The 115,343-nt window shown below is 51.9% G+C and carries 111 protein-coding genes, 2 tRNA genes and 4 pseudogenes (2 of these 117 only partly in view); 65 read left to right on the top strand and 52 right to left on the bottom strand.

The window, feature by feature from the left end:
• Positions 1–681 carry the start of a YncE family protein gene (locus tag I6L74_RS17900; RefSeq protein ID WP_059178759.1) on the bottom strand. It extends 681 nt beyond the left edge of the window, so 681 of the gene's 1,362 nt are visible here — the first part of the coding sequence; the start codon lies at positions 679–681; its stop codon lies off the left edge, out of view.
• 358 nt (positions 682–1,039) lie between these two features.
• Positions 1,040–1,288: pseudogene (locus I6L74_RS17895) on the bottom strand (hypothetical protein); the annotation flags it as partial.
• A gap of 206 nt (positions 1,289–1,494) precedes the next feature.
• Between I6L74_RS17895 and I6L74_RS17890 the strand changes: the two are divergent.
• Positions 1,495–1,782 (top strand): putative quinol monooxygenase, encoded by a 288-nt coding sequence (locus I6L74_RS17890; protein WP_059178758.1) that lies wholly within the window; start codon positions 1,495–1,497, stop codon positions 1,780–1,782.
• An 87-nt stretch (positions 1,783–1,869) separates the two neighbouring features.
• On the opposite strand, the gene I6L74_RS17885 is transcribed toward I6L74_RS17890, so the two are convergent.
• On the bottom strand, positions 1,870–2,727 hold the full coding sequence (locus I6L74_RS17885; protein ID WP_059178757.1) for a hypothetical protein: 858 nt from the start codon (positions 2,725–2,727) through the stop codon (positions 1,870–1,872).
• Between the two features lie 976 nt (positions 2,728–3,703).
• Here I6L74_RS17885 and I6L74_RS17880 point away from each other — a divergent pair.
• The 3 genes from I6L74_RS17880 to I6L74_RS17870 all read left to right on the top strand — a co-directional run bounded on the left by I6L74_RS17880 (position 3,704) and on the right by I6L74_RS17870 (position 5,804).
• Positions 3,704–3,913: a hypothetical protein gene (locus tag I6L74_RS17880; RefSeq protein WP_059178756.1), complete on the top strand. Its 210-nt coding sequence runs from the start codon at positions 3,704–3,706 to the stop codon at positions 3,911–3,913.
• Between the two features lie 70 nt (positions 3,914–3,983).
• Positions 3,984–5,246, top strand: coding sequence for a YadA-like family protein (locus I6L74_RS17875; RefSeq protein WP_059178755.1), 1,263 nt, complete (start codon positions 3,984–3,986; stop codon positions 5,244–5,246).
• Positions 5,247–5,369: 123 nt separating this feature from the next.
• The gene (locus I6L74_RS17870; RefSeq protein WP_059178754.1) at positions 5,370–5,804 is read left to right on the top strand and encodes a hypothetical protein; all 435 of its coding nucleotides are present in this window, start codon (positions 5,370–5,372) and stop codon (positions 5,802–5,804) included.
• A 233-nt stretch (positions 5,805–6,037) separates the two neighbouring features.
• On the opposite strand, the gene I6L74_RS17865 is transcribed toward I6L74_RS17870, so the two are convergent.
• The 4 genes and pseudogenes from I6L74_RS17865 to I6L74_RS17850 form a co-directional block, all read right to left on the bottom strand.
• The gene (locus I6L74_RS17865; RefSeq protein ID WP_059178753.1) at positions 6,038–6,982 is read right to left on the bottom strand and encodes a potassium channel family protein; all 945 of its coding nucleotides are present in this window, start codon (positions 6,980–6,982) and stop codon (positions 6,038–6,040) included.
• A gap of 89 nt (positions 6,983–7,071) precedes the next feature.
• Positions 7,072–7,293: a DNA-binding transcriptional regulator gene (locus I6L74_RS17860; protein WP_072241831.1), complete on the bottom strand. Its 222-nt coding sequence runs from the start codon at positions 7,291–7,293 to the stop codon at positions 7,072–7,074.
• A gap of 76 nt (positions 7,294–7,369) precedes the next feature.
• Positions 7,370–7,873: pseudogene (locus tag I6L74_RS17855) on the bottom strand (phage late control D family protein); the annotation flags it as partial.
• 155 nt (positions 7,874–8,028) lie between these two features.
• Positions 8,029–8,663 (bottom strand): annotated as a pseudogene (locus I6L74_RS17850) (phage baseplate assembly protein V).
• Positions 8,664–8,757: 94 nt separating this feature from the next.
• Between I6L74_RS17850 and I6L74_RS17845 the strand changes: the two are divergent.
• On the top strand, positions 8,758–9,819 hold the full coding sequence (locus I6L74_RS17845; protein WP_059178049.1) for a hypothetical protein: 1,062 nt from the start codon (positions 8,758–8,760) through the stop codon (positions 9,817–9,819).
• Between the two features lie 144 nt (positions 9,820–9,963).
• Here I6L74_RS17845 and I6L74_RS17840 read toward each other — a convergent pair.
• From I6L74_RS17840 to I6L74_RS17825, 4 genes and pseudogenes are all read right to left on the bottom strand, one after another.
• Positions 9,964–10,409: pseudogene (locus I6L74_RS17840) on the bottom strand (phage virion morphogenesis protein).
• 100 nt (positions 10,410–10,509) lie between these two features.
• Positions 10,510–10,947 carry a hypothetical protein gene (locus tag I6L74_RS17835; RefSeq protein WP_059178050.1) on the bottom strand — a complete coding sequence of 146 codons (438 nt, stop codon included), beginning with the start codon at positions 10,945–10,947 and terminating at the stop codon, positions 10,510–10,512.
• A 48-nt stretch (positions 10,948–10,995) separates the two neighbouring features.
• Positions 10,996–12,384: a sensor histidine kinase gene (locus I6L74_RS17830; RefSeq protein WP_059178051.1), complete on the bottom strand. Its 1,389-nt coding sequence runs from the start codon at positions 12,382–12,384 to the stop codon at positions 10,996–10,998.
• Positions 12,384–13,061 (bottom strand): response regulator transcription factor, encoded by a 678-nt coding sequence (locus I6L74_RS17825; protein WP_059178052.1) that lies wholly within the window; start codon positions 13,059–13,061, stop codon positions 12,384–12,386. The genes I6L74_RS17830 and I6L74_RS17825 overlap by 1 nt, the downstream gene beginning before the upstream one ends.
• A 205-nt stretch (positions 13,062–13,266) precedes the next feature.
• On the opposite strand from I6L74_RS17825, the gene I6L74_RS17820 reads away from it, so the two are divergent.
• Positions 13,267–14,103 carry a MipA/OmpV family protein gene (locus I6L74_RS17820; protein WP_059178053.1) on the top strand — a complete coding sequence of 279 codons (837 nt, stop codon included), beginning with the start codon at positions 13,267–13,269 and terminating at the stop codon, positions 14,101–14,103.
• A gap of 422 nt (positions 14,104–14,525) precedes the next feature.
• On the opposite strand, the gene I6L74_RS17815 is transcribed toward I6L74_RS17820, so the two are convergent.
• On the bottom strand, positions 14,526–15,419 hold the full coding sequence (locus I6L74_RS17815) for an aldo/keto reductase family oxidoreductase (RefSeq protein WP_059178054.1): 894 nt from the start codon (positions 15,417–15,419) through the stop codon (positions 14,526–14,528).
• 172 nt (positions 15,420–15,591) lie between these two features.
• Between I6L74_RS17815 and tcp the strand changes: the two genes are divergently transcribed.
• Positions 15,592–17,250, top strand: coding sequence for a methyl-accepting chemotaxis citrate transducer (tcp, locus tag I6L74_RS17810; protein WP_059178055.1), 1,659 nt, complete (start codon positions 15,592–15,594; stop codon positions 17,248–17,250).
• A gap of 68 nt (positions 17,251–17,318) precedes the next feature.
• Here the strand turns inward: tcp and smrA are convergent, their stop codons facing one another.
• Positions 17,319–17,882, bottom strand: coding sequence for a DNA endonuclease SmrA (smrA, locus tag I6L74_RS17805; protein WP_059178056.1), 564 nt, complete (start codon positions 17,880–17,882; stop codon positions 17,319–17,321).
• Between the two features lie 357 nt (positions 17,883–18,239).
• Complete coding sequence (locus tag I6L74_RS17800; protein ID WP_059178057.1) at positions 18,240–19,160, bottom strand: LysR family transcriptional regulator; 921 nt, start codon at positions 19,158–19,160, stop codon at positions 18,240–18,242.
• Between the two features lie 175 nt (positions 19,161–19,335).
• On the opposite strand from I6L74_RS17800, the gene I6L74_RS17795 reads away from it, so the two are divergent.
• The 5 genes from I6L74_RS17795 (at position 19,336) to fnr (ending at position 25,121) form a co-directional block, all read left to right on the top strand.
• On the top strand, positions 19,336–20,646 hold the full coding sequence (locus tag I6L74_RS17795; RefSeq protein ID WP_059178058.1) for a M20 family metallo-hydrolase: 1,311 nt from the start codon (positions 19,336–19,338) through the stop codon (positions 20,644–20,646).
• Positions 20,646–22,091, top strand: coding sequence for a M20 family metallopeptidase (locus tag I6L74_RS17790; RefSeq protein WP_059178059.1), 1,446 nt, complete (start codon positions 20,646–20,648; stop codon positions 22,089–22,091). Before I6L74_RS17795 ends, I6L74_RS17790 begins: the two co-directional genes overlap by 1 nt.
• A gap of 44 nt (positions 22,092–22,135) precedes the next feature.
• Entirely contained in the window at positions 22,136–23,662 is a 1,527-nt protein-coding gene (gene abgT / locus I6L74_RS17785) for a p-aminobenzoyl-glutamate transporter (protein WP_059178060.1), read from the top strand.
• 10 nt (positions 23,663–23,672) lie between these two features.
• On the top strand, positions 23,673–24,185 hold the full coding sequence (ogt, locus tag I6L74_RS17780; protein ID WP_059178061.1) for a methylated-DNA--[protein]-cysteine S-methyltransferase: 513 nt from the start codon (positions 23,673–23,675) through the stop codon (positions 24,183–24,185).
• A gap of 183 nt (positions 24,186–24,368) precedes the next feature.
• Positions 24,369–25,121, top strand: a complete 753-nt coding sequence (gene fnr, locus I6L74_RS17775; protein ID WP_012017246.1) for a fumarate/nitrate reduction transcriptional regulator Fnr — start codon at positions 24,369–24,371, stop codon at positions 25,119–25,121.
• Positions 25,122–25,256: 135 nt separating this feature from the next.
• Here fnr and I6L74_RS17770 read toward each other — a convergent pair whose 3' ends face one another.
• Positions 25,257–25,559, bottom strand: a complete 303-nt coding sequence (locus I6L74_RS17770) for a hypothetical protein (RefSeq protein WP_059178062.1) — start codon at positions 25,557–25,559, stop codon at positions 25,257–25,259.
• A gap of 213 nt (positions 25,560–25,772) precedes the next feature.
• Positions 25,773–25,970 carry a hypothetical protein gene (locus I6L74_RS17765; RefSeq protein ID WP_059178063.1) on the bottom strand — a complete coding sequence of 66 codons (198 nt, stop codon included), beginning with the start codon at positions 25,968–25,970 and terminating at the stop codon, positions 25,773–25,775.
• Positions 25,971–26,282: 312 nt separating this feature from the next.
• On the opposite strand from I6L74_RS17765, the gene uspE reads away from it, so the two are divergent.
• On the top strand, positions 26,283–27,233 hold the full coding sequence (gene uspE / locus I6L74_RS17760; RefSeq protein ID WP_059178064.1) for a universal stress protein UspE: 951 nt from the start codon (positions 26,283–26,285) through the stop codon (positions 27,231–27,233).
• A 62-nt stretch (positions 27,234–27,295) separates the two neighbouring features.
• Here the strand turns inward: uspE and pntB are convergent, their stop codons facing one another.
• Both pntB and pntA read right to left on the bottom strand, forming a co-directional pair.
• A complete protein-coding gene (gene pntB, locus I6L74_RS17755) occupies positions 27,296–28,684 on the bottom strand; it encodes a Re/Si-specific NAD(P)(+) transhydrogenase subunit beta (RefSeq protein ID WP_059178065.1) in 1,389 nt (462 codons plus the stop codon).
• A 10-nt stretch (positions 28,685–28,694) separates the two neighbouring features.
• Positions 28,695–30,224 carry a Re/Si-specific NAD(P)(+) transhydrogenase subunit alpha gene (pntA, locus tag I6L74_RS17750; protein ID WP_059178066.1) on the bottom strand — a complete coding sequence of 510 codons (1,530 nt, stop codon included), beginning with the start codon at positions 30,222–30,224 and terminating at the stop codon, positions 28,695–28,697.
• Between the two features lie 534 nt (positions 30,225–30,758).
• Between pntA and ydgH the strand changes: the two genes are divergently transcribed.
• The 3 genes from ydgH to folM all read left to right on the top strand — a co-directional run bounded on the left by ydgH (position 30,759) and on the right by folM (position 34,036).
• Positions 30,759–31,703 (top strand): DUF1471 family protein YdgH, encoded by a 945-nt coding sequence (gene ydgH, locus I6L74_RS17745; RefSeq protein WP_059178067.1) that lies wholly within the window; start codon positions 30,759–30,761, stop codon positions 31,701–31,703.
• Positions 31,704–31,890: 187 nt separating this feature from the next.
• Complete coding sequence (locus tag I6L74_RS17740) at positions 31,891–33,273, top strand: amino acid permease (protein WP_059178068.1); 1,383 nt, start codon at positions 31,891–31,893, stop codon at positions 33,271–33,273.
• A 40-nt stretch (positions 33,274–33,313) separates the two neighbouring features.
• Positions 33,314–34,036, top strand: coding sequence for a dihydromonapterin reductase (folM, locus tag I6L74_RS17735; RefSeq protein WP_059178069.1), 723 nt, complete (start codon positions 33,314–33,316; stop codon positions 34,034–34,036).
• Here folM and I6L74_RS17730 read toward each other — a convergent pair.
• Positions 34,033–34,368 (bottom strand): GlpM family protein, encoded by a 336-nt coding sequence (locus tag I6L74_RS17730; protein ID WP_059178070.1) that lies wholly within the window; start codon positions 34,366–34,368, stop codon positions 34,033–34,035. The genes folM and I6L74_RS17730 overlap by 4 nt on opposite strands.
• A gap of 126 nt (positions 34,369–34,494) precedes the next feature.
• Here I6L74_RS17730 and rstA point away from each other — a divergent pair, with 126 nt between their 5' ends.
• Complete coding sequence (rstA, locus tag I6L74_RS17725) at positions 34,495–35,211, top strand: two-component system response regulator RstA (protein ID WP_059178071.1); 717 nt, start codon at positions 34,495–34,497, stop codon at positions 35,209–35,211.
• A gap of 193 nt (positions 35,212–35,404) precedes the next feature.
• On the opposite strand, the gene chrA is transcribed toward rstA, so the two are convergent.
• From chrA to I6L74_RS17710, 3 genes are all read right to left on the bottom strand, one after another.
• The gene (gene chrA, locus I6L74_RS17720) at positions 35,405–36,610 is read right to left on the bottom strand and encodes a chromate efflux transporter (RefSeq protein ID WP_059178072.1); all 1,206 of its coding nucleotides are present in this window, start codon (positions 36,608–36,610) and stop codon (positions 35,405–35,407) included.
• A gap of 448 nt (positions 36,611–37,058) precedes the next feature.
• Positions 37,059–38,579, bottom strand: coding sequence for a carboxylesterase/lipase family protein (locus tag I6L74_RS17715; RefSeq protein ID WP_059178073.1), 1,521 nt, complete (start codon positions 38,577–38,579; stop codon positions 37,059–37,061).
• Between the two features lie 242 nt (positions 38,580–38,821).
• Positions 38,822–39,481 carry a DsbA family protein gene (locus I6L74_RS17710; protein WP_059178074.1) on the bottom strand — a complete coding sequence of 220 codons (660 nt, stop codon included), beginning with the start codon at positions 39,479–39,481 and terminating at the stop codon, positions 38,822–38,824.
• Between the two features lie 97 nt (positions 39,482–39,578).
• On the opposite strand from I6L74_RS17710, the gene I6L74_RS17705 reads away from it, so the two are divergent.
• The gene (locus tag I6L74_RS17705) at positions 39,579–40,463 is read left to right on the top strand and encodes a LysR family transcriptional regulator (protein ID WP_059178075.1); all 885 of its coding nucleotides are present in this window, start codon (positions 39,579–39,581) and stop codon (positions 40,461–40,463) included.
• Between the two features lie 650 nt (positions 40,464–41,113).
• Positions 41,114–41,548 carry a universal stress protein UspF gene (gene uspF, locus I6L74_RS17700; protein WP_059178076.1) on the top strand — a complete coding sequence of 145 codons (435 nt, stop codon included), beginning with the start codon at positions 41,114–41,116 and terminating at the stop codon, positions 41,546–41,548.
• Positions 41,549–41,848: 300 nt separating this feature from the next.
• On the opposite strand, the gene cybB is transcribed toward uspF, so the two are convergent.
• Entirely contained in the window at positions 41,849–42,391 is a 543-nt protein-coding gene (cybB, locus tag I6L74_RS17695; RefSeq protein WP_059178077.1) for a cytochrome b561, read from the bottom strand.
• Between the two features lie 147 nt (positions 42,392–42,538).
• Here cybB and I6L74_RS17690 point away from each other — a divergent pair, with 147 nt between their 5' ends.
• The 5 genes from I6L74_RS17690 to I6L74_RS17670 are packed head-to-tail and all read left to right on the top strand — an operon-like array spanning position 42,539 to position 46,705.
• Positions 42,539–43,210, top strand: coding sequence for a thermostable hemolysin (locus I6L74_RS17690; protein ID WP_243398827.1), 672 nt, complete (start codon positions 42,539–42,541; stop codon positions 43,208–43,210).
• Positions 43,191–44,633 (top strand): AMP-binding protein, encoded by a 1,443-nt coding sequence (locus I6L74_RS17685; RefSeq protein ID WP_059178079.1) that lies wholly within the window; start codon positions 43,191–43,193, stop codon positions 44,631–44,633. The genes I6L74_RS17690 and I6L74_RS17685 overlap by 20 nt, the downstream gene beginning before the upstream one ends.
• Positions 44,630–45,295 carry an iron-containing redox enzyme family protein gene (locus I6L74_RS17680; protein WP_059178080.1) on the top strand — a complete coding sequence of 222 codons (666 nt, stop codon included), beginning with the start codon at positions 44,630–44,632 and terminating at the stop codon, positions 45,293–45,295. Before I6L74_RS17685 ends, I6L74_RS17680 begins: the two co-directional genes overlap by 4 nt.
• Entirely contained in the window at positions 45,282–46,088 is an 807-nt protein-coding gene (locus tag I6L74_RS17675) for an SDR family oxidoreductase (RefSeq protein WP_059178081.1), read from the top strand. Before I6L74_RS17680 ends, I6L74_RS17675 begins: the two co-directional genes overlap by 14 nt.
• Complete coding sequence (locus I6L74_RS17670; RefSeq protein ID WP_072241775.1) at positions 46,085–46,705, top strand: tetratricopeptide repeat protein; 621 nt, start codon at positions 46,085–46,087, stop codon at positions 46,703–46,705. The genes I6L74_RS17675 and I6L74_RS17670 overlap by 4 nt, the downstream gene beginning before the upstream one ends.
• A 257-nt stretch (positions 46,706–46,962) precedes the next feature.
• Here the strand turns inward: I6L74_RS17670 and I6L74_RS17665 are convergent, their stop codons facing one another.
• Positions 46,963–47,652, bottom strand: coding sequence for a VIT1/CCC1 transporter family protein (locus I6L74_RS17665; protein ID WP_059178726.1), 690 nt, complete (start codon positions 47,650–47,652; stop codon positions 46,963–46,965).
• Between the two features lie 818 nt (positions 47,653–48,470).
• Here I6L74_RS17665 and rstB point away from each other — a divergent pair.
• The gene (gene rstB, locus I6L74_RS17660) at positions 48,471–49,769 is read left to right on the top strand and encodes a two-component system sensor histidine kinase RstB (protein ID WP_059178082.1); all 1,299 of its coding nucleotides are present in this window, start codon (positions 48,471–48,473) and stop codon (positions 49,767–49,769) included.
• Between the two features lie 6 nt (positions 49,770–49,775).
• On the opposite strand, the gene nikR is transcribed toward rstB, so the two are convergent.
• From nikR to nikA, 6 genes are read right to left on the bottom strand one after another with little or no spacing between them, the layout of a single operon-like run.
• Complete coding sequence (nikR, locus tag I6L74_RS17655; RefSeq protein WP_059178083.1) at positions 49,776–50,177, bottom strand: nickel-responsive transcriptional regulator NikR; 402 nt, start codon at positions 50,175–50,177, stop codon at positions 49,776–49,778.
• Positions 50,159–50,965: a nickel import ATP-binding protein NikE gene (gene nikE / locus I6L74_RS17650; RefSeq protein WP_059178084.1), complete on the bottom strand. Its 807-nt coding sequence runs from the start codon at positions 50,963–50,965 to the stop codon at positions 50,159–50,161. Before nikE ends, nikR begins: the two co-directional genes overlap by 19 nt.
• Positions 50,962–51,726, bottom strand: a complete 765-nt coding sequence (gene nikD, locus I6L74_RS17645) for a nickel import ATP-binding protein NikD (protein ID WP_059178085.1) — start codon at positions 51,724–51,726, stop codon at positions 50,962–50,964. The genes nikE and nikD overlap by 4 nt, the downstream gene beginning before the upstream one ends.
• Positions 51,726–52,559 carry a nickel ABC transporter permease subunit NikC gene (gene nikC / locus I6L74_RS17640; RefSeq protein WP_059178086.1) on the bottom strand — a complete coding sequence of 278 codons (834 nt, stop codon included), beginning with the start codon at positions 52,557–52,559 and terminating at the stop codon, positions 51,726–51,728. The genes nikD and nikC overlap by 1 nt, the downstream gene beginning before the upstream one ends.
• Positions 52,556–53,500 (bottom strand): nickel ABC transporter permease subunit NikB, encoded by a 945-nt coding sequence (gene nikB / locus I6L74_RS17635; protein WP_059178087.1) that lies wholly within the window; start codon positions 53,498–53,500, stop codon positions 52,556–52,558. Before nikB ends, nikC begins: the two co-directional genes overlap by 4 nt.
• Positions 53,500–55,074, bottom strand: a complete 1,575-nt coding sequence (gene nikA, locus I6L74_RS17630; protein ID WP_059178088.1) for a nickel ABC transporter substrate-binding protein — start codon at positions 55,072–55,074, stop codon at positions 53,500–53,502. The genes nikB and nikA overlap by 1 nt, the downstream gene beginning before the upstream one ends.
• A 237-nt stretch (positions 55,075–55,311) precedes the next feature.
• On the opposite strand from nikA, the gene tus reads away from it, so the two are divergent.
• A complete protein-coding gene (gene tus / locus I6L74_RS17625) occupies positions 55,312–56,241 on the top strand; it encodes a DNA replication terminus site-binding protein (protein WP_059178089.1) in 930 nt (309 codons plus the stop codon).
• Here tus and fumC read toward each other — a convergent pair whose 3' ends face one another.
• A complete protein-coding gene (gene fumC / locus I6L74_RS17620) occupies positions 56,242–57,636 on the bottom strand; it encodes a class II fumarate hydratase (RefSeq protein ID WP_059178090.1) in 1,395 nt (464 codons plus the stop codon).
• Positions 57,637–57,774: 138 nt separating this feature from the next.
• Positions 57,775–59,421: a class I fumarate hydratase FumA gene (fumA, locus tag I6L74_RS17615; protein WP_059178091.1), complete on the bottom strand. Its 1,647-nt coding sequence runs from the start codon at positions 59,419–59,421 to the stop codon at positions 57,775–57,777.
• 199 nt (positions 59,422–59,620) lie between these two features.
• On the opposite strand from fumA, the gene manA reads away from it, so the two are divergent.
• The gene (manA, locus tag I6L74_RS17610) at positions 59,621–60,796 is read left to right on the top strand and encodes a mannose-6-phosphate isomerase (RefSeq protein WP_059178092.1); all 1,176 of its coding nucleotides are present in this window, start codon (positions 59,621–59,623) and stop codon (positions 60,794–60,796) included.
• A gap of 101 nt (positions 60,797–60,897) precedes the next feature.
• Positions 60,898–62,442 (top strand): YdgA family protein, encoded by a 1,545-nt coding sequence (locus I6L74_RS17605; protein WP_059178727.1) that lies wholly within the window; start codon positions 60,898–60,900, stop codon positions 62,440–62,442.
• 67 nt (positions 62,443–62,509) lie between these two features.
• Here I6L74_RS17605 and I6L74_RS17600 read toward each other — a convergent pair whose 3' ends face one another.
• On the bottom strand, positions 62,510–63,538 hold the full coding sequence (locus I6L74_RS17600; protein ID WP_059178093.1) for a Mal regulon transcriptional regulator MalI: 1,029 nt from the start codon (positions 63,536–63,538) through the stop codon (positions 62,510–62,512).
• A gap of 177 nt (positions 63,539–63,715) precedes the next feature.
• On the opposite strand from I6L74_RS17600, the gene malX reads away from it, so the two are divergent.
• The 3 genes from malX (at position 63,716) to add (ending at position 67,627) form a co-directional block, all read left to right on the top strand.
• Positions 63,716–65,308 carry a maltose/glucose-specific PTS transporter subunit IIBC gene (gene malX, locus I6L74_RS17595; protein WP_059178094.1) on the top strand — a complete coding sequence of 531 codons (1,593 nt, stop codon included), beginning with the start codon at positions 63,716–63,718 and terminating at the stop codon, positions 65,306–65,308.
• A gap of 50 nt (positions 65,309–65,358) precedes the next feature.
• Positions 65,359–66,531 (top strand): MalY/PatB family protein, encoded by a 1,173-nt coding sequence (locus tag I6L74_RS17590; protein WP_059178095.1) that lies wholly within the window; start codon positions 65,359–65,361, stop codon positions 66,529–66,531.
• A 97-nt stretch (positions 66,532–66,628) separates the two neighbouring features.
• Positions 66,629–67,627 carry an adenosine deaminase gene (gene add, locus I6L74_RS17585; protein WP_059178096.1) on the top strand — a complete coding sequence of 333 codons (999 nt, stop codon included), beginning with the start codon at positions 66,629–66,631 and terminating at the stop codon, positions 67,625–67,627.
• 34 nt (positions 67,628–67,661) lie between these two features.
• On the opposite strand, the gene I6L74_RS17580 is transcribed toward add, so the two are convergent.
• On the bottom strand, positions 67,662–68,702 hold the full coding sequence (locus tag I6L74_RS17580) for an oxidoreductase (protein ID WP_059178097.1): 1,041 nt from the start codon (positions 68,700–68,702) through the stop codon (positions 67,662–67,664).
• 246 nt (positions 68,703–68,948) lie between these two features.
• On the opposite strand from I6L74_RS17580, the gene blr reads away from it, so the two are divergent.
• From blr to gstA, 12 genes are all read left to right on the top strand, one after another.
• Positions 68,949–69,074, top strand: a complete 126-nt coding sequence (blr, locus tag I6L74_RS17575) for a division septum protein Blr (protein ID WP_169794899.1) — start codon at positions 68,949–68,951, stop codon at positions 69,072–69,074.
• Between the two features lie 234 nt (positions 69,075–69,308).
• Positions 69,309–69,524, top strand: coding sequence for a transcription modulator YdgT (gene ydgT / locus I6L74_RS17570; RefSeq protein WP_059178098.1), 216 nt, complete (start codon positions 69,309–69,311; stop codon positions 69,522–69,524).
• Positions 69,525–69,611: 87 nt separating this feature from the next.
• The gene (locus I6L74_RS17565) at positions 69,612–70,052 is read left to right on the top strand and encodes a DUF2569 domain-containing protein (protein WP_012017216.1); all 441 of its coding nucleotides are present in this window, start codon (positions 69,612–69,614) and stop codon (positions 70,050–70,052) included.
• 76 nt (positions 70,053–70,128) lie between these two features.
• Positions 70,129–70,710, top strand: coding sequence for an electron transport complex subunit RsxA (gene rsxA / locus I6L74_RS17560; protein WP_059178099.1), 582 nt, complete (start codon positions 70,129–70,131; stop codon positions 70,708–70,710).
• A complete protein-coding gene (rsxB, locus tag I6L74_RS17555; RefSeq protein ID WP_059178100.1) occupies positions 70,710–71,288 on the top strand; it encodes an electron transport complex subunit RsxB in 579 nt (192 codons plus the stop codon). The genes rsxA and rsxB overlap by 1 nt, the downstream gene beginning before the upstream one ends.
• A complete protein-coding gene (rsxC, locus tag I6L74_RS17550) occupies positions 71,281–73,686 on the top strand; it encodes an electron transport complex subunit RsxC (protein ID WP_059178101.1) in 2,406 nt (801 codons plus the stop codon). Before rsxB ends, rsxC begins: the two co-directional genes overlap by 8 nt.
• Positions 73,687–74,739 carry an electron transport complex subunit RsxD gene (gene rsxD / locus I6L74_RS17545; RefSeq protein WP_059178102.1) on the top strand — a complete coding sequence of 351 codons (1,053 nt, stop codon included), beginning with the start codon at positions 73,687–73,689 and terminating at the stop codon, positions 74,737–74,739. It begins immediately after the preceding gene.
• A 9-nt stretch (positions 74,740–74,748) separates the two neighbouring features.
• The gene (gene rsxG, locus I6L74_RS17540) at positions 74,749–75,369 is read left to right on the top strand and encodes an electron transport complex subunit RsxG (protein ID WP_059178103.1); all 621 of its coding nucleotides are present in this window, start codon (positions 74,749–74,751) and stop codon (positions 75,367–75,369) included.
• A gap of 2 nt (positions 75,370–75,371) precedes the next feature.
• Positions 75,372–76,058, top strand: a complete 687-nt coding sequence (locus tag I6L74_RS17535) for an electron transport complex subunit E (RefSeq protein ID WP_059178104.1) — start codon at positions 75,372–75,374, stop codon at positions 76,056–76,058.
• Positions 76,055–76,690, top strand: a complete 636-nt coding sequence (gene nth, locus I6L74_RS17530) for an endonuclease III (RefSeq protein ID WP_059178105.1) — start codon at positions 76,055–76,057, stop codon at positions 76,688–76,690. The genes I6L74_RS17535 and nth overlap by 4 nt, the downstream gene beginning before the upstream one ends.
• A gap of 618 nt (positions 76,691–77,308) precedes the next feature.
• Positions 77,309–78,817 carry a dipeptide/tripeptide permease DtpA gene (gene dtpA, locus I6L74_RS17525; RefSeq protein WP_059178106.1) on the top strand — a complete coding sequence of 503 codons (1,509 nt, stop codon included), beginning with the start codon at positions 77,309–77,311 and terminating at the stop codon, positions 78,815–78,817.
• 109 nt (positions 78,818–78,926) lie between these two features.
• Positions 78,927–79,532, top strand: coding sequence for a glutathione transferase GstA (gene gstA / locus I6L74_RS17520; protein WP_059178107.1), 606 nt, complete (start codon positions 78,927–78,929; stop codon positions 79,530–79,532).
• 56 nt (positions 79,533–79,588) lie between these two features.
• On the opposite strand, the gene pdxY is transcribed toward gstA, so the two are convergent.
• From pdxY to anmK, 5 genes are all read right to left on the bottom strand, one after another.
• Positions 79,589–80,449: a pyridoxal kinase PdxY gene (gene pdxY / locus I6L74_RS17515; protein ID WP_059178108.1), complete on the bottom strand. Its 861-nt coding sequence runs from the start codon at positions 80,447–80,449 to the stop codon at positions 79,589–79,591.
• A gap of 65 nt (positions 80,450–80,514) precedes the next feature.
• Complete coding sequence (tyrS, locus tag I6L74_RS17510) at positions 80,515–81,789, bottom strand: tyrosine--tRNA ligase (protein ID WP_059178109.1); 1,275 nt, start codon at positions 81,787–81,789, stop codon at positions 80,515–80,517.
• A gap of 125 nt (positions 81,790–81,914) precedes the next feature.
• Positions 81,915–82,571 carry a pyridoxamine 5'-phosphate oxidase gene (gene pdxH, locus I6L74_RS17505; protein ID WP_059178110.1) on the bottom strand — a complete coding sequence of 219 codons (657 nt, stop codon included), beginning with the start codon at positions 82,569–82,571 and terminating at the stop codon, positions 81,915–81,917.
• A 57-nt stretch (positions 82,572–82,628) separates the two neighbouring features.
• Entirely contained in the window at positions 82,629–82,952 is a 324-nt protein-coding gene (mliC, locus tag I6L74_RS17500) for a C-type lysozyme inhibitor (RefSeq protein WP_059178111.1), read from the bottom strand.
• A 96-nt stretch (positions 82,953–83,048) separates the two neighbouring features.
• Positions 83,049–84,173 carry an anhydro-N-acetylmuramic acid kinase gene (gene anmK / locus I6L74_RS17495; protein WP_059178112.1) on the bottom strand — a complete coding sequence of 375 codons (1,125 nt, stop codon included), beginning with the start codon at positions 84,171–84,173 and terminating at the stop codon, positions 83,049–83,051.
• Positions 84,174–84,427: 254 nt separating this feature from the next.
• Between anmK and slyB the strand changes: the two genes are divergently transcribed.
• Positions 84,428–84,895, top strand: coding sequence for an outer membrane lipoprotein SlyB (slyB, locus tag I6L74_RS17490; protein ID WP_059178113.1), 468 nt, complete (start codon positions 84,428–84,430; stop codon positions 84,893–84,895).
• Positions 84,896–85,092: 197 nt separating this feature from the next.
• Entirely contained in the window at positions 85,093–86,514 is a 1,422-nt protein-coding gene (locus tag I6L74_RS17485) for a GGDEF domain-containing protein (RefSeq protein ID WP_059178114.1), read from the top strand.
• Here I6L74_RS17485 and slyA read toward each other — a convergent pair.
• Complete coding sequence (gene slyA / locus I6L74_RS17480) at positions 86,489–86,929, bottom strand: transcriptional regulator SlyA (protein ID WP_059178115.1); 441 nt, start codon at positions 86,927–86,929, stop codon at positions 86,489–86,491. The two genes, I6L74_RS17485 and slyA, sit on opposite strands and share 26 nt — an antisense overlap.
• A gap of 176 nt (positions 86,930–87,105) precedes the next feature.
• Between slyA and I6L74_RS17475 the strand changes: the two genes are divergently transcribed.
• The 3 genes from I6L74_RS17475 to I6L74_RS17465 are packed head-to-tail and all read left to right on the top strand — an operon-like array spanning position 87,106 to position 90,238.
• Positions 87,106–87,342, top strand: coding sequence for a DUF1656 domain-containing protein (locus tag I6L74_RS17475; protein ID WP_059178116.1), 237 nt, complete (start codon positions 87,106–87,108; stop codon positions 87,340–87,342).
• 2 nt (positions 87,343–87,344) lie between these two features.
• Positions 87,345–88,205 carry an efflux RND transporter periplasmic adaptor subunit gene (locus I6L74_RS17470; RefSeq protein ID WP_059178117.1) on the top strand — a complete coding sequence of 287 codons (861 nt, stop codon included), beginning with the start codon at positions 87,345–87,347 and terminating at the stop codon, positions 88,203–88,205.
• Positions 88,205–90,238, top strand: a complete 2,034-nt coding sequence (locus I6L74_RS17465; RefSeq protein WP_059178118.1) for an FUSC family protein — start codon at positions 88,205–88,207, stop codon at positions 90,236–90,238. The genes I6L74_RS17470 and I6L74_RS17465 overlap by 1 nt, the downstream gene beginning before the upstream one ends.
• Here I6L74_RS17465 and sodC read toward each other — a convergent pair.
• The 3 genes from sodC to I6L74_RS17450 form a co-directional block, all read right to left on the bottom strand.
• Positions 90,217–90,735: a superoxide dismutase [Cu-Zn] SodC gene (gene sodC / locus I6L74_RS17460; RefSeq protein WP_059178119.1), complete on the bottom strand. Its 519-nt coding sequence runs from the start codon at positions 90,733–90,735 to the stop codon at positions 90,217–90,219. The genes I6L74_RS17465 and sodC overlap by 22 nt on opposite strands.
• 80 nt (positions 90,736–90,815) lie before the next feature.
• Positions 90,816–91,712, bottom strand: coding sequence for an aldo/keto reductase (locus tag I6L74_RS17455; RefSeq protein ID WP_059178120.1), 897 nt, complete (start codon positions 91,710–91,712; stop codon positions 90,816–90,818).
• A gap of 48 nt (positions 91,713–91,760) precedes the next feature.
• Entirely contained in the window at positions 91,761–92,000 is a 240-nt protein-coding gene (locus I6L74_RS17450) for a DUF1289 domain-containing protein (RefSeq protein WP_059178121.1), read from the bottom strand.
• Between the two features lie 146 nt (positions 92,001–92,146).
• Here I6L74_RS17450 and eptA point away from each other — a divergent pair, with 146 nt between their 5' ends.
• The 5 genes from eptA to rnt all read left to right on the top strand — a co-directional run bounded on the left by eptA (position 92,147) and on the right by rnt (position 96,825).
• The gene (gene eptA / locus I6L74_RS17445) at positions 92,147–93,775 is read left to right on the top strand and encodes a phosphoethanolamine transferase EptA (protein ID WP_059178728.1); all 1,629 of its coding nucleotides are present in this window, start codon (positions 92,147–92,149) and stop codon (positions 93,773–93,775) included.
• A 38-nt stretch (positions 93,776–93,813) separates the two neighbouring features.
• Complete coding sequence (locus I6L74_RS17440) at positions 93,814–94,413, top strand: TetR/AcrR family transcriptional regulator (protein ID WP_059178122.1); 600 nt, start codon at positions 93,814–93,816, stop codon at positions 94,411–94,413.
• A gap of 53 nt (positions 94,414–94,466) precedes the next feature.
• Positions 94,467–95,564 (top strand): alkene reductase, encoded by a 1,098-nt coding sequence (locus tag I6L74_RS17435; RefSeq protein WP_059178123.1) that lies wholly within the window; start codon positions 94,467–94,469, stop codon positions 95,562–95,564.
• 99 nt (positions 95,565–95,663) lie between these two features.
• Complete coding sequence (gene gloA, locus I6L74_RS17430; protein ID WP_059178124.1) at positions 95,664–96,071, top strand: lactoylglutathione lyase; 408 nt, start codon at positions 95,664–95,666, stop codon at positions 96,069–96,071.
• 97 nt (positions 96,072–96,168) lie between these two features.
• Positions 96,169–96,825, top strand: a complete 657-nt coding sequence (gene rnt, locus I6L74_RS17425) for a ribonuclease T (protein WP_059178125.1) — start codon at positions 96,169–96,171, stop codon at positions 96,823–96,825.
• 44 nt (positions 96,826–96,869) lie between these two features.
• Here the strand turns inward: rnt and grxD are convergent, their stop codons facing one another.
• Positions 96,870–97,217: a monothiol glutaredoxin 4 gene (grxD, locus tag I6L74_RS17420; protein ID WP_012017187.1), complete on the bottom strand. Its 348-nt coding sequence runs from the start codon at positions 97,215–97,217 to the stop codon at positions 96,870–96,872.
• Positions 97,218–97,555: 338 nt separating this feature from the next.
• On the opposite strand from grxD, the gene I6L74_RS17415 reads away from it, so the two are divergent.
• Both I6L74_RS17415 and sodB read left to right on the top strand, forming a co-directional pair.
• A complete protein-coding gene (locus tag I6L74_RS17415) occupies positions 97,556–98,326 on the top strand; it encodes a C40 family peptidase (RefSeq protein ID WP_059178126.1) in 771 nt (256 codons plus the stop codon).
• 122 nt (positions 98,327–98,448) lie between these two features.
• Positions 98,449–99,030 (top strand): superoxide dismutase [Fe], encoded by a 582-nt coding sequence (gene sodB / locus I6L74_RS17410; RefSeq protein WP_059178127.1) that lies wholly within the window; start codon positions 98,449–98,451, stop codon positions 99,028–99,030.
• 38 nt (positions 99,031–99,068) lie between these two features.
• Here sodB and I6L74_RS17405 read toward each other — a convergent pair whose 3' ends face one another.
• Positions 99,069–100,235, bottom strand: coding sequence for an MFS transporter (locus I6L74_RS17405; protein WP_059178128.1), 1,167 nt, complete (start codon positions 100,233–100,235; stop codon positions 99,069–99,071).
• A 163-nt stretch (positions 100,236–100,398) separates the two neighbouring features.
• Positions 100,399–100,488 carry a cytochrome bd-I oxidase subunit CydH gene (gene cydH / locus I6L74_RS17400; RefSeq protein ID WP_040075924.1) on the bottom strand — a complete coding sequence of 30 codons (90 nt, stop codon included), beginning with the start codon at positions 100,486–100,488 and terminating at the stop codon, positions 100,399–100,401.
• Positions 100,489–100,784: 296 nt separating this feature from the next.
• On the opposite strand from cydH, the gene purR reads away from it, so the two are divergent.
• Positions 100,785–101,810: an HTH-type transcriptional repressor PurR gene (gene purR, locus I6L74_RS17395; protein ID WP_012017183.1), complete on the top strand. Its 1,026-nt coding sequence runs from the start codon at positions 100,785–100,787 to the stop codon at positions 101,808–101,810.
• 18 nt (positions 101,811–101,828) lie between these two features.
• Here the strand turns inward: purR and punR are convergent, their stop codons facing one another.
• Positions 101,829–102,740 carry a DNA-binding transcriptional activator PunR gene (punR, locus tag I6L74_RS17390; protein ID WP_059178129.1) on the bottom strand — a complete coding sequence of 304 codons (912 nt, stop codon included), beginning with the start codon at positions 102,738–102,740 and terminating at the stop codon, positions 101,829–101,831.
• A 112-nt stretch (positions 102,741–102,852) separates the two neighbouring features.
• Between punR and punC the strand changes: the two genes are divergently transcribed.
• Positions 102,853–104,052 carry a purine nucleoside transporter PunC gene (gene punC / locus I6L74_RS17385; protein ID WP_059178130.1) on the top strand — a complete coding sequence of 400 codons (1,200 nt, stop codon included), beginning with the start codon at positions 102,853–102,855 and terminating at the stop codon, positions 104,050–104,052.
• Positions 104,053–104,349: 297 nt separating this feature from the next.
• Positions 104,350–105,498: a cyclopropane fatty acyl phospholipid synthase gene (gene cfa / locus I6L74_RS17380; protein WP_059178131.1), complete on the top strand. Its 1,149-nt coding sequence runs from the start codon at positions 104,350–104,352 to the stop codon at positions 105,496–105,498.
• 140 nt (positions 105,499–105,638) lie between these two features.
• Here cfa and ulaA read toward each other — a convergent pair whose 3' ends face one another.
• Both ulaA and I6L74_RS17370 read right to left on the bottom strand, forming a co-directional pair.
• On the bottom strand, positions 105,639–106,916 hold the full coding sequence (ulaA, locus tag I6L74_RS17375) for a PTS ascorbate transporter subunit IIC (RefSeq protein WP_059178132.1): 1,278 nt from the start codon (positions 106,914–106,916) through the stop codon (positions 105,639–105,641).
• A 454-nt stretch (positions 106,917–107,370) separates the two neighbouring features.
• Positions 107,371–108,009, bottom strand: coding sequence for a riboflavin synthase (locus I6L74_RS17370; RefSeq protein WP_059178133.1), 639 nt, complete (start codon positions 108,007–108,009; stop codon positions 107,371–107,373).
• A 227-nt stretch (positions 108,010–108,236) separates the two neighbouring features.
• On the opposite strand from I6L74_RS17370, the gene mdtK reads away from it, so the two are divergent.
• The 4 genes from mdtK (at position 108,237) to I6L74_RS17350 (ending at position 111,695) form a co-directional block, all read left to right on the top strand.
• Entirely contained in the window at positions 108,237–109,610 is a 1,374-nt protein-coding gene (gene mdtK / locus I6L74_RS17365) for an MdtK family multidrug efflux MATE transporter (protein ID WP_059178134.1), read from the top strand.
• Positions 109,611–109,763: 153 nt separating this feature from the next.
• Positions 109,764–109,840 (top strand) — tRNA-Val (locus tag I6L74_RS17360).
• Positions 109,841–109,844: 4 nt separating this feature from the next.
• Positions 109,845–109,921: transfer RNA gene (locus tag I6L74_RS17355), tRNA-Val, on the top strand.
• 163 nt (positions 109,922–110,084) lie between these two features.
• Positions 110,085–111,695, top strand: a complete 1,611-nt coding sequence (locus I6L74_RS17350) for an FAD-NAD(P)-binding protein (RefSeq protein WP_059178135.1) — start codon at positions 110,085–110,087, stop codon at positions 111,693–111,695.
• Between the two features lie 167 nt (positions 111,696–111,862).
• On the opposite strand, the gene I6L74_RS17345 is transcribed toward I6L74_RS17350, so the two are convergent.
• Complete coding sequence (locus I6L74_RS17345) at positions 111,863–112,498, bottom strand: carbonic anhydrase (protein ID WP_059178136.1); 636 nt, start codon at positions 112,496–112,498, stop codon at positions 111,863–111,865.
• Positions 112,499–112,570: 72 nt separating this feature from the next.
• Complete coding sequence (locus I6L74_RS17340; protein ID WP_059178137.1) at positions 112,571–113,362, bottom strand: MBL fold metallo-hydrolase; 792 nt, start codon at positions 113,360–113,362, stop codon at positions 112,571–112,573.
• Between the two features lie 127 nt (positions 113,363–113,489).
• Here I6L74_RS17340 and I6L74_RS17335 point away from each other — a divergent pair, with 127 nt between their 5' ends.
• On the top strand, positions 113,490–113,630 hold the full coding sequence (locus tag I6L74_RS17335; protein ID WP_072241814.1) for a hypothetical protein: 141 nt from the start codon (positions 113,490–113,492) through the stop codon (positions 113,628–113,630).
• A gap of 254 nt (positions 113,631–113,884) precedes the next feature.
• Here the strand turns inward: I6L74_RS17335 and I6L74_RS17330 are convergent, their stop codons facing one another.
• Positions 113,885–114,052, bottom strand: a complete 168-nt coding sequence (locus I6L74_RS17330; protein ID WP_072241778.1) for a hypothetical protein — start codon at positions 114,050–114,052, stop codon at positions 113,885–113,887.
• A 246-nt stretch (positions 114,053–114,298) separates the two neighbouring features.
• Here I6L74_RS17330 and I6L74_RS17325 point away from each other — a divergent pair, with 246 nt between their 5' ends.
• Both I6L74_RS17325 and I6L74_RS17320 read left to right on the top strand, forming a co-directional pair.
• The gene (locus I6L74_RS17325) at positions 114,299–115,129 is read left to right on the top strand and encodes an ABC transporter substrate-binding protein (RefSeq protein ID WP_059178138.1); all 831 of its coding nucleotides are present in this window, start codon (positions 114,299–114,301) and stop codon (positions 115,127–115,129) included.
• 1 nt (position 115,130) lies between these two features.
• Positions 115,131–115,343 carry the beginning of an amino acid ABC transporter ATP-binding protein gene (locus I6L74_RS17320; RefSeq protein WP_059178139.1) on the top strand. The gene runs 603 nt beyond the window's last position, so the window shows 213 of its 816 coding nt (coding positions 1–213); it begins with the start codon at positions 115,131–115,133; the stop codon falls past the right edge of the window.

The following is a 115,343-nucleotide window of genomic DNA, read 5'->3' as shown; positions in this document are numbered from 1 at the left end:
TTTTGCATCATAAACAGTCACTGTTTCAGCAAGCGTGTTGGTCGTCCAGACTTGATGATGGACATTATCAACACCGATGCCGAAGACGCCAATCTGCTCACCCTTATTGTCTTTAGGCAGCGTAGCCTCCGCTTCGACAGCCAGCGTTCCGGCGTTGAGTCTCATCAGACGGCTACCATCCTTCGGGCCGCGTGCAGAGGTCACGAACAGCTTCCCGTCCGCCGAAACTGCCGACTGGTAAGCCCGCTCACCGACGGGAAGGGTTTGTAGCCTGAAAGCCTCCGTATTTTTCGGGGGAATAATTTGGGACAATTTCAACATGACCTGCGAAACGCTCGCGGGATTTTGCGTAATAACGGTGAGGGGATGAAGGCCTGTAGCGGCATCGGCCGGAACGGTTAACGGAATAGTGAGGTTTCCCTTCTCGTCGGCGGTCAGTGGTTTTGGTGTCAGGACTTCAGCACCATTCAGCATAGTGACGGTGGCGCCCGTCTGCAGGCTCTTAATGGTTATAACCGTTTTATCGCCAGGCTTAACAGGAATGTCCCGTGACCCGGCACGGATACTGCCAGGGAACGTCGTGGTAGCGGCTTCCCATTGGCTATCGGCGTATGCCGTTGTGGCGGTTGACATCACAATGGTGGAGGCCAACAGCACTGAACGGACTGAAATTCTTCTCATCTTATCTCCATAAATTGTATTGATTCTGCATCTCAACGCAGCCACAGGATATTTCCACGCGCTAACTCTTATCTTCCGCCCTGAGAAATATCTCCTGCGATAAGCGCATTCAACATACCACATCAATGTAAATAATTATCATTACTGTTTTGAGTGGTATCTTAAAATGCGGGGCGTTTATGTATAGCGGGTGTGCGAGCTGGCGATTTTTCGGTAAGGAGGGAGCATTGTGCCTGGAGCGGAGGTTGGTGATAGGCCTCCTGCTCAGCGAAATAATCCAGTCTGGAATGACCTAACAAACCGATCTTAAAGGGCGTGAATTCCCTCCTGGGCCATCACGCCCGCTCTGACGTTACTGCTATGCCGTGGATTTCACGTCTTCAGGCGTTGGTTGCTTGGGGCGAATGTTGAACCAGATCGCGTGCATCGCAGGCAGGAACACCAGCGTAATGATAGTGCCGCCAAACGTCCGGCCAATCAGGGTCTAAGCCAGCGCTCCCCAAAACACCGAGTGCGTCAGCGGGATAAACGCCAGAATAGCGGCCATCGCCGTGAGTCATACAGGTCGTGCGCGCTGCACCGTCGCCTCCACAACCGCGTGGAAGAGAGAGGTCTCTTCATAATGGTGTTGAGGGCGCGCCAAAAGATGACTCATCATTGCTTACCCGCCAATAACTGTATATAAATACAGTTATGTGATTTTACCGAACAGATCGTGCCGATGGCGATTCGATAGAATCAATTCGTTGAAGTCACACTGATTTTAAATGAGCAACGTCCCGCTCAATTTGCCGGGGCTGTTAAGGAAATAACATGCTAAAAGTGATTGCCGAAGATTTTATGCAGCCGGAGGCCGTTGAGATCGTCCTTCCGCTTTATCGCGAACTGGTCGAGGCGACAAGGCGAGAACCGCTGTGCATCGCATATGACTTGTATGTGGATGAGAACGATGCCGGGCATTTCATTTTCATTGAAGAGTGGCCTGACCGCGCGGCGCTGGATGCACATTGTGCGAGTGAACACTTCCGACGCCTTGTCCCTCAGATAAATCGGTACGAGCGCAAGAAAGCGACCTTTATTTTCATGAACAGCGTGGAGTAAACCGTTGGACGTCGTCTGGCGCGAGCATAATCAATCCTGATATTACAGCAACGGTACGCAGCTTTCTGGCTGCGTACCGTTGCTGAATCAGGCGGGGAATTTCACGTTAAAGTCAGTGATAAATTGTTCACCGGCCTCCGCGATCGCTTTCGACAGAAACTGGTAATAGCGCTCAATACCGTAGGATTCAATTTGCTGGACCCGCTGGCGAACAGGCGCACAGAAAAGTGCCGAATTCCCTGCCCCGACTCTTTTACTATTGGGCGGCAGTTCAGACGAGATGGCTTTAAACCAGGTGCGGGCAGCGTTCTTAAGCGTGGCAGGCACTTTAGCAACATCATCAATGCCGGTTAAAACCTGCACGGTCGGGAAGATATCGGCTTCAACGGCATTTTTAAGACGTGCAAAAAACTGGCTGAACAGCTCGTACGATCCCAGATCCACGATCTTCGGCTTAGTGCTATTGCGGGTTTTATTGCCCTGTTTGCCGGTCGTTAAAAGCGTTTTACTCCGCGAATTAACGTCAATCAGCTGCAGGTTAAACAAGATATTACAATGCTCGCGACGCTTTTTCACATCCGGGAACATCTCTATAAAGGTGGAGATAAATTGCGGTGTGGCCAGGTCGTGGAGTTCATGATTAACCAACCACTGCGATCGTGCGAACGCTCCCGGCGTGATAAACCAGTCTGGCTGTTCGGTGTAGGTTTTAGACTTTCCTTTACTGTCAAACTCAACAAACTCAGCGCCGCCATCAAAGGCGAAACGACAGTTTTTGAGGCTGGTAATCGTCTGGTTCATGATTAGCGCATCTTTGATAAAGCGCGCGACAACGGCGCTCATGACGAAGGCCGTCTGTTTTTCATCACGGATAACATACTTCAGGTCTTCTACTGACTTCACGCCAGGTTCAAGATCGGTAAATTCTAAGAAAATGTGATGCATGTAATTCACTTCCCGCAAGCTGCAACCGGGTAATGATAACACAAGAAACTACATGGATAATGACCGCTTACACTTTAGCATCACTACTCGTAAACGAATTTATTCACTTATGAAATAAATAAGGCATATCTACCATAGTGGCTTTTACTCCAAAAAGAAAAACTATTAACATACTCTGGAATTTATAAGCACTGCCACTTTCCACTCACTCTCTTCGCGTAGCAGAACACTTCATCAGTGTGATTAGTGCCCTCACCCCACTATTCCTTCTGCCGCCCCGGCAAGACCTGCACTAAGGTTTCCTCACCACGACATCTACAACAGACAATCAGCTTGAACTCTGGCTTGTTTCATGGCTATAAATGATAAAAACCAATCACTAAACACATACTAACAAGTCACTTATAAACACTTTCAAAAACATAAAATGCATACATTAAAAACACTACAAACCCATTCAACAGTCACTTAAAAACTGACAAAAATCAAACTAAATGAACATTTCATGATTATTTTAGCGTTAGTTTCATCACTCCTTTTTGCATAAATGTTACGGATAAAACACAAAATGAACAGGACGGTCGCGACTCAACTACGCGTTGAATTTGCAATAAGGTGCATAAACAATCAATTTTTTGCATAACTTATTTTGTTTCACACTTATTTCCGTACTGTTTTAAAAATCGTAATTCATTGTAGAGACGAAAGATTCGCAGAGGAGAGTGAAACGTCGGTTCAAAACGGCTGTGAAATCGGTTACACGCTATGCAAAACAAAGTGATTATTGTTGCTCATTTTTTGTGCTTTTCCGTATTCAACCCCTTCTCCTTTCACACGAAGTATCGCCCCAGAAAAGTGCAATTTTTTAACTAATTAGATACAAATTCACCACGTTTTTGCCAACGTTGACTTGTTTTCTTTGCACTCGCATATTTCACAGCACGAATTAACAAGACATCTTTTGGAGAATGATTTTATGCCATCTCGTGATTATCCGGACAAAAGATTCCCGCGGGGAACTGCAAAAGATGCAGACCTGAAAATGTTAAGCGCGAGGATTGAATCCAGCCTCGTCGAATACGTGAGAGAGACCGCTTTTGAGACGCGGCAAAGCAAGCAGGAAATTATTGCAGAAGCCTTAGCGCTTCATAAAAAAAGCCGCCAGACAGAGCCAGCGGCTGAATAAAAACGTTAACCCATCCGCGACCAAACGAACCGGGTTAACACCTTTACACGTTAATGATACAGGTTTTCATATGAAAAAAACGATACTTTCTGGGGTCATTCTTGCAACCTTAGCCGGGACCTCCGCCCTCGCAACGCCCTTTATGCCGATGATGAATCCAGAGCCAGCGGGAAGTTTTGTGCCATCAATCCAAAGCCCTCAGGGTGTGACGGGGACGTTCAATTTTTATGATGGAACGGATGACTCCCATTTTCGCATGGGCTTTACGCAAAATTATCTCTACGATCTCAACGCTATTGTCTCTAACGTGGAGACAAATCAGGCTGACATGGCGACCAAAGTGGATCAGACCGCTTACCAGCAGGGTCAAGCTCGTCAGGACAAAGCACTTACCCGCAAGGTCGATATTCTCGACTACACCCGCGATCGTGCAGCAGTTGATCAACACATTTCTGACGTCGGCACTGTCGTGAGTATTAACCACCAGGATATTCAGACCAATCATACTGCGATCGTCGCACAGACCACTGCGCTGAATACCAAAGTGGATAGGACCGACTACGACCAGAATAAACAGAACACAGAGGCCAAACTGGCCAATCTGACACAGACCAACGATCTGCAAAATGCATCAATGACATCCAACAAAACCGCGATCGTCCAGAACTCGACAGATATCAAAACCAACACGGCCGCGCTGGCGACCAAAGTGGATCAGACCTTTTATTCTGCTGACCAGACGCGCCAGGATAATGAAATGGCAGGTAAAGCCAACGCGATTGATTTGCACGCAGATGAGCAACAAATCACGAGCAACAGAACCGCTATCCAGAAAAACGCCACCCAGGAACAAACGGACTTTCAGGGGCTTCAGGCTGGGATCGCGCACGCTGAAGACACTGGCACATATGCTCAATCACGTGCTGATGCAGCTTATGCGAATACTGAAAAAAACCGTAAAGCACTGGACGCAACAAACAAGCGTGTTGCGGCTAACACCACAAAACTGCAAAACCATGAAAGCCGAATTCAGGATCTGGAAGCTGACCGCGGTTACGGTAGCAAATTCAACGAGCTGAAAAATACTGTCGATAGCAACCGTAAACATGCTTCCGCAGGCATCGCAGGTGTCGCCGCAATGGCGAATATTCCGCAGGTTTCTCAGGGCGCAACGTTCTCGATGGGCGCGGGTGCCGGGACGTATGACAGCGAACAAGGTCTGGCCGTCGGTGCATCGGCCCGTATTGGGCAGCAGGTCGTCACCAAATTAACCGTCTCTGCAACCACGGAAAATGATTTCGTGGCCGGCATGGGTGCCGCTTACGAGTGGTAATGCTGACTTACCTTTCCGCTGCATCCTTCATTAAAGAAGGTTTAGGCCATGCAAAAGCATGTGCGTAAACCCGCAAAACAATCTTCGTCGCGATCGCAACGAGCAAAATAAAAGAGGCTACACATGAAAAAAAGACTCATCGCACTCATGAGTGCGGCAGCCATTATCGCCGCTCCAGCACATGCCATTGACGCCAAATACCGCGCAAAACTGGAACGCTCAGGTTGTACCCAGTTAACCGAAGCCGATGGCTCCTGTGACATCCATAAAACCAAAGCCCAGAACCAGGCCGCACACCCGCAGAGCCAGGTGGATGTGACGCCCTACATTGGGACGTGGCAAATGTTCGACGCTAGCGGGCAGCGCTTAATGAAACTGGTGGTACGCGAAAAAGGTTATTTGTTTGATGGTAAACCGATTGAAACCGCTAACGTGCCGTTCATCACCGATAAGGGCGAATTATACCTCGTATTCAGAACGCGCAGCATCGCTCTCAAACCAGATGGCAACGGCGAATGGCACAGCCCAACGGGTCAAGGTTATTTGACGCGTCAGTAACAAAGGCTCCCGCAGGAGCTTTTTGAAACGCTTCAACATAATGAAATAAAAGGATTTATTTCAGGTCATGTCCACATATTGAACACATCGATACGAGATGCCCCGCTTTGCGGGGCATCTCATCATACGTAAATATTTTGATGCGTTGATGCATACTTAGAATTCTATAATCCGTCCAAACCTGCTTAGCACTCCGAGTAGTCTAACGACAGGATTGTGAAAAAAAGATTCATTTAATTTTTATTAATCACGGAACTTAAAAAGCCGCCAACTATAAATATGCACAAAAGAAGTTGCAAACTTACAAAAGCCCTGACCATTCTATCACTAGCAACAATATCCCCAAAAGTTGTAGTTGTAGATATTCCGATACTGAAATAAATGAAATCAATAAAATTGAGCCTTGCTATGTACTGCTTGTAATATCGGCCGACATTTTCAATTGCTGCGGAACGGTCATTGCCCATTTCTTTAACTAATTTAAATCCTTTTTCATTGAAACTCGTCCTTAGTTCATTTAATTTAATTAAATCATCACGTGTCTCTTTAGAAGTAAATTTCATCAGATTCTTAAGGATATAATCAGAATTTTTAAAAGATTGACGTGCTGTTTCCAGCCTAGCTTCTGCTAATTTGACTCGTTCATCACCAATGCGTTGAATTTTCAAAACGTCATCATTGGTCTTAACTATGACAGGAGAGTCTTTTTCGAAACTAGCCGCACTAGCTTCTAAGTCTTTCTCACGCTTTATAAAACTTGACAACATCTCTTGTTCATATTTCTTTGTGTTTTCCAAAAATTCAGCATCTTTCTTTTCATAGATAGTATCAAACCTCTTGTCAAGATTAACTAACTCAGAATCAATCTTGCCTAACTCTACCCTGTCTTTGGATAATTTTAAAATATACTCATCATTTTCTTTCTTAAGAGTATTGAGATTTATGCCATCACCCATTTGGTAATCGTAGTTCTCATCACTCCAAAGCATCACATTCATATCGTAAAATGGATGCACATTCAACTCTGAATTAATAATAAAACTATCTGGCCTGCACATCCAAAACACGTAATACAAGACTGCAAATAATAAAACAATTGAAAGATATGTTACTGCCCAGACTCGCGCGTTCAAAGCGGTGATTCTTTTAAAAATTAATGTTGTGTCGACTTGCAACATGATAAAGACCTTAGTTTAATCGTTGACGCCATTTCAACTTGACAATCACACCTAATTATCAATTCATCAAATTTAAAGTTGCCTAGGATTCACATCCAGTTCATATTCTGCTGCCCCGATATTGTCGAGTGAGGTGGGACTGAAACTACATCACCCGGTGAAACGATAAAACGTGAAAGGGTTTCGGTCGTGACAAAGGTGCAGCTGCAGTTGATATTCTGGCATTGGTGATACCGCTCCTTTGTAGTATCAGAGAAATATCGACTTGTACGGGCATGAGCGGCGTGATGGCATTTTGGACAGTGAAACATGGTAAGCACCTCTTAACGATTCCGATGCGTTAACCTTACCAATTTTATTAATACAAAACAAATACATACACTCACCCTACCATTCATTCTCTTCACTCACATACTCCATACCTGAAACCTTCACCTCAAGCTCTAAGCCCGTCGTGTAGCCGTTCCCGTTGAGACTGTGCACCACCCGGCTGATTATCCACGCCTGCTCGTCTATCACGCGCTTAAAGCCTTTCACCGCTACCGGCGTTTCAGGAAATAAATCTGCGCGGCCAATAGCCAGCGAGATTGAAAACTCCGCCACGCCGCGCTGTATTTTGTCCCACTTCGCCTGAGCCGTGCCCATCGCCTGCGCCTTTGTCGCGTAGATGGTTGTCAGCTCCAGCACATTGTCAGCCTCAACGGCCATATACTCATCTTCGCGCGCCTCCTGCTCTTTTTTGGCTTTGGCCTTGGTGGTGGTTTTGGCCGCTTTCGGATGCTGCAGCGCGCGCAGGTGTTTTTCTTTCGGCTTACGTTTCAGCTTCACCTTTTGCTTTTGCGGTTTCGGGTCTTTGGTGTGCAGCCATTTCGCCGTCACGCCAGCGAACGCCTGGGCAATCAGCGCCGACAGCAGCGAGCCGTATTCACGGCGCATCACCAGCGAGCCAACCGGCGTGACCAGAATGTCGCGCACGCTCTGCCTGATATGGTCGGGCTCAGAAATACTGAGCCCGGTATGGCTGTTCATACCTAAATAACGCACTGTCATTTTGTCCCCACCGTTCTGTCGTCGCCGCGCTTGACGCCGCCGTGGCCGTGGTCATCCACCTGCACGCCGTTAGAGGTCAGCTTCCCGCCGCTGTGCGTGATATCGCCATACATTTTCCCGCCCTTCTGTACTTCGAGCGTGCCGGTAATGAGCTTGTTGGTACACACCACCTCGGGGGTATCGAGCGTGATGCGGGTTTCGGCTTTCACCAGCACAAGTGGCACGGTGGCGGCAATAGATTCCGACGCGGTGACGTCAGCGGTTTTAATCCCTGACACGGTGAGCGCCCCGCTGTCAGGCTCGTACTCAATGACCGCCCCATCAGGAAAGGCAACGTGAAAGGCATCGGGTGAGGCAGAAGGTGCGGGATGGTCATCAGAGAAAATGCCGGGCATCACAAAGCGTTGTCGAGCTCGCCGCCGATAGCAAGGTTCAGCACCTGCTCGCCAAAGGACGGAGCCCACCACACCTGCGAACGACCGGCGCGGGAGGTCAGCTAGTTAAGCCACGTGGTTTGCATTCCGCCGGTCTGGACACGACAAAGCCCTTCGACGGGGTCGACGTCGGTCACGATGCCGGTGCGGATGAGGTTGCGCAAAAGTCGCAAAATTTCATTGAGTTGTGTTTTCATTACTTCATAATGCAACTAATATTTCGCATCATGAATTTTTTCAACTTGTACAATCGCTCCCACAACAACTAACTACTCGGGGTCAAACAAATCTATGAGCTTACGCTTTTTTTCTTCTCCTGAAGTTTCTAACTACATTCAAACCTATCGCAAAGAAATATCTGAAAGAGAGCCAGAGAACGATTTTGGGAAAGAACGAAATGACCTTTTAATAGAAATTTTTGAAAGTTTTGAAAAATACCCAACTCAATGGGATGAAAAATGCCAGTATAGCATTGATAAATATCAAAACGAATTATTATCAATGATTGAGGTGGCGAGTATAGTACCTGTGTTTTTAAACAAGGTCTTCGCCACCTGCTATATGTTTGCCATTGAATCAGATATGCTTGATGATGAGTGGGTCACAGTAACAAATAACTTTAAATTATTCTGCATATATAAAATAGATGGATTTGATGAGGGCTCAAAAAGAAGAATTTTATTTGCCACCCGAGAAATCCCAATAAGGATAGTTAAAAGATTTATATTTACGCAAGATATAAATACGTATAGAGACTTTGTTGATATAGTCAATAAATCAAAGAAAATCGAGGAGGATTGGGATAGGGAAATATCGGAAAAAGAGATAAGAATTCAAAAACTAAACGATGCATTACGAAAACAAGAGTCAGATTTTAACTTCGCTTCACTTTTTGATGGTTTTTTCAGACTTGGTGAAATAAAGAAAAATGAATTAAAATGGGCGAGAAATATTCTTTTTATTTTTGGTGCGCTAATACCAATGCCTCTTGCGTGGGAGTGGCTTCACATTAACAAGATTAGCTTTACTGAGCTCAAGGATTTCGCAAAAATAATACCACTCGCATCAATTACACTCATTTTAATTTATTATTTCAAAATTGCACTTGGTAATTTCAACTCAGTAAAGGCGCAGGTAATCCAAATAGAACTAAGAAAAAGCTTATGCTGCTTTATACAGAGTTACGCTGAATATGCAAAAGAAATAAAGGACAACAGTGAGACTACCTTAGCTAAATTTGAGGAAATTATATTTTCAAATATAATGCTAACTGATAACAAAATCCCATCAACATTCGATGGAATTGATCAGATAGCGACTTTGATAAGCTCAATAAGAAACGGCAAACCTTAGCTAGCGACCTATCAACCTTACGGCCCTAACATCACATCAGGGCCTATATAAACAATGAAACAACTTAACCAGCAACTAAAACGACTGCCTCGTTAGTACTCGCCCCCTAAGCCAATTAAACCAATGATATTGGATACAACAACTTTAACTGACATGTTTTAATAAAAGATCATTGATAATTTTTTTATCTACCTTCGCAAACCCGAGTAATTGCCTTTTTGTGTATTGCACATAATGACTATGCGGACTTAGTCGGTCCCTAAGTCCGAACTGATGCACCCACGCAATTCGCTGTACCTTGCCGGTAAATTCCACCACAGCAGCATCATTACGACCGCTGACTTTCATGTAGCGACTTGAGCGCATTTCTGAAACATCGCGCGCTTGATTCGCCCCGACTTTGACCTAAGCGGCTGACGTTTTCGCGCCTGATACGGTGTACCATCAGGCGCTTTTTGCAGTTTAATCCGTTGCTGTTGCGATTTACGCAGCTCTTTCGCAATCTCTGCGGCAAGCTTACGTCGTCCCGCCGGTGACTGCGCCCCAACCAGCTCGGCCAGCTTCCCGGCAAAAGGTTTAAGCTCACTCATCCCATTGGCTCACCAGCTCGCCATTGATATAGAGCTCAGTCGGACGTGTGACCCGCTCGAGTATCCTTAGATCCTTTCCACTGTCGGCAAGCGTGCCGTGCTAGCACGTTCTTTCACCGTCAACCCAGCGCTTAATATCACTTATATTTGGCGACCTGATACCCGTACTCAAGATGTTCTTGGTTGTGTATAGGCTGACCTTCGCTTTGTCATCATCCTGGCTTTCAATTTCAATTAGCGTGTTGTTAATCAACAACCCCTCCGCCAGGAGCTTTTGATTGATCTCACCTTCCTTGCGCTCACCGTCAAACTCGCTTAATACGATGACCGGATTTCCCATGAGAGCTTCATATTCCAGGCACTGCCGTGCCATATACCTTAAGGTTCGATAGGTGTCGGAGGGTCCTGTCATGCTTGTAAAACTACCGTCATAAGAGGATCGGCTGCTCTTTAATTCGCTGACAGTTATCGCACACCCGCTAAGTGATATAGAAAACAACAAGGTAGCCAGGGCCAAGTATTTCACTTTCAACTCCATTGTGCTGGTAGATACCCTCCGATGGGTATGGATGACAGTCGTGTTGTGTCAGTTGGAACTATCTGTAGGGAAATCAACAGTGACCATCAAACCGCCGTCTTTAGACGTGCTCAGGCATACGCTGCTGTTGTGTTGCTGCGCAACCGCTTTGACTATGGCCAGCCCCAGCCCACTTCCGGTTTGTATCTGATTGGGATCGCGAAAAAATCTATCGAACACACGTTCCCTCAACTCAGGCAGAATGCCGGGCCCTGCATCTGAGACACGGAGCTGCGTGAATTTCTCGAGCGATCGGACAACGACCTCAACCCGCCCGCCCTCGGGGCTATACTTCACGGCATTTTCAATTACGTTATCAATGAGTGACATCAGGCGCTCCCTGACACCGGTAATCCATATTTCATTATCAGAGTAAAACTCAAGTTCAATTCTGCGCTCACTCGCCAGCGGAGCTAACTCCGCCATTCGCTCCTGGATGAGCGTCGTCAGAGGCACAGGCTCCATGACAGTGTCAGTGCGCGCCTCGCTGTGCATTAGCAGCAGTAACTGATTGACGAGGCGAGCTGCGCGGCTATTGCTACGAATGATCCCTGCCAGCAACTCCTGTTGGCTCTCGCTGCTTATATAGGACTGCAACGCCTCCACATTGATGCGCATTGCGGCCAGTGGAGTACGCAGCTCGTGAGCGGCATCGGCAATGAAAATCCTTTCCCTTTCAGTGCTTTCTCGCAACCTCGTAAGGAATACATTAATCGCGTCCACCATTTGGTGAAGCTCCCTATGTTTTGGCACTAATTTTAAGGGAGACCGATCTTCTGGCGTGCGTGAGGCAATCTCATTTACCACTTTATTCCAGGGCCGCATTGCAATGCGGATTGACAGCCACGCGGGAAACAAAAGAAAAGGAATACATACCAGTAACGGCAATATGTAGTAGCCACGCGAGTTCAGGTAGATAAAGAAGTTCCAGCCTGCGGCAGGGGTAATCAATGTTACCTCCACGTCGGAGTTCCCTGATTTTAGAGTACGACTAGTCCAGGAACGACCTCCGCTTTCGATAGTCTGGAGGTTCCCGTATCGTGCGTTTGTCACGCCAGTCGGCGCGCCATCAGATGAATAAATTATTTCTTTATTTTCCCGAACGATTAGGCTGATTGACAGCGCGGGATCCTCACCTCCGCCATAACCTTCCCGCAACGCCTGGCTGAATGCTTCGAGCACCTCCGTTCGTGCCTGCGGACGATCGTCCAAACGATCAACCAATTTTTGAATGGTTTCGTAAGTTTTACTGCCCGTTAGCATAGAAGGGCTTCGCAAATCCTCCCACAAAATGTAGGTCAGAAAAAAACACCAAAGCAGCGTAAGCAAGAGCATTTGGGCGATGATAATTCGCCGTACGAGCGAAGGGGTTCTCAGGTGGAACCAAAAATTTCGCATTAACCCGTTCCCTTCTGAATGGGGACGGTATCGATCACATACCCGACTCCCCTCACCGTTCGCACATAGCCGTCACCAATTTTGCGACGCAAATTACCCATATGCACATCCAGAGAATTGCTCATATTCTCTTTTGCCCCGAATATCCTTTCTTCCAGAAAGTTTCGGGTAATCACGCGATCGGTACGCAACAGTAAAGTCTCAAGCAGCGTGTATTCACTCGCCGTCAACTCAACATTCCGCGCGCTCACTGTTACGCGACGAGTCGGAACGTGGAGAGATAACCCGCGAATTTCTATCATCTCATTCTCGAAACCGTAACTGCGCCGCGCAAGGGCCCTCACTCTGGCCAACAACTCGGCTAGCACAAAAGGTTTGACAAGATAGTCATCAGCGCCGGCATCGAGCCCGCAAAGGCGATCCTGTAGAGTGCCGCGTGCGGTCAGAATGATGACGGGGATCCCCTTCAGCTGTTGGCGCAAGTATGTCATCACGCTCATGCCATCGCCGTCAGGCAGTCCCAGGTCGAGCAACACCAGTTCTGGCACGCAAGCATCAAGTTGATGCAGCGCATCCTCTTTGCGGCGAACCCATATGACGTCTAATCCTTGATCTGCAAGGGCAATACGTACGCCATTGCCAAGATCCAGGTCGTCTTCGATTAGGAGAATTTTCACGATAGTTAAGGTATCAACAGTGAATGAAGAAAGTCTGAAGAAAAAAACGGTATCAGGAAATCTATCAGGTTTGCATCCCCGGTATGTACTTCAGTATTTCTTCATTTTGGGCTCATGAGAACTTTAGGGTGTGTATTCAAACTGAGCGTTCTGGCGTTTTAAACCGCTTGTATCGTAATCAGTTGAATCCCTAAGGACTTCTTTAATGAGACACTTCGAACTGCGTCATCAGTTCCTCCCTTCACTTTCGGGGCGCACTCTGAAACAAATATTGCCGGGCGCGCTGCTGGCATTACTGGTTTCCCCAATACTTGCCGCAGAACCCCAGCAAGTTACAGGCTTATCGTTGGGAGGAGGCGTAAATGTTACGCCACGCTATTCTGGTTCGGATGAAAACCGTGTCATGACGGCGCTTGTGCTTGATTACTCGATGCGTAATGGGTTCTTCGTGAGTACCACGAAGGGTATCGGTTACGGCAATAGCATCGGTGACCTGAATTACAGTACTGCGCTGAGCTATCGCGCAGGCCGTAAGGATCACGATGTTGACAGCGATTCATTGAACGACGGCAGTGACGATCTGCGCGGTATGGGCAATATCAAAGGGTCGGCTCTTGGTATAATGGGTCTGGAGTATAAGGTGACCGACTGGCTCCATTTGCAATTACAGGCTGAGGTGCCGTTTACTGAGAGAGACAATGGCGCAGCCCTGCATTTCGGCATTATTAGCCCACTTTATAGCGCATCGAAAGATACCTTAACAATGACGCTGACAAGCAGTTGGGGGACGAGTGACTATATGCAGACTTACTACGGAGTGAATTCATCACAGTCTGCCACATCGGGGTTTGCTCCCTATGATGTCGGAGCGGGAATTTATGCCTGGTCAATGAATTTGGGCTGGACGCACAAATTTAACCAGGACTGGAGCGTGGTTGCCGCAACAGGTTTTACGCAGTTGGTGGGTGATGCAGGCAACAGCCCGATTGTTCAACGGAAAGCATCCCCCACAGGCAGCTTGAACGTGATATACAGTTTCTGATTGTTGTTGACGTTTGCTTCCCGGCAGAGTGTGGCAATGAGTAGCAGTGCATACACATTCGATCCGCCCCGATTCGTATTATGGGGCGGTATTCGACTTGCAGAATGACTCAGCGCCTCTGCCCCCTATCAGAGTTCTCATAACAATCAGGCCCCTTGAAGGCGTTTATTCTTTGAGCGGTAGTAGTGATCAGCGCGCTTGAGGCCTTTGACCGTCTCCGGCGTTTCAGGTAATTAACCCGTCTCGCCAATGGCAAGCAAAATTGAAAACGCCGCTACGCCGCGCAAAATTTTGCCCCACCAGGTCTGAGGGCGCGTATGGCCTGCGCCTTAGTCATGCAGAAGATTTTAAGTTCCAGCATGTTCTTTGCCTTACAGGCCATCTATTTCCCCGCGCGCGCTCCTTTTTTTGCATTTACTCGCTTAATGCTGTGCCGTATGACTCTCTTCAGAAGAGGCGAGAGCATTGAGCGTCTCCATCACCTCATCGGACAGCACAAGCTCTGCGGCGGCAAGATTTTCATGCAGATGTACAACCGACGAGGTGCCGGGAATCAGCAGAATATTAGGCGAGCGTTTCAATAGCCATGCCAGAGCCACCTGCATCGGCGTTGCCTTAACTTCATCCGCTACGGCCTGGAGCCCGGACGACTGCAAGGGCGTAAACCCGCCGAGCGGGAAAAACGGCACATACGCAATGCCCTGCTCCGCCAGAGAATCGATCAGCGCATCGTCACCACGGTTAACAATGTTGTAAAGGTTTTGCACGCAAACTATCGAGGCGATGCTCTGCGCTTCGGCGACTTGCGCGGCGGTTACATTGCTCAAACCAATATGTCGCACCAGTCCCTGACGCTGCAATTCGACAAGCGTGGTTAACGGCTCTGCAATGGATCCCTCAGCGGGTCCGTGAGCGCTAAACATAATGCGTAAATTCACGACATCCAGCGCATCCAGTTGCAGATTTCGCAAATTATCATGCACCGCCTGCGTCAGTTCCTGCGCAGAAAATGCAGGGAGCCATGATGCATCATCTCCACGTCGTGCACCGATTTTGGTCACAATCGTCAGGTCGTCCTGATACGGATGTAACGCCTCACGTATCAGTTGGTTGGTGACGTGTGGGCCATAGAAATCACTGGTATCAATATGATTAACCCCAGCCGCCACCGCCTCTCGCAACACTTCCAGCGCCGCGTCATGGTTTTTAGGCGGGCCAAACACGCCTGGCCCGGCGAGCTGCATCACACCATAACCCACTCTTTTCACGCTACGTGTGCCTAAGGTAAACGTGCCGCTTTTTTCGATATTGATCATATTTTGATTCCTGTTCGGCGAACTGAAAGAAAATTTAATTTGATGAATAGTATTCACGGGAACAATAAGTTACGCGAGGCAAAAATTAGTTTAGCAACTGTTAAGTTAAAGTTTAGGGATACTACGTCGATAGTAATGATGCAACTTCTGCACAACAATCGGGCGTCTTTTTATGCTGAAAAATCTGCACGTAATTACTGGGATCATTTTTGCACTTATGCTGTTCTGCCTGCTGCAGGTCGTCACGGGGGGCTTGTTCTACTCCGCAGTCAGCAACGATCGTCAAAACTTCCAAAATTCAGGAAATCTCAATGCGCAACAGGAAAGCCTGAGCGACAGCGTGAATACGCTGGTTAAGACGCGCGTTACCGTCACTCGCGTTGCGATCCGTTACCTTAAAAATCAGCGCGACCCCGCTTCTCTGGCGGCGATCAACAAGCTGCTCGGTAACGCCAGCACGTCGCTTGGCAAAGCTGAGGCCTATTACAGCGCATGGCATGAGATGCCACCGGTGAACGGGCAGAGCCAGGAATTAAACGCCGAGATGCAGAAAGCATACACCCAGATGCACGAAGTCATGCGACTGTCGATCGAATATCTGAGCGCTGATAACTATCAGGCGTACGGCGATTTAGATGCACAAGAGGCCCAGGACAACATGGAAGCCGTCTACACGCGCTGGCGTGCAGAAAATAATACCTTGCTCAAAGCTGCAGCTCTGGAAAATCAGAACAGCTTTACCAGCATGCAGTGGACGCTCGGCACCATTTTCCTGGTGGTCATCGGCGTACTGATTGTGTTCTGGATGGGTTTACAGCATCTCCTGCTGAAGCCACTGCGTAGCGTGATGAACCATATTCGCACGATCGCCAGCGGCGATCTGACCCACACCATTTCTATCGACAGTCGTAATGAAATGGGTCAACTGGCTGCGGGTCTGCATGAGATGCAGCAATCGCTGGTGACAACCGTCAGCGCGGTACGTGGTAGCACCGACTCGATCTACACCGGCGCGGGCGAAATCGCGACGGGCAGTAACGATTTGTCGGCGCGTACGGAGCAGCAGGCCTCTTCTCTGGAAGAGACAGCCGCAAGCATGGAAGAGCTGACCGCCACGGTTAAACAGAACTCCGACAACGCTCGTCAGGCCACCTTGCTGGCAAAAAATGCCTCAGAAACCGCCGATCGGGGTGGACGCGTGGTCGATAACGTCATTCATACCATGACCGAAATTGCCGACAGTTCGCAGCAAATTGCCCACATCACCAGCGTTATCGACAGCATCGCTTTCCAGACCAATATTCTGGCGCTAAACGCCGCAGTGGAAGCAGCGCGCGCAGGTGAACAAGGCCGTGGATTTGCCGTCGTTGCCGGTGAAGTCCGCACGCTGGCAAGCCGCAGTGCCCAGGCCGCGAAAGAGATCAAAGCGTTGATTGAAAACTCCGTCAGCCGCGTGAATACCGGCTCCGGACAGGTCAGCGAAGCAGGCAAAACCATGAAAGAGATTGTTGCAGCCGTGACGCGCGTGACCGATATCATGGGCGAAATCGCGTCGGCATCCGATGAACAGAGCCGCGGTATTGAGCAGGTCAGTCTGGCCGTTTCGCAGATGGACAGCGTGACGCAGCAGAACGCCGCGCTGGTGCAGGAATCCGCCACAGCGGCGGCAGCGCTGGAAGATCAGGCCGAGCAGTTGCGCCAGGCGGTTGCTGCATTCCGTTTGAATGCACAAACGCAAAACAGTGCGCCGCGTCCGATGAATCTCAAAACACCGCAGGTATTGCGCCCGGCTGCGGCGTCGGCCTCAGACGGAAACTGGGAAACATTCTGACAGTTGTCTTTTTAAATGCGGGCGAATTATCGCCCGCAGTGTTGTCCCGGATCGAAAGCAAAACGTGTTTAACGACTCCGTTTGGCGTGTCGCTCCCAGTTTTCCCGTTTGGCTGCTTCCGATTTTTGCAGCGCGACATAGCACGCGCCATCACCGCCATGATGTGGCAGCGCGACGCAGAAGGCCTGCACTTCATCAAGCTCCGGTAACCAGCGAGCCAGATAACTGCGCACAATATTCGGGTGTGACTTATCTTCCCGCCCTTTGCCGTGAATGATGATGAGATTGCGCAAACCATCGTGATGCGCCTGCTTAATAAAGCTAAACAGCATCTGGCGACACTGTTCAATTGGCTGGCGCAGTACATTCAGACTGGCCTGGCGGGGATATTTGCCGTGACGTAATTTTTCAATCACGCCCTGCTGCACACCGTCGCGTTGGAACGCCAACGGTTCAGTGAGGGGCAACACGTCGAGAAACCCCAGCGTCAAAATGTTATCAAGCTGAGTGGTGTCGACAATCTGGCGTACGCGCGCGTTACGATTCGGCTGCCAGTTAACATCCGTGGCACGTTTCAGGGGCTGGACATCTTCCATGGCGTCAAGAAAAAGTGATTTGTCGTCAGGCTTCATGGAAATTCTCAGGCTACATCTGAAGAGGTATTATATCCGCGCCGGACGGGAGCCTCAATGCTCAAAGCCTGTCAGATGAGCAGGCGTCGCGACACAATCATAAGTAATAACCTTATGAAAAGAATTAACGTGGCTAATATGAATGATTAAATCAACCTTAACCACAATTTCACTGTTAATTAAATTAATAATTTAAGTTAAAAATATGTGAATTTTGAGTTGTCATCACTTTATTTTTAAGTGAAACCTGTTATAACTAAATAAACCTGCAGAATGGAATAATGAAGCGGGGTTTGCAATAGGATGAACTGCTGTGTGTACTGTAGGGTCTGTCCGATGTCGGCAGACTCTATTTTTTTAATGTTCGTTGCTGCTTAATATGCCGCGGGCATGTCTTCTGAATTGCGTTATTAACGACGAGGTCAGCGGCGTTTGTCGAGAATCACGTCTTTGTATTAAATAATAGGCGGCTTTAGGCAATGGTTCTTCGATCGGCAACATCACCAGACGGTGCGCCAGGAGCGGATCGCAGCCCAATTCTTGCGGTAAAATACTTAAGAAATCACTCTGCGCAACAAGGCTGATACAGGATGAGAATGTTTCGCATACGACGTCAATACGCGGTATTTGTGAGCGATATTTAAACACGTCTTCCAGCTGCTTATAATAACTCCCACGAGGCGTCGGCATGGTCCAGTTATAATGCAGAAGCTGACTGATGGATTTAGCCCCTACCGCCGGATGCCCTTCCCGACAAAATATCGCAAAAGGTTTTTCGAAGAGCTTTTCAAAGGTAAATTCGTGGTCGAAGGGACCCTGGTAATAGGTATTTATCGTAAAATCAAGTTCGCCCTGACGTAATTCATTAATCATCGATACCAGCTGCCCCTCCATAATTCGCACTTTCACCAGCGGGTGCTGCTCATGAAAGCGTGTAATCACCGCCGGCATTAACGTCCGGGCGATACTGGCCCCCATGCCAATATTAATTTGACCGCCCTGCAGCCCTTGACGCTGGCGGATATCGTCCTGCGCCGCGCGCAGTTCTTCAAGGATCAGATTAGCGTGTTGATAAAAGCTCTCGCCGCACTCGGTGAGCGCAACGCCTTTGCTGCGCCGCACAAACAGTTGCGCCGCCACGCCCTCTTCCAGCTCTTTTATCGACTTCGTCAGCGCAGGCTGCGAGAGATTCATTACCCGACTTGCCCCGCGAATACTCCCCTGACGCGCGACTTCGACAAACGCCCGAATTTGGTGAAATTTTATCTGAAATGTCATAACCCAACCGATAACCGTTGTTTATCAGAGTAAAGAAACTGTCATCTACTTTAATAGAAATGGATGTGCGAGGGTAATTCCTGAACGGTTAAAACGGTGAAAAACAGGTTAGTGATAAGTAAAAACTATCACAGCGTGAAGCAGTTCACACATTTTAATAATGACAGGAAGAGATATGGATTCAGTGACACACACCCTTCAAACATTAGCGCCGCAACTGGCCGCCTGGCGCCGTGATTTTCATCAGTATGCCGAATCCGGCTGGGTGGAATTTCGCACGGCGGCAAAGGTGGCAGAAATTCTTGATGCGCTCGGTTTTGAGCTGGCGATGGGCCGCGACGTCGTCGATGCCGAGAGCCGGATGGGGCTTCCCGACGAACAGACGCTGGCGCGGGAATTTGCGCGCGCGCGTCAGCAAGGCGCGCCGGAAAAATGGCTAAGCGCGTTTGAAGGCGGCTTTACGGGAATCATTGCCACGCTCAATACCGGACGGCCAGGGCCAACACTTGCGTTTCGCGTAGATATGGACGCTCTGGATCTCAGTGAAGCCCTCGATGAGAGCCATCGTCCTTTCCGCGACGGTTTTGCCTCGTGTAATCCAGGTATGATGCACGCCTGCGGGCATGACGGTCATACCACGATCGGTCTCGGGCTGGCGCACATTCTCAAACAGAATGCATCACAGCTCAACGGCACGATTAAACTCATCTTTCAGCCCGCCGAAGAAGGCACGCGCGGCGCTCGCGCCATGGTGGCGGCAGGTGCGCTGGAGGGCATTGACTACTTCACCGCGATCCATATCGGTACAGGCGTTCCGACCGGAACGGTCATTTGCGGGAGTGATAACTTTATGGCCACCACCAAGTTTGACGTGCGTTTTACCGGCGTGGCCGCCCACGCAGGCGGTAAACCAGAAGACGGACGTAACGCCCTGCTGGCCGCGGCGCAAGCCTCTCTTGCTCTGCACAGTATCGCGCCGCACAGCGAAGGCGCTTCCCGCGTGAACGTCGGGGTGATGCAGGCCGGGAGTGGACGTAACGTCGTGCCCGCCAGCGCGCTGTTAAAAGTCGAAACGCGCGGCGAAAGCGAAGCGATAAATCAGTACGTATTTGAACGCGCGCAATCCGTCATTGAAGGTGCTGCGGCACTGTATGGTGTCAACGCTGACCTACGACTGATGGGTGCTGCGACCTCCAGCGCACCGTCACCCGCGTGGGTCAACTACCTGCGCGAGCAGGCAAGCCAGGTTCCAGGCATTGAACACGCAATTGATAAAGTCAAAGCGCCGGCGGGCTCCGAAGACGCAACGCTGATGATGGCCCGCGTTCAACAAAACGGCGGGCTTGCGTCCTATATGGTATTCGGCACCGATTTGAGCGCCGGACATCACAACGAAAAATTCGATTTTGACGAGAAAATAATGAGCGTGGCGATCGAAACACTGGCGCGTACGGCACTCAATTTTCCGTGGGCGAGAGGTGTGTAATGCAGGACATCTACCGTTTTATTGAGGACGCGATCGAAACACGATCTCAGACGTATGCCGATATTGCCGATGAAATCTGGGATCATCCTGAAACGCGTTTTGAAGAGTTTTGGTCTTCCGCGCGTCTGGCTCGCGAACTGGAAGCCGAAGGATTTACGCTCACACGGGAGGCAGGCGGCATTCCGAATGCGTTTATCGCAAGCTTTGGCAGCGGTAAACCCGTCGTCGCGCTGTTGGGCGAATTCGATGCGCTGGCAGGGTTGAGTCAGAAAGCGCATTGCGCCACGCAGCAATCGGAAAGCCCCGGCGCCAATGGCCACGGCTGCGGGCATAATCTCCTCGGCACCGCCGCGCTGGCGGGTGCCGTCGCGGTCAAAGGCTGGCTGGAGCAAAACGGCGGGAGCGGAACCGTGCGTTTTTACGGCTGCCCCGGCGAAGAAGGCGGTTCCGGCAAAACTTTTATGGTGCGCGAGGGATTGTTCGACGACGTTGACGCCGCTGTGACCTGGCATCCGGAAGCGTTTGCCGGGATGTTTAACGTCAGTACGCTCGCGAATATTCAGGCCGCATGGCGCTTTCGCGGCACCGCAGCGCATGCCGCCAATTCACCTCATCTGGGACGTAGTGCACTCGACGCGGTGACGCTGATGACCACCGGCACCAATTTTCTCAATGAGCACATTATTGAAAAAGCACGCGTGCATTACGCCATCACCGACACGGGCGGTATTTCACCCAACGTGGTGCAGGCGCAGGCTGAGGTGTTGTATTTGATTCGCGCCCCGGAAATGGCGGATGCGCAGCAGATTTACGATCGTATCGAAAAGATCGCCCAGGGCGCTGCGCTGATGACGGAAACGACGGTTGAGCGTCGGTTTGACAAAGCCTGTTCAAGCTACCTGCCGAACCGCACGCTCGAAGCGGCGATGTACAGCGCGCTGCGGCATTTCGGGACACCCGCCTGGACGGAAGACGAGTACGATTTCGCCCGGGAAATCCGCGCCACGCTCACTGCCAACGACCTGCAAAATAGCCTGAAAAACATCGCCGCAACGGGCGCGGAAGAAGGAAAAGCCTTTGCCCGTCGCCATCAGGAAACGCTTCTGATAAATGAAGTCGCACCTTACGCCATCACCGATAACGTGCTCGCAGGATCCACTGACGTTGGGGATGTGAGCTGGAAAATGCCGGTCGCGCAATGTTTTAGCCCGTGTTTTACCGTGGGTACACCGCTGCATACCTGGCAGCTCGTGGCGCAAGGCCGGACTTCTATTGCACACAAAGGCATGCTGCTGGCTGGAAAAGTGATGGGTGCCACGGCAGCGAATGTGTTCCAGGACGCGTCGCTATTACAGGCTTGCCGGAACGAGTTTGAACAACAGATAACAGAACGACCGTACGCGTGTCCGATCCCACTTAACGTGACACCGTCACCTTTAAAATAATAAAACACACAAACACAACAACACACTAGTCGCGAGGAACGCCCATGAGTATGTCGTCCATACCGTCGCATTCCCCATCCGGAAAGCTCTATGGCTGGGTCGAAAGGATCGGTAATAAAGTGCCACACCCTTTCCTGCTCTTTATCTATTTGATTGTGATTTTAATGATTGCCACCGCCGCGCTATCGGCTTTTGACGTCAGTGTGCGAAGTCCGGCGGACGGCAGCATGGTGGCGGTGAAAAACCTGTTAAGCATCGAAGGATTGCACTGGTTTTTACCGAACGTGATTAAAAACTTCAGCGGTTTTGCGCCGCTCGGCGCGATCCTGGCGCTGGTATTAGGGGCCGGTCTTGCCGAACGCGTCGGATTGTTACCCGCGCTAATGGTCAAAATGGCATCGATCGTGAGCGCGCGTTATGCCAGCTATATGGTGCTGTTTATCGCGTTTTTCAGCCATATCTCTTCTGACGCAGCGTTAGTCATTATGCCGCCAATGGGGGCGCTGATTTTCCTGGCCGTGGGTCGTCATCCGGTCGCCGGTTTGCTGGCCGCGATTGCAGGTGTAGGCTGCGGTTTTACCGCCAATCTGCTGATCGTAACGACCGATGTGCTGCTCTCCGGCATCAGCACCGAAGCGGCAAAAACCATTGATACGGCCATGCACGTAAGCGTGATCGACAACTGGTATTTTATGGCCAGCTCAGTGGTGGTCCTGACGATTGTCGGCGGTTTGATTACCGATAAGCTTATCGAGCCGCGCCTCGGAAAATGGGAAGGCAAGAGCGATGAGAAACTGGATACAATCAGCCAGGAGCAAAAGTTTGGCCTGCGCGTCGCGGGCATCGTCTCCCTGTTGTTTATCGGGGTCATCGCGCTGATGGTGGTACCGGAAAACGGGATTTTGCGCGATCCGGTAAAACACACCGTGCTGCCCTCGCCGTTTATCCAGGGCATCGTGCCGCTGATTATCCTGTTCTTCTTTATCGTCTCGCTGGCCTATGGAATGGCGACGGGAAAAATCCGCCGCCAGGCCGATGTGCCGCAATTGATGATCGAACCTATGAAAGAGATGGCCGGGTTTATCGTCATGGTGTTCCCGCTGGCGCAGTTTGTGGCGATGTTTAACTGGAGCAATATGGGCAAATTTATGGCCGTTGGCCTGACAGATGCTCTTGAAAGCGCCGGATTAAGCGGTATTCCAGCCTTTGTCGGCCTCGCACTGCTCTCATCACTGCTATGTATGTTTATCGCCAGCGGCTCGGCCATCTGGTCGATTCTGGCACCGATTTTTGTGCCGATGTTTATGCTGCTGGGGTTCCATCCGGCGTTTGCGCAGATCTTATTCCGCGTAGCCGATTCGTCAGTTATCCCACTCGCCCCCGTTTCGCCGTTCGTTCCCCTGTTTTTGGGCTTCCTCCAGCGCTATAAACCGGAGGCCAAACTGGGTACCTACTATTCGCTGGTCTTACCGTATCCGCTTATCTTTTTAGGGGTATGGCTGGTGATGTTAGTGGCGTGGTATCTTGTTGGACTGCCAATTGGACCGGGGATTTACCCACGGCTGAATTAAGGGAAAAAGGATGCTGAGATTACTCGAAGATAAGATTGCCACACCGCTGGGGCCCCTCTGGGTGATCGCCGACGAGCAATTCAACCTGCGTGCGGTAGAGTGGGAAGAATACAGCAATCGCATGGTTGAATTGCTGAACATTCATTACCGCACCGGTTATGAACGCATCGGTGCCACCAATCCGGGCGGTCTGAGCGAGAAGCTGGCAAACTACTTTGAAGGCGATCTCAGCATTATTGATACCCTGCCCACCGCAACAGCGGGCACGCCCTTCCAGCGCGAGGTGTGGCAAGCATTACGCGCCATTCCCTGCGGGCAGGTGATGCATTACGGGCAGCTTGCCGAACAGCTTGGACGCGCCGGCGCGGCTCGCGCAGTCGGTGCGGCGAACGGTTCCAATCCGGTGAGTATTGTGGTGCCCTGCCATCGCGTGATTGGTCGCAACGGAACGATGACGGGTTACGCGGGTGGCGTGCAGCGAAAAGAGTGGCTCCTGCGTCATGAAGGCTATTTGTTGCTGTAGAAACCAGGCTTTTAGTGCTTAATTTTCTGCCAGTTAACGTCAAATCCCACAGCCAAGTTGTGGAATTTCAAGAAGATGGCGACACATTGTCGCCTCTTGTCCTTATTGGTGGTTTACCAGGCTTACGTCTCTCCTAAAAAGATGTTAAAATTGACCAATATCAATTAAAGCTTGAGCAGACCTATGATCCCGGAAAAGCGAATTATACGACGCATTCAGTCTGGCGGTTGTGCTATCCATTGTCAGGATTGCAGCATTAGCCAGCTCTGTATCCCGTTTACCCTGAACGAGCATGAACTTGATCAGCTTGATAACATCATCGAGCGCAAGAAGCCTATTCAGAAAGGGCAGACGCTGTTCAAAGCGGGAGACGAACTGAAATCGCTCTATGCAATCCGTTCTGGCACCATCAAGAGTTACACCATCACCGAGCAAGGCGACGAGCAGATTACTGGCTTCCACCTTGCAGGCGATTTGGTCGGTTTTGACGCCATCGGGACAGCTCATCACCCGAGCTTTGCTCAGGCGCTTGAAACCTCTATGGTGTGCGAAATCCCATTCGAAACCCTGGACGATCTGTCAGGCAAAATGCCAAATCTGCGTCAGCAGATGATGCGTCTGATGAGCGGTGAGATCAAAGGCGATCAGGACATGATCCTGCTGCTTTCCAAAAAGAATGCTGAAGAGCGTCTGGCTGCCTTTATCTACAATCTGTCACGCCGTTTCGCGGAACGGGGCTTCTCTCCTCGCGAATTCCGTCTAACCATGACGCGCGGTGATATCGGTAATTACCTGGGTCTGACCGTTGAAACCATCAGCCGTCTGCTGGGTCGTTTCCAGAAAAGCGGCATGCTGGCGGTAAAAGGCAAATACATCACTATCGAGAATGGTGAAGCGCTGGCGGTGCTTGCGGGTCACTCACGCAACGTCGCGTAAAACGCATTCCTCTTTGCCGGGTCAACGATTTATTGGCCCGGTTTTCAAACTCCCGCGTCTTTAGCTCGGTAAATACGAATCCCACGCTTAAGTCGGCTAGTGTGTGACGCCAGCCTGTCAATTATTTAAAAAGTATTATTTAAAAAGTAATGAGGAAAGACCTACAAACATAACGATGCCCATGATCACCTGAATCAAAGCAACAAAAAAAGCAAGCACACCAAGTACGGTGATGTTTCTGCGAAGAATGAACGTTATACCGGACAGTACGGCGCTAAAGAGAATTGTTTTAACGATGTAACTCAGCGGCACCAGCATAGCATAACCAGTATGTATGCCAGCTAACCCCATCAGACCAATCAATAGTCCACCGCAAAAACCCCATCCCCAAAACGTCATCGGCAAACTCAACTGCCCTGTCACTAATTTTTTTAACACAGTCGTTCTCCTTTTATTCTTTAATTATCCATGACGGCCAGTGAACAATAAAGTTAGCGTTATCAAATGTCGGCCGAATGCCTATGAATTACACCTGTCAAAATGATAGGGTCGTGCGCATGTCTGTCGTCGATGGTCAATATCAAATAAACCATTAACGTTTTAGAACTGACTGCGTGATATATGCCGTTGGCCTGGCCACCCTGTCGGTTTTCATACGCCTTTGCGCACAAGCGCAGCGGCCTGTTGAAAAACCTCATCCTCCACACCATCACCTTTCTGCCTTCCGAGTCTGACCAGTTCACCGACAACGCTGTCCCGATTAATGGGTTTCTGCGCGGAGACCAGGCTAATCACTGCCGCGCCGATCGCCAGCCCCACTAATCCCGTCTGTTCATCTTTATTCTTCATCGCTTCACTCCATTAAACCCTCAGAAAGAGTAGCACCGCCAGGCAAACACTCAAGATGTTCCCCTCGGCAGGGATAAAATGGGCAGGGATCACGTCGCCACGCTTAACCGCCAAATGCTGAAAGGTAGCGTCCCGTGATGGTCAAAAGGGCTGTGCCCCCTGAAAGGGGCGCTTAGCATCAGCAAACATAAGCGTTCATCAATAAATTCTCACGATTTATTGATCTGGCAAAAACTTCTCCCCTGTTTCATTCAACATATATAGGTTACTCTTTTAATTACAGACTGTGGTGACAGTAGTAAGGAGACCTGTATGGCAAAGTATCAAAACATGCTGGTGGCCATCGATCCTAATCAGGACGATCAACCCGCATTACGTCGAGCTGTCTATTTACATCAACGGATTGGTGGCAAAATCAAAGCGTTTTTGCCGATCTATGACTTCTCATACGAAATGACCACCCTTCTGTCGCCTGACGAACGCACGGCGATGCGTCAGGGAGTGATCAGCCAGCGTACCGCGTGGATCCGCGAGCAGGCAAAATATTACATCGATGCGGGTATCCCCATTGATATCAAAGTGGTGTGGCATAACCGTCCTTTTGAGGCCATCATCCAGGAGGTGGTTGCCGAGAAACACGACCTGCTACTCAAAATGGCCCATCAGCACGACAAACTTGAGTCGGTGATTTTCACCCCTACCGACTGGCACTTGCTGCGCAAATGTCCGTGCCCGGTGTGGATGGTCAAAGACCAGCCATGGCCAGAAGGCGGTAAAGCGCTGGTCGCCGTGAACCTCGCCAGTGAAGAGGATTATCATAATTCTCTGAATGAAAAACTGGTCAAAGAGACGATTCATCTCGCCGAGCAGGTCAATCATACCGAAGTGCATTTAATCGGGGCCTATCCGGTCACGCCGATTAATATCGCTATCGAACTGCCTGAATTTGATCCAAGCGTGTATAACGATGCGATTCGCGGTCAGCATCTGCTGGCGATGAAAGCCCTCCGCCAGAAATTTGGCATCGACGAGAAAATGACGCACGTCGAAAAAGGTCTGCCTGAAGAGGTGATTCCCGATCTATCGGAGCATTTGCAGGCCGGTATTGTGGTGCTGGGCACCGTCGGGCGAACCGGTATTTCCGCTGCCTTCCTGGGGAATACGGCTGAACAGGTCATTGACCATTTACGCTGCGACCTGCTGGTGATTAAACCGGATCAGTATCAAACACCTGTTGAACTGGACGACGAAGACGACGATTAAAAACCGGCTTCAGCGCCATAAAAAAAGCCGCCCTCTCAGGCGGCTTTTTCATATTTTACGTCTTACAGCGCTTTCAAAATCGCATCCACGCTGGCTTTCGCATCGCCAAACAGCATGTGGGTGTTCTCTTTGAAGAACAGCGGGTTCTGTACGCCGGCATAGCCGGTGTTCATTGACCGTTTGAAGACGATAACATTCTGCGCCTTCCACACTTCCAGAACAGGCATACCGGCAATTGGGCTACCCGGATCGTCCTGTGCGGCAGGGTTAACCGTGTCGTTCGCACCGATGACCAGAACCGTATCAGTGTCGGTGAAATCATCATTGATCTCATCCATCTCCAGCACGATATCGTATGGCACTTTCGCTTCTGCCAGCAGAACGTTCATATGACCCGGCAGACGACCCGCAACAGGGTGAATACCAAAGCGCACTTTGATGCCGCGCGCACGCAGTCTCTCGGTAATTTCCGCTACCGGATACTGCGCCTGCGCTACCGCCATGCCATAGCCTGGGGTGATGATCACCGTATGCGAGTTTTTCAGCATATCAGCGGTGTCTTCGGCCGTAATTTCACGGTGCTCACCGACTTCTTCATCGCCCGTAGACGTAGCGCCATCGGTACCAAATCCACCTGCAATCACGCTGAAGAAGGAGCGGTTCATCGCCTTACACATTATGTAAGACAGAATCGCACCTGAAGAACCCACCAGCGCACCGGTGACGATCAGCAGGTCGTTGCTGAGCATAAAGCCCGCCGCCGCCGCCGCCCAGCCTGAGTACGAGTTCAGCATCGACACCACCACCGGCATATCCGCACCGCCGATAGACGCCACCAGATGCCAGCCGAAGGCCAGCGCGATAATGGTCATCACCAGCAGCGCCAGCACCTGCATGCCCACGCTTTCGGTACGCACAAACACGACCAGCAGCAGGAAAGAGACCACCAGCGCCGCAAGGTTCATCTTGTGACGGTTTGGCAACATCAGCGGCTTCGAGGAGATCTTGCCGCGCAGTTTGCCAAACGCAACGATAGAACCGGTGAATGTCACCGCACCAATGAAGATACCAAGGAAGACTTCAGTCAGATGAATATTGACCAAAATCGGCTCCATACCCGGTTCGTGATACAGGTAGCTGTTAAAGCCAACCAGCACCGCCGCCAGACCCACAAAGCTGTGCAGAATCGCCACCAGCTCTGGCATTTCGGTCATTTCGACGCGTTTTGCCAGACGAATACCAATCGCGCCGCCGATGATCATCGCCACCAGAATCCACGCCACGTTGCCCGTATCCGGCCCGAAAATCGTTGCGATCAGCGCGATCGCCATCCCGGCGATACCAAAGTTGTTACCCCGTTGCGACGTTTCGTGTTTGGAAAGTCCCGCCAGACTGCAAATAAACAGGATCGCAGCAACAATGTATGCAGCTGTAACTAATCCTCCAGACATATGCTACCCCTTAGCCTTTACGAAACATTTTCAGCATGCGCTGAGTCACGGTGAAACCACCGAAAATATTGATACTGGCAATAAGCACCGCGACAAAGCTCAGGAAGCTGATCCAGCCGCCATGACCAATTTGCAGCAACGCCCCGACCACGATGATCCCGGAAATAGCGTTTGTCACCGACATCAGCGGCGTATGCAGTGCGTGAGAAACGTTCCACACCACGTAGTAACCGACGACGCAGGAGAGCGCAAAGACGGTGAAGTGACCGAGGAACTCTTTCGGCGCGACGTCTGCCAGCCAACCGAACAGAATAATCACCAGCGCCATCAGCGCATATTTACGCCAAGGGGAAACCGGCTCAACTGGTTCTTTCGGCGCAGGAGCCGCTTTTGGCGCGGCCTTAGGCTGGGCAGAAACCTGAATTGGCGGAGCGGGCCAGGTGACTTCGCCATCGCGAACCACGGTCACACCGCGCACGACGACATCGTCAAAATCTACGGTTACGTTGCCGTCTTTTTCCTTGCACAGCAGCTTAAGCAGGTTGACGAGGTTTGTGCCGTACAGCTGGGAGGACTGCGTCGGCAGACGTCCCGGCAGGTCGGTATAACCAATGATCTTCACACCGTTCGCCGTGGTAAAGACTTCATTCGGAACCGTGTACTCGCAGTTACCGCCGTTTTGTGAAGCCAGATCGACAATCACGCTACCCGCTTTCATGGAATCAACCATTTCGCGCGTAATCAACTTCGGTGCTGGTTTGCCTGGAATCAGCGCGGTGGTCACGATGATATCCACGTCTTTTGCCTGCGCGGCAAAGAGCGCCATCTCGGCCTTAATAAACGCCTCAGACATCACTTTTGCGTAGCCGTCGCCGCTACCGGCTTCTTCTTCGAAATCCAGCTCAAGGAACTCGGCGCCCATACTCTGCACCTGTTCTTTCACTTCCGGACGGGTATCAAACGCGCGAACAATCGCGCCGAGGCTGTTTGCGGCGCCGATCGCTGCCAGACCCGCTACACCCGCGCCGATCACCATCACCTTCGCCGGTGGCACTTTACCTGCTGCGGTAATCTGCCCGGTAAAGAAACGTCCAAATTCATGCGCTGCTTCAACGATGGCACGATAGCCCGCAATATTGGCCATTGAGCTCAACGCATCCAGCGACTGCGCGCGAGAAATACGTGGCACAGAATCCATTGCCATTACGGTGACACCGCGTGCGGCCAGCTTCTCAATCAGTTCTGGATTTTGTGCCGGCCAGATGAAGCTCACCAGCGTCGTGCCTGGATTCAGTAACGCAATTTCGCTCTCTTCAGGTGCGTTCACCTTCAGAATCACAGGTGATTGCCAAATCTCAGCGCCGTCGACGATTTCGGCGCCAGCCTGAATAAATGCCTCGTCATCGAAGCTCGCCAGTTTGCCCGCGCCGCTTTCGACCGCGACGGTAAAACCCAGTTTAAGCAGCTGCTCGACCGTTTTCGGCGTTGCGGCTACGCGGGTTTCATTGGCAAACCGTTCTTTTGGTACCCCAATACGCATAGTTTTCCCTTCCATCTGTTCTTGATGATGGTTTGTCGATAAATGACCGCGGTTCGCATTTGCCGTCGCCCGATCGCGACCCGACGAATGTATAACCACGGAAAATAAAACAGTAACAAACTTTCTATAACCTACTGAAAATAACGCTTGTGATCCACCGCAAGAAAACACTATTTCTGACTTTATCTGTGAAAAATAAGTGATCACGGTCTCTGACCGACATATTTACCTTATTTTCAGCGCCAGGCCCGATAAATAGGTCAAGCGAAGCGGCAAAAATATGATATAGCGCCACATTAGAACAACCCATTAACATTAAATTAACTCGTGAAAGTCATATGCCTAATCAGTTTTACTGTTCAAACGTCTGTTTATTCAACATATCACTAAATGTTATCGAACTTAATCCTGACCTCAGCACAGGCTGCAAAAAATGGCGCAGACAGCGACGGGTTTTAAATGCCATAATCGGCGACGATTTCAAATTAACAACAACACCAGCACCTGGTTTGCGCATGGCGAAGGATTATTTTTATGAAGCTTAAGAACACTCTCCTGGCGTCCGTACTTCTTTCTGTGACCGCCTTGTCTGCTAACGCTGCAACAGAGTTAACGCCGGAGCAAGCGGCCGCGTTAAAACCTTTCGATCAGACCGTTATAGTGGGTCGTTATAACACCATCAGCGAAGCCGTAGCAGCCGCATCAAAACTGGCCGATAAAGTCGGCGCAGCCTCATTCTACGTGGTTGATAGCTCCGACCATGGTAACAGCGGTAACCAACGCGTTACGGTTGCGCTTTATAAACAAGATGCCCCGAAAGCTGACGCGCCAAAAAATCGCGTGATTAACGGCGTAACGGAACTGCCAAAAGACCAGGCTATTGCGCTTGAGCCTTTCGACACCGTTACTGTTCAGGGTTTCTATCGCAGCCAGCCAGAAGTTAACGACGCCATCACTAAAGCTGCGAAAGCGAAAGGGGCTGCCTCTTTCTATATCGTGCGCCAGGTGGATGCTAACCAGGGCGGCAATCAGCGTATCACTGCTTATATCTATAAAGCTGATGCGAAAAAACGTGTTCTGCAGAGCCCGGATGCGATTCCAGCGGATTCAGAAGCCGGACGTGCGGCGCTGGCGACCGGCGGTGCAGCGGCTAAGGCCGTTGAAATTCCAGGCGTGGCAACCTCTGCTGCACCAAGTTCTGATGTGGGCCGTTTCTTTGAAACGCAATCCTCTAAAGGGGGTCGCTATACCGTGACCCTGCCGGACGGCACGAAAATTGAAGAGCTGAACAAAGCTGCCGCAGCGCAGATGGTTCCGTTCGACAGCGTGAAGTTCACCGGCAACTACGGCAACATGACGGAAATTTCGTACCAGGTTGCCAAACGCGCGCAGAAGAAAGGGGCTAAGTATTATCACATCACCCGCCAGTGGCAGGAACGTGGTAATAACATCACCATCAGCGCCGACCTGTACAAGTAACAGCACCACGGATCTGAAAAGGCGGCGCAATGCCGCCTTTTTTCTTAATTTGATCGAAATTCTGCCTCACATCATTGCATGCCAGCAAGACACTCCGTAAAATCCCGCGCCTTAGTGTGATCCACCATTTTTATGCGCCTGTGCGAAATAATTATTCTGGATTTGGACCTTTCATAACAGGAAGCCAATGGAAAAGAAACTTGGCCTGAGCGCATTAACTGCGCTTGTTTTAAGCTCCATGCTGGGCGCAGGCGTCTTCAGTTTGCCGCAGAATATGGCCGAAGTCGCAAGCCCTGCGGCGTTGCTCATCGGTTGGGCCATCACCGGCGTGGGGATCCTACTGCTGGCGTTTGCCATGTTATTGCTGACGCGTATCCGCCCGGATTTAGATGGCGGAATATTCACTTACGCGCGGGCTGGATTTGGCGAGTTAATCGGCTTTTGTTCCGCCTGGGGCTACTGGTTGTGCGCCGTCATCGCCAACGTCTCCTATCTGGTGATTGTTTTCTCCGCCCTGAGTTTCTTTACCGATACCCCTGAACTGCGTTTCTTTGGCGATGGCAACACCTGGCAATCTATTGTCGGTGCGTCGGTTCTGCTGTGGCTTGTCCATTTTCTGGTCCTGCGTGGCGTGCAGACGGCGGCGAGCATTAATCTTGTCGCGACGCTGGCGAAACTGGTTCCGCTGGGCCTGTTTATCGTCCTGGCGTTTGTCGCGTTCCGTCTCGACGTTTTCACCCTTGATTTCAGCGGCGTGGCGCTGGGCGTTCCTGTCTGGGAACAAGTCAAAAACACCATGCTCATCACGCTGTGGGTGTTTATTGGGGTAGAAGGCGCGGTGGTGGTTTCGGCAAGGGCGCGTAATAAACGCGATGTCGGGCGCGCCACGCTGCTGGCCGTTTTGGCTGCGTTAAGCGTCTATCTGCTGGTCACGTTGCTGTCTATTGGTGTTGTTGCCCGTCCCGAACTGGCGCAAATGCGTAACCCTTCCATGGCAGGCCTGATGGTCAAAATGATGGGATCCTGGGGCGATGTGGTGATTGCTGCGGGGCTGATTGTTTCGGTGTGCGGCGCGTACCTGAGCTGGACGATTATGGCAGCAGAAGTGCCTTTTCTTGCCGCCACGCACAAAGCTTTCCCGCGTTTGTTTGCGCGCCAGAACCAGAACAGCGCGCCTTCAGCGTCTCTGTGGCTGACCAACATCAGCGTCCAGATCTGTCTGGTGCTGATCTGGCTCACAGGTTCAGACTATAACACCCTGCTGACCATTGCCTCCGAGATGATTCTGGTACCCTATTTCCTTGTTGGCGCCTATTTGCTAAAAATAGCCACCCGTCCCGTGCATTACGTGGTGGGTGTCGGTGCTTGTCTCTATGGGTTATGGTTACTGTATGCTTCCGGGCCAATGCATCTGCTGCTTTCAGTGGTGCTTTACGCGCCAGGTCTGCTGGTATTTATTTATGCCCGCCGCACGCATCAGCTTAGCCACGCGCTGAAACGACGCGAACTGGCATTGATTGGTCTGTTACTGGTTGCATCCGTACCGGCAACGTGGAAGTTAATGGGATAAGCGCACTCTTTCCCATTGTCGAACTGAAAAGGAGAACACGATGGGAAAAGCGCCACAACGCCCCATTCTGATTACCGGTGGAGGCCGACGTATCGGCCTCGCCCTTGCCCACCACTTTCTCACGCTTCACCAGCCGGTTATCGTGAGCTATCGCAACGAATATCCCTCGATAGAAGGATTACGCCAGGCAGGAGCCACCTGCATTCAGGCCGATTTTTCTACAGACGAAGGGATTCTGAGATTTGCCGAAACGGTGAAGTCCACCACCCGCGGATTGCGCGCCATTATTCATAATGCCAGCGCATGGCAGGCTGAAACCCCCAGCACACCGCTCAGCGAAACGCTCGCCTGCATGCTGCAGATCCACGTTCACGCGCCTTATCTGTTGAATCATGCGCTCGAAGAATTACTACGCGGTCAGGGCCACGCCGCCAGCGACATTATTCATTTCACCGATTATGTTGTAGAGCGCGGCAGCGATAAGCATATTGCCTATGCGGCAAGCAAAGCCGCGCTGGATAACATGACCCGCTCGTTCGCGCGCAAACTGGCGCCGGAGGTAAAGGTCAACGCGATCGCGCCTTCGTTAATTCTGTTTAACGAAGAAGACGACGCGGAATACCGTCAGAAAGCGCTGAATAAATCGCTGATGAAAATTGTGCCTGGCGAAAAAGAAGTGATCGACCTGATCGATTATCTGCTGACCAGTTGCTATGTCACTGGGCGTTCGTTTGGCGTCGACGGCGGTCGTCCGTTGAATTAGTGAAAACGGCTCCAGAAGAAGATTAACACCCAGGCGCTGAGGCTCCAGCACACCACGGCCCCGCCCAGCGCCAGGGGTAAACGCATCAACGCCGTGAAATACCACAGCGACAGCAGATAAATAAAATAGGGAATAATGGACCACATGCCAAACACGATAGTCGTGCGCAACGCGTCAATCCCACGCTCCGACGCCACAATATAGTGGGCGATCAGCGCAAACGTTGGGAATAACGGAATCAGGCCAGCAATATAATAATTTTTCGTTTTCGCCAATAGACCTATCAATACCACCACCAGCGCACCCAGCACCGCCTTCAACAAAAGCGCCATCCTTTTCCCTTAACAATCAAATAACAATAACGGCCAGAATAGCGGAACTGAGGATAATTATGAAAGATTAATGGAAGGTTGAGGTGACGCGGTGTATGTTGACATTTTTCGCGATACAGACGTTTTATGAATAAGATCGTTTTTGTTGAGGATGAACCCGAAGTTGGCCAGCTTATCGCAGCCTACCTCGGAAAACACGATATGGATGTCGTCGTTGAGCCACGCGGTGACCGCGCAGAAGAGGTTGTGCTGCGTGAAAAACCCGATCTGGTCCTGCTGGATATCATGCTGCCCGGAAAAGACGGTATGACCGTGTGTCGCGATTTGCGCGCGCAATGGGATGGCCCTATCGTTTTGCTCACCTCGCTTGATAGCGACATGAACCACATTCTGTCACTGGAAATGGGGGCGAACGATTACATTCTTAAAACCACGCCGCCTGCTGTTCTGCTCGCGCGCCTGCGTCTTCATTTACGCCAGCGTGTCGCCGCAGAAAATCAAATGCCGTCTCCGGCTCTTACACCGTACAAAGCCATGCGCTTCGGCACGCTATCCATTGACCCTGTGAATCGTCAGGTTCTGCTGTCGGGCACGGATGTCGCCCTTTCGACTGCCGATTTCGACCTGCTGTGGGAGCTTGCCACGCATGCCGGTCAGATTATGGATCGCGACGCGCTGCTGAAAAACTTGCGCGGGGTGAGTTACGATGGGATGGATCGCAGCGTTGACGTCGCGATTTCGCGCCTGAGAAAAAAATTGCTGGATAACGCGACCGAACCCTACCGCATCAAAACCGTGCGTAACAAAGGCTATCTTTTCGCTCCGCACGCCTGGGAAACCTGATTACTTTGTCATCCGTCATCCGGATCCGTTCATGAAAACGCTGATTGTTCCATTTTATTAGCGCCAAATCCTTCAACCTATTGTGATTACTTAAATATTATTTAATTTCAGTAGGTTGAATGTTTCCCGCAACAGAAATATAGGGTCAAAAGCAGACTTCAACATGCCCCTTTGCCCCAATACGTCCCTAAACTCACAGGGCTACACTGAACAACCAGCCCCCAATAGCACTGCTCATCACAACCAGCCACGGCGGTAACTTCCAGAACAATAGAGCAACCAGTGCCAAAAGCGCCAGAATGAAGTCTTGCGGTGTGCGAATCGCGCTCGTCCACACTGGTTGATAGAGGGCTGCTAACAACAGGCCAACCACGGCCGCATTAACACCTAATAATGCCGCTTGAACACGGGTGTTGCGGCGCAGATGCTCCCAGAAAGGTAAGGCACCCACGATCAACAGGAAGGATGGCGCGAAGATCGCCAGCAGACAGACCAGGCCGCCGAACCAGCCGGAGGGTCCATGATTTAGTGAAGCGCCGAGAAACGCCGCAAAGGTGAACAAGGGGCCAGGAACGGCCTGGGTAGCACCGTAGCCGGCCAGAAATGTATCTTTGCTTACCCAGCCGGTAGGCACCACTTCAGCTTGCAGCAACGGTAGTACGACATGCCCACCCCCAAATACCAGTGAACCGGCCCGGTAGAAGACACTCACCAGTGATAAAGTCTGATTAGGAAACATCGCCGTCAGTAATGGCAACCCTGTCAGTAGCACAAAGAACAATGTGAGCCACAACAATCCGACGCGACGCCGTATGGCGATCGGCAGTGGGTCATGTATTGACCTCTTCTGGGGTTTAAACAGCAATAGACCAATGGCAGCAGCAATGACGATAGCCCCCACCTGCCCCCATGCCGACGGCACAAGAAGCACAAAGCAGGTCACTGCCGCCATGATGGTGATACGCGGTGTATCCGGGCAGAGATTACGAGCCATACCCCATACAGCTTGTGCTACCACCGCTACGGCCACCACCTTTAACCCTTGCAGCACCCCCAACGGCATCACATTCCCGTCGCTGGCCATCCCCAGCGCAAAGAGGATCAGCGCCACTGCTGATGGCAACGTGAAGCCAGCCCATGCAGCTAACGCTCCCGTATAACCACATCGGAACAACCCGATCGCCATGCCGACCTGGCTGCTTGCAGGCCCTGGCAGGAACTGACAGAGAGCGACTAAGTCTGCATAGCTGCGCTCGGTCAACCACTTCCGCCGCGTCACAAACTCATCGTGAAAGTAGCCCAAATGGGCAATCGGGCCGCCAAAGGAGGTCAGACCCAGTCGAAGAAAGATCAGAAAAAGAGCCCAAGGATTGTGGTCAGGCCTGGCAATATCGCTCATGGTCGCATCCCGATTTCTGGTTTCGTTAGATTATATTAATCGAGACCCGATAACGAAATGCGATAAAAATAAGCCCTGATACTTTGATCGTTGGCTTATGCCTTATCCTTATGAGACGTCTGCTTTTGTAACATGGCTGACGTGGACGAGAGTAAGAACGGACTCCAGAAGCCGAACGCCGTGGTTGCAGACCAACACCCAAGGCGTAACGCAGCGTCCGATATGATTGAAATGTTTGCCTGGTGGCTTTTAAAGGCACAGCTCATGGGAACTCTCATAACAAAGCCATAACTAAAAAATAATCATTATTTCAGTACGTTGTAATTAAACGACACGGCAGGCAGAAAGGGTTTACCATCATGGTTACAAGCCGGACAGTGAAACCAGAACGAAAACCCTTTCTTGCCGAACACGCCTTACAGCCATTAAGGCCACAGTAAATGGATAGTCAGTATTGGAATTTATCCCACAGTGCCGAAATTTGAGGATCCTTGAGAGTTTCTATCCGGCTTGTGGTATCAAACACCATCGTCTTATTGTCGTTGTTTGAATAATGCGGCCACCCCGGATTGCCATATTTAGCAAAGGCGGCCCAGGCATTATTAATACTGTCAGACAAAGACTGGGGCGGGTTCACGCCGACAAAGTTTTCCGCTTCTTTTGTGTGAATCGTTCCGAACGTAAAGGGCACATCCACAAAATGGGCGGCGCCCAGACGGCCATTGTAGGCTGGTGACCGCCAGGAAAAGTCATAAAACCACGTGTTTTGATTGCGGCTCAACAGACGAGCTATGTTCAGCGCCGGCATCCTGAACGTATAGTCCGACATGATTTGGGCGTAAATGTCGCCCGGACTTTCCGCACTGATACTGTTTTTTGTATAAGCCTGCAGAGCACTAGCAGGGAGACCCAGCTCATCAATCACCGTGTTCACATCCTTAATAGTGATTTTTTGTATGCCGTCGCCGGGGAGCAAATAGAGTCTGAACTCACTGTCGGTGCTGCCCACAATCACAGGAACGCGATTGCTGTCCGTCATCGCCAGATCTTCCATGGGGCTTTTGATGATGATTTTACCGTCTGCAACCGGCAAAAATGCCGTGCCGCCAAGAGAAAGCCTTCCCCATTGGGCTGCATCTTTGATTTGTTCCCCGACTTTCAGGACGTTCTGAACCAGATCCTCAAAAGGCACCCTGGCGACGGCTTCGGGGTCGGCAGGAATCCCCAGATTGTCGGTAAATTGCCGGGTGATTCGGCTTGCATCAGCCGGGCTAATCCATTGCATCGGAGGGCTTTGCAAAATAGCCTGCTGGTAAAGCCCTTTCGTCTCTGGATTGCCTAAATGGATGGCGACGCTTCCCGCTCCTGCGGATTGCCCGAAGAGTGTCACTCTGCCCGGATCGCCTCCGAAGTTTGCAATATTCCGTTGAACCCATTTAAGCGCAGCAATCTGGTCTGCAATGCCGCGGTTGTCTGGACGTTGAGCAAAATGCATAAAGCCATCCACGCCCACCCTATAGTTTACTGTGACAACCATGACGCCTTTTTTAGCAAACACGCTTCCGTCATAAACAGACTCTGTGGCATCTTCCCTGATCCAGGCTCCTCCGGGGATCCACACCATGACGGGCAATTTCCCTTCAATATTGTCAGGCCGCCATATGTTGAGGGTCAGGTCGCCGGCATGACCGACCAGCCGTTGCGCTGAGCTTCTTCCCGGTTGCGGCACGGGCGAGTCAGAGAGGGTTGCTTTTATACCCCTCCAGGGCTGCACGGACTGAGGGTTCTGAAACCGTCGTTCCGGGGTAAAGGGGTTGGCCGCATAGGGGATCCCTTTATAAATGAAGATGCCCTCTTCGGTACGGTATCCCTGAACCTTACCCGCCTCGGTGTCGACAACAGGAGCAGGCGCACCAGCAAAAGATAATGAACTTGCGACAATCAATGCACTGCCCAGTAAATATTTCATTCGTATTCCTTCTGAAATTTGCCCCGTGCAATTCCGGTTCCTGCCTGGCTTTCAGGTCAAATCTGCCACCAGGTAGTCCGGCGTTATCATCAATGCGCAGAGCGGTGATGTAGACCCCTACTACCCTTTACGCGTCCTGCTTAATGGCCTCTGCCTGCTACGGCAGTATGTCCTTAACCGTTAAACAATACGATTGCGACGTTTGCCATTTCAGTCGCCACCCTGTGAAAATTCGTGTTGCGTTATGCCAGTGCGGCCAGCGCTGCGCTGATGCTTTCTTCCCCTCTGTAAAGATCGTAACCGCTGATGATATGTTCTTTTCCATACGCCGTGGCAATCAACAGGGGCACGCCTCCCACGCCTTTTTCGTGCATGAGTCGCTTTACGCGGGCGATGCGCTGTTCAGTCTGGTTGCGCAGCACGGCATCATCTTCAAACTGGCTGGTCAGATCATCCGCATCACCCTCAGCACCGTGTTCCTGCGCCCAGGTGGCGCTGATATCCGCCACCACATCGCATCGAGAGGTGTCGCGACCCTCAACGTAGCGGGCGTGCTGAAGAACGTGGAGCAGGCCCGCCTCTGTGGCTGCACCGGCGTGCTGAAAAGCGGTCAGCGCGCGGTTCATGTAGGTCGAATCAAAACGGGTACCGGACAGCAGAAGTTGGTGATAGCTCTCGCTGAACGGCTGTCCGGTCAGCGATGTAATGCGCTGATCGTTGGCCCATGCGTGTTCAGCCCACTGCGCCGTAATCTGCCGCGCCCCCTCATCACTGAACAGGCCACTGGGCATCAGCTCAAGCCGGTCGCCGTGGTGTCGGGCAAGATAATGCAGGGCTGGCGCGCTGGCATAGCACCAGCCGCAAAGTGGGTCAAAAATGTACTGCAGCTTTTCAATGTGCATAGTGCACCCTCCTTTAATCAGTTGTGTTGATCATAATTAGATTACGCAATTTGAAAAACAGGCATACAGTAGACACATTGTTGCATGAGGTGAACGAATGGACAGAGTTACGGCGATGGAAGTGTTTTCGGAAACGGTCAAACGCGGCAGCATCTCAGCGGCGGCGGAACATCTGGGCTTATCGCGGGCTATGGCCTCGCGCTACATAGCCCTGATGGAAGAGTGGACAGGATCGCGCCTGCTTCACCGGACAACGCGCAGGCTCAGCCTGACAGTAGCCGGTGAACAGGCCCTTTTGTTGTGTCAGGACATTCGGACTCTGACGGATGGGCTTGCCGCGATGGGACCCGGCAGTGTTCCTGTGCCCAAGGGCAAACTTAAGATCACCTCCAATTCCATCTTTGCGGAATTTTGCCTTACGGAGCTGCTGGTTGACTTCCTTATTGCTTATCCGGAAATACAGGTTGATCTGCAAATCATGGACAGAACCGTTGACCTGGCCGAGGAAGGTATCGATCTGGCTATCCGCACTTCAAGCACACTTGCTCCTAACCTGTATGCCCGCAACCTCGGGTACTGCTCTTCCGTTTTATGCGCCAGCCACGCGTACCTGGACAAACACGGCACACCAGCCAGCCTGAGCGACCTGAAACATCACAACTGTCTTACCTATACCTACTTCGGCCAGAGCGCGTGGCGGTTCCATAAAGAGAGCGACATTGTCAATCTGCCGGTAACGGGCAGCATCAGTACCAACGAGGCTGCGATCCTTTTTAAGGCGACGAAGTTGGGGGCGGGTGTAGCCATGCTGCCTCTGTATGCCGTAGAGCAGGAGCTCGCGGCGGGAAGACTGGTTGCGCTGCTGCCGGAGTATGAACTCGACAGGTTGTCTGTAAGCGCGGTTTATCTTTCACATAAAAAAATGCCTCAGGCCCAGCGTGTATTAATTGATTATTTGGTTGAGCATCTCAGGCTCCCCTGAAACGCAGAGATGAAAGGCAAAAAACGCAACCGGGTGGTTGGGCGAGGATATGGCGGGTCCCAGCGCATGGAATATTGCCAGGTACGTCGATTGCAGCCGATTGGGATGGACTGATCTTATCGGGCATCGTTCACGTCCAGAATCAGGCCTGCCCGGCTGATGTCTCATAAGCAATACCCGTGGTTAGTTTGTCGATGCGTGACAGGCTCTCACCGCACCAGGCTGCGGATGTGGTGTAGAAAAAAGAGCGCGTTGTGACGCTCCAAAGCGAGAATTTTAAATACCTCTTCATTGCGTATCGTTCGATTATTTTTACTCAATAGATATTTGGGTAACGTATTCAATACTAAACAAAAACACCTCAGAAATATCTCTGCCATAAATGTGAATATTTTCCGCATTTTAAAATTTAATTATTTGATAATAATTATCGTTAACACATGATGATATATTCATTCAAAACGCTCTTAATTCAATTAACTATTTCATAGTTGAGAGATTTTAACCCCTGACGATAACACCTGTGTAAATCCAAATTCGACAATACCAATATTGGCAGAATAAACTTTTCCCCGTTATGGCATCTAGCTCTCTGTTTTCTACAAATTATCGGCCTAACCTTAATGGGGCAAAACACGTAGGAGGATCAAATGTACAACACAATTTTGGTTCCAATTGACATTTCCGAGGATGACCTGACACACATGGTCATTCCTTATGTTCAGGCACATACAGCTCTTAACACGGCAAAAGTCCATTTTCTTACTGTTATTCCTTCGCAACCTTATTATTCATCTTTAGGTTTAGCCTACTCAGTAGAAATGCCGAAGATGAAAGAATTCCAGCATGCGGCCTTATCAAAACTGGATGAAATTGTGAAGCAATTCAAAATCCCTGCAGACAAAATACAGACTCATGCCGTAACGGGTTCACCGAAGGATCAAATTCTTAAACTCGCTGAAATGGTAAGTGCTGATTTAATTATAATAGCATCCCATAAACCTGATATATCAACGTATCTGTTAGGTTCAAATGCTGCCGCAGTTGTACGACATGCCAAATGTCCTGTACTGGTCGTTAGATAAAATTAAGTAGCCTGCATTTTGCAGGCTACATTTTTTATCATCGCTCATGGGATAGCTAACTGAAAGATAACCTGCGCCTTAATTCCTGAGTCCATCGCCTGTCTGGTCAGTGCCTGCCTGTTCAGTGCTGCAATCGATGTGATGAAATCGGGTCTTTTTCTTCTCCACCACACCGCAAAGCTTGCAGCAACGTACCATTTTTATTTGTTAATTGATGGTGTTATTGATAATAACGCAAGTGTTCGGCATGGCGTTCATTTTTTAAGTAAAAACACGTTCACAGTAAAGAGTTCTTCATTTTCATTTCTGTCGATTTAACAGGGGTAACATTCTCTCAAGCGTGTTGTCGCGCACAATGTAATGATGAAATAACGCAGCAAGAGCATGAAACCCGATAAGAAAATATCCGGCATTGGCGATAAGTTCGTGCAACTCTTTAAGATTATACTGTGTATCTGTATTCAGGCTGCTGGCTATGGGCATCGTTATTCCAAAGAATGACCACTCTACCTGACCAAAGTAAAGTGATGCGATTCCAAGAAACGGCAAAATGAGAAACATCAGATACAAGCATCCATGAACTGCTTTTGAAGCCACAATTTGCCAGCGCGGCGGCGCGGGTATAATTTCGGGGTCACGACGTGTGACCTTCAGTACAACTCTGACAACCATCAGCGCCAGCACGCTTAAGCCAGCTGTATAGTGTACTAACGCCATTGTCGCACGAGTCGGACTGCCCTTCGGCGCGAAACCTTTTAATTCCATTGCAGCATAGGCTATGACAATAGCTATAAATACCAGCCAGTGAAAAGCTATCTGACTTTTGGCGTAATTTCTTTTCATCCTGCGAACCCTTTTTTTTAATGTATGAGTGAGTTTTAGCGGTTTATTATTAAGAATACCTTAATTCAACAAAGCCTCGTCCTCATCAAATAAATAACCTCTCTTAAGGTTGTCATAATAATAATCACTCATATTGGTAACATTGATATGAGAGGTTTGATGATGCGAATAATGCCCCCTTACACACTTAAATGGCTTCATGGCGAATACGAACAGAATGAAATTTCAGCACTGATTCGCGAAAATTATCATCAGGTTTATCGTGCGTCAATTTCACGTTGTTTGCCATGGCTCTTGGGTCTTTATGATGCAAACAGTGAACTCCAGGCGGCCAGTGGCGTACAGATTGCCTCTCATGGAGCACTCTATCTTGAAAATTATCTCGATAATCCGATTGAGACGTTACTCACTGCACGCCTGATGCAGCCTGTCTCTCGCAATACAATCGTCGAAATTGGTAATTTCGCAGCCCGTGACGGAGCCAGCGCACGCATTATGTTTGCCGCACTTTGCCAGGTGCTCACGCACTACCATTTTTCATGGATTGTCTTTACCGGTACGAAAAAAATCCGCAACACCTTTCATCGCCTGAACCTGCATCCCCTCCTCCTGATGCCTGCTGACCCAGCGCGCCTGGGTAGCGCAGCATCAGAATGGGGAAAATATTATCAATATGATCCTCAAATTATGGCCGGTGAGCTTTCTGGCGGACACTCGGCGCTTAACCATGGCAGCCTGCTGCTGAAGCTGTTGACCGATCTGCCGGAAGCCCCATGGACTCATGCGTCAGGAGAGAAAAATGTTTCTGAACGTACTTGAGCAGCAGGCTAATGATCGTCCTGAGCTAACGGCCCTGCAGGGCGAGTCCGGCATATGGAACTGGCAGAGATACCATGAGGATGTAATAACGACAGCTACACGACTTCGGTCTCTCAATATTAAGCGACTGGCACTTGAACTCGACAATGGGCCTGAGTGGGCCATTATCGATCTTGCCTGCCTGTCCGCTGGGATTGTGATTGTGCCCGTACCTTCTTTTTTCTCTGAAACACAAAAAGAGTGGGTACGATCTTCAGCATCCATTGACGCGCAAATTGGTGGAAAATCCCTGAAAGGATGGCTTAGCCATGAATTCCCGTTTGGCAGGCTGCAAATCAGAAAGCTAACTGCCCAGACCGCCTTACCGCCGGACACGGCCAAGATTACCTTTACGTCTGGGACGACCGGTGAACCTAAAGGGGTCTGCCTGAGCCAGAGCGGTATGTTCTGGACAGCACAAACGCTGGCTGATGCTCTGAATGTGATCAGACCGGAAAGGCACCTTGTCAGCCTTCCACTCAGCATCCTGCTGGAAAATTTGTGCGGTATCTATATCCCATTACTGCTGGGTGCACTGACGGTGATATTGCCCTCCGCCAGTACAGGTTTTGAAGGTTCCAGCCAGTTTAACCCCAGAAATTTTTTACAGGCTTTGATGAGATGGCGTCCGCAAAGTCTCGTTCTGGTACCAGAAATATTGCGGGTGTTACTCCATCTGCACCAGACGGTTCCAGACAGCACCCGTTCCCTGAGCTTTGTCGCTGTTGGTGGAGGAAAGGTCCCTGCGCCATTAATGGAAATGGCAACACATACAGGTTTACCCGTTTTTGAAGGTTATGGGTTATCAGAATGTGGTTCTGTTGTCGCTCTGAATCTTCCGGGGGCGACAAAAAAGAACAGTGTCGGCAGACCATTGCCCGGCGTAAGGGTCAGTGTTGATCACTTACAGCAACTCAGCGTGATAAGTCCGGCCAATGCCCTGGGGTATCTTGGGGAGGAACTCCAGAAAGCAGACGTGGTCACAGGCGACCTTGCGACGGTTGATGAAGAAGGATTTATTCACATTCTCGGCCGATTGAAAAATGTTCAGATCAACGCATATGGTCGCAATTTTTCACCAGAATGGCCTGAAGCCGAAGCGATGGCATGCCCCGCTGTGCGCCGTGTTGTGATTTTCGGTGACGGTTTGAGACGTAACGTTGCTCTCGTAGATGCTTTTGAAGGACAGCAGGATCTGGCGCGTGAGCAGCTTATGGAGGTTTGCGCGCACTTGCCTGACTACGCCCAATTTCATCGACTGCTGTTCACGTCCGAAATATCTTCTCCCGAAATGATTACCGCTAATGGCCGCCCTAAACGGAGCGCCATCTGGCAGTCCCTAAAAGAAAATATTCTCACCTGCAGTGAGGAGGAAGACGCATGAGCTTTTATCAAGAATTACAGAATCAGACCGCTGTTGAACGTCAACGTTTACTTTCGTCCCCTGCTATCGCCCGGTGTAAAACAGGCGATATCTCGCCGGAGATGTATATCGCATTTTTGACGCAAGCTTATTATCACGTCAGCCATACCGTTCCACTGCTGATGTGTGCTGGCGGTCGGCTTCCTTCAACGCACGAAGCAGTGCGCGGAGCACTGGCCGAATACATTGATGAAGAATATGGGCACCAGGAATGGATCCTCAATGATATTCGAGCATGTGGGGGTAATCCTGAGGCTGTTAGAGAGGGTATGCCGGGCCTGCCCATTGAAATGATGATTGCTTATCTTTACTACCGTATTGAGCGCGTGAACCCGATGAGCATATTTGGCATGGTGCTCGTGCTGGAAGGCACCAGCGTGGCAATTGCAACAGCTGTCGCGGCTCAACTGGAGAATACGCTGGCCCTACCTCAACAGGCAACAACCTACCTGCGCTCTCACGGAGAACTCGATCAGGGGCATCTGCAATTCTTTGCATCCCTCATGGATTCAGTCACTGATAAGAGTGACCAGGACGCCATTATCCACACCGCGCGCCGCATTTATCATCTATATGGGCAGATGCTTGATCAGTTGGGAGAGAGTGCATATGAATCTGCTTAACAAAACCGTTCTGCTCACCGGCGCCAGCGGCGGGATCGGTCAGGCGCTGGCCAGAGAACTGGCGCAAAAAGGGGCGAGACTCTATCTGGTTGGTCGCAATGAAAAAGCAATGACTCTTCTACAGAATACTCTCCCTCACCCGGAGCGCCACAATATCGCGCTGATGCGTAGCTATTCCGACGAAGAGATATCGGCGCTTGCCGCCAGGTTTTTAAAGGACGGTGGGCTGGATATCCTGATCAACAACGCTGGGAGCAGTTGCTTTGCGTTGTTTGAAGAACAATCATTTGATGATATTCGTGAACAGATCCGAACCAATATCGAGATTACAGCCCTACTGACCCGGGCCTTACTCGATAAAATGAATACGCCTGGCATCGTGCTTAATATTGGTTCAATTTTTGGAGAAATAGGCCATCCGGCATGGAGTGTCTATAGTGCGACCAAGGCTGCGACCCACCGTTTTTCCGAAGCCCTTAGCAGGGAATTACAGGGCAGTGGTATTACCGTTCTGTATGCCGCGCCACGCGCAACAGAAACCTTACTGAACAACGACCACGTGTATGCCCTGAACCGGAAACTCGGTAATAACACCGATTCACCAGTGTATGTGGCTGCCCGACTTGCACGCCTTCTTGAAAAAGAACAGAAATGTTATCGCTTTGGCATGATGGAACGTCTTTTCGTCAAGATTAATGCCTGGTTTCCCACCGTCGTCGACGGAGCATTAGGCAAAAAATTGCCTGTAATTCAGGAATTCGCCAGAAAATCGGTCAGAGGAGACAACAAATGAAAACCCTGTACGCAATCTTGCTTGTTACAGCAGCACCCGCGTCAGCACTGGCGGATACGACACTTGGGGATTTACAACACGACTGGTCTGTCTGTCAGTATCAAACGCTGGAGGCCAAAAAAGAGAACTGCTTCAGTACCGTTAGCCAGAAAGCCCATAATGCCAGTCAGGCACAAAAAAACACTAACGCGCCACTTTTGATTTGGTCAGCCATTATCGACAGTAGCTGGGCTGGGGCGAAAGGCGGTCTGGGTGCGCTAAGCCTTGTTAAAGAAGCCCGCAGCAACCTCGAAAAAGCGATTGAAATTGACCCATCCGCCCTCCAGGGATCTGCCTGGACCAGTCTGGGCGCTCTGTATTATCAGGTTCCCGGCTGGCCAATTGGCTTTGGTGATAAAGAAAAAGCAGACGAGATGTTGAAAAAAGCGCTGGCCATTAACCCGGATGGTATAGACCCTAACTACTTCTACGGTGACTATCTTCTTAAAGAGAAAAAAACAGATGAAGCCAGGCGCTACCTAACCAAAGCACTCAAAGCCCCAAATCGTCCTGGGCGTGAAATCGCTGACAGTGGTCGCCGCCGTGATATTGCGAGAGACCTTGAGAGCATCCAGTAAAAAACATCTTTCGTAACAGAACTCAGGATGCCGTTTGATGAGTAACATGCGAACGGCATCTCTGCCTACGGCAAGTCAAAAAAGTGCGATAGGGCTAAAAATATAAATTAATTGTCGCTCACCCTTTGTTATCAGAGTCCAGACTAAATGTATGAACTGTTCAAAATATTCAAATTAAATATCAGTTCAACTTCACCAAAGGTTAAATAATAGAACACATCCCTCTGGCCGTTTACTCTCCTTCCCGCTCCATGCTGTTAAATCAAATTCTGACCCGCAAAATGTCCAACACCAATCGATAAGCCCATTGCCATGGCACTCCAGAAAGTAATTCTTATTATGGCCTTTACCGGAGAGGCATTGCCAACTACCGAAGAAATATAACCAAGAATAGCGAGTGAAAAAAGCGTGGTAAGAATGATGAATGCAGAAATATAAGCGTGCGGCGCTAACCACGCAACGATTAAGGGTAAAATGGCCCCAGCAGAAAAACTGACTGCCGAGAAGAGAGCGGCTTGCAGTGGCTGCGCAGAATTAGTCTCCGTTAATCCTAGTTCTTCACGAGCGTGAGCCCCCAAAGCGTCCTTCTCCATGAGTTGCTCAGCAACCTCACGCGCCAGGGTCGGGTTGAGACCGCGTTTTATATACAGAGAAGTAAGTTCCTGTGTCTCTCCTTGAAAATCATTTTCCAGCTCACCTTTCTCCTGAGCAAGAGCTGCGTTCTCAGTATCAACCTGTGAAGAAACAGAAACATACTCGCCTGTTGCCATCGACATTGCACCTGCCACAAGCCCTGCAACCCCGGCAAGTAGAATACCCGATGAAGAAGTATTCGCTGAAGCAACGCCAAGTACCAGACTGGCCGTCGAAACAATGCCATCATTAGCCCCTAGAACAGCAGCCCTAAGCCATCCCACTCTTTCGATACTATGTCGTTCGAGATGCATTATTAAGCCCCCGGTTAAAAAACGATTTAATAAAATCATGCATGATGAGAATAAACTCATCATAACCTATTTCATTTTATCATTCTTAACAAGTTATTGAGATTGCGCAAGTATAACCCTCAATCTGCTTTCACCCTTGAACTTTAATTTTTTAATGAGAAATGATAATAGATATCATGGGCTTTTAATAATGGCTCGCAAGAGCATATTAATCAGTATAATTGCCAGCTTAATGTGTTATTAATAAAGATTAGTGACAGGTATATTTTCAGGGGCTCAACGTTTGATTGCTGATGGCATTCATTCTTTCTCAGATTTAGTAGCTGTGACCTGCTCACAGCATTAGATACACATTTCAGCAAGCCGCTTCACTTAGGAATCTTCATGCCGCCAAACGTCTTGCGCCGGGTGTAAAGGTTGCGAGTGAGATAGCATGCTCTCAGGCAGCCCCCCAGTTTCGGCCTCGCGAAGGATACTGATGATCTGTTCTTCGGAAAACGCTTCCCAAAGAGGATGTCTACAGTGGCGAAGAAGGCATTACTGGCATCGCGGTGTGTTAATCAGCGTGGCACAGGCAAGGGTCATACGTTTGCATGTTGGATGTTGTCAGCCGGAGCAAACCCTGCTTTCATAGCAACTCAAATAGGACATAAAAATGCACAGAGGATTTATTGCGTTTATTCTGCCTGGATACATGCTTTGGATGGCGATCGGATTGCGCTCCTCAATCAGCGCGTAGATGAATATAACCCTGCCCTCATAGCGCCGCTAAAGGTAAAATCAGTTTAGTTAACTCATTGTAATAATGGTGTGATTTCATGAAAAAGCTGTTTGTGCAGTTTTATCTTTTGCTGTTTGTCTGTTTTCTGGTGATGACCATGCTGGTCGGGCTGGTCTATAAATTCACCGCCGAACGCGCAGGCAGACAGTCTCTGGATGACCTGATGAAAAGTTCGCTCTATTTAATGCGCAGCGAATTACGTGAAATCCCCCCGCACGACTGGGCGCGCACGCTGAAAGAGCTGGATCTGAATCTGTCGTTTAATATGCGCATCGAGCCGCTTAAAAATTACAGTCTGGATGCCCCCACCGCTCAGCGCCTGCGCGAAGGCGACATCGTGGCGCTGGACGACCAATACACCTTTATCCAGCGGATCCCGCGCAGCCATTACGTGCTGGCAGTCGGCCCGGTTCCGTATCTCTATTTTTTACACCAGATGCGGCTGCTGGACATGGCGCTGATGGCCTTTATCGCCATTTCGCTGGCCTTTCCGGTGTTTATCTGGATGCGTCCGCACTGGCAGGATATGTTGCGCCTGGAGGCTGCCGCGCAGCGCTTTGGCGACGGTCATCTGACGGAGCGTATACATTTTGACAGCACCTCCAGCTTTGAACGGCTGGGCGTCGCCTTTAACCAGATGGCCGACAATATCAACGCCCTGATTGCCAGTAAAAAGGCGCTGATTGACGGCATCGCGCATGAGTTACGTACGCCGCTGGTGCGCCTGCGCTATCGTCTGGAGATGAGCGAAAACCTGACCGCTGCGGAGTCTGTGGCGCTGAATCGCGATATCGGTCAGCTCGAAGCGCTGATAGAAGAACTGCTCACCTACGCCCGTCTGGATCGCCCGCAAAATGAACTGAAGCTCAGCACCCCGGATTTTTCAGCGTGGATAAGCAGCTATGTTGAGGACGTGCAGAGCGTCAATCCGCAGCGGGAGCTGTTACTGGACAATCATCCCGGCGATTACGGGGCGCTGGATATGCGCCTGATGGAGCGCGTGCTGGATAATCTGGTGAATAACGCCCTGCGCTACAGTGAGAACCGACTGCGAATTCGTTTAGAGCTGAACGGCAGCGAGGCGAGTTTATCCGTTGAGGACGATGGACCCGGTATTGCGGCCGAAGAGCGCCATCGGGTATTTGAACCGTTCGTGCGCCTGGATCCGAGCCGCGACCGTGCCACCGGCGGCTGCGGGCTGGGACTGGCGATTGTCCATTCAATCTCTCAGGCCATGGGCGGACACGTCAGCTGCGAAGCCAGCGATCTGGGCGGCGCAAAATTCTGCTTTAGCTGGCCGGTTTATCACCACATTGCTCTGCCTGCCGCGGTCTGATGCGGGTTATTCCTCATCAGGAAGACATTGCAGGTGACCATGTCGCACACCGCGCTGGGCGATAACATCATCAGCAAAATGCTGGATATCGCCCATATCGCCTTTTAACACCGCGATCTCAAGACAATCTTCATGGCTGACGTGAACGTGCAGCGTCGCGACGGACAAATCGTGGTGGTGATGTTGGGTCGACACCAGACGCCGGGCCAAGTCGCGCTTCTCATGTTCGTAGACGTAAGACAGCACCGCAAACCCTTGCGTGCCGTGTTGCTGCGTGGTTTCCTGCGCCAGCGTTGCGCGCAAAATATCGCGAATCGCTTCCGAGCGGTTGTTGTATCCGCGACGTTGACTCAGGCTATCCAGCGTTTCCAGTAAATCATCATCAAGCGTTATGGTGACACGTTGCATCGGGTTTTAGTCTCTGGTCTAGCGCGACGGCGCACGGGGTAAGCGGGAAGCACCGCGTTCTGCAGCATTCTTCCGGCAACGGATGAAAATGTGAGTACCTCACCCACAGCTTGAGTTTCGACAATTTGCCCCTGATCCATCACCATCACACGGTGACAAAAACGCTCCACCAGCCGTAAATCATGGGTAATAAACAGACAAGCGGTGCCGAACTGCTGCTGGAGTTTTTTGAGCAGGCGAATCACACCCGCCTGAAGCACCAGATCAAGATTCGACAGGGCTTCATCGAGGATCAATAGTTTAGGTTCAACGGCCAGGGCACGTGCCAGACAAACGCGTTGCAACTGTCCCCCGCTGAGCTGCGGCGGGCGTTTATGCATAATACTGTCGTCCAGATCCACCGCCTGTAACAGCGAACTGGCGCGCGTCATTTGTTCGGCTTTAGATAACGTCAACAGATGCCGCATCGGTTCACGCAGAATGTCGCACACCGTTTTACGCGGGTTCACGGCGCTGATTGAATCCTGAAAAACCATCTGAACATCGCGGCGAAAGGCTTTGTGTTGTACCCGGTTGAGGCTCGTCAGAGACTGGCCTTGCCAGTACACCTCGCCCTCATGGGGAGATTCCAGCCCCACCAGTAAACGTGCCAGCGTACTTTTCCCACATCCACTGCGTCCAAGCAGAGCCACGGTTTCACCGGCTGTCAGGCTCATCGACACGTCGCGTAATACCGTCTGTGACGGCGTATATTTGTGCGAAAGCGCAGAAACCGAAAGTAACGTCATGATGCCAATTCCTTGCCATAAAGCGCCAGATGGGCAGCCACCAGATTGCGCGTAACCCGATGCTGCGGCGCATGAAACACGGTTTCAACGTCGCCCTGCTCCACTATCACGCCATCGTCCATCACCGCGACCTCATCCGCCAGACGTGCCACGACGCCCATATCATGCGTAACCAGCAGCATTCCGGGGGCGCGGGTTTGCATGATGGAATCCAGCAAATCCAGAATTCTTGCCTGGGCGACGGCATCCAGATCGGTAGTTGGTTCATCGGCGACAATAAACGGGGCATCGCACAGCACAGCCATCGCGATCATCATTCGCTGCAACATTCCACCGCTCATCTCAAAAGGGTAAAGCGTTAAGACGCGATGCGCATCTTCCAGCCCGACGGCGCGTAAAGCGGCGATAAGCGCGTCGTGATCAGCGGGCTTGCCAACCGCCAGACAGGTCTCGCGCGCGTGGGTCGCCATGGAATGCAGCGGATTAAACGCGCTACGTGGGTTTTGCATAATCGTGGCGACCGTTTTCCCCCGCAGCGTTCGGGGTGACATCAGCGTTCCGTCTGCCAGCACCTGGCCTGCGGTCTGGCGAACGCCCGCTGGTAAGACGCCGAGCGCGGCGGCGCAGGTCAGTGATTTACCGCTGCCGCTACCGCCCACCAGCGCCAGCACGCGCCCCCGCGTAAGCGTGAGCGATACGCCCTTCACCAGCGGTTTGTCCGCCTCAATCACCATATTGCGTAATTCTATCTGCTGGGGCATCAGTGGGCATGCTCCGTCTCAAGATGAGGATCAAGGTGATCGCGTAGCGCGTCACCCACCAGATTAAAGGCCATCACGCTGATGAACAGCGCCAGGCCAGGCCAGAACATTTGCAGCGGCTGAGTCCAGATATACTGGCGCGCGTCGTTGATCATCACGCCCCATTCTGCGGTGGGTGCCGTCACGCCCAGCCCTAAAAAAGACATCCCGGCGACGTGCAGCATCATGTGTCCGATATCCAGCGTCGCCAGCACCAGCAGCGATGGCAGCGCAGCCCCCGTCAGATGATCGATAAAGACGCGCACGTGCCCCGCGCCAGAAAGACGCGACGCCAGTACAAATTCCCGCTGGCGCAGTGAAATAACCAGACTGCGCACCATGCGCGCATACCAGGCCCAATGCGACAGGGCGATAGCGATGATGACGTTGGTCAGCCCCGTTCCCAGAACGCCCACCAGGAAGAACGACAGAATGGAGGTCGGAAAGGTCATAAACATATCGGCCACACGCATGGTCAACTGATCGACTCGCCCGCCCAACAGCCCCGCTGCGCCCCCTATCGTCAGGCCCAGCACCAGCACCAGCAACAGACAAGCGATTACCGATCCCAGCGATACGCGTGTTGCCGCGAGCAGACGAGAGAAAATGTCACGCCCGAGATGATCGGTCCCCAGCCAGTGCTGGCTGTCAGGTGACAGCAAACGCGCGGGCAAATTAATGGCTTGCGGATCGTAGGGCAACCACCACTGGCTGGTGAGTGCGACAGCCGCGAGGAACACGATGATGATCATTGCCAGACGAACCGGCCAGCGCGTCGTGCGTAAAAAACTCATGCGTGCGCGCCCTCATGGCGGCGAATACGCGGGTCAAGCGCGGCATTCAGCACGTCCACCGTCAGATTACAGATAACAAATACCACCACCATGATCAGCGTAAAGCATTGAATCACCGGATAGTCACGGTTAAAAATGGCTGACACGGCGTAGCGCCCCACGCCCGGCCAGGCAAAAATATTCTCGATAATCATCGTTCCGCCGATCAGCTCGCCGATATGCATCCCGACAGCGGTAATCATCGGCAGCGAGGCATTGCGTAAAATGTGGCGGCGCTCGGTCTGTTTGTCGCTCAATCCGCGCAGACGCGCCCAGGTAACATGCCGCTGTCCAGCTACGTCCAGCATGCTGGCGCGCAGCAGCCGGGCATTAATTGCCAGCGACATAAACGCAATCGACACGGCAGGCAAAATCAGATGCTGCCAGTCACCGTAGCCCATCGCGGGCAACCACTTGAGGTAGACGGAGAAGAACATCACCAGCAAAAAAGCGAGCCAGAAATTGGGCATCGACACGCCGAGAAACGACACAGCGCGCACGATAAAATCCGGTACACGATCGCGGTGACGCGCGGCCCAAATGCCCAGCGGCACCGACGTCAGCAGAATCAATACCAGCGCCGCCCCCGCCAGCAGCAACGTCGCGGGCAGAAAATGCAGAACATCATCCAGCACCGGGCGCTGAGTGGCATATGAGATGCCGAAATCCAGATGCAGTGCTTTCCAAAGCCAGGTGCCGTACTGAACGACGAGCGGTTGATCCAACCCCAGCATCACGCGGGTAGACGCGACCATGTCCGGCGTCGGCGGTAAGTTTGATAGCCGCAGATAGTCCAGCGCCGGGTCGCCCGTTCCCAGGCGCAGCATCAGAAAGATAATCACCGAGGCAGCCAATACCATCGGGATCAGCAGCACGATACGCCGCAATATGTAACGGATCATCAGCGTTTCACCGGCTGTATCTGCTCGAAGGGAATCTCGGAGGCAATGGGGGCGAACGGGATCACGCCCAGTTCCGGTTTTGCCACCACCATCATCGACACATAGCTGATCGGCAAATAGACGGCATCATTGTGCAGGCGCGTGAGGATATCGCGGTACAGCGACTGGCGCTTCGTTTCGTCCGTCGTGGAAAGCACCTCGCCGATCGCTTTATCTATTAAGGGTTTGTCCGCCAGCCCGCGCTGTGCCTGATAATCGGCGTGCGACGGTACGCGCATGGAGCTCATGAAGGCATGGGGATCGTAAGGCGCGCCCCAGGTACGGTTGAAAATCATGCCGAAACGCCCGTCACGCTGGCGCGCATAAATACTGCTCTCTTCTTCCCCAACCAACGCTACTTCTACGCCGACCTGACGCATATCGGCCTGAATAATTTCCGCCATCGATTTGCTGAGCGCATCGGTGCCAATAAAGGCCAGTTCAATTCGCAGTGGCTTACCGTTTTTCTCCCGAATGACTTTGCCCGACGGCACAAGCCATCCCGATTTATCCAGCAGTGATTTCGCCTGCTGCGGATCGTACTGACGCGGTTTGAGGCCGATGTTGGCGTACGGAACCGTCGGGGCGAAGAGCGTGTCCGCAACCTGTTGCGTGCCGTACAGGGCATTTTCAATCAATGATTTTTTGTTCACCGCATAATTCAGTGCTTCACGCACGGCGAGTTCATCTGTTGGCGCGTGTGTCGAGTTGAGCGCCAGCATCACCGTTTCAATGGGCTGCGAAAGTTGGGTGCGAATGGCCGGATTTTGGCTAAAGCGTGCAAAGGTATCGAGCGGTAACAGCCCTTCGTTGCCATACAGCAGATCGATATCGCCCGTTTCAAAGGCCACGGCGCGCGTAGTGGGATCGGGGATCACGTTAACCGTTACCTGACGAATCTGTGGCTTTTCACCCCAGTAACGATCGTTACGCACCAGCACGTCATATTGATTCAGTTTCGACGCTTTCAGCACCCACGGCCCCGTTCCAATCGGTGCTTTGATTCCGTTCAGGGTTTCATGATTTTTAAACTGCGACGGGGCAATAAACCGGAAAGGACGCGGCAGCGAGAGTTCTTGCAGGAAAGGATAATAGGCACTTTTTAGCGTGATTTGCAGCTCGTTCGGGCTCAGGGCTTTGACATCGGTGATTTGATTGGTCAGCTCAAGCCAGGCGTGACGCTTTCGGTTGTCCAGCACGGCGCGAAAGTTCTCGACTACTGCCTGCGCAGTGAACGATTCGCCGTTCGAAAATGTGACACCGTCACGTAAGGTGAACATCCACACTTTCCCATCCGCCGAGGGCTTCCAGCTTGTCGCCAGCCACGGCTTAACGGTTCCGTCAGCCTGATATTTCACCAGCGGCTCATACACCATGCTTTGGGCAAACATTTGATTGGGCGTATAAAGATGCGGATTGAGTGGTCCAACGTTAACGGGCCATGCCGTGGTGATTTCATCAGGTGCCGCTGCGTGCAACAAGAATGACGCACCAGCCAGCAGCGCACAGACGATTCGGCCAGGTCTGGACAAAATAGTTGCCTCTCATCATTAAGGAGTAGGAAAAACGTGTGACGATTCTAATAATTCATCATACTTTTAACCTGCTCTGGATCAACTGAGGGGCCGCACGTGTCGCTTAATATACAAAACCCGTATGATTCATCAGCAATCAATAAGCTTTTCATTATCCTGCTGGACACACACCGCACCCTGGCCTGACCCGGCGTGCTGTGCTATAAAAAAGTATGTTGTAACTAATGAGAGTGTTTTATGGCGACTTACGATCTTATTGAACGGTTGAATTCCACTTTCCGCCAGATAGAGCTGGAACTGGTTAATCTTACTGAACGATTAAAGGGCTGTCGGCTGCTGGCCGCGCGCGTTTTTACATTGCCGGATGTAGCCAAAGGCGCGGAGCACGATGAGCTGAACACCATTGAAGTGGAACAGCACATCGGTCAAGAGGCCGTGGAGCTGACGCTCGCCCACTACCGTCATCTGTTTATCCAGCAGCAGTCGGAGAAACGCAGCAGCAAAGCCGCCGTGCGTTTGCCGGGGGTGATTTGCCTGCAATGCGATGGCGCACTGCGCGAGGAGATTGAAACGCAGATAGCGCATATTAATACGCTCAAGGTGGCGTTTGAAAAAATCATCACTGAGGAGTCCGGGTTGCCTCCTGCTGCGCGTTTCGAATGGGTGCACCGCCAGTTGCCGGGGCTAATTACGCTGAACGCGTATCGATCGTTAACGGTGTTGCGCCAACCGGCAACCCTGCGATTTGGCTGGGCGAACAAGCATATTATTAAAAATTTCACCCGCAACGACGTGCTTTCGCTGCTGGAAAAAAGCCTGAAATCGCCTCGCACCGTTGCGCCCTGGTCTCGCGAACAGTGGATTGAACGGCTCGAGGAGGAGTACGACACTATCGCCGCCCTTCCGCCAGACACTCGTCTCAAAATCAAACGACCGGTAAAGGTCCAGCCGATCGCCCGCGTCTGGTATGCCGGTCAGCAAAAGCAGGTGCAGTATGCCTGCCCTACGCCGATGATTGCACTGTTTGATGCGGAGCAAGGGGCGATGGTGCCCGATATTGGGGAACTGTTGAATTACGATGCTGATAATATTCAGCATCGCTATAAGCCTCAGGCGCAGCCGCTGCGGTTGATTATTCCGCGGCTGCACCTGTATGTGGCCGAGTGATTATTTCAGGCTGCCGACCATCTCTTCAGGACGTACCCAGGCATCGAATTCTGCGGCGGTAAGATAGCCCAACGCCAGCGCAGACGCTTTCAGGGTCAGCCCTTCTTTGTGCGCTTTTTTGGCAATTTCCGCTGCTTTATCGTAGCCAATATGCGTATTAAGCGCCGTCACCAGCATCAGCGACTCATTCAGTAGCTGACCGATACGTTCACGATTTGGCTCAATGCCGACGGCGCAATGCGCATTAAAACTCTCCATGCCATCTGCCAGCAGGCGCACCGATTGCAGGAAGTTATGGATAACCATCGGACGATAAACGTTCAGCTCGAAGTTGCCGGACGCGCCGCCCATATTCACCGCCACGTCGTTGCCCATCACCTGACAACACAGCATGGTCAGCGCTTCGCATTGCGTCGGGTTGACTTTCCCCGGCATGATGGAGCTGCCGGGTTCGTTTTCAGGAATGCTGATTTCACCGATGCCGCAGCGCGGCCCAGATGCCAGCCAGCGCACGTCATTGGCGATTTTCATCAAGGATGCCGCCAGCCCTTTCAGTGCGCCATGGGCGTGAACCAGCGCATCGCACGTGCCGAGCGCTTCAAATTTATTCGGTGCCGTGACAAACGGCTGATGGGTCATCTCCGCCAGCGCTTTGGCGACGCGCACGGCATACTCCGGATGGGTGTTTAGCCCTGTGCCCACCGCTGTCCCGCCCAATGCCAGCTCGGCCAGATGCGGAAGGCTGTTTTCGATGTGTCGGAGATTATGTTCCAGCATCGCTACCCAGCCAGAAATCTCCTGCCCGAGCGTCAGCGGCGTGGCGTCCTGCAAATGTGTACGGCCAATTTTGACGATATCGCTGAATGCCTGTGATTTATCGGCGAGCGTGTTTCTTAACACGTTGAGCTGAGGAATAAGATGTTCGCGAAGGGCCACGATCGCCGCCACATGCATCGCCGTCGGGAACACGTCGTTGGAACTTTGACTTTTATTCACGTCGTCGTTCGGGTGAATTTTACGTTCCATGCCGCGCACGCCGCCCAGCAGTTCGCTCGCGCGATTTGCCAGCACTTCATTCATGTTCATGTTGCTTTGGGTGCCGGAGCCGGTTTGCCAGATAGCGAGCGGAAATTCGTCGACGTGCTTATCGGCCAGCACTTCATCGGCGGCACGAATAATCGCCGTCGCTTTTTCGGCAGGCAGCAGACCTAAATCCTGGTTAACTTTCGCCGCGGCGCGTTTGGTGAGCGCCAGCGCGTGGATCAGCGAGACGGGCATTTTCTCGGTCGAGATGCGGAAGTGCTCTAACGAACGCTGGGTTTGCGCGCCCCAGAGTTTGTCAGCGGGGACGTCGATAGCGCCCATGGAATCTTTCTCACTGCGATGCGTTGTCATTACTTTCTCCTTGATAACAATGAAGTTGGCGACATTGCTCACATGTCAGTCAGGATAAGTATTGTTGGCTATCAATTTGCTGCATGGCGCTTTGTGCGCTCTTATCGATGCCCGGCGTAACCGGGCATCGGGATTAACCTACTTTACACAGGCTGAGCACTGGGAGGACTGGATCTGTTTGAAGAAGTCGTTGCCTTTATCATCCACCAGGATGAACGCCGGGAAGTCTTCTACTTCGATTTTCCAGATAGCTTCCATTCCCAGCTCGGGATACTCGACGCACTCCAGGCTCTTAATGCTGCCTTGCGCCAGTACTGCGGCCGGGCCGCCAATGCTGCCGAGATAGAATCCGCCGTGCTTATGGCAGGCATCCGTCACCTGCTGGCTGCGGTTGCCCTTCGCCAACATGATCATGCTGCCGCCGTTGGCCTGCAGCTGATCGACGTAGGAGTCCATGCGCCCTGCGGTAGTGGGTCCAAGCGAACCCGACGCGTATCCCTCCGGCGTTTTGGCCGGTCCCGCGTAGTAAATCGGGTGATCTTTCACGTACTGCGGCAGCCCTTCGCCGTTATCCAGACGCTCCTGCAATTTCGCATGGGCAATATCACGTCCGACGATAATCGTGCCATTCAGCGACAGACGCGTAGAAACCGGATATTGCGACAGCTGAGCCAGAATTTCATTCATTGGACGGTTGAGATCGACATGAACCGCTTCGCCCTCGCCGGCCTTGCGCAGCGCTTCAGGGATGTATTTCCCCGGGTTGTTTTCCAGCTTCTCGATCCAGATACCGTCGCGGTTGATTTTAGCTTTGATATTGCGGTCGGCGGAGCAGGACACGCCCATCCCTACCGGGCACGAGGCACCATGACGCGGCAGGCGAATCACGCGCACATCGTGGGCAAAATATTTGCCGCCAAACTGCGCGCCCAGCCCAAGATTTTGCGCTTCGACCAGCAGTTCCTGTTCGAGCTGAATATCGCGGAACGCCTGACCGTGTTCGTTCCCTTCTGTCGGCAGCCCATCGTAATATTTGGTCGACGCGAGTTTGACCGTTTTCAGGGTGCTTTCCGCAGACGTTCCCCCGATCACAAATGCAATGTGATACGGCGGACAGGCTGCCGTGCCAAGCGAACGCATCTTGTCGACCAGATAATTTTTGAGTTTGCCCGGTGAAAGCAGCGCTTTGGTCTCCTGATACAGATAGGTTTTGTTCGCTGAGCCGCCGCCTTTGGCGATACAGAGGAATTTGTACTCGTCGCCGTCCACGCTGTAGAGGTCGATTTGTGCAGGCAGGTTGGTGCCGGTGTTGATCTCTTTGTACATATCCAGCGCAGCGTTTTGTGAATAGCGCAGGTTATCTTCGATATAGGTGTTGTACACGCCGTGAGCCAGAGCCGCCTCGTCACCGCCGCCTGTCCAGACGCGCTGGCCTTTTTTACCGGTGATGATGGCCGTGCCAGTGTCCTGACAGGTCGGCAAAATGCCTTTCGCAGCGATATCGGAGTTACGCAGGAATTGCAGCGCCACATATTTGTCGTTTTCGCTGGCCTGCGGATCGGTCAGGATATCGGCGACCTGCTGCTGATGCGCGGGGCGGAGCATAAATGAGGCATCATGAAAAGCCTGCTGCGCCATAAGCGTCAGCGCCTGTGGCTCAACTTTGAGGATCTCCTGACCTTCAAATTCAGAGACAGAAACGTGGTCGCGGGTTAACAGATAGTATTCGGTCTGATCCTGACCTAAAGGGAAAGGATTTTGGTAATGGAAGGGTTTGTTCGACATTTGGCTCTCACTGACGACATTGCACATTCTGATCCAGGCAGATCTTCGTCTACCCTGCTTAAAAACGCGTTGGCTTATCCTACACAAATTTTTAACAAAAACTGAGACTAGTACGACTTTTTGTGCGCGCAGGTTACTTCTATGCGGTTTATTGCTTTAATACAGGCAGATAATTCCACATTAGAAACAGGGCTTGATAATGCAAAAACTCATCAACTCGGTGCAGAACTATGCCTGGGGAAGTCAAACTGCGTTAACGGATCTCTACGGCATCCCCAATCCAGATAATCTGCCAATGGCGGAACTGTGGATGGGCGCGCATCCGAAGAGCAGCTCAAAAATTGAAGATGCCAGCGGCAACGTGCGCGCGCTGCGCGATGTGATTGAGGCGGATAAAACTGCACTGCTGGGAAATGCGGTTGCTGACCGTTTCGGCGAACTGCCCTTCCTCTTTAAAGTGCTGTGCGCCGATCAACCGCTGTCGATTCAGGTTCACCCGAATAAGAAAGCGTCTGAGCTGGGCTTTGCAAAAGAGAATGCAGCGGGCATTCCCCTTGATGCGGCCGAGCGCAACTACAAAGATCCGAATCATAAGCCGGAGCTGGTGTTCGCGCTGACGCCATTCCTGGCGATGAACGCCTTCCGCGAGTTTTCTGAGATTGTCTCTTTATTGCAGCCGGTTGCCGGTGCGCATACAGCGATTGCCCATTTCCTTGAAAACCCCGACGCCGCAAGCCTGAGCCAGCTGTTTGCCAGCCTGTTGAATATGCAGGGTGACGAAAAGTCCCACGCGCTGGCGATTTTAAAAACCGCCCTGGATAGCCAGCAAGGCGAACCCTGGCAGACCATCCGCGTGATTTCTGAATTTTACCCGGACGACAGCGGTCTGTTCTCCCCGCTGCTGTTGAACGTGGTGAAGCTCAACCCTGGCGACGCCATGTTCCTGTTCGCCGAAACGCCACACGCCTATTTACAGGGCGTGGCGTTGGAAGTGATGGCGAACTCCGACAACGTGCTGCGTGCTGGCCTGACGCCGAAATACATTGATATCCCGGAACTGGTCGCTAACGTCAAATTTGTCGCAAAACCAGCGGCAGATCTGCTGACCCAGCCGGTGAAAAACGGCGCGGAACTGGATTTCCCGATCCCGGTCGAGGATTTTGCATTCTCCTTGCACGATCTCAGCCACACAGAAACGACCGTTGCACAGGAGAGTGCAGCGATCCTGTTCTGCGTCGAAGGCGAAGCGGTGCTCAATAAAGGTGAACAACGGCTGGTGCTCAAACCGGGCGAGTCCGCGTTTATTGCGGCGAACGAATCACCCATTACGATAAGTGGCACAGGCCGTCTGGCCAGAGTTTTCAATAAGTTCTAGCAACTTACTGACGTTTTTAACAACTCTTGCTAAGCTAGACAGAGACTTCTTACATTGCCAGGCGGTTAACTCCGCCTGGTTTCATTTTAGGGATAATGACGATGAAAAAATCGGTTATAGCGGTTGGAGTTGTAGTCGCGCTGGGCGTGGTCTGGACGGGCGCGTCCTGGTTCACAGGAAAGCAACTGGAAAGCCGTCTGGCAGAGATGGTCGCACAGGCCAACAGCGAAATGAAACGTACCGCCCCGGAAGCCGGACTGGAGCTAAGCTATCAGGATTATCAGCGCGGCGTGTTTACCAGCCATATGCAGCTGGTTGTTAAGCCCGCTGCCGGGACTGAAAACACCTGGCTGAAAGCCGGGCAAAGCGTTGTGCTGGATGAAGTTATCGATCACGGTCCGTTCCCGTTTGCGCAGCTGAAGCATTTCAACCTGATCCCTTCCATGGCGTCGGTAAAAACCACGCTGGTCAACAACGAAGCGTCCAAGCCGCTGTTTGATCTGGCGAAGAACGAGCCACCGTTTGTTATTGATACCCGCATTAGCTATGCCGGTGATACGCGCTCTGATATCGCCCTTAAAGCCCTGAACTACGAAAAAGGCGACGAGAAAGTGGCTTTCAGCGGCGGCAATTTCCAGCTTGATGCCGATCGTGAAGGTAATGAATTCTCACTATCGGGTAGCGCAGAAAGCGGACTGGTTAACGCAGTGAATGAATACGACCAGAAGGTTCAGTTGACCTTTAATAATTTGAAAGCTGACGGTAGTAGCCGCCTCACCAGCTTTGACGAGCGTATTGGCGATCAAAAAATTTCCCTCGGTAAGCTGTCCATCGGCGTTGAAGGGAAAGAGATGGCCGTACTGGAAGACATGGATCTCAACGGTAAATCTGAGATTTCTAAAGACGGCAAGAATATCGACAGCCAACTGGATTACACCCTGAAAAGCCTCAAAGTACAGGGGCAGGATTTGGGTTCCGGCAAACTGACCGCAAAAGTGGGCAATATTGATGGCCAGGCGTGGCACCAGTTTAGCCAGCAGTATCGTGCGCAGAGCCAGGCGTTGCTCGCGGATAAAGAGCTGATGACAAAGAATCCTGAGCTGTATCAGCAAAAAGCGATGGATGCACTGCTCAGTAATCTGCCCATTCTGTTAAAAGGCGAACCGGTTATTACGATTGCGCCGCTGAGCTGGAAAAACAGCAAAGGCGAAACCAACTTCAACCTGTCGTTATTCCTGAAAGATCCCGCGACAGCAACTGGCGAGGCACAAACGCTGGCGCAGGAAGTGGATCGCAGCGTGAAATCGCTTGAAAGCAAGCTGACCATTCCCGTGGATATGGCAACCGAGTTCATGACTCAGATTGCGAAGCTGGAAGGGTATAACGAAGCGGACGCCGCAAAACTGGCGAGCCAGCAGGTGAAAGGGATGGCGGCCATGGGCCAGATGTTCCGTATCACTACGCTTGAAGACAACGTGATTGGGACCAGCCTGCAATATGCCAATGGTCAGGTCACACTTAACGGTCAGAAAATGCCGCTGGAAGAGTTTGTCGGCATGTTTGGTATGCCTACCCTCGGCCTGCCGGGACAGGCAGCACCTGCCGAACCCGTAGCCCCCGCAATGCCTGCCGTACCGCAGCAGTAATTTTTAAAGCCCCTCGGTTGAGGGGCTTTTCATTTGCCCGAAACACGCGTCTCTCAGAAACATCCCACTATTTCACCGTCACCAGTCGCGCCGACACAATCTGATGACCGGCCTGCACTTCCGATTTATCAATGCGCTGCATGATGCGATCCGCGAGCGTATAACCCATCTCACGTGCAGGGGTCGTCGCCCAGACGATGGGTAAATCATCGAGCGCATTTTCACCGACGTCAGCAAATGCCCCCAGCGCCACCTGATGGTCGAAAAACGCCTCAACGCCGCCCTCTCCCGTCTGGCGACCCGCACGAATCAACCCGAACCATGCCCCCATCGCAATAATGTCGTTATAGCAAATGACCGCGCTGATAGTTGGGTTGCTGCTAAGCAATGCGCCCATCGCTTCCGCCGCTTTCTTTTGACTGGACTCGCACTCGACAACCCATTCGCTGTGGAAAGGTAAACCGTATTTAATCAGCGTGGCGCAGTAGCCGCCCACTCGCTCGGCGCGCGTCAGTGAAGAACTTTTACCGCCTAGCCATGCAATACGCTGATGCCCGCGACGAATAAGATGTTCGGTCAGCATTTGCGCGGCCTGCATGTTGTCGGGTCGCAGCGTATCGGCTTCATCGAAATAGCTGGCACGTGAAGCAAATACCAGCGGAATGCCTTTGTCGGCCGCGCGTTCGCAAAGTTCGCTCCCCGCGCCAGAAGCGCCCGCGATAATTACGCCGTCCACCCCCTGAGTAAGTAACATATCCAGACGAGACAGCAGCTGTTCCGGCTCGCGGCCACCGTGCATCAGAAAAACCATCCGCCCCTGTGCTTCCAGTGCTTCGGTAAGCCCCGCGGTCAGTTCAGCATAAAACGGGGATGTCAGATCGCGAACAATCAGGCCGATGACGCCACTTTGCCCGCCTCGCAGTGATGCCGCCTGTCGATTGCGCACAAACCCCAGTTGCTCAACCGCATCATTGACGCGCTGGCCCGTGGCGGCAGAAATTCGTCCTTTCCCACTCAAGACCAGCGACACGGTGCTAACCGAGACGCCCGCCGCCAGCGCAACGTCATTAATGGTGATTTTTTTCGCAACAGACATGTGAACGCGTAACTCCCTGATGTTCAGACCGGTAAAACGTTTTATCAATACGTTATCTTTATACTGCGAATTAAAGCATGAGAATGTGATTCAGCGCGCACTAAACTTTGGTAAAACGTTTTATCTTTCGCTGCAATGAAGACGTAACATTTATTTTAACAATAAAGGAGTCGTTTTATGACGGCGAAAGCAGCACAAAAAATATCGCTGTGGGAGTTTTTCCAGCAACTGGGTAAAACCTTTATGTTACCCGTGGCGCTCCTCTCTTTTTGCGGGATCATGCTGGGGATCGGCAGTTCATTAAGCAGCCACGATGTCGTGACGCTGATTCCGTTCCTGGGCAATCCGGTGCTGCAGGCGATCTTTGTCTGGATGAGCAAAGTCGGCTCCTTCGCGTTTAGCTTCCTGCCCGTAATGTTCTGTATTGCTATCCCGCTGGGTCTGGCGCGTGAGAACAAAGGCGTCGCGGCATTTGCCGGTTTCGTCGGCTATGCTGTCATGAATCTGGCGGTGAATTTCTGGTTGACGGCGAAGGGGATTCTGCCCACTACCGACGCAGCCATTCTCAAAGCCAATAACATCCAGAACGTGATCGGCATTCAGTCGATCGATACCGGTATTCTCGGCGCGGTTATCGCCGGGGTGATTATCTGGATGCTGCACGAGCGTTTCCATAATATTCGTCTTCCGGATGCGCTGGCCTTTTTCGGCGGTACCCGTTTTGTGCCGATCATTACCACGGTGGTGATGGGCCTGTTTGGCCTGGTGATCCCGCTGGTATGGCCGGTCTTTGCCTTGGGTATCACCGGTATTGGTCACATTATTAACAGCGCGGGTGACTTTGGCCCGATGATTTTTGGTACCGGTGAGCGCCTGCTGCTGCCGTTTGGTTTGCAGCATATTCTGGTGGCGTTGATCCGCTTTACCGAAGCAGGCGGCACGATGGACGTCTGCGGCCACGATGTGAGTGGCGCGCTGACCATCTTCCAGGCGCAGCTGAGCTGTCCAACCACGCATGGTTTCTCCGAGAGCGCCACACGCTTCCTGTCACAGGGTAAAATGCCGGCCTTCCTGGGTGGTTTACCGGGGGCGGCGCTGGCGATGTACCACTGTGCGCGCCCTGAGAATCGTCATAAAATTAAAGGTCTGCTGATCTCTGGCGTAATCGCCTGCGTGGTCGGCGGTACGACCGAGCCGATCGAGTTCCTGTTCCTGTTCGTCGCCCCGGTGCTGTATCTCATTCACGCGGTGCTGACGGGTCTGGGCTTTACCACTATGGCAGTTCTGGGCGTCACTATCGGCAATACTGACGGCAACGTGATCGACTTCGTGGTGTTCGGCATTCTGCATGGCCTGTCAACCAAGTGGTATCTGGTGCCGGTTGTCGCGGCCATCTGGTTCGCGGTGTATTACGCGATCTTCCGCTTCGCAATCACTCGCTTTAACCTGAAAACGCCGGGTCGCGATACGGACACCGCCAGCAGCGTTGAAACGGCTGTTGCGGGCACGGTCGGGAAATCAGGCTATAACACCCCGGCAATTCTGGCGGCACTCGGTGGCGCGGATAATATTACCTCGCTGGATAACTGCATCACCCGTTTACGTCTGTCGGTCAGCGATATGTCCAAAGTCGACACCAACGCGCTGAAAGCGAATCGCGCTATCGGCGTGGTACAGCTCAACCAGCATAATCTGCAGGTGGTCATTGGCCCGCAGGTGCAATCGGTCAAGGATGAGCTTTCAACCCTGATGAGAACGGTAGAAGCCTGACGTCTCGCCCCCTTCGCTGAAGGGGGTTTTCACTTAAAGGACGAACAAAAATGTTTGATTTCTCAACGGTGGTTGATCGGCACGGAACCTGGTGTACGCAGTGGGATTATGTGGCCGACCGTTTTGGCGCTGCCGACCTGCTGCCGTTTACCATCTCGGATATGGATTTCGCGACCGCGCCCTGCATCACCGAGGCGTTGCACCAGCGCATTAACCACGGCGTATTCGGTTACAGCCGCTGGAAAAATGACGAATTTCTTGCCGCTGTCGCGCACTGGTTTAAGCAACGTTTTAACAGTGATATCGATGTGAACTCAATTGTGTATGGGCCGTCGGTGATCTACATGGTTTCCGAACTGATCCGCCTCTGGTCAAAACCTGGTGATGGCATCGTGGTTCACACGCCCGCGTATGATGCTTTCTATAAAGCCATTGAAGGCAATGAGCGCCACGTTGTGCCCGTGGCGATGGAAAAGCAGGCTTCGGGCTGGCAATGCGATATGGCCAAACTTGAAGCGGCGCTCTCTCAGCCTTCAAACACGGTTTTACTGCTTTGCAGCCCGCAAAATCCGACTGGCAAAGTCTGGACCCGCGACGAGTTACAGACGATGGCTGAACTGTGCAAGCGCTACAACGTTGCAGTAATCAGCGATGAAATTCATATGGATATGGTCTGGGGAGATCATCGTCATACGCCGTGGAATGAAGTGGCGCGCAGCAAATGGGCACTGCTGACCTCGGCGTCGAAAAGCTTTAATATTCCGGCCCTGACCGGCGCGTATGGTTTGATCGATGATGACGAAAGCCGTAACGCCTATCTGAGTGCGTTGAAAGGGCGCTATGGACTCTCTTCCCCTTCTGTTCTGGCGCTGACGGCACATATCGCGGCGTATCAGCAAGGTGAGCCGTGGCTGGATGCGCTGCGAGAATATCTGGCTGACAACCTTCGCTATATCGCTGAAAAATTAAACAGCACTTTTCCGAATCTCCACTGGCAGCCGCCAGAAGCCACCTATCTGGCGTGGATCGATCTTCGCCCTCTAAACATTGACGACAACGCGCTGCAAAAAGTGCTGATCGAGCAACAAAAAGTCGCCATTATGCCGGGATTCACCTACGGCGCGGAAGGCAACGGATTTGTGCGCCTGAATGCGGGTTGCCCGCGCAGCAAGCTGGAGCAAGGTGTCCAACGGCTCATTGCCGGGATCACCACCCTGCTCTAATCACATTGCGCAATAGAATATTCCGTTGCGCAAATAGCTTTTTGCCCCGTTTTGTTTTTATAATGTGTCGCACTTTAACCAGAAAAAGAGTGCGACCATGATCGATACACGCCTACCTTTAACGGACATTCACCGCCATCTTGACGGCAACATTCGCGCCCAGACCATTCTCGACCTTGGCCGCCAGTTTAATTTGTCACTTCCCGCAGCAACGCTTGAGTCATTAATTCCTCATGTACAGGTCACCGCTAACGAACCTGACCTCGTGAGTTTCCTGAGTAAACTCGACTGGGGTGTCAAAGTGCTTGCCTCTCTGGATGCCTGTCGCCGCGTGGCGTTTGAGAACATCGAAGACGCAGCGCGTAACGGCCTGCATTATGTCGAATTACGTTTTTCCCCTGGTTATATGGCCATGACCCACGGTCTGCCGATTGAAGGCGTGGTAGAGGCGGTTATCGAAGGCGTTCGCGAAGGCTGTAAAGCCTTTAACGTCCAGGCGCGTTTAATCGGGATTATGAGCCGCACTTTCGGCGAGTCCGCCTGTCTGCAGGAGCTAGAGGGTCTGCTGGCCCATCGTGACCATATCACGGCTATCGATCTGGCTGGCGATGAGCTGGGCTTCCCGGGCAGTCTGTTCCTCTCTCATTTCAACCGCGCACGCGACGCTGGCTGGCATATCACGGTTCATGCCGGGGAAGCAGCGGGCCCAGAAAGCATCTGGCAGGCTATTCGCGAGCTGGGCGCAGAGCGTATCGGCCACGGTGTGAAAGCCGTTGAAGATCGCGCGCTGATGGATTTCCTCGCGGAACAACGTATCGGCATCGAATCCTGTCTGACGTCCAATATTCAGACCAGCACCGTCGCTTCGCTGGCGCAGCATCCGCTAAAAACATTCCTGGAACATGGCGTTCTGGCAACGTTGAACACCGACGATCCGGCGGTACAGGGTGTTGATATTATTCACGAATACAATGTTGCGGCACCGCAGGCGGGTCTGAGCCGTGAACAGATTCGTCAGGCGCAGATTAACGGGCTGGAAATTGCGTTCTTAACGCCATCTGAGAAACAAGCGCTGCGCGAATTAGTCGCAGGATGATTTGAAAGGCCGGCATTTCGCCGGCCTTCTTTATTTACGCGAGGCAGAGCGTCGAGCGATGCTTAGCGGATTCGATACCCAGTTCAATCAGCTCCATAATCTGAATGGCCTGACTGGCCGGCACCGGGTTTTCGCCCGTGCCGTTAAGCGCATCGCGGATTCCCGCGTAATAAGCCGGATAGTTGCCCGGTAGCGTCAGCCAGGTTTCCTGTACCTGCTCTTCACCTTCCACGCGCGTCAATACACCATCACGCATGTCGTACCCCCAGTCTTCCTGCGGCAAACGCTCGCCGTTTTTCAGTCGGTCTTCCTGCGGATCTAAGCCAAACTTAACGTAACTGCCGCGCGTACCGTGGACGATATAGCGGGCAGATTCTGCTGCGGCCAGCATGGTGCCGTGAAGCACTACGCGGCGCTGCGGATAGCTCAGAACGGCGTGGAAATAATCCGTGGCCTGTGCGCCTGGACGCAGTTGCGCCAGATCGACCGTCATACTGACCGGCAAACCGAACAGATTAACGGCCTGATCGAGTAGATGAGGTGCCAAGTCGTACCAAATTCCACTGCCCGGACCGGCCTGCTCGCGCCAGCGGTTGCGCACCTGAGGGCGGAAACGGTCAAAGTGGGATTCGAAGTAAGCCACCTCGCCTAACGTGCCTTCGCCGATCAGCGCTTTGACCGTGAGAAAATCACTGTCCCAGCGACGGTTATGGAAAACGGAGAGCAAGCGCCCCAGGCTTTTTGCCAGCGCATCCAGCTCCCGCGCCTGCGACAACGTTACGGTGAACGGTTTATCGACAACCACATGCTTCCCCGCTTCGAGCGCCGCTTTCGCCAACGGGAAGTGGGTATCATTTGGCGTAGGAATAACAATCAAGTCGATATTGGGATCGTCAAAAAGTTTTTTAGGTTCAGAAACGACGGCTACGGTTGGCCAGTCCGCATGTACTTTTGACGCATCACTGCTTGAGACGGCGGCCAGCTCCATCCCGGGCGTGCCCGCAATCAGCGGCGCGTGAAAGGTCTTACTGGCGTAGCCGTAACCAATTAATCCAACGCGAATTTTGTCACTCATGTCGTTGCCTCTTATCTTGTCGTTCACGCATTTTCACACTATCAACAATGACGTCACAATCATTTTGTAATGGATTACATTAACAAAAATAGCATGATCCCACGAATGACCGGGAGATATTCAGATAACTCACTGAATTGCTGAAGGTAAACCGTCTTCAAAAGACTTGCGATGCGGGATATCGCGCTGTAACATTCACATCCTGTATTTATGGATAAATTACAAACTCAAATCATGGCGTCAATAATCAATCGAATCATTGAGTTAGCAGGATGGGTTGTCCTGGGTGTTTCCGTCGTTCTTCTCGGCGTGGCAAGTCATATTGATAACTATCAGCCGCCTGAGCCGGTTGCCGCCTCGCAGGCAAAGTAACCTTCCCCACCTAAAGAGTGACACATGTTGTCAGTTGCATATTGCCTGGGATGTTAATCAGGGTTAACCTTCTTTTCCAGGTGTCGTCCGACGCCTGTTTTCTCCCTAGAAAACTCCTAATTTAGCCTTAACATTTGAATGGGCCATTTACGCCTTTCTTTATCCGTTTATTATTCGTGCGAATTACCCTACAGGTGCTCGGTACGACTTACTTTAAAATGGAAACTTATTAATATGACGGTTCAGGACTATTTATTAAAATTTCGCAAAATCAGTTCTCTCGAGAGCCTGGAAAAACTGTTTGATCATCTGAACTACACGCTGATCGACAATCAGGAAATCATCAATATGTACCGTGCAGCCGATCACCGCAGAGCAGAGCTGGTTTCTGGCGGACGCCTGTTCAATGTCGGCGAGGTCCCGAAAACCGTTTGGCGCTACGTGCTCTAAGACGGTACCCAACCGCGCGAAATGTTATATACTCACGCCCCGGCAAATTTGCAGGGTTTCATTTCGCGCAGAATTTTGGGAGATAACATGGCCACATTGCCTGGAGAGAAAATCGGAGGCTGGTTATTCGCTCCGCTTGCCTGGTTGCTGGTTGCATTATTAAGTGCCTCGCTGGCGTTGCTGCTTTATTCCACCGCGCTCGTTACACCCTACGCACTTAAGAATTTGACCTCACAAAGCACAATGAATATCGCCATGTGGTTTATTTCTTTCGGCTTTGCGATTGCGATGTGGTACTACACCCTCTGGCTGACCATTGCATTCTTTAAGCGACGTCAGAAAGTGCCTAAACACTATATTATCTGGCTGCTTATTTCTGTGCTGCTGGCGTTAAAAGCCTTTGCCTTTTCGCCTGTTTCAGACGGATTAGCGGTGCGTCAGTTGTTGTTTCCGCTGCTGGCAGCCTCACTCTTTGCCCCTTACTTCAGGCGCTCTGCTCGCGTGAAGAAGACCTTTGTGAATCCGTAATAACCTTACAGTTATCCTGTTGTCGCCCGGTGTGGTTTATCCGATAATAGGCGGCTTTTTTATTTCAGGCGTAATAATGACAGATTACTTACTGCTCTTCGTCGGAACGGTACTGGTTAACAACTTCGTGCTGGTGAAGTTCCTTGGCCTTTGCCCTTTTATGGGGGTTTCCAAAAAGCTGGAAACCGCTATGGGAATGGGCCTGGCGACCACATTTGTAATGACGATGGCCTCAATTTGCGCCTGGTGGATTGATACCTGGATATTGATCCCGCTGGGCTTGATCTATTTGAGAACGCTCGCGTTTATTCTGGTCATCGCTTTTGTGGTGCAATTTACCGAAATGGTGGTACGTAAAACCAGCCCCGCGCTGTACCGTCTGCTCGGCATCTTCCTGCCGCTGATCACGACCAACTGCGCCGTTCTCGGCGTTGCGCTGCTGAACATCAACCTCGGGCATAATTTCCTGCAATCCGCGTTGTACGGTTTTTCCGCCGCGGTCGGGTTTTCGCTGGTGATGGTGCTGTTTGCCTCCATTCGCGAACGTTTGGCCGCCGCAGATATTCCGGCCCCTTTTCGCGGGAACGCCATCGCGCTCGTGACGGCCGGTTTGATGTCTTTGGCCTTTATGGGCTTTAGTGGTTTGGTGAAGTTGTAATGAGCACTATCTGGATTGCTATTGTAGCCATCAGCATTCTGGGGCTGTTTTTTGGCATCATCCTGGGTTATGCCTCGCGCCGCTTTGCGGTCGAGGGTGATCCCGTCGTCGAAAAAATCGATGAACTGTTACCGCAAAGCCAGTGTGGGCAATGCGGTTACCCTGGCTGTCGCCCCTACGCTGAGGCGGTGGGCAGTCAGGGCGAAAAAATTAACCGTTGTGCGCCGGGTGGCGAAGCCGTGATGCTGAAAATAGCCACGCTGCTTAACGTTGATCCCCAACCTGTTGATGGCGATGAAAGCGCGCAAGAGCCAGCGCGCATGCTGGCCGTTATTGACGAAGCCAACTGTATTGGCTGCACGAAGTGCATCCAGGCATGTCCTGTTGATGCGATCGTCGGCGCAACGCGCGCCATGCATACCGTCATGGCGGATTTGTGTACGGGCTGCAACCTCTGCGTTGCCCCCTGCCCGACGCAGTGCATTGAACTGCGTCCGGTCGAAACGACTCCCGAAAGCTGGAAGTGGGATCTTCAAACCATTCCAGTTCGCATAATTCCTGTGGAACACCATGCTTAAGTTATTTTCTGCTTTCAGAAAAGAGAAGATTTGGGATTTTGATGGCGGCATTCATCCGCCAGAGATGAAATCCCAGTCCAGCGGCGTACCGCTGCGCCAGATTCCGCTGGCGAGCCGTTTTATCATGCCGCTAAAACAGCACATCGGCGCTGAGGGCGAACTGCGCGTCAACGTGGGCGATACCGTGCTGCGCGGCCAACAGCTGACCTTCGGTCGCGGACGCATGCTCCCGGTCCACGCCCCAACGTCCGGAACCGTGGTGGCGATTGCCCCGCATACGGTGGCTCACCCTTCGGCACTGGCGGAATTGAGCATCATGATTGAGCCTGACGGCGAAGACCGTTGGATCGATCGTGAGGGCTGGAATGATTTTCGCGCGCAAAGCCGCGAGGTGTTAATTGAACGCATCCATCAGTTTGGTGTTGCGGGTCTGGGCGGCGCTGGCTTCCCGACCGGGACCAAACTGCGCGGCGGTGGTGATAAGATCCAGACGCTCATCATCAATGCCGCGGAATGTGAGCCTTATATTACCGCCGATGACCGTTTAATGCAGGATTGCGCGGCACAGGTCGTAGAAGGCATCCGCATTCTCGCGCATATTCTGCAACCCCGCGAAGTGCTGATCGGTATTGAAGATAACAAACCGCAAGCGATTTCAATGCTCCGTGCGGTGCTGGCAGGCAGTCACGATATTGGCCTGCGCGTGATTCCGACCAAATACCCGTCCGGTGGTGCAAAACAGCTCACGCAAATCCTGACCGGAAAACAGGTTCCGCATGGCGGACGCTCCTCCGATATTGGCGTGCTGATGCAAAACGTCGGAACGGCGTATGCGGTAAAACGCGCGATTATCGACGGTGAACCCCTGACCGAACGCGTGGTCACGCTCACCGGTGAAGCGGTTTCGCAGCCCGGTAACGTCTGGGCGCGCCTGGGTACACCGGTTCGCCATCTGCTGGAGCACGCTGGATTCTCGCCGGGTAGCGAGCAAATGGTCATTATGGGGGGCCCGCTGATGGGCTTTACCCTGCCGTGGCTCGACGTGCCGGTGGTTAAAATCACCAACTGTCTGCTGGCCCCATCGGCCAGTGAGATGGGCGAAGAGCAGGAAGAAAAAGGCTGCATTCGTTGCAGCGCCTGCGCTGATGCCTGCCCGGCGGATTTACTGCCGCAGCAGTTGTACTGGTTCAGCAAAGGTCAGCTTCACGACAAAGCGAAAGCCCACAACCTGGCCGACTGCATTGAGTGCGGTGCTTGCGCATGGGTTTGTCCGAGCAGCATTCCGCTGGTGCAATACTTCCGTCAGGAGAAGGCCGAGATTTACGCCATTTCGCTTGAAGATAAACGCGCAGCAGAAGCAAAAGCACGCTTTGAAGCGCGCCAGGCACGTCTTGAACGCGACAAAATCGCCCGTCAGGAACGCCACAAGAAAGCGGCTGTTCAGCCTGCAGAGAAAGATCAGGAAGCGATTAATGCCGCGCTGGCCCGCGTTCGTGAGAAAAAAGCGACCGCCGCAGAGGTTGTGGTTATCCCTGCCGGTGAGAAACCTGACAACCGCGAAGTGATTGCCGCGCGTGAAGCACGTAAAGCACAGGCGCGCGCCCATCAGGCAGAAAAAGCACAAATTTTAGCGTCGGATGCCGGCGTCGATCCGCGTAAAGCTGCGGTTGAAGCCGCTATCGCGCGTGCTAAAGCGCGTAAAGCTGGCGCATCGGAAGAGACAACCGCGCAAAACACGCCGGTCGACCCGCGTAAAGCCGCGGTTGAAGCCGCAATTGCGCGTGCCAAAGCGCGTAAAGCGGGCGCACCGGAAGAGACAACCACGCAAGACACGCCTGTCGATCCGCGTAAAGCTGCAGTTGAAGCCGCTATCGCGCGTGCTAAAGCACGTAAAGCTGGCGCACCCGAAGAGACCATCGCGCAAGACGCGCCGGTCGATCCGCGTAAAGCCGCGGTTGAAGCCGCTATCGCGCGTGCCAAAGCGCGTAAAGCCGCCGCATCAGAAGAGACTATCGCGCAAGACGCGCCGGTCGATCCGCGCAAAGCCGCGGTTGAAGCCGCAATTGCGCGTGCCAAAGCGCGTAAAGCTGCCGCACCAGAAGAGACAATCGCGCAAGACGCGCCGGTCGATCCGCGTAAAGCTGCGGTTGAAGCCGCAATTGCGCGTGCCAAAGCGCGTAAAGCCGCCGCACCGGAAGAGACAACCGCGCAAGACGCGACTGTCGATCCGCGCAAAGCTGCGGTTGAAGCGGCTATTGCGCGTGCCAAAGCGCGTAAAGCAGCAGCACAAGACGCGGAACCCGCAGCGAATGACGACCCACGCAAAGCCGCAGTCGCCGCCGCGATTGCACGCGTTCAGGCTAAGAAAGCCGCACAGCAGGCAGTAAACGAGGATTAAATGGTTTTCAGAATCGCAAGCTCCCCCTATACCCATAACCAGCGCCAGACGTCACGCATCATGATGCTGGTCTGCCTGGCCGCATTGCCAGGCATTGCCGTCCAGTTCTGGTTTTTTGGCTGGGGGACGCTGTTGCAAATTATTCTCGGTTGCGTCAGTGCACTCGCGGCAGAAGCGCTGGTCCTCACGCTGCGTAAAATGCCGGTCTCGCGCATTCTTGCGGATAACTCCGCACTGCTGACTGGCCTGTTGCTGGCGATCAGCATTCCGCCCTTCGCGCCATGGTGGATGGTGATCCTGGGGACAGTCTTTGCCGTCATCATTGCAAAACAGCTGTACGGTGGCCTTGGGCATAACCCCTTCAACCCGGCCATGATCGGGTATGTGGTGTTACTCATCTCATTCCCGGTGCAGATGACCAGTTGGCTGCCGCCGCAGGAGATTGCGGCGACTGCTCCCGGCTTGCTGGATGCTCTACAGGTGATCTTTACCGGGCATACCGCTACCGGGGGAGATATGACCACGCTGCGAATGGGCGTTGATGGAATCAGTCAGGCCACGCCTCTCGACACCTTTAAAACGTCGCTGCATGCCGGTCACAGCGTCGATCAGATCATGCAATACCCTATCTTTAGCGGCGTTCTGGCCGGGGCTGGCTGGCAGTGGGTCAACCTGGCGTATCTGCTCGGAGGGGTTTTCCTCCTGTGGAACAAAGCGATTCGCTGGCATATTCCGGTGAGTTTCCTGGTGACGCTGGCGTTCTGCTCAACCCTGGGTTGGCTCTTTTCGCCTGAATCGATGGCAAGCCCGCAGATCCACCTGCTCTCCGGTGCGACGATGCTGGGCGCATTCTTTATTTTGACCGACCCTGTCACCGCCTCCACCACTAACCGTGGGCGTCTCATCTTCGGCATGCTGGCTGGCCTGCTGGTCTGGCTGATTCGCAGTTTCGGGGGATATCCGGATGGCGTTGCGTTTGCTGTTTTACTGGCCAACATCACCGTGCCGTTAATTGATTACTACACGCGTCCTCGCGTGTACGGCCACCGTTAAGGATTTGCCATGTTCAAGACAATGCAAAAACACGGCATGACGCTGGCCATTTTCGCGGCAGTGCTAACCGGATTGACTGCCCTGGTCAATCAACTGACTAAAACGACCATTGACGAGCAGGCCGCGAAGCAGCAAAAGGCGTTATTCGATCAGGTCATTCCGTCTGATTTCTACGACAATAATTTACAGGAAAGTTGTTTTGTCGTTCAGGCTCCGCAGCTAGGCAAAGGCAACCACCGCGTGTTTATCGCCCGAAAAGGTGATAAAGCGACAGGCGCGGTGATGGAAGCGACGGCGCCAGACGGGTATTCCGGCGCAATCCAACTGCTGGTCGGCACTGATTTTTCCGGTACGGTTCTGGGCACGCGCGTGACAGAGCATCACGAAACGCCGGGTTTGGGTGATAAAATCGAAGTGCGTTTAAGTGACTGGATTTTGCACTTTGCCGGGAAAATCATTCACGGCGAAGATGACGCTGCTTTTGCGGTGAAAAAGGATGGCGGTGAGTTTGATCAGTTTACCGGTGCCACTATCACTCCACGCGCAGTCGTCAATGCCGTGAAGCGCGCCGGACTGTATGCCGAGACGCTCCCGTCGCAACTCAACCAGCTTCAAGCGTGTGAGGAATAACAATGAGCCAGGTTAAAGACGTTATCGTTCAGGGTCTCTGGAAGAACAACTCCGCGCTGGTCCAGCTACTGGGGTTGTGCCCCCTGCTGGCCGTAACGTCCACCGCCACCAATGCCCTTGGGCTGGGCCTGGCGACGACGTTGGTGCTGACGCTCACTAACTTAGCAGTATCCGCGTTGCGTCGCTGGACGCCATCGGAAATTCGCATCCCGATTTACGTCATGATTATCGCGTCTGTCGTGAGCATCGTGCAGATGCTGATTAACGCCTATGCATTTGGCCTGTATCAATCGCTGGGGATTTTTATCCCGCTCATCGTGACCAACTGTATCGTGGTGGGCCGTGCTGAAGCCTTTGCGGTCAAAAACGATCCGCTGATCTCCGCTCTTGATGGTTTCGCGATTGGCATGGGCGCGACCTGCGCCATGTTCGTCCTCGGGTCGATGCGCGAGATTCTGGGGAACGGAACGCTGTTTGATGGTGCGGACGCGCTGTTGGGCGGCTGGGCAAAATCACTGCGTATCGACGTGTTCCATACCGACACACCGTTCCTGTTAGCGATGCTACCGCCCGGCGCATTTATTGGCCTTGGCATGATGCTGGCGTTAAAATACCTGATCGATGAAAAACGTAAACGCCGCGCCGCGGAACGTCGCGTGCAGGAAGGGATGCCAGAGAAAGCGTCATGAATAAAGAAAAACGCCTTACGATTTTGACGCGTCTGCGCAATGAGAATCCTCATCCGACGACAGAGCTGAACTTCACCTCTCCTTTCGAGCTGCTGATCTCAGTCCTTCTTTCCGCGCAGGCAACCGACGTCAGCGTGAACAAAGCGACGGCAAAACTTTATCCTGTCGCGAACACGCCACAGGCCATTCTGGCGCTCGGCGTCGAGGGTGTGAAATTCTATATCAAAACCATCGGCCTGTTTAACAGCAAGGCGGAGAACGTTATTAAGACGTGTCGTATCCTGCTGGAACAGCACGGAGGCGAAGTTCCCGAAGACCGTGAGGCACTGGAAGCCTTGCCGGGGGTGGGACGTAAAACAGCGAACGTCGTCCTTAACACCGCCTTTGGCTGGCCGACGATCGCCGTCGACACCCATATCTTCCGCGTCTGTAATCGCACCCATTTTGCGCCAGGGAAAAACGTCGAACAGGTCGAAGAGAAGCTGCTGAAGGTCGTGCCCGCTGAGTTTAAAGTAGACTGTCACCACTGGCTGATCCTGCACGGGCGTTACACCTGTATCGCGCGTAAACCGCGCTGTGGCAGCTGTATTATTGAAGATTTGTGCGAGTTCAAAGAGAAAGTCTATTCCTGATGAAGAGGGCTCAGCCCTCTTTTGCTGTCCACCTTTCTTCACGCAGACTACAGCTAACCGCATTCCTCTCATTTTGCGAACAATTATCCCCCACCTTGCCTTTTTATCCTGTCGATGATCCGGCGCTTTAACACCCATCCAGGTTAATTGTTTTTTCGTGAGCGAAAATTTCTATACATTTGTGATCGCGATCACTCTGATAACGCGATGTTGGATTTTTGTTTAAAAAGACATCCCAAGCCTTTGTCCAGACAAGTTGCATACCTTCATTAGCCAAAGATTAAACCATTCATTTTTAGGATTATGGGCTATATCACTGGATTGATAGCTTGTCAGCAGAACATATCGCCATAAGGCCTCGTGACCGGGGATTGGGTAGTGAAAAAAACCGTCATTTCACATGCTGAAAGATTTAACGCTGAATAACATTTATATGACCCCTGGATTATACCGCCATCGTTATATGTAACAGAATATTGCAAATGTATTGCCAGACGAGTCAAGATAGTGAACATTACCCGCCGTTTCCCCCTCCCAATATAACTATAAGGCGAATGGACTTTGGTCATTACGCCGTGAACACCCCCGTTAATATGGGATGTAAAAAAAGAGGTATAAGTGTCTACTGCAAACAATAAACCAACAGATGAAAGCGTTAGCTTAAACGCCTTCAAACAGCCTAGAGCGTTTTATCTCATTTTCTCAATCGAGTTATGGGAACGTTTTGGCTTTTACGGCCTGCAAGGGATTATGGCTGTTTACCTGGTCAAACAACTGGGTATGTCCGAAGCGGATTCGATCACACTGTTCTCTTCTTTTAGTGCTTTAGTCTACGGTCTGGTCGCCGTTGGCGGCTGGTTGGGCGATAAAGTCCTCGGCACCAAACGCGTTATCATGCTGGGCGCAATCGTTCTGGCCATCGGTTATGCACTGGTCGCGTGGTCTGGTCATGATGCAGCTGTCGTTTATATGGGTATGGCGACGATCGCCGTAGGTAACGGATTGTTTAAAGCAAACCCGTCTTCCCTGCTCTCTACCTGCTACAACAAAGATGACCCGCGTCTTGATGGCGCATTCACCATGTATTACATGTCGGTGAACATCGGTTCCTTCTTCTCAATGCTGGCAACGCCGTGGTTGGCCGCGAAATTCGGCTGGAGCGTTGCGTTCTCGCTGTCCGTCGTCGGTATGCTGATCACCGTTGTTAACTTCGCGTTCTGTAAGAAGTGGGTGAAAAACTACGGGTCAAAACCCGATTTCGAACCGGTTCATATCGGCAAACTGCTGGCTACGATTGTCGGTGTTGTCATCCTGGCGACAATCGCAACTTGGCTGCTGCATAACCAGGGCGTGGCGCGTGCCGTACTGGGCGTGGTGGCACTGGGTATCATCTGCATCTTTGCTAAAGAAGCGTTCGCCATGCATGGCGCAGCGCGTCGTAAGATGATTGTGGCTTTCATCCTGATGCTGCAGGCGGTTGTATTCTTCGTGCTTTACAGCCAGATGCCAACGTCTTTGAACTTCTTCGCGATTCGTAACGTAGAACACTCAATTCTGAGTATCGCGTTCGAACCGGAACAGTTCCAGGCACTGAACCCATTCTGGATCATGATTGGTAGCCCGATTCTGGCCGCTATCTACAACAAAATGGGCGATCGTCTGCCGATGCCACACAAATTTGCTATCGGCATGGTGCTGTGTTCAGGTGCGTTCCTCGTGCTGCCGCTGGGGACGAAATTTGCTACTGACGCGGGTATCGTTTCGGTTAACTGGCTGATTCTGAGCTACGCCCTGCAGTCCATTGGTGAGCTGATGATCTCTGGTCTGGGCCTGGCGATGGTTGCACAGCTGGTTCCGCAGCGCCTGATGGGCTTCATCATGGGTAGCTGGTTCCTGACTACCGCTGGTGCCGCACTGATTGCAGGTAAAATTGCGAACCTGATGGCCGTTCCAGAAAACGTGACTGACCCGCTGGTCTCACTGGAAGTATACGGTCGCGTATTCATGCAGATCGGTATTGCGACAGCGATTATTGCTGTTCTGATGCTGTTGACTGCACCGAAACTGAATCGTATGACGCTGGACGACGACAAGACTGCAAAAGCGACGGATGCCGCGACTGCATAATTGCCATCGGGAAACGACGGAAGAGAAGCCGCTAACTGTGCGTTAGCGGCTTTTTTTTTATTCTACCTGGCGTTAACATCATTATAACCTCAGCAAAAAGGAGTTACCGATGAAACTGTTCTATAAACCTGGCGCCTGCTCTCTTGCCTCCCATATCACTCTGCGCGAGAGCGGAAAAGATTTTACGCTTGATAGCGTAGACCTGATGAAAAAGCGTCTGGAGAATGGCGAAGACTTTTTCGCTATCAACCCGAAGGGACAGGTTCCGGCTCTTGTTCTTGACGACGGTACATTGCTCACTGAGGGTGTGGCTATCATGCAGTTCCTGGCCGACACAGTTCCCGATCGCCAACTGTTGGCGCAAACGGGCAGCGCATCACGCTATAAAACGCTGGAATGGCTGAATTACATCGCCACTGAACTGCACAAAGGCTTCACGCCGCTGTTCCGTCCGGATACGCCGGAAGAGTACAAACCTACCGTGCGCGCTCTGCTTGAGAAAAAACTGCACTACATTAACGAATCGTTGAAGGATGAGCAGTGGATCTGTGGCCAGCGCTTCACCATCGCAGATGCGTATCTGTTTACGGTCTTGCGTTGGGCGCGTGCCGTGAAGCTCAATATGGAAGGATTGAATCATATTGATAGCTATATGGCGCGTGTTGCAGAGCGTCCTGCGGTAGCCGCAGCGCTGAAAGCTGAAGGGTTGAATTGATTTAACGTTCGTTGCCGTGCCGGGTAATGGCGGCGCCTTACCCGGCCAGTAAAAATTTACAACTCAGTGGCGCTAAAATAATGCTCCGGCTTCGCGATGCGATCCTGTGCCGCCACAACCTGCAATTCGTACTCCTGCATATTTTTCGTGGCGATCATAATTTCATAAACCGCTGCGGTAACATGCTCCAACGCCTCACGCAGTGCTGCACCTTGTAGCAGTTTCACCAACAGCAAACCACTGGTTACATCTCCCCCCCCCACGGGCTGACGAAGACCAAAATCCACCAGCGGGCGGCTGATATGCCAGGCTTCATCTTTTGTCACCAGCAGCATTTCGAACCGATCCAGGCTCAAGCCGGCGCGCGACAGGTGTTTAACCAGCACAACTTCGGGTCCCTGAGCGATGAGTTCGCGTGATGCGGCGACCGCCTCTTCAACGGTATTGACGGGATGCTCACAGAGGATTTCGAGTTCTAACAGATTAGGCGCAATAATGTCGCTCGCGGGAAGCGCATGACGAACATGAAACTCAGCCACGCCCGGCGCAACGATGCACCCTTTTTCAGGATGCCCCATTACCGGATCGCAAAAATACTTTGCCGAAGGGTTAGCAGCTTTAACCTGACGAACGATGCCAAGAATATGTTCACCCTGCTCCGCAGACCCCAGATAGCCGCTTAACACGGCATCGCAGCGCTTGAGCTGATCGATATCCGCAATCCCCTGCACAATGTCAGTCAAATGCGCTGGCGGCATGACGCAGCCCGTCCATTTGCCATATTGCGTATGGTTAGAAAACTGTACGGTATTGAGCGGCCAGACGTTGGCCCCAAGACGGCGCATCGGGAATTCCGCGGCGCTATTGCCAGCATGTCCAAAAACAACGTGGGACTGTATGGCGAGGATGTTATTCATTTTTCTTACCACAACCCTGAAAAAATAAAGGGGCGTGGTTTCCCACGCCCCTTATGTCCTGATAATTACTTCCAGCAAATCAGACAGTAATTTTTCTTACCACGACGCAGCAGCGTATAACGCCCATACAGGCGATCGCTATCGACGAAGGTGTATTCCGGATCCGCCTGCTTCTCGCCATTAATGGTGATGGCATTGGAGGCGATAGTTTTACGCGCCTGTCCGCGAGACGGTTGCAGCTCAGAATCTACCAGCGCCTGCATCAGGTCCGCGCCCTTTTCCATCTCAACCATCGGCACGCCATCCTGCGCAAGCTGTTCAAAATCAGCTTCGCTCAGATCGCTCAGGGTACCGTTAAACAGGCTTGCGGTGATGCGTTTTGCAGCCGCCAGACCGTCCTCACCATGAACCAGACTGGTGACCAGATCGGCCAGCACATACTGCGCACGTGGTGCTTTACCGCTATTTTTATCTTCTTCTTCAAGGGCATTGATCTCTTCAATGTCCATGAAGGTGAAGAACTTCAGGAAGCGATACACGTCAGCGTCAGCGGTGTTAATCCAGAACTGGTAGAACTTGTACGGGCTGGTCTTTTTAGGATCAAGCCATACCGCGCCGCCTTCGGTTTTACCGAATTTCGTGCCATCCGCTTTGGTGATCAGCGGAACGGTCAGACCGAATACCTGGTTTTGATGCAGGCGACGGGTCAGGTCGATACCGGAGGTGATGTTACCCCACTGATCGGAGCCGCCGATCTGCAGCGCCACGCCGTGCAGTTCATTCAGACAGGCAAAGTCATAACCCTGCAACAGGTTGTAAGAGAATTCGGTAAAGGAGATGCCCTGATCGTCACGGTTCAGACGCTGCTTGACCGCTTCTTTGTTGATCATCTGATTGACGGAGAAGTGCTTGCCGATATCGCGCAGGAAGGTCAGCACGTTCATGTTGCCAAACCAGTCATAGTTATTCGCGGCAATCGCTGAGTTTTCACCGCAATCGAAGTCGAGGAACGGCGCAACCTGCTTGCGAATCTTGTCCACCCACTCCTGCACGGTGTCTTCCGTATTCAGTTTACGCTCGGCGGCTTTAAAGCTCGGGTCACCAATCAGACCGGTTGCGCCACCTACCAGTGCAACAGGCTTATGGCCCATCTCCTGGAAGCGTTTCAGGCATAACAAAGGAACAAGATGCCCCAAATGCAAGCTGTCAGCGGTGGGATCGAAGCCGCAATAGAGCGCGATCGGGCCTTGCGCCAGTCGCTCTGCTAACGCTTCTTCGTCCGTCACCTGAGCCACGAGGCCCCGCTCTTGCAATTGTTTAATCAAGTTACTGCTTGCCATCAAATTCTCCATGTATAAACGACTGCACCTCTGTCGGTACACGACTTTTCGCCTGGTGCGAAAGGTACATAGAATAAAGCGCTGACACCTGTAGCGCCAGCGCTTAACACAACAAATTTCGGGGATTACGGGGCCAGACGGTCGATTTTCCACGCGGCATTGTCGCGTTGGTATAAAAAGCGGTCATGAAGGCGATGTTCACCGCCCTGCCAGAACTCCATCTGTTCGACAGGAACACGGAATCCGCCCCAGAAGCTCGGCAAGGGGACTTCGCCCTGCTGAAACTTCTGCTTCAGCTCAAGGAATTTACTCTCCAGCACGCCACGCGCAGAAATGCGGCTCGACTGTTTTGACACCCAGGCGCCGATTTGGCTATCGCGCGGGCGACTGTGGAAATACTTCACCACTTCCAGCGTAGAGAGTCGTTCCGCTTTGCCCGTCACCATCACCTGACGCTCCAGCATGTGCCACGGGAACAACAGGCTGATACGGGGATTATTCTCAAGATGATGCGCTTTACGGCTGCCAAGATTGGTGTAAAACACCAGCCCTTTTTCGTCGTAATGTTTGAGCAAGACGATGCGCTGATAAGGCTGACCATTTTCATCCACCGTCGCCACAACCATGGCCGTAGGATCGGCCAGTTTGGCTTCGCAGGCTTGTTTCAGCCAGCGCTCAAACAGATCCAGAGGCTCAGCGGGAAGATCCTGACGACGGAGACCGCCTTTGGTGTACTCGCGGCGCAGATGCGCAATTTGCTGCAATTCATCGTTATCGGACATGGCGTTAGCTGAAATGAGAAGTAGGTGGCGCTATTGTGCGCCGCCCCTGGAAAAATCTCAACGCTTCGGATTTTGAAGCTCACAGTTGTTCAGCACTACGCGGTCACGTTTATAGACTGTCGCGCTATCGCCTTTAGACCAGAACACATAGATTCCATCCGTATATCGTGTGCCAGAGGCTGACATACCTTGCTTTAAGTTCAGTAGCGTATTGTCGTAAACAAAACTGGCTTCCTGACGCGTATTGTTCAGCTTCACGGTCAACGGTTTTTCATCACAGCGGTATTCCAGGGAATCGGTGTGCATACGTTCGACAAACTGGTTGTAATAGCTACAACTGGCCAGTAAAAGAGGGGCAAAAGCAACGAGCAGTTTTTTCATGGGCGAGTTCCGAAGACTATCCAGGTCTGTAGAGGGCGAATTCACCCTCCTGTATTCCTTTATATTTTACCGCCAACGGTCCCCGCTGAAATTAAGCTAACTCTGATTATGACGCGGATTTGCCGGAAAAATAGCGCCTAACACGCTGGCTTCACGTGCGCCAGTCACGGACGGTAAATTACCCGGCAGCCCGGCGACCGTGCGCCACGCAAGCCAGGCAAACGCCAGCGCTTCCATGTCATCTCCGCTAATACCGGCTTCATCTGTGGTGCTAACTTCTGTCCCTGGCAACAATCCGGCAAGTCGCGCCATGACCAGCGGGTTTCGGCTTCCGCCACCGCAGACCAGAAGTCGCTCACAACCCCCGCTCAACATCACCTGTTCAGAAATCGTCACCGCCGTGAGTTCAACAAGCGTTGCCTGAACATCCTGCGGAGCAAGGCCGGGGAATTGTCCAAGTTGACGCTCAAGCCAGCCGTAATTGAAATACTCACGCCCCGTGCTTTTTGGCGCAGGGGCGGAAAAATAAGGATCGCTTAAAAACGTTTGCAGCAACGGGATAATCACTTTCCCTTCACACGCCCACTGTGCATCTTTATCGTAAGCCTTACGGCGCTGACGCCAAATCCAGGCGTCCATTAGCATATTTCCAGGGCCCGTATCGTAGCCGCGCACCGGTTGCCCTGGAATGAGCATAGATAAATTAGCAATCCCTCCAATATTCAACACCATACGGCGTTCAACCGGGTGCGCCAGCAACGCCTCGTGAAAGGCCGGAACCAAAGGCGCGCCCTGCCCGCCAAGCGCGATATCACGGCGACGGAAATCACCTACCACGGTCACACCTGTTTTCGCCACGATCTGATTGTTGTCACCGATTTGCAGCGTATTCGGTGCCTCGCCCGTCGGCTCATGCCAGACGGTTTGTCCATGGCACCCGATCGCCACGATATCCTTAGGATGGAGATTTTCCTGATGCATGAGCGCCAGTACCGCGTCACCAAACAGTGCGCCGAGCTTGACGTCCAACTGTCCCAACTGGGAAAGCGTGAGTTGTTGGCCCTGGCAAATGCCCAGAATCGCTTCTTTTAACGCAACGGGAATCGGCCAGGTGAGGCTGGCCTGCTGCGCCACCATATTTTCATCAATTGCGGCAAGGACAACATCGACTCCGTCCAGGCTTGTGCCTGACATAACGCCTATATAGCGACCCGATTTCATGCACTTTCCTTAAATTGCGTGGGCTGATTGCCTCACTCCACCATAAACAGATGGGCATTTCTACGACGGGTTAATATTTTTTAACAATGTCAGAGGCAGAGCAGTGGTCGCGCTTCGTTTATGTCTCGTTAAGTCAAATTCAAGTACAATTTTCCTATTGTTAGTGCAAAGATATGATCTATGGCTGCCAATGCCATATAATTTAGCCATAACGGATGCTCAATTTGAGCGTTTTGGGTGAACAGGAGATTCAAATGATTTTACGTGTACTGGGCGTTTCGCTGATTGGATTAACTCTTGCAGGTTGTGTAAACAACGACTCTCTTTCTGGGGACGTTTACACCGCTTCTGAAGCTAAACAAGTTCAAAACGTGACTTACGGTACTGTTGTAAACGTTCGCCCGGTTCAGATTCAGGGCGGCGATGACAATAACGTAATTGGCGCAATTGGTGGGGCTGTGCTGGGCGGATTCCTGGGTAACACCGTGGGTGGCGGTACCGGACGTTCACTGGCAACTGCTGCGGGTGCTGTTGCCGGTGGTGTCGCAGGCCAGGGCGTTCAGGGTTCAATGAACAAAACGCAGGGTGTTGAGCTGGAAATTCGCAAAGATGATGGCAACACCATTATGGTGGTTCAGAAACAAGGCAAAACGCAGTTTGCCAGCGGCCAACGTGTCGTACTGGCAAGCAATGGCGGCCAGGTAACTGTCTCTCCACGCTAATATCGGCAGAATGTGGCCTTCGGGCCACATTCTCTAATGTCTTCTATCCATTCGTTACATAATATTAAGCATGTACAATGTTTAATTTACGCACCTCCTTTTATATTGTCCCAGCGCAAAGTAATTCCGTCGAAAACCGATAGTCTCCCTTTTTACTCTCTGCTTTAAAGCTGATTTCTCATACTGAAGAAACGCCTATGATTACGATAAATCGACGACTGGGAAACAGATATGTTGCCTTTACTTTTTTCTGCCTGATGTTCTTTGTGGCGTTACATTTTCTTTCCGTTACACTGCTGAACTTCGCGCCCGCCTTTTCCCCGTTACTCTTTCCGCTACTCACCAGTTTCCTTGCGGTTTTTCATTTATTCATTGCCTGTTTTATGGTGATGAAATACTGGTGTGACAAAAAGCGAATTTATCATCTCGCTATCGCGTGCGCCTTTTCGGGCTCAACCGTCCTGTTATTCGGAACACTGAAATGTTTTCCTGTCTGGCTGATGCAGCCCGGCATGCCTCACGTTAATTACAGTGGCGCGATGATTTTCTTCATGATGCGCAACGTCATGATGGCCGTTTTGTTCACCCTTGCCGCGGTACTGTTCATTTTTCGCCATCACCCGTTAACGCGCCTGATGCGTCACATGATCTTTGCTGGATTATTTCTTTTTACGCTGACAATGGTGGCGCTGGCGTGGTTTTATTCAGGTCATAGCGAGCTGTTCCCTCTCGATCTTATCAGCAATAAAACCCGACAGTTCACGGTATTATGGAAACAAACAATTAATGTGACGTTGATTATATTATGGCTTGTTGCGCTCACGGCATTGTTAATCATTACCCGCTTGCGCAATCTATTCTGGGCGAGCGGGACGTTCTTATGCGTTTGCTACGTGATTATATTAGTCACATTATTGCCCGTCGAATTCATTGGCAGTTCAGTCTGGTATAGTGCGCGTTTGTTTGAAACCGCAGCGTCATTGTTGATCATTTTAACCCTACTGCATGATGTCTTCAGTCTTTATCGAAATTCCCATCTCAAATACCAGCAGTCTTATCAGAATTCAATTCGCGATGCGCTGACGCGACTCTACAATCGCAGCTACTTTTACGAAAGCCTGAATCAGGCACTGGGCAAGATAACGGACAGTCATCCGGTTTCCGTTATTGTTTGCGATCTCGACTATTTCAAACGTATTAACGACAACTACGGCCATCTGCAAGGGGATAAAGTGCTGCAGTTCGTCGCCAATTTGCTGATGGACTCAGTGCGGCCACAGGATATTACCGCGCGCATTGGGGGAGAAGAGTTTGTGTTGTTGCTAAGTAATACACATTCTGAAGCCGCGAGGCTTGTGGCGGAACGCATTCGCCTGAGTTTAAGCAGCTTTGATCGGCTCACAACAGAAGGAATGCTCCCGGAACCTATCACCATTAGTATGGGTATTTACACCGCCACTACGTTGCCGGTCACCGCTGAGGAGTGCGTGGAGCGTGCGGATAAGGCGATGTATGAGGCAAAAGAGGCAGGACGAAATCGAGTGGTGGTGTATCAGGAAAATAAAGCCTTGCGAGACAAGGCTTTTCATGACGTTAGTCGCGGGTTTGCAACTCGTTAATGTTGTGCTCAAGACGCGCAATCATTCCGATGAGTTGCTCCAGCTCCGCAGGCGAAATACCCGACAGAATTTCCCCACGCGTTTTACTGATAACGGCTTCCATCTCAGTGATGATAGGTGCCGCTTTGTCAGTCAGTTTGATACGTTTGGCACGACGATCGCTGGCGCAGGTTTGCCGGGAAATTAACCCCTTCTCCTCCAGTTGATCGAGCGTTCGTACCAAAGACGGCTGTTCAATTCCTATCGCTTTTGCCAGTTGAATTTGCGACTGCTCAGGCGGCAACTGATGGATGTTATGCAGCGTAACCCAGTGCGTCTGCGTCAATTCCAGAGGTTTCAGGCGATGGTCAATCAGAGCACGCCAGATGCGTACCAACCTGGCCAGATCAGAACCTAATGGCGATTCCAATTTCATCTCCTTATAATTAGCTTGCTAAGTTATTATACTGATTTTAGAATAGTGTGCAGCAATTATATTGCCAAAACAAATGCAATACGGCATTCCTCCACGTTGGACATATAATTTACAATTATGGCTGTTTATCGTGCTAAGCACTTCAGGCCACTTTCCACTGCAAAGGATCTCTGCTTGTGACGTTCTCATTTAGCGCTGCAGGATTACCCCTTCAGGACCTGATTGTCGGTGCTTCTGTCTATTTCCCTCCCATTTTTAAAGCGGTGATGCTGGGCTTTCTTATCTGGCTTGTCGCGCACAGAGTGCTTCGTGACTGGATGTATTCCGGCGAGATCTGGCATCCGATGCTGATGGATCTTTCTCTGTTTGCCCTCTCCGTCTCTCTGGGTCTGGCTTTACTGATTGCGTGGTGAATATGTCTCTGAAAACCGTAAAATACTTTTCTACTCTGTTTGTTCTTGCGCTGGCGCTCGTCGCGGGGTGGTGGTTGTGGAATTTTTACATGCAGTCGCCCTGGACGCGCGATGGAAAAATTCGTGCCGAGCAGGTCAGCATTACGCCTCAGGTCTCCGGCAGCATCACGACTCTTCTCATTAACGATAATCAGTTCGTTAGAAAAGGGGACGTTTTATTTCGAATTGATGAGACACCGTTCCATATTGCGGTGCTGAATGCCGAGGCACAGCTTACAAAAGCGCAGTCCGATTTGGCTAAAGCGAATAACGAAGCCACTCGCCGCCGTCATCTTTCGCAGAATTACATCTCGGCCGAAGATCTCGATACTGTGAATATTAACGTCAAGGCGATGCAGGCGAGTGTGAAAGTAGCCGAGGCAACGCTGAAGCAAGCGCAATGGCAGCTCTCGCAAACCGTGGTCAAAGCGCCGGTAGATGGCTGGATAACGAATCTTTCGACCCGCGTGGGGGATTATGCAACGCAGGGAAAACCGGTATTTGCGCTGGTGGACAGCCACTCGTTTTACGTTATCGGGTATTTTGAGGAGACGAAACTTCGCCACATCCGCGAAGGCGCTCCAGCACAAATCACCCTGTACAGCAGCGCCGAAACGTTACAGGGTCACGTAGCCAGCATAGGCCGCGCCATCTACGATCAGAGCGTTGAGACCGATTCGGGTTTAGTTCCCGATATCAAACCTAACGTACCATGGGTACGCCTTGCCCAGCGCGTTCCGGTACGCGTTGAGTTCTCCGCCCTCCCCAAAGACGTTACGCTGGTGTCCGGGACGACGTGTACCGTGTCTATTGGGAATCATTGATGAAACTGGCCGCGTTCTCATGGCGTAAGTTGCCATGGCTCAATGCCACCCGCCCGCAGTGGCGGTATGCGTTGCGCAATGGCATCGCCATGTGTCTCGCGCTTACCGTCGCCTATTATCTGAATCTCGATGAACCCTACTGGGCGATGACCTCAGCGGCTGTCGTCAGCTTTCCGACCGTGGGCGGCGTGATCAGCAAAAGTCTGGGACGTGTTGCAGGCAGTTTATTGGGTGCCACAGCGGCGCTGATCATTGCCGGACATACGCTGAACGATCCCTGGCTATTTCTCTTGAGCATGGCTGCCTGGCTGGGGCTGTGTACCTGGGCATGCGCGCATTTCACCAATAATGTTGCCTACGCATTCCAGCTCGCGGGGTACACGGCGGCAATTATTGCTTTCCCGGTCGTCAATATTCTGGACACGACAGAGCTGTGGGACATCGCCCAGGCTCGCGTGTGTGAAGTCATTATTGGCATCCTGTGTGGCGGCGTCATGATGATGATTCTGCCAAGCACCTCTGATGGGACGATGCTGATCTCCGCGCTAAAAACCCTGCACACGCGACTGCTCGAACATGCGAGTCTGCTCTGGCAACCCGACACCAACGACACCATCCGGCTTGCACATGAAAAAGTGATTGGGCAGATCCTCACCATGAATTTGCTGCGCATTCAGGCGTTCTGGAGCCACTACCGCTTTCGTCGCCAGAACAGGTTGCTAAATTACCTGCTCCACCAGCAGCTCAGAATGACCAGCGCCATTTCAAGCCTGCGCAGAATGCTGCTGAATTGGCCCAACCCGCCTGAAAATACGCGACATATCATTGAACAGGTTTTGGCCACGCTGGCTCATCCCAATGCCGATATGTACACCGTGGCGCGCATTATTGCACCACTCGCGCCAGTCGATGAGTATGATTATCGACACCGCGCCTTCTGGTCCCGGCTACAGTATTTTTGTCGTATTTATCTGCGCAACAGTCGCTGGATCAAAACCTTTGAAGACGCGACGCCTGTCACTGAATTCTCCGTGCCCGCGAGCCCTTCGCTGACACGACATACCGACAATCTCGAGGCACTGTGGAGCGGATTTCGCACGTTCTGCGCCCTGATGCTGGTTGGCGCGTGGAGCATCACCACTCAATGGGAATCGGGTAGCGCGGCCTTGACGCTGGCTGCAATCAGTTGCGTGCTTTATTCCGTCGCCACCTCCCCGTTTAACTCTCTCACGCTACTGCTGCGCACGCTGGTATTGCTTTCGCTCTTCAGCTTTGTGGTGAAATTTGGGTTGATGGTTCAGATAACCGACCTGTGGGAATTTCTGTTATTCCTGTTCCCGCTGCTCACCACAATGCAACTCCTGAAATTGCAAATGCCTAAATTTGCAGGATTATGGGGACAGCTGATCGTCTTTATGGGGTCATTTATCGCAGTGACGAATCCGCCGGTCTATGATTTTGCAGATTTTCTGAATGATAATCTGGCGAAAATTCTGGGTGTTGGCCTGGCATGGCTGGCGTTTGCTGTACTGCGACCAGGATCTGATGCGCGTAAAAGTCGACGGCATATCCGTGAATTACGACGGGGTTTCGTTGACCAGCTCAGCCGCAAGCCGCATCTTCGCGAAAATGAATATGAGTCATTGGTTTACCATCACGTGAGTCAGTTAAACAGCAGTCAGGATGAATTATCCCGTCGCTGGCTACTGCGCTGGGGCGTCGTGCTGCTGAATTGCTCACATGTCGTGTGGCAGTTGCGCGCGTGGGAAACGCGTTCAGATCCGCTTTCGCAGGTGCGGGATGTGTGCATTACCTTGCTGCGGGATGTCATGAGTGAACGCGGTGTTCAGCAACGACCGCTGGCGGTAACGCTTAACGAATTGCAACGAATTTGCAATACCCTCGCGCGCCACCATCAGCCGGCAGCGCGCGATCTGGCGTCAATCATCTGGCGATTACACTGCTCGCTTTCACAGCTGGAACAAGCACCGCCACCCGGCACGATTGCCGATCAAATCACGCCACAAGCATAACGCGCCCCGCCGCCGCCCAACGGTTTAGGCTGATCGGACATGTTATCGCCGCCAACGTGGATCATCAGCGCTTTGCCTTTTACGTCATCGAGCTTTTTCAGCCGCGGCGCAACAACAGCCTCTGTCGCTTTCCCGTCATTATTAACCACTAATACAGGAAGATCGCCGGTATGCCCCATGCCTTCTGGCCCTTCATGTTTGGCCGTTTGGTGAGGATCTAAATGACCGCCAGCCGCTTCTGCCGCAGACGCTTTTCCGTCTTTAAGCGCAGGCTGACAACTGCCTTTGGCATGAACATGAAAACCATGTTCACCGGGAGGGAGAGCCTTGAGATTGGGCGTAAACTCCAGCCCTTTGTCGGTTTCAGTAATGTTTACTGTCCCGATAGACTGGCCTATCCCCTGAGAGGTGACGAGATTTATTTCAACTTTATCGCTGGCTGCCTGCGCGCCTGCACACACAAGCAGCGCGATCGCTGCCAGAGCAAAATGCTTCATGAGACCTCCACGGGTTATTTTTGCCCCTTAAGTTTATACCAGGGGCAACGTTTTCACCGGAAAGTCGCCAATAAACGTTATTAAGGTACGTCGTAACCCAGCGATGCTTTACGAATTCGGAACCATTGCTGACGCGTCATCTGTAGCTCTTCAGCCGCGATAGCCGAACGCACGCGCTCAATTTTTCCCGAGCCGATAATCGGCAGCGGTTGAGAAGGCAAGCGCATTATCCAGGCGTACACGACTTGCTCGATGCTTTCGGCGTTGAGTTCACGGGCAACGGTCTGGAGCTCATCACGTAACGGCTGGAAAGCGTCGTCATTGAACAGACGGCCACCGCCGAGACAAGACCACGCCATAGGCCGAATACGCAGCTGTTGCAGCTGATCGAGCGTGCCATCAAGCAGCAGTGGCTGGTGTACCGGGGAGATTTCAACCTGGTTGGTCGCGAGCGTAAACGGCAAACGAGACTGAAGCAGTGTGAATTGCGCAGGGGTAAAGTTGGATACGCCAAAGTGACGCACTTTTCCGCTCTGGTGCAAATTGAGGAACGCGGCAGCGACTTCATCGGCGTCCATCAACGGGTCTGGACGGTGGATCAGCAGCAGATCAAGGCGGTCGGTCGCCAGATTTACCAGCGACTGCTCGGCACTTTTAATGATGTGATCGCTGTCAGTGATGTAATGACCTAGCGCATTGTCCGGATTCGCCGTGGTCGCGATGCCACATTTAGTGACAATCTCCATACGTTCACGCAGCGCAGGCGCTAACTTCATCGCCTCGCCAAACGCCGCCTCACAGAGATAACCGCCATAAATATCAGCATGATCGACAGTGGTGATCCCGAGGTCGAGATGTTCCTCAATGAAACTCACCAGCTGGCGCGGGGACATATTCCAGTCCATTAAGCGCCAGTAACCCATGACAAAACGTGAAAACTCCGGGCCCTGCGGGGCAAGGGCAATGCGCTGAACCATAACAATTTCCTCAAGGAAGTAATGTCATGAGTATACGCATTAACGCTGCTAAAAAAGTGAAGGTTGCTGCGGTTCTTCGGTTTCGGAAGGTTTGTTTGCGCGTAATTTACGCAACAAACGCTGACGGCACAGTCGGATCACGTCCTGCTTCTGCGCATCGCTCATCTTTTGCCAGTTAAAACGCTCGTCACGACTGCGCATGCAGCCCCGGCAAAAACCGCGTTCATCCGACTGACAAATGCCCCGGCACGGGCTCTGGACGGGGAAAAACTCCAGCTGCTCTGCCACACATACCTCCTGAAACTCTTCTCACCTACAGTGAAGCCGCTAAACGCCACGGCCGCAAGGAATTTACGTCGAAATGTGGCATTAAGGTTTCACTAATCTTCACTCCCTATACTCACCTCATCAATAAAACAGTTGGTTTCTCAATGATGTGGTCAGTGAAAAAGTTACAGTGTAGCGATTTAACCTTCACCCTGGGCTGTGCCCTGTTTTTTACCCTCGTTAATGCGATGTTCATTAGCCGTAGCTGGAGCATTATCGCGCCAGCGCATTTGCATGACCTGTTATTCGCCGCATCGGTGCCTCTGGTGCTGTTTTGCGGGTGGGTGATCGTTTTTAGCGTGATAGGTCTCCCTTTTATCCGCAAGCCCTTGCTCATTTTGTTAGCGGTGGGATGCGCCGGTGCGACTTACTTTATGCATACCTACGGCGCGGTTATCGATAAGAACATGATGGTAAATGTTTTCGAAACGAACTCACAGGAAGCCACCGCGCTGGTGACACCGCAGATGCTGCTGTGGATTGCAGGCATTGGCCTGATCCCTTCCATCGCGTTGCTGTTCATTCGTGTTCGTTCCGGTAAATGGTGGTACACGCTGCTGATGCGTTTAGCCGCCTTCCTCGGTGCGTTAATGGTCATTATCCTGGTAGCCTCTGTGTTTTATAAGGACTACGCCTCGCTGTTTCGCAACAACAAAAGCATTGTCAAAATGGTCACCCCGGCCAATTACGTCAGCGCAATGATGAAATACAGCCAGGAGCGCTGGTTTGCAGGCGATCAAACGCTGGTGCGTATCGGACAAGATGCCCATAAAGGCCCGGCAATCCTTGCCCAGAAGAAAAAGACCGTACTGATCCTGGTGGTGGGCGAAGCGTCTCGCGCAGCGAACTATTCTCTGAACGGATATGAACGCGACACCAATCCGCAGTTGAAGCAACAAAATGTGATTAATTTCCCGCATGCCTCATCGTGCGGCACAGAAACAGCGGTTTCCGTTCCTTGCATGTTCTCGGGTATGCCGCGTAAAAAATATGACGCCGATTTAGCCCATCATCAGGAAGGGTTGCTGGACGTACTGGCACATGCTGGCGTTAACGTCCTCTGGCGTGAAAATGATGGCGGCTGTAAAGGCGCATGTAATCGCGTACCGCATACCGACATGACGCAGTGGAAGCTGGATCAGTTTTGCAAAGATAAATCCTGTATTGACGATGTGAATTTCTATCGACTTGATAACGTGCTGGATGGCCTTAAGCAGGATACCGTACTGGTGATTCACCTGATGGGTAGCCACGGCCCGGCCTACTTTCAGCGCTACCCGCAGGCATACCGACGCTTCACCCCAACCTGCGACACCAACCAAATTCAGGACTGCGATCACCAGGCGCTGATAAATACTTATGACAACACCATTCTTTATACGGACAGCGTGCTCGGCAAGGCGATCGACACCTTAAAAGCACGCCAGGCGACGATGAATACCGCCCTGATTTATCTGTCCGATCACGGTGAATCATTGGGTGAGAATGGCGTGTACCTGCACGGCACACCGTATCTGTTAGCACCAGAACAGCAAACGCATATTCCCTTTATGTTCTGGCTCTCACCGGACTACGTCAAAAACTTCCGCGTAAATGAGACTTGCTTGCGCGAGCAGGCGGCAAAACAGACCGTATCGCAGGATAATTTATTCTCGACCGCGCTGGGTATGATGAACATAAAATCATCGGTTTATCAGCCGCAGATGGACATACTGACACCGTGCCGCGCATCATGACGCTTGCATTAGACCGAACGGTCTATTAGAGTGACGGCATGAGCAGAAATACTGAACACGATACGCGCGAACATCTACTGGCAACCGGCGAGCAACTTTGTATGCATCGCGGGTTTACCGGCATGGGTCTTAGCGAGTTGCTTAAAACCGCTGAGGTGCCTAAAGGTTCGTTTTATCACTACTTTCGCTCGAAAGAGGCGTTTGGCGTCGCGATGCTGGAACGGCACTATGCTTGCTACCATCAGCGACTCGCCACTCACTTTTCGTGTGGCGAAGGCAGCTACAGGGATCGTGTTCTTAACTATTATCAGGAAACACTGAGACAATTTTGCGAGAAAGGCATTATCAGTGGTTGTCTGACCGTCAAACTGTCTGCCGAAGTGTGCGATCTTTCTGAAGATATGCGCACGGCGATGGACAAGGGGGCCAGCGGCGTTATCGCTTTGCTGGCCCAGGCGCTGGAAAAAGGTCGCGATGAAAAAACGCTGAACTTTACCGGTGACGCCCTGACCCAGGCTCAAGTCCTTTATGCGCTGTGGTTAGGGGCAAACCTGCAAGCTAAGATTTCCCGCAGCGCCGTGCCGCTCGAAAGCGCGCTGGCGCATGTGGAAAACAGCATTACGACGCCTGTCGTTTAACAGGCGTTTTTATTTATTAAATCACTAGACGACCGGTCTACTCAGGAGTCACGATGTCAGCAGAAAAATTATTCACCCCACTAAAAGTGGGCGCGGTCACTGCGCCGAATCGCGTATTTATGGCCCCACTCACCCGTCTGCGTAGTATTGAGCCGGGTGATATTCCTACCCCGCTGATGGGTGAATACTATCGCCAGCGCGCCAGCTCCGGCCTGATTATCTCCGAAGCAACGCAGATTTCCGCGCAGGCAAAAGGTTATGCTGGCGCACCTGGGCTGCACAGCCCGGAGCAAATCGCGGCATGGAAAAAAATCACCGCGGGCGTTCACGCTGAAGATGGCCGCATCGCCGTTCAGCTGTGGCACACCGGTCGTATCTCACATAGCAGCATTCAACCTGGCGGCGAAGCCCCTGTTTCTGCCTCCGCGTTAAACGCTGGCACGCGCACCTCTTTGCGTGATGAAAACGGCCAGGCTATTCGTGTCGACACCTCTACGCCGCGCGCACTTGAACTCGACGAAATCCCAGGCATCGTTAACGATTTCCGTCAGGCTGTGGCGAATGCGCGTGAAGCCGGCTTTGATTTAGTCGAACTGCACTCTGCACACGGTTATCTGTTGCACCAGTTCCTGTCACCGTCATCCAACCAGCGTACCGATCAGTACGGCGGTAGCGTTGAAAACCGTGCTCGCCTGGTGCTTGAAGTGGTGGACGCCGTGTGTCAGGAGTGGAACCCGGATCGTATCGGTATTCGTGTTTCTCCAATCGGTTCTTTCCAGAATGTGGATAACGGTCCAAACGAAGAAGCTGATGCACTGTATCTGATCGAAGAGCTGGCAAAACGCGGGATCGCGTATCTGCATATGTCCGAGCCAGACTGGGCAGGCGGCGCGCCGTACTCTGATGCATTCCGTGAAAAAGTCCGTGCGCGTTTCCACGGTGTGATTATCGGTGCAGGCGCCTACACGCCTGAGAAAGCGGAAGATTTAATTAACAAAGGTTTGATTGACGCGGTGGCATTTGGTCGCGATTACATCGCGAACCCTGACCTGGTGGCACGTCTTGAGCGTAAAGTGGAATTGAACCCGCAGCGCCCTGAGAGCTTCTACGGCGGCGGCGCTGAAGGCTACACCGACTACCCTTCTTTATAATCCCTCTGCTGTCCATTGATAGCGGCGATGATTCGCCGCTATACTAAAACATCGTTTCTGTTCAAAAAGATAAGCCATTGAGTTGGTTAAGAGGAAATTATGCGCCTACTTCACACCATGCTGCGCGTTGGCAACCTGCAACGTTCGATCGATTTCTACACAAACGTTTTGGGGATGCAGTTGCTGCGCACCAGCGAAAACCCGGAATATAAATATTCACTGGCGTTTGTGGGCTACGGTCCGGAAAGCGATGAAGCCGTTATCGAGCTGACCTATAACTGGGATGTCGACAGCTATGAGCTGGGCACGGCGTACGGCCATATCGCGCTGGAAGTGGATAACGCCGCTGAAGCCTGCGAACGCATCCGCAGCAACGGCGGTAACGTCACTCGTGAAGCCGGTCCAGTAAAAGGCGGCACCACGGTCATCGCCTTTGTTGAAGATCCAGACGGTTATAAAATCGAACTGATCGAAGCCAAAGACGCCGGTCGCGGTCTGGGCGATTAATCCCTCCGGGCGCATTTTGCGCCCGTTGTTTTACTGCATCCCCTCTCAAAATTTGCCATAATGCGCACTGCTTTTTTTCCCCTTGTAAGAGACCCTGATGTCCGATAACGCTCAACTTACCGGTCTGTGCGACCGTTTTCGTGGTTTTTATCCTGTTGTTATTGATGTTGAAACAGCCGGATTTAACGCTAAAACCGATGCGCTGCTTGAGATTGCTGCCATCACGCTGAAAATGGATGAACAGGGCTGGCTTACACCGGACACCACGCTACATTTCCATGTTGATCCTTTCGAAGGTGCCAATCTTCAACCCGAAGCGCTGGCTTTTAACGGCATCGATCCGCATAACCCACTGCGCGGCGCGGTAAGCGAATATGACGCGTTGCACGCCATCTACAAAATGGTGCGCAAAGGGATGAAGGACAGCAATTGCAATCGCGCGATCATGGTGGCGCACAACGCTACATTCGATCACAGCTTTATGATGGCGGCCTCTGAACGCGCATCACTGAAACGCAACCCGTTCCACCCGTTTGTAACCTTCGATACCGCCGCGCTGAGCGGCCTGGCGCTGGGGCAAACGGTGCTGTCTAAAGCCTGTATCACTGCGGGCATTGATTTTGACGGTACGCAGGCGCACTCCGCGCTGTACGATACGGAACGCACAGCGGAATTATTCTGCGAAATAGTGAACCGCTGGAAACGCCTTGGCGGCTGGCCGTTGCCGATGGCCGAAAGCGATAGCGAGGAATAAAAAAAAGCGACCGGATGGTCGCTTTTTTATGTCTGGTGCAAAAATTATTCTGCGTCAGGTTCTTCGGTTTTGTACTTCGCCGCGGTTTCTTTGATCAACTGCTGCAGTTCGCCACGCTGATACATTTCGATCAGGATGTCGCAACCGCCAACCAGCTCACCATCAACCCACAGCTGCGGGAACGTTGGCCAGTTCGCATATTTTGGCATTTCAGCGCGGATATCCGGGTTCTGCAGGATATCAACGTAAGCAAAACGCTCGCCACAGGCTGAAAGCGCCTGCACGGCTTGTGCGGAAAAGCCGCAGCTTGGCAGCTTCGGAGAACCTTTCATGTACAGCAGGATCGGGTTTTCAGCGACCTGGCGCTGAATTTTTTCAATAGTCGTGGTCATTTCTTGCTTCCTTATACTTCTGTTACGGCAATCGTCTGACATTGTAGCGGTTCAGACCAATATCGGAAAATAACATTTTTGTCACGTTTATATATCTTAACGTGTGTCTGCTGAAGTTGCATTCGCAATATAGTTTAACCCTGCGTTGTCTGTGGCCTTGCTCATAGTGTGAGCAAAAGCGCTTCAGTTTGGCGAAAATCTTTGCACTTGCTAGCGAAACGCGATTTTAGATCTAAAAAGAGACTTAACGAATTGGGTTTTTATAGATTAGAATCGACGAGCTTTGTAAATCACACGCAGGTATTATTGATGACCTGCTTTAACCAGGGGAATGCCCAGTGGCGCGGATAAATAAAATCTCGATCACGCTCTGTGCTTTACTGTTTACAACACTCTCATTCACGCCGATGGCTAACGCCTCTGAGCAGGCGCGGCATTCGGCCGTACAAAAAACGCATCTGGCAAAAAGCACAGAACGTAAGAAAAAAACCACCAGTAAAAACGAAAAGAAAAAGACAGCGACTCACAAGCAGCAAACCGTTTCCAGCAAGACCAGCAAACCTGCCGCTAAGAAATCCCGCAAAACTTCTCGTACCGCCTCAACTCTCGTCACTGAAAAATGCACCGTGCGTAAAGGGCATAAATCAAATTGTCTGAAAGTGGGGAAAACGGCGAAACTCTCAGAAGTGCATAAAGTCCGTGTGCAGAAGGCACAAAAAACGGCCATGAATAAACTGATGGGCCAAATAGGCAAGCCTTATCGCTGGGGAGGCACCTCGCCGCGTACCGGTTTTGATTGCAGCGGTCTGGTGTATTACGCCTACAAAGATTTAGTGAAATTCCGCATTCCGCGTACCGCTAACGAAATGTACCATCTGCGTGACGCGGCATCCGTGAATCGTGGGGAGCTGGAAAGCGGCGATCTGGTGTTCTTCCGCACGCAGGGTCGTGGCACCGCCGATCACGTGGGTGTTTATGTGGGCAATGGAAAATTCATTCAGTCCCCACGTAGCGGCCAGGATATTCAGATAACCTCCTTGAGCGAAGATTATTGGGTCCGCCACTACGTTGGCGCTCGCCGCGTAATGACCCCGAAAACCATCCGTTAATCCCTGCCCTGCCGCGCTGTCGGCAGGGTAAGTTCCTCTTTTGCCGACTCTTTCAATTTGCTACTCTATCCTTGCATTCAGTGTGGTTATTGAGTGTATTTAAAATAATAAGGAGAGAAGCAATGTCGTTCGAATTACCTGCATTACCGTATGCAAAAGACGCCCTGGTCCCCCATATTTCCGTGGAAACTCTGGAGTACCATTACGGCAAACATCATCAGACCTATGTCACCAACCTTAACAATCTGATCAAAGATACGGCCTTTGAAGGGAAAACCCTGGAAGAGATCGTACGCAGCTCAGAGGGCGGTGTATTCAATAACGCCGCACAGGTCTGGAATCATACTTTCTACTGGAACTGTCTGGCACCTAACGCAGGCGGAGAACCCACTGGCGAACTGGCAACTGCCGTCAACAAGGCTTTCGGCAGCTTTGCAGAATTTAAAGCGAAGTTTACGGATGCGGCGGTTAAAAACTTTGGCGCAGGCTGGACCTGGCTGGTGAAAGAGGCGGATGGCAAACTGGCGATCGTGTCGACGTCCAACGCGGGAACGCCGTTGACTACAGCTGCCACACCGCTAATGACCGTCGATGTGTGGGAACACGCTTACTATATCGATTACCGCAACGCTCGCCCAAACTACCTGGAGCATTTCTGGGCGCTGGTTAACTGGGAATTTGTTGCGAAGAACTTCGCCGCGTAAAAACGACTCGCAGAAGGGCTAACCCTTCTGCGTTTTTATCACTCGGCTGCGCAAGCGGGTTGCGGTTGTTGGCGCCCGGACAAAAGCACCAACAGCAGACCCAACCCCGCAATAATCGCCCCCATAACCGGAACAAAACTGTATCCCAGCCCAGCGGAAATCACCGCGCCCCCTGCCGCTGCACCCAGCGCATTGCCCAGGTTAAACGCCCCGATATTCACGGAAGATGAAAGCCCAGGTGCTTCGTGCGCCACTCGCATGACACGCATCTGCAACGGCGGTACCACCGCAAACGTCGCAGCACCCCATACCACCATGGCGATAGCAGCACCGAACTCGTTACGAGCCAGCCAAGGAATGGCGACCATGATGACGATGAGCAACGTCAAGAATCCTTTCAATGTACCGCTCACTGAACGGTCCGCCAGTTTGCCGCCCAGGTAGTTGCCGAGGGTGAATCCCACACCAATCAACACCAGCATTGCCGTTACAAAGAACGGTGTGGCATGCGTAATGTCGTGCAGCACGGGCGAAATATAGGTATAGAGCGTAAACATCGCTCCAGCGCCCAGTACCGTCGTCAACAGCGCAGACAGCACCTGCGGACGGAGCAGAACCGACAGCTCTTTGCGCACATCCGGACGCTCGCCCGCTCCGCCTTTCGGCAACGAGAAGAACAGCGCGATCATCGCCACGACACCCAGCATCGCTGTCGCAAGGAAAGACATACGCCAGCCGATGACTTCACCCAGCCAGGTGGCCGCCGGCACGCCGCCAATATTCGCAATCGTTAGCCCCATAAACATCGTGGCGACCGCGCTGGCCTGCCTATGTTTGGGTACCACGCTTGCGGCCACTACCGATCCTAAACCAAAGAATGCGCCGTGGTTGAGGCTTGTCAGAATGCGCGACAACAGGAGGGTGGTGTAGTCCGGAGAGAGCGCCGAAAGCACATTACCCAGCGTGAAGATGGCCATCAGAAAAATAAGCGCATTACGACGCGCGCGATGGGAAAGCAGTAACGTCATCAGGGGTGCGCCGATCATCACGCCAATGGCATAAGCACTGATCAGCATGCCCGCCGCAGGAATAGAAACGTCAACCCCTTTAGCGATGACCGGTAAAAGCCCCATTGGGGAAAACTCGGTGGTGCCGATCCCAAATGCGCCAATCGCAAGGGCCAGCAGTGGAAAATTGATTTTCATTCATTAACTCCGGATACTGTGCCTTTACGCGACACAGAAAAACATGCCGAAAGCATGACAGCAATCACAAAAAATGAGAAGTTAACAAATTGGCAAAAGATTATTGTCGGGAGAGTAACAATGAAAGGAAGAAAACGAGGGAGAAGGCTCTCCCCCGCCTGAATCAGTGCAGAATAGCTGTAAAACTTGCCGCAACAATCAAACCCAGCACGATAATCGTGGTCGTTAACGAAAACTTAAGATCGGTATTCATCAATTTTTCTCCTTTTAATCCCCACATGAAAAGTGAGCTTGCTCATTTTTACACAGTTTACCTCAAAAATCTTCCTGGATTTAGGCTGATAACCTTTTTTGCGCTTCCCCTTTTCATCAAGATAAGACAAAATTCCACGCTAAATTTATAAGCGTACCGGCCACTGACCCCCTCCTGACGTCCTGTGTCGTTTTCCCGGCGTATCGCAATTCAATTTGCGAGATTAGGGTGAGAGAAGGCAAACGTTTACCTCTCAATTTATCAGGAGCTTAGGATATGGTCTGGAGTGACAGCTAATGGCAACAATTAAAGATGTAGCGAAACGCGCAAACGTTTCCACTACAACCGTATCACATGTAATTAACAAAACCCGTTTCGTGGCGGAAGAGACGCGCAACGCCGTTTGGGCTGCAATCAAAGAATTGCACTACTCACCGAGCGCCGTTGCTCGCAGCTTGAAAGTGAATCACACCAAGTCAATTGGTCTGCTGGCGACCAGCAGTGAAGCGGCCTATTTCGCCGAAATTATCGAAGCGGTTGAGAAAAACTGCTTCCAGAAAGGCTATACCCTGATTCTGGGAAATGCCTGGAACAGCCAGGAAAAACAGCGCGCTTACCTGTCGATGATGGCGCAAAAGCGCGTCGATGGCCTGTTGGTCATGTGTTCCGAATATCCAGAATCCGTGCTGTCGATGCTCGAGGAGTATCGTCATATCCCAATGGTGGTAATGGATTGGGGTGACACGCGCGCAGACTTTACCGATTCCGTTAACGATAACGCCTTCGAAGGCGGTTACATGGCTGGCCGTTACCTGATCGAACGTGGTCATCGCGAGATTGGTGTCATCCCCGGCCCGCTTGAGCGCAACACCGGAGCTGGCCGCCTGGCGGGCTTTATGAAAGCCATGGAAGAAGCGCTGATTACCGTCCCGGAAAACTGGATTGTACAGGGCGACTTTGAGCCAGAATCGGGCTACCGCGCGATGCAGCAGATTGTTTCGCAGTCACATCGTCCGACAGCCGTGTTCTGCGGCGGTGATATTATGGCAATGGGTGCGCTTTGCGCAGCCGATGAGCTGGGTTTACGCGTCCCGCAGGATATTTCCGTGATCGGGTATGATAACGTGCGCAACGCTCGCTACTTTACTCCCGCACTGACGACGATTCATCAGCCGAAAGACTCCCTGGGTGAAACGGCGTTCAACATGCTGATGGATCGTATCGTCAGCAAGCGTGAAGAGTCTCAGTCAATTGAAGTCCATCCGCGTCTGATTGAACGTCGCTCCGTCGCTGATGGACCGTTCCGCGATTACCGTCGTTAATCGTTTCTACGGGGCCGGTTATTCCGGCTCCCGTAGCCACTCTCTGTTCAGCGTTTCACTATCACCTAAATAGTCCAGCAACCAGGCCAGCGCAGGCGACATATCGTTTTGCTGCCATGTCAGGCAGCAGGCCGCGACCGGAAACGGATTTTCAAGCTCGAGCGCCACCCATTCTCCGCGATCGATCCGTGGACGCGCGAAATGCACAGGCACCATCCCCACACACAACCCAGCCGACAAACAGGTTGCCGACGATTCCCAGTCTGGCGCGACGACCCGCCGCTGGTTATCAAGCAGCCAGGTGATGCGTTTTGGCAGCGATCGTGACGTATCCTCCATCACCAACGACGGCCAGTTGCGCAACACGTCATCACTCAGTGGGCCTTCAATCGTTGCCAGAGGATGATCGCTTGCCACCACGCAGCGCCAGCTCAATGTTCCCATGTCCCGAAAGGCATAGCGGCCCCCGACGGGAATGGCCTGTGTCGCGCCGATCGCCATCTCCACCCTACCGTCGGATAACGCATCCCACACGCCATTAAACACTTCCTGGGACACGCGAAGTTCCACATCCGAGAAATGGCGATAGAAATCGACTACCATCTGCCGCGTCCGTTCAGGTTTAACGATGTTATCCACCGCAATCGAAAGATGGCCGCGCCAGCCATTGGCAATCTGCTGGCACTGTTCACGCGTGATCATCATTTTTTTGATAACAGATCGGCCTTCTTTCAAAAACCATACGCCAGCGGGGGTCAGAACGACATCCCGATGACGGCGTTCGAACAAGGGAACCGCCAGCCACTCCTCCATCTGACGTACCGTATAGCTGACGGCAGACGGTACGCGATGCAGTTCTTGCGCGGCTCCGCTAAAGCTACCATTTCGGGCGACAGCATCCACAACTTCTAATGAATATTCAGACCACATTTTTTGCCTGCAAAATTTTTGAACGCAACCGCCAAATATTAGCGTTTCACAAGCCAGATTGCACTCCCTACACTCTGCGCCAAAGTACACCTGCCTTCATTAGGAAATGACAATGCAACCCAACAACGGATTCTTAGTCTGGCTCGGCGGTTTGAGCGTGCTGGGCTTTTTAGCCACCGACATGTATTTGCCGGCGTTTGCCGCGATGCAGGAAGACCTGCAGACACCTGCTGCCGCGATCAGCGCAAGCCTCAGCTTGTTCCTGGCCGGTTTTGCCTTCGCACAGCTGCTGTGGGGACCGCTCTCTGACCGTTATGGCTGCAAACCTATTCTTCTTCTCGGGTTAACCATCTTTGCGCTGGGATGTCTGGGCATGCTGTGGGTGCGTGATGCAACCTGGCTGCTGGTACTGCGCTTTGTACAGGCGTTTGGCGTGTGTGCTGCCGCGGTGACCTGGCAGGCGCTGGTCACCGACTACTATCCCGCATCGCGCGTTAACCGTATTTTTGCGACCATCATGCCGCTCGTGGGGCTTTCACCGGCTCTGGCGCCGCTGCTCGGGAGCTGGATTCTGGTGCATTTTGACTGGCAGGCGATCTTTGCCACGCTGTTTATCATCACCCTGGCTCTGATGCTGCCCGCGTTTGCGCTTAAGCCCGCTCAAGCCAAGCCGGTCGGGAACAATGCGACCCGTGTCACCTTTATGTCACTGCTGCGTTCCCGCGCTTATCGTGGAAATGTGCTGATTTACGCGGCCTGTTCCGCGAGCTTTTTTGCCTGGCTCACTGGCTCACCGTTTATTCTGCACGACATGGGTTACACCCCGGCAGTGATTGGCCTGAGCTACGTGCCGCAGACCATCGCGTTCCTTGTCGGCGGCTATGGCTGTCGCGCAGCGCTGCAAAAATGGCAGGGGCAACAGATGCTGCCCTGGCTGTTGGTGCTGTACGCACTGAGCGTTATCGGCACCTGGGCTGTCGGGTTTATTCCAAACGTCGGCCTGGCTGAAATCTTAATTCCGTTCTGCGTGATGGCCGTCGCCAACGGCGCTATTTATCCGATCGTGGTTGCCCAGGCGCTACGTCCGTTTCCTCATGCAACGGGTCGTGCTGCGGCGTTACAAAACACGCTGCAATTGGGTCTGTGTTTCCTCTCAAGCCTCATTGTTTCGGCATTGATCGCCACGCCATTGATGACGACCACCAGCGTGATGCTGGTGACGGTCGCGCTCGCCGCACTCGGTTATCGCATGCAAGTTTCAGCCACTGAAAATATGCAAGATGGAACGGCGGTAGAATCGTCACAAGCATAGTCGTGGACGTAATTATCTGATTTACGAGTGATTAGGCTGCTAACAACTTTCAGTTGAATGCGTGATTTTTGAAGCCTATACTAAATTTGGTTCATATAATTACGATAAATATTATCTGTTAACGGGAGCCGGAGTGCTCCCGTTTTACCATGGAAGGCTTTTCGGCAAGGGTTATCTCCCTTCCTCTGTTCTACGTCGGATACTAGCCTCACGGATAATTCCGTGAGACTTCTCACAAACCATAAAAAGCGGCTACGCTGTTTGAAGGTTCTGATCACATCAGGTGATGGAGAAGCTATGAGTTCATCGTGCATAGAAGAAGTCAGCCTTCGGGACGACAATTGGTCCCGAATAGTGAGTGAGTTATTGAGTCGCGCGGGCATTACCGTCAATGGGCCCGCCCCTTCTGATATTCAGGTCAAACATCCCGATTTTTTTAAGCGCGTGTTACAGGAGGGATCGCTCGGATTGGGCGAAAGCTTTATGGACGGCTGGTGGGAGTGTGAGCGGCTGGATGTTTTTTTCAACAACGTGCTGCGCGCCGGCCTTGATAGGCAACTCCCTCACCATCTGAGAGACACTTTACGCATCGCCTCCGCCCGCCTGTTTAATCTGCAAAGTAAAAAGCGGGCGTGGATTGTCGGGAAGGAACATTACGATCTCGGTAATGACCTGTTCACGCGGATGCTCGACCCCTTGATGCAGTATTCTTGCGCTTACTGGAAAGACGCCTCAACGCTTGAGGAGGCACAGTTAGCCAAACTCCACCTCATCTGCGAGAAATTACAGCTGCAACCCGGCATGCGCGTGCTGGATATTGGCTGCGGCTGGGGAGGACTGGCGTATTACATGGCCAAAAATTACGGTGTCAGCGTGGTGGGCGTGACCATTTCTGCAGAACAGCAAAAAATGGCTCAGGACCGCTGCGAGGGTCTGGACGTCACCATTTTATTGCAAGATTACCGTGACCTTGACGACCAGTTTGACCGCATTGTCTCTGTTGGGATGTTTGAACACGTCGGCCCCAAAAATTACGATACCTATTTCGCGGTCACCGATCGCAATCTCAAGCCAGACGGCGTGTTCCTTCTCCACACAATCGGTTCCAAAAAAACGGACCATACTGTCGATCCGTGGATCAATAAATACATTTTCCCGAACGGTTGTCTCCCCTCGGTCCGTCAGATTGCGAAGGCCAGCGAGCCTCATTATGTGATGGAAGACTGGCATAATTTTGGCGCGGATTACGATACCACGTTGATGGCCTGGCACGCTCGCTTCCAGGCCTCCTGGCCTGACATTGCTGATAATTATTCAGATCGTTTCAGGCGGATGTTTAGCTATTATCTGAACGCTTGCGCGGGAGCTTTTCGCGCCCGGGATATCCAGCTGTGGCAGATTGTGTTTAGCCGGGGTGTAGAGCACGGTCTGCGCGTGCCGAGATAGTTATCACGCGTATAAGGCACAATTGAAAAATCCGGAAATGGTGAGCATTTCCGGATTTTTTTGCCGTTTGAACGGTGAGCGTTTTGTTCCTCACCGTTCATACCTGCCGACAAGACGTTGACCGACCGGTCATCAAGGCATTAGCTGAAGATGCGTAAAATATAATCCAGAATAAGGGATGGAAGGGTAAAGTCAGGGTCAGCGAATGTCACACCGTGAGCGCCCAGCTGAGAGAAAATCGGCAGCGTAAGAGCAGGCAATACGCATAACAACAAGCCGTTAATTCCACTGGCAATCACTGCCCCTCGGAAACCACCGGTTGCATTACCAAAGATAGCCGCCGCGCCCCCCGTAATAAAGCTTGCCATGATGCCTGGTACGATAATAGGAAGGCCTATGACCGGGAAAATTAAGATACAAACCAGTTCAACAATAAAGCTTATCAGGAAACCGATTAACGTTGCGTTTGGCGCTTTGGTGAAGAGCACCATGACATCAACGGCAGGTACGGCACCCGGGGCGAACACGCGAGCAAAGCCTTTAAAGGCGGGAACGATTTCGGCAGTAAACAGATTCACACCCGCTTTAGCCAGATAGAGACCACAGGCAAAAATAGCGGATTGCTCAAGAATAAAGATAACAACGTTTTTATCACCTGCACCTGGACCGTAAACCATTGTCATCGCATCTTTGACTTGAGGCTGGGTCGCAAATAAACATGAGATAAGCAGTAAGACCAGCATAGTTAATAGCGTGGCGATATTCGGCTCACGAATAAAATCAAATTTATTACTGATTTTCAAGTGTTCGGTATCAGTACTCTTGTTACCAAACCATTTCCCCATGTATGAGCCAATAATATAAGACGAGATGGCCGCATGTGAAATGGCATACTCATCTGAACCGATAATTTCACGGCTAAAGCGATTAAGAATAAAAGGTGATACCGCCATGTAAGTCCCGATCAGCACTGAACATATCATCACCATTTGGTAATTACTGAATCCAAATTGCATTAATACTGCAGTGAGCGCAAAAGCCATAAACAAGACGAGATGCAAGGAAAGATAAATAAATTTAAAGCGCGTGAATCGCGCCAAAATAATATTAAGTATCATTGAAAAAAGAAGAATAAGCGCTGCTGTCGCCCCTAACTTATCAATTGTCGCGGCCATGATCGCTTCATTGCTGGGGACCACACCCACGATATCAAAAGCTTTTGAGAACAGTGAACTGAACGCTGTCAGCACTTTCATTAAAATGCTGCCGCCCACTTTTATCATTGTAAAGCCAATAAAAGAAAGCGCCGTCCCGGTTATCAATCTTGATACCGATGCCTTTTGGAATAACAAACCAAGAAATGCCACAATTGCTATTATTACGGCGGGCGTTTTCACTAGCCCTAATAGTATATCCATTATCGAATCCCAGTCAGATATTGTATGCCCATGGCGAGCGTTTTATAAGAAACTCAAATCACCAGCATACTAGCACTACTCAGAATGGGTTAAGTGATAACCAAATCACAAAAGAAACGAAGTTACCCATAAAATAAAATATTGTTTCATTTTAATTGTTATGAATTGGTTTCCAAACCAGAAATTAGCGTTATAAATTTGTAACTGCCATTCTAGTCGAGTGAAATTGTGCTTTTAGCTGAAGCATTTTTAAACGCGGGCTTAATGAGCTTGAGACGGATTACGTTAAGAAAGTTGGGAGACCACTCGGTTTGCGCTAATACGTGTTAAGGCAAAATGGCGCAAATTGCTGAATATTCCGCATAAAAAAACCGGAAACGATGACCATTCCCGGATTACTCACGTTGGCGTTATTAAACCGTCAATACAGGTGCCAGGGATTAAACGTACTGAATCACTCTTCCGAGCCGAATTGACTTGCCGCTTGTTTCGCAGCCAGTACGCGTTCTACAGTGTCGACTACAGCCTGCGTTTGCGGATCAATTTCGATATTGATGCGATGACCGATCTTTTTGTTGCCAAGCGTGGTGCGCTGCAGCGTTTCTGGAATTAAATGCACACAGAAACGCGTTGGAGTCACTTCGCCAACCGTCAGGCTAATCCCATCAACACCAATAAACCCCTTATACAAAATGTATTTCATCAGGGTGGGATCCTGGAGCTTAAACCAGATCTGACGGTTGTTTTCAGACGTGAGGATTTTTGAAATCTCAGCAGTGGTCATAATATGGCCTGACATTAAATGACCGCCAATTTCATCGCTAAATTTCGCCGCGCGTTCAACGTTTACCGTATCGCCTTCGACCAACTCGCCCAAATTGGTAATACGCAGCGTCTCTTTCATCAGATCAAAGCTAATACGATTACCGTTAATTTCCGTTACCGTCAGACAGCAACCGTTGTGCGCAACCGATGCACCTGTTTCCAGCCCGTCGAGCATATGATCCGGCAGCTCTACAACATGGGTACGGAAATTGGGTTTCTCATCAATAGACACCAGTTTTGCTGTGCCCTGCACGATACCAGTAAACATGCTTATCACTCCTTTTTTATCCGCGCGGCGTTGACACCGCTTAATCGCATCACAATAACAGCTGGAAAAACAGGTTGCCAGTTAAGCGCATTTTCTGGCGATTTTTTCACTAGATAAAAGAATAAACCCCGCTACAATAGCTGGCATCCCCCCTGCATTTTCTTCTTGCTGCCAGTTATGGCGGGTTTTGTAGTCTTTCAAATAACAACAATATAAAAGGTGTTCACGTGCAGAAGTACATGCTAGAAGCGCGGCAGTTATTAGCACTGGCAATACCAGTGATCCTCGCGCAAGTCGCTCAAACCTCAATGGGATTCGTGGATACGGTGATGGCCGGCGGATACAGCGCCACCGATATGGCTGCCGTGGCGATCGGTACCTCTATCTGGCTCCCGGCAATTCTTTTTGGCCACGGCCTGCTGCTCGCGCTGACGCCCGTTATTGCGCAGTTGAATGGTTCAGGACGTCGCGAGCGTATCGCCCATCAGGTGCGTCAGGGTTTCTGGCTCGCCGGTTTTGTCTCCATTCTGGTGATGGTTGTACTGTGGAATGCGGGCTACATCATTCGCTCCATGGATAACATCGATCCCGCGCTGGCGGATAAATCCGTCGGCTATTTACGCGCCCTGCTGTGGGGTGTTCCAGGCTATTTGCTCTTCCAGGTCGCGCGAAATCAATGCGAAGGTTTGGCCAAAACCAAACCCGGTATGGTCATGGGCTTTATCGGGCTGCTGGTCAACATCCCGGTCAACTACATCTTCATTTATGGTCATTTCGGCATGCCTGAACTGGGAGGCGTCGGCTGCGGCGTGGCAACCGCTGCTGTTTATTGGGTCATGTTCTTTAGCATGATTTCCTATGTGAAGCGCGCACGTTCCATGCGTGACATCCGCAATGAAAAACGCTTCAGCAAACCTGATATGGATGTTCTCAAGCGTCTGACACAGTTGGGTTTACCTATCGCGCTGGCGCTCTTTTTCGAGGTGACTTTGTTTGCCGTTGTCGCTCTGCTGGTTTCACCGCTGGGCATTGTGGATGTTGCAGGGCACCAGATCGCGCTGAATTTCAGCTCGCTGATGTTTGTTCTGCCTATGTCGCTGGCGGCCGCGGTGACGATTCGCGTTGGCTATCGCCTGGGACAAGGATCAACGCTCGATGCACAAACTGCCGCGCGCACGGGATTGGGTGTGGGAGTCTGTATGGCGTTCTGCACGGCACTTTTTACCATCGCCCTGCGCGAGCAAATCGCCCTGCTTTATAATGACAATCCGGAAGTGATTACCCTGGCGTCGCATCTCATGCTGTTAGCCGCGATATATCAGCTCTCGGATTCCATTCAGGTTATCGGCAGCGGTATCCTGCGTGGCTATAAAGATACGCGGTCGATCTTCTTTATTACCTTCACCGCTTACTGGGTGCTGGGTTTGCCAACCGGTTATATTCTGGCACTTACAGATCTGGTTGTTGATCGCATGGGACCGGCCGGATTCTGGATAGGCTTCATTATCGGTTTAACGTCCGCCGCTATCCTGATGATGCTGCGGATGCGTTTCCTGCAACGTCAGCCGTCCAGCGTCATTTTGCAACGCGCAGCACGCTAAACCACAGATAGCCGCCTGCGGGCGGCTACTTTCTCTTCACTTTGCGCGGTAATTCCGCAATCGCGTGAAATACGAAAGAAAATTGCGATTTCTCTCTTGCCTGTTCTCCCCGGTGCCGCTAATATTCGTCCCCGTTGTCCCAGACAACACGTTGCGTTCATAGCTCAGTTGGTTAGAGCACCACCTTGACATGGTGGGGGTCGTTGGTTCGAGTCCAATTGAACGCACCATTTTGCGTCCGTAGCTCAGTTGGTTAGAGCACCACCTTGACATGGTGGGGGTCGGTGGTTCGAGTCCACTCGGACGCACCATTTCAGCTCTGAAATGGTGCACATTCCTTCTTTTGAATCCTGATTCATCCCTCTGCTAAATTCCTCCTTTCGTTTCATTTGCTCATTACCCGTTTTCTACCACAATTATTCTGCATGGCCGTTATTTCCCATGGAGTCGGTACAATAAAACAGGTAAGTCACGATGAAAAAAATTGCGATAATTGGGGCCGGGCCTACGGGCATCTACACGTTTTTCTCTTTGCTCAGACACAAGACGCCGCTTTCAGTGACAATCTATGAGCAAGCCGAAGAAGCCGGTGTTGGGATGCCGTACAGCGATGAAGATAATTCCAGGATGATGCTGGCCAATATCGCCAGCATAGAAATTCCGCCGCTTTTCTCTACCTACATCGACTGGCTGCGGACTCAGGAACCCGCGCACCTCGCCCGCTACGGCGTCGATAAATCGTCCCTTCATGTCCGACAATTCCTGCCGCGTATTCTGCTCGGCGAGTATTTCCGCGATCAGTTTCTGGAACTCGTTCAACAAGCCAGGAAAACAGGGTTTGAGGTCAACGTGATCGAGTCATGCCAGGTGAACGACCTCGAGGCGTTGCCAGACGGCGTCACAGTATGGGCAGAAAATCAGTCCAGTCCTGAGGTTTTCGATCTCGCGGTTATCGCCACAGGGCACGTCTGGCCTGAAGATGACACCTCTACGCGCGCCTTCTTTCCCAGCCCCTGGTCCGGTCTCATGGCGGCGGATATCCGCGCCTGTAATGTCGGTATTTTAGGGACCTCGCTGAGTGGCCTGGATGCCGCGATGGCCGTCGTCATTCAGCATGGCACATTCACTGAAACAGATAATCACTGTGTGACCTTCCGCCTGGATGAAGGGAGCGAGTCGCTTAACATCGTGCTGGCCTCTCGTTCAGGAATCCTGCCAGAAGCCGATTTTTACTGCCCTATTCCCTATGAACCGTTAACCCTCGCGACAGAACAGGCCATTGAAAACGAAATCGCAGCGGGCGCAGAAGGCCTGCTGGATCGCGTGTTTGCCCTCATGGTTCAGGAACTTGAACATGCCGATCCGCACTGGAGCCAAACCGTCGCACTCAACACACTGAATGCTGACAGTTTTCACGATGCCTGGTTTGCCGAGCGTCACAAGCACGATCCCTTCCACTGGGCCGAGTCCAACCTTGAGGAAGTCGAACGAAATAAACGCGACAAACGCACGGTGCCCTGGCGCTATACGATTCTGAGGCTGCATGAAGTCGTTCAGGACATTGTTCCGCATCTGAATGAAAAAGACAGAAAGCGTTTTGACGCGGGTCTCGCTCGCGTTTTCATCGATAATTATGCGGCCATCCCGTCAGAGTCGATTCGCAGGCTGCTGGCGTTACGCGAGGCAGGCATCATCAGCGTCGTGGCGCTGGGCGCGGATTACGACATGGAGGTGAAAGAGAATCTGACGGTGATTCGAACGCAGGATAAAACGTATGAATTCGACGTGTTTATCGATGCCCGTGGGCAAAAACCGCTGAAGACGAAAGACCTTCCGTTCCCGAGGTTACGCAAGCAGATTGAGGCAACCGGCGATGCGATTCCGGACGTTGGCGATGATTACACGTTGCTTGAGCCTGAGGATGTTCGCGGGAAAATTGCGTTTGCCGCATTACCCTATCTTATGCATGACCAACCCTTCGTACAGGGGCTAGTGGTCAGCGCTGAAATTGGGGAGGCCATTGCTCAGGCGGTCAATCGCCAGACATCAAAAACGCGAAAACGGCTGCCGTTTATTGAGATGTGAAGCGGTCTGATTTCGCTGCAATCGTTTAAAAGGAGCCTGTTAGCATGCTTTGCTACAGCTCTTTTTTATTTTGCGGCGTCTAACGCGGGTTGAAGCGACAAACATGACGTTGCGAAAAGGCATGAAATTCAGGGTGGGATTAATCCCCACCCTGAAAGGCCGCACGCTTACTCGAAGTAAACCTGCGGATTATCAGACAGCGACACAAAGCTTTTGCTGTCTTTATCCAGCGCACGAATATCGCCGCTTTCAATATCATAAACCCAGCCGTGCAGGCGGATGGCGTTGTTCCGTAAGCCAACGGCGACCGACGGGTGCGTTTTGACGTTATTCAGCTGAGCGATGACATTTTCCTGAACCATTGCGTTCACTTTGTCTGTCGGATTGTCCCAGGTTTTCTGCTCAACAACCGCTTTCGCGGCATCGGAATAGCGCAACCAGTGGGAGACAGCCGGCATAGGATCAAGATTCGCGTTGTCAGCAATGGCTTTCATCGCGCCGCAGTTGGAGTGACCACAAATCACGATGTCGGTTACACCCAGCGCCACGACGGCGTACTCAATAGTGGCTGATACACCACCCGGCTCTGGCCCGAACGACGGTACGATATTTCCCGCATTACGAATGACAAAGAGCTGTCCGGGTTCCTGCTGGGTGACCAGTTCGGGGACCAAACGGCTATCCGAGCAGGAAATGAAAAGCGCTTTGGGATTCTGGCTGGACGCTAAACTGCGGAAGAGTTCTTTACGTTGCGGGAAAACCTCTTTTTGAAAGCTGAGAAAACCTTCAATAATATGTTGCATAGCAATGTCTCTTTTATCTGTTTTAGTTTAGGCATGATCTGGATCACGCTCCTGAAGTTTACCCACCGCGCTTCACTTGAGACAAGAAATATATTTCTGACCCGAATGCATCACGATTTCATGCGCGTGCGCATTGATGTTCTGGCCTTCAAACGCACCGTACAGGCGGTCAAATTTAACAGGGCTCAGGCGACGGACGATCTCCTCAACCACTGCACCCGGCAGCGGCAGCATATTCGGATAGCTCCACATAAACGAGACGCGATCAGCGCCTGGCGTCACCTGCAAAATATCACCGGCGAGCAATACGCCGTCACCCTCGTGCCAGTGCAGCACCGTCCCGCCCGCAAAGTGCCCCCCCAGCCGCAGCAGCCTCACGGACGGCAGAATATCCAGAACATCCCCGTCCCAGAAATGCAGCACCGGGCTGTCTCGCATCACCCATTTGCGGTCGCTGGCGTGGAGATAAACCGGCGCGTCGAACGCCGCGGCCCAGTCCTGCATGGTCGTGTAGTAATGAGGATGCGATATTGCAATCGCGCTGATCCCGCCGAGTGCGGTAATCAGCGTTTGAGTTGCGGCATCAAGGTTCGCAATGCAGTCCCACAGCACGTTACCCTGCGGGGTTCTCAGCAGAAAAGCGCGTTGATTAATCGCGAATTTGGGCACCGTTTTAAGGCTAAGAAGGTGCGGTTCAAGCTGCTGCCATTTATTCGTGTGCGACGTTATTACGGTGTCAAAATCGACCCAAGACTGCCCGCTCACCGGAACATACTGGCGCTCGTCCTCACAAATTTTGCAACGCTCAACCGTACCCCGTGACGCGTCATAAGACGTCCCACAGGTTTTGCAGAGAATAATCATGGGCTCTCCCGTTATGTCATCAGGGAAAGAGTATGGCAGGGATTGGCCTTACGTGCGGTGATGTACTTCATCGTCCATTTTTGCCTTATAATGTTCCAGGAACAAAAACGAACAAAGTAGGTAAATGATGGAAATTGATCTCGATAATCTGGTGTTTAACGGACTGGATGAAGCTGAAGAGCGCAACGCTGAACGTCTGGAAGATGCGGACAAAAAAGCCCAGGCGGTTGTGGCTGACGATGATTGCGGCGACGCCTGCAAAATCTAATCTTTCATTATCAAAGCACTGGACTGGTTCCGGTGCTTTTTTATGCATTTATCCAGGCTGACAATCGCCGGTTGCCCGCGAATCTCATCACGATTACCGCCCGGCGCAGCGCCCATACTCATAACATCCTTCACGGCCTCCTCTTCTTTCATTGGTAGCCCACGCGGCGACGCCTTTGCAGTCAGCGTTGTGGAGATACATTCAGGTATCGGCTGCACAGTTCGTTCCAGTAAGTGACGCGCGTCTGGCGTAACTCAGCGTGATGTTTTGTCATGGAACCACTCCGGATCGATATTCGCGACATCGACGCCGTAAAGACTGGCAATCGGAAGTACCGACTCGATAACACGTTGCGCACTGTTCTCCGCACGCTCGGATGGAATTGCAAAGAACCGCCGTAACGTATTCACCCAGTTTTGCATGATTCTGACTCCTCACCGTTTTGTCTGATCTCAGTTAAACACCCGTTTTCACCACAAAGGAAATACCAATTTCGGCAGACGATGTGCGTTATCTGCAAAAGCATTCTTTTCCGCTACTTGTCGATAACACATTGTTCACTAATGCCTTTTTGCATATAGCAAAGAACGATTTCTTATTTGGCGATAGCGAACGCTTATGGGAGCGTAACGGGACAAAACAAAAACAACGGGAAAGCAGAGGAATCCATGGCAACGCATAAAAAGCATTATCAGCAGCTCGTACTGGCACTCGGTTTACTGACGGCAGGCGGTATTTTATCAACACAGGCTCAGGCCGATCAGCTCGCGGATATCAAAGCCGCAGGCGTGGTGAAAGTCGCCACTTTTGACGCGAATCCGCCGTTCGGCTCCATCGATGCGAAAACACATGACATCGTCGGATATGACGTTGATTTTGCGAAAGCGCTCGCAAAATCCCTGGGCGTTAAGCTGGAACTGGTGGCGACGAATCCCGCCAACCGCATCCCTTTGCTGCAATCTGGCAAAGCCGATCTTATTGTCGCGGACATCACCATCACCCCGGAACGTGCCCAGGTCATTGATTTCTCAACGCCCTATTTCGTAACCGGTCAGCAATTCCTTGTTCCGGTAAAATCGGCGGATAAACTCGACGCTTACAGCAAGGCGCGCATTGGCGCGGTTAAAGGGACCACTGGTGAACAGGCGTTGCATCAGCGTTTCCCGCAATCCCGCGTACTTTCCTATGATGATATTCCGCTGGCGCTGACCGCGCTGCGAAACGGTAACGTCCAGGCGATCACGCAGGACAGCACCATTCTGGCGGGCTTGCTGGCGCAAGCCCCTGATAAAGCCCACTTCAAAATTCTGCCGGACCTGCTCAGTAAAGAAGAGATTGGCGTCGGCGTGAAAAAAGGCGAAACCGCCCTGCTCAACGTCGTCAACACCGAGCTCGTTAACCTTGAGAAAAGCGGCGAAGCGGCCAAAATCTATGACGTTTGGTTCGGGCCGCAAACCCCTTCACCGCAGCCCCGCGCCTTTAAAATAGAAGCCCAGTAAAATGCTCTCAGGTTTACTCTCACGCTCCGCGGCTCGTGCCGCGGATTTTTCACATCTGGAACATGCCAGCGTTGAGTTCCGAAATGTGGTCAAACGCTACGGCGACCATCAGGTGCTCAACCGGATAAATTTCACCGTCGCACCCGGCGAAGTGGTGGCCATCCTCGGCCCCTCGGGTTCCGGCAAATCCACCATGATCCGCCTCATCAATCAG

The sequence above is a fragment of the Lelliottia amnigena genome, from assembly GCF_019047465.1.
Taxonomy (GTDB): domain Bacteria; phylum Pseudomonadota; class Gammaproteobacteria; order Enterobacterales; family Enterobacteriaceae; genus Enterobacter; species Enterobacter amnigenus.
The sequence above is the reverse complement of the archived record's forward strand: the minus strand, read 5'-3'. Positions and strand labels throughout refer to the sequence as shown.

Bases quoted from the DNA above. Each gene is read 5' to 3' on its own strand.
- I6L74_RS17885 (WP_059178757.1), bottom strand. From the start codon at position 2,727: ATGCATCACATTTTCTTAGAATTTACCGATCTTGAACCTGGCGTGAAG.
- I6L74_RS17730 (WP_059178070.1), bottom strand. From the start codon at position 34,368: ATGGCGCTTTTGTTGAAGGCGGTGCTGGGTGCGCTGGTGGTGGTATTG.
- nikE (WP_059178084.1), bottom strand. From the start codon at position 50,965: ATGACGTTACTTTCGGTTTCTGCGCTTTCGCACAAATATACGCCGTCA.
- I6L74_RS17335 (WP_072241814.1), top strand. From the start codon at position 113,490: ATGGAAATTGATCTCGATAATCTGGTGTTTAACGGACTGGATGAAGCT.
- I6L74_RS17675 (WP_059178081.1), top strand. From the start codon at position 45,282: ATGAATCTGCTTAACAAAACCGTTCTGCTCACCGGCGCCAGCGGCGGG.
- I6L74_RS17350 (WP_059178135.1), top strand. From the start codon at position 110,085: ATGAAAAAAATTGCGATAATTGGGGCCGGGCCTACGGGCATCTACACG.
- uspF (WP_059178076.1), top strand. From the start codon at position 41,114: ATGTACAACACAATTTTGGTTCCAATTGACATTTCCGAGGATGACCTG.
- rstB (WP_059178082.1), top strand. From the start codon at position 48,471: ATGAAAAAGCTGTTTGTGCAGTTTTATCTTTTGCTGTTTGTCTGTTTT.
- I6L74_RS17330 (WP_072241778.1), bottom strand. From the start codon at position 114,052: ATGCAAAACTGGGTGAATACGTTACGGCGGTTCTTTGCAATTCCATCC.
- slyB (WP_059178113.1), top strand. From the start codon at position 84,428: ATGATTTTACGTGTACTGGGCGTTTCGCTGATTGGATTAACTCTTGCA.
- I6L74_RS17875 (WP_059178755.1), top strand. From the start codon at position 3,984: ATGAAAAAAACGATACTTTCTGGGGTCATTCTTGCAACCTTAGCCGGG.
- ydgT (WP_059178098.1), top strand. From the start codon at position 69,309: ATGACGGTTCAGGACTATTTATTAAAATTTCGCAAAATCAGTTCTCTC.
- I6L74_RS17710 (WP_059178074.1), bottom strand. From the start codon at position 39,481: ATGCACATTGAAAAGCTGCAGTACATTTTTGACCCACTTTGCGGCTGG.
- gloA (WP_059178124.1), top strand. From the start codon at position 95,664: ATGCGCCTACTTCACACCATGCTGCGCGTTGGCAACCTGCAACGTTCG.
- I6L74_RS17670 (WP_072241775.1), top strand. From the start codon at position 46,085: ATGAAAACCCTGTACGCAATCTTGCTTGTTACAGCAGCACCCGCGTCA.
- rnt (WP_059178125.1), top strand. From the start codon at position 96,169: ATGTCCGATAACGCTCAACTTACCGGTCTGTGCGACCGTTTTCGTGGT.
- I6L74_RS17800 (WP_059178057.1), bottom strand. From the start codon at position 19,160: ATGACATTTCAGATAAAATTTCACCAAATTCGGGCGTTTGTCGAAGTC.
- I6L74_RS17340 (WP_059178137.1), bottom strand. From the start codon at position 113,362: ATGATTATTCTCTGCAAAACCTGTGGGACGTCTTATGACGCGTCACGG.
- I6L74_RS17880 (WP_059178756.1), top strand. From the start codon at position 3,704: ATGCCATCTCGTGATTATCCGGACAAAAGATTCCCGCGGGGAACTGCA.
- I6L74_RS17860 (WP_072241831.1), bottom strand. From the start codon at position 7,293: ATGTTTCACTGTCCAAAATGCCATCACGCCGCTCATGCCCGTACAAGT.
- I6L74_RS17795 (WP_059178058.1), top strand. From the start codon at position 19,336: ATGGATTCAGTGACACACACCCTTCAAACATTAGCGCCGCAACTGGCC.
- pntB (WP_059178065.1), bottom strand. From the start codon at position 28,684: ATGTCTGGAGGATTAGTTACAGCTGCATACATTGTTGCTGCGATCCTG.
- add (WP_059178096.1), top strand. From the start codon at position 66,629: ATGATCGATACACGCCTACCTTTAACGGACATTCACCGCCATCTTGAC.
- I6L74_RS17440 (WP_059178122.1), top strand. From the start codon at position 93,814: ATGAGCAGAAATACTGAACACGATACGCGCGAACATCTACTGGCAACC.
- I6L74_RS17790 (WP_059178059.1), top strand. From the start codon at position 20,646: ATGCAGGACATCTACCGTTTTATTGAGGACGCGATCGAAACACGATCT.
- tcp (WP_059178055.1), top strand. From the start codon at position 15,592: ATGCTGAAAAATCTGCACGTAATTACTGGGATCATTTTTGCACTTATG.
- rstA (WP_059178071.1), top strand. From the start codon at position 34,495: ATGAATAAGATCGTTTTTGTTGAGGATGAACCCGAAGTTGGCCAGCTT.
- I6L74_RS17565 (WP_012017216.1), top strand. From the start codon at position 69,612: ATGGCCACATTGCCTGGAGAGAAAATCGGAGGCTGGTTATTCGCTCCG.
- tyrS (WP_059178109.1), bottom strand. From the start codon at position 81,789: ATGGCAAGCAGTAACTTGATTAAACAATTGCAAGAGCGGGGCCTCGTG.
- I6L74_RS17345 (WP_059178136.1), bottom strand. From the start codon at position 112,498: ATGCAACATATTATTGAAGGTTTTCTCAGCTTTCAAAAAGAGGTTTTC.
- I6L74_RS17845 (WP_059178049.1), top strand. From the start codon at position 8,758: ATGAGCTTACGCTTTTTTTCTTCTCCTGAAGTTTCTAACTACATTCAA.
- cydH (WP_040075924.1), bottom strand. From the start codon at position 100,488: ATGAATACCGATCTTAAGTTTTCGTTAACGACCACGATTATCGTGCTG.
- uspE (WP_059178064.1), top strand. From the start codon at position 26,283: ATGGCAAAGTATCAAAACATGCTGGTGGCCATCGATCCTAATCAGGAC.
- I6L74_RS17865 (WP_059178753.1), bottom strand. From the start codon at position 6,982: ATGTTGCAAGTCGACACAACATTAATTTTTAAAAGAATCACCGCTTTG.
- eptA (WP_059178728.1), top strand. From the start codon at position 92,147: ATGTGGTCAGTGAAAAAGTTACAGTGTAGCGATTTAACCTTCACCCTG.
- chrA (WP_059178072.1), bottom strand. From the start codon at position 36,610: ATGAGCGATATTGCCAGGCCTGACCACAATCCTTGGGCTCTTTTTCTG.
- fnr (WP_012017246.1), top strand. From the start codon at position 24,369: ATGATCCCGGAAAAGCGAATTATACGACGCATTCAGTCTGGCGGTTGT.
- mliC (WP_059178111.1), bottom strand. From the start codon at position 82,952: ATGAAAAAACTGCTCGTTGCTTTTGCCCCTCTTTTACTGGCCAGTTGT.
- nth (WP_059178105.1), top strand. From the start codon at position 76,055: ATGAATAAAGAAAAACGCCTTACGATTTTGACGCGTCTGCGCAATGAG.
- malX (WP_059178094.1), top strand. From the start codon at position 63,716: ATGACGGCGAAAGCAGCACAAAAAATATCGCTGTGGGAGTTTTTCCAG.
- I6L74_RS17835 (WP_059178050.1), bottom strand. From the start codon at position 10,947: ATGGAGTTGAAAGTGAAATACTTGGCCCTGGCTACCTTGTTGTTTTCT.
- rsxB (WP_059178100.1), top strand. From the start codon at position 70,710: ATGAGCACTATCTGGATTGCTATTGTAGCCATCAGCATTCTGGGGCTG.
- I6L74_RS17455 (WP_059178120.1), bottom strand. From the start codon at position 91,712: ATGGTTCAGCGCATTGCCCTTGCCCCGCAGGGCCCGGAGTTTTCACGT.
- I6L74_RS17465 (WP_059178118.1), top strand. From the start codon at position 88,205: ATGAAACTGGCCGCGTTCTCATGGCGTAAGTTGCCATGGCTCAATGCC.
- I6L74_RS17600 (WP_059178093.1), bottom strand. From the start codon at position 63,538: ATGTCTGTTGCGAAAAAAATCACCATTAATGACGTTGCGCTGGCGGCG.
- abgT (WP_059178060.1), top strand. From the start codon at position 22,136: ATGAGTATGTCGTCCATACCGTCGCATTCCCCATCCGGAAAGCTCTAT.
- punR (WP_059178129.1), bottom strand. From the start codon at position 102,740: ATGTGGTCTGAATATTCATTAGAAGTTGTGGATGCTGTCGCCCGAAAT.
- pdxH (WP_059178110.1), bottom strand. From the start codon at position 82,571: ATGTCCGATAACGATGAATTGCAGCAAATTGCGCATCTGCGCCGCGAG.
- nikD (WP_059178085.1), bottom strand. From the start codon at position 51,726: ATGCCCCAGCAGATAGAATTACGCAATATGGTGATTGAGGCGGACAAA.
- I6L74_RS17890 (WP_059178758.1), top strand. From the start codon at position 1,495: ATGCTAAAAGTGATTGCCGAAGATTTTATGCAGCCGGAGGCCGTTGAG.
- I6L74_RS17685 (WP_059178079.1), top strand. From the start codon at position 43,191: ATGTTTCTGAACGTACTTGAGCAGCAGGCTAATGATCGTCCTGAGCTA.
- I6L74_RS17820 (WP_059178053.1), top strand. From the start codon at position 13,267: ATGAGACACTTCGAACTGCGTCATCAGTTCCTCCCTTCACTTTCGGGG.
- I6L74_RS17665 (WP_059178726.1), bottom strand. From the start codon at position 47,652: ATGCATCTCGAACGACATAGTATCGAAAGAGTGGGATGGCTTAGGGCT.
- I6L74_RS17815 (WP_059178054.1), bottom strand. From the start codon at position 15,419: ATGATCAATATCGAAAAAAGCGGCACGTTTACCTTAGGCACACGTAGC.
- rsxD (WP_059178102.1), top strand. From the start codon at position 73,687: ATGGTTTTCAGAATCGCAAGCTCCCCCTATACCCATAACCAGCGCCAG.
- sodB (WP_059178127.1), top strand. From the start codon at position 98,449: ATGTCGTTCGAATTACCTGCATTACCGTATGCAAAAGACGCCCTGGTC.
- cybB (WP_059178077.1), bottom strand. From the start codon at position 42,391: ATGAAAAGAAATTACGCCAAAAGTCAGATAGCTTTTCACTGGCTGGTA.
- I6L74_RS17580 (WP_059178097.1), bottom strand. From the start codon at position 68,702: ATGAGTGACAAAATTCGCGTTGGATTAATTGGTTACGGCTACGCCAGT.
- I6L74_RS17715 (WP_059178073.1), bottom strand. From the start codon at position 38,579: ATGAAATATTTACTGGGCAGTGCATTGATTGTCGCAAGTTCATTATCT.
- pdxY (WP_059178108.1), bottom strand. From the start codon at position 80,449: ATGAATAACATCCTCGCCATACAGTCCCACGTTGTTTTTGGACATGCT.
- sodC (WP_059178119.1), bottom strand. From the start codon at position 90,735: ATGAAGCATTTTGCTCTGGCAGCGATCGCGCTGCTTGTGTGTGCAGGC.
- I6L74_RS17870 (WP_059178754.1), top strand. From the start codon at position 5,370: ATGAAAAAAAGACTCATCGCACTCATGAGTGCGGCAGCCATTATCGCC.
- punC (WP_059178130.1), top strand. From the start codon at position 102,853: ATGCAACCCAACAACGGATTCTTAGTCTGGCTCGGCGGTTTGAGCGTG.
- rsxG (WP_059178103.1), top strand. From the start codon at position 74,749: ATGTTCAAGACAATGCAAAAACACGGCATGACGCTGGCCATTTTCGCG.
- grxD (WP_012017187.1), bottom strand. From the start codon at position 97,217: ATGACCACGACTATTGAAAAAATTCAGCGCCAGGTCGCTGAAAACCCG.
- I6L74_RS17470 (WP_059178117.1), top strand. From the start codon at position 87,345: ATGTCTCTGAAAACCGTAAAATACTTTTCTACTCTGTTTGTTCTTGCG.
- nikR (WP_059178083.1), bottom strand. From the start codon at position 50,177: ATGCAACGTGTCACCATAACGCTTGATGATGATTTACTGGAAACGCTG.
- gstA (WP_059178107.1), top strand. From the start codon at position 78,927: ATGAAACTGTTCTATAAACCTGGCGCCTGCTCTCTTGCCTCCCATATC.
- slyA (WP_059178115.1), bottom strand. From the start codon at position 86,929: ATGAAATTGGAATCGCCATTAGGTTCTGATCTGGCCAGGTTGGTACGC.
- I6L74_RS17590 (WP_059178095.1), top strand. From the start codon at position 65,359: ATGTTTGATTTCTCAACGGTGGTTGATCGGCACGGAACCTGGTGTACG.
- pntA (WP_059178066.1), bottom strand. From the start codon at position 30,224: ATGCGTATTGGGGTACCAAAAGAACGGTTTGCCAATGAAACCCGCGTA.
- cfa (WP_059178131.1), top strand. From the start codon at position 104,350: ATGAGTTCATCGTGCATAGAAGAAGTCAGCCTTCGGGACGACAATTGG.
- I6L74_RS17485 (WP_059178114.1), top strand. From the start codon at position 85,093: ATGATTACGATAAATCGACGACTGGGAAACAGATATGTTGCCTTTACT.
- I6L74_RS17830 (WP_059178051.1), bottom strand. From the start codon at position 12,384: ATGCGAAATTTTTGGTTCCACCTGAGAACCCCTTCGCTCGTACGGCGA.
- I6L74_RS17325 (WP_059178138.1), top strand. From the start codon at position 114,299: ATGGCAACGCATAAAAAGCATTATCAGCAGCTCGTACTGGCACTCGGT.
- I6L74_RS17765 (WP_059178063.1), bottom strand. From the start codon at position 25,970: ATGAAGAATAAAGATGAACAGACGGGATTAGTGGGGCTGGCGATCGGC.
- ogt (WP_059178061.1), top strand. From the start codon at position 23,673: ATGCTGAGATTACTCGAAGATAAGATTGCCACACCGCTGGGGCCCCTC.
- I6L74_RS17605 (WP_059178727.1), top strand. From the start codon at position 60,898: ATGAAAAAATCGGTTATAGCGGTTGGAGTTGTAGTCGCGCTGGGCGTG.
- I6L74_RS17680 (WP_059178080.1), top strand. From the start codon at position 44,630: ATGAGCTTTTATCAAGAATTACAGAATCAGACCGCTGTTGAACGTCAA.
- anmK (WP_059178112.1), bottom strand. From the start codon at position 84,173: ATGAAATCGGGTCGCTATATAGGCGTTATGTCAGGCACAAGCCTGGAC.
- I6L74_RS17705 (WP_059178075.1), top strand. From the start codon at position 39,579: ATGGACAGAGTTACGGCGATGGAAGTGTTTTCGGAAACGGTCAAACGC.
- I6L74_RS17740 (WP_059178068.1), top strand. From the start codon at position 31,891: ATGGAAAAGAAACTTGGCCTGAGCGCATTAACTGCGCTTGTTTTAAGC.
- nikB (WP_059178087.1), bottom strand. From the start codon at position 53,500: ATGATCCGTTACATATTGCGGCGTATCGTGCTGCTGATCCCGATGGTA.
- nikC (WP_059178086.1), bottom strand. From the start codon at position 52,559: ATGAGTTTTTTACGCACGACGCGCTGGCCGGTTCGTCTGGCAATGATC.
- ydgH (WP_059178067.1), top strand. From the start codon at position 30,759: ATGAAGCTTAAGAACACTCTCCTGGCGTCCGTACTTCTTTCTGTGACC.
- ulaA (WP_059178132.1), bottom strand. From the start codon at position 106,916: ATGGATATACTATTAGGGCTAGTGAAAACGCCCGCCGTAATAATAGCA.
- I6L74_RS17405 (WP_059178128.1), bottom strand. From the start codon at position 100,235: ATGAAAATCAATTTTCCACTGCTGGCCCTTGCGATTGGCGCATTTGGG.
- fumC (WP_059178090.1), bottom strand. From the start codon at position 57,636: ATGACAACGCATCGCAGTGAGAAAGATTCCATGGGCGCTATCGACGTC.
- folM (WP_059178069.1), top strand. From the start codon at position 33,314: ATGGGAAAAGCGCCACAACGCCCCATTCTGATTACCGGTGGAGGCCGA.
- rsxA (WP_059178099.1), top strand. From the start codon at position 70,129: ATGACAGATTACTTACTGCTCTTCGTCGGAACGGTACTGGTTAACAAC.
- I6L74_RS17370 (WP_059178133.1), bottom strand. From the start codon at position 108,009: ATGTTTACTGGTATCGTGCAGGGCACAGCAAAACTGGTGTCTATTGAT.
- I6L74_RS17435 (WP_059178123.1), top strand. From the start codon at position 94,467: ATGTCAGCAGAAAAATTATTCACCCCACTAAAAGTGGGCGCGGTCACT.
- purR (WP_012017183.1), top strand. From the start codon at position 100,785: ATGGCAACAATTAAAGATGTAGCGAAACGCGCAAACGTTTCCACTACA.
- smrA (WP_059178056.1), bottom strand. From the start codon at position 17,882: ATGAAGCCTGACGACAAATCACTTTTTCTTGACGCCATGGAAGATGTC.
- rsxC (WP_059178101.1), top strand. From the start codon at position 71,281: ATGCTTAAGTTATTTTCTGCTTTCAGAAAAGAGAAGATTTGGGATTTT.
- manA (WP_059178092.1), top strand. From the start codon at position 59,621: ATGCAAAAACTCATCAACTCGGTGCAGAACTATGCCTGGGGAAGTCAA.
- I6L74_RS17690 (WP_243398827.1), top strand. From the start codon at position 42,539: ATGAGAGGTTTGATGATGCGAATAATGCCCCCTTACACACTTAAATGG.
- fumA (WP_059178091.1), bottom strand. From the start codon at position 59,421: ATGTCGAACAAACCCTTCCATTACCAAAATCCTTTCCCTTTAGGTCAG.
- tus (WP_059178089.1), top strand. From the start codon at position 55,312: ATGGCGACTTACGATCTTATTGAACGGTTGAATTCCACTTTCCGCCAG.
- I6L74_RS17535 (WP_059178104.1), top strand. From the start codon at position 75,372: ATGAGCCAGGTTAAAGACGTTATCGTTCAGGGTCTCTGGAAGAACAAC.